The organism is Escherichia sp. 94.0001 (assembly GCF_013369155.2).
In the GTDB taxonomy this organism is placed as follows: domain Bacteria; phylum Pseudomonadota; class Gammaproteobacteria; order Enterobacterales; family Enterobacteriaceae; genus Escherichia; species Escherichia coli_F.
This window is the reverse complement of record NZ_JABWMS020000008.1, coordinates 1-115,343: the sequence shown is the minus strand read 5'-3', so window position 1 is coordinate 115,343 and position 115,343 is coordinate 1. Positions and strand designations below refer to the sequence as shown.

Genomic DNA, 115,343 nt, shown 5'->3' with positions numbered 1-115,343 from the left:
ACGTGGCGTTTCAATATAACGCTTTGCGGATGGGACTCATCAATCACCGACAAGAAGAGGCGAAGACGCTGCAATCTATTGCCAGAATGAACACTAAAGTGAGTTCTGTACATCAGGCAGTGGGAGCGCTGAGCGGCGGTAATCAACAGAAAATCGTGTTATCCAAGTGGCTGGAGAAAACTCCGCGTATTTTATTGCTCGATGAGCCAACGCGCGGAGTGGATGTCGGCGCAAAATTTGAAATCTATAACGTGATACGTCAACTGGCTGCGGCAGGGACAGCAATTATTCTGGTGTCCTCTGAACTGCCAGAGGTCATGGCACTTAGCGATCGTCTGGTGGTAATGCGTAATAAAACGATTGCCGATATTTATTCATGTGAAAATTTAACGCAGACACAGGTAATGACCGCTGCAACAGGAGTACGTTAAATGACAGAGAAAACTCTTGCCAGTCCGAAACCTTCGGAAATTCCCATTGCAAATAATTTTAAAAAAGTCTTCAGGCAATATGGCGGTATCCTCAGTGGAATGGTGGTGTTAATCATTCTGTTCAGTCTTATTAATGACAGTTTTTTTACTGCCAATAACATTACTAATATTATTCTTCAGGTTTCGATAATTGCAATTACCGCCTATGGAATGACTTATGTACTTTTGCTTGGCGATATTGATTTATCAGTCGGTTCAACCATTGCATTGATTGGCACATTTGCTGCGCTTGGGGCTTCATGGGGAATTCCATTTATTTTATTGGTCCCATTATCCATTATTGCAGCGCTGGTTCTGGGGATGATAAATGGTGGCTTGACGGCTATAGCGGGTATCCCTTCGTTTATTGTCACCGTTGCTACTATGGGGATCTTCCGTGGTATCGCTTATATAGTGACTGATGGTATGCCCATCATGATTAAAGATGATGCTTTTCTGGCGCTGGGGAATGGAGAGTTTCTTTATATACCGATTCCTATCTGGATATTAATGATCTTATTGCTGATTAATCATTTCATCCTTACTAAAACAACCTTTGGACGAAAAATTTATATCACTGGTGGTAATAAAGAAGCGGCAGTCTATTCAGGGATAAATGTCACCCGCTTGAAAATTAAAGTCTTTATGATTACTGCAGTGCTGGCAGGTATCAGCGGGATGATCCTCGCCTCACGCCTCTATTCCGGGCAACCGAATTCCGCCTTGAGCTACGAACTGGATGCTATTGCCGCGGCTGTACTGGGAGGCACCAGCCTGAACGGCGGCTATGGAACCGTAGTGGGGACGGTGATCGGCGCATTAACCATCGGCGTTATTAATAATGGCATGAACTTAATGAATGTTCCCTATTTTTACCAGATGGTGGTTAAAGGATTAGTCATTCTTGTAGCCGTTTATTTTGACGTAAGAAATAAAAGAAAACGCAGCTAATCATTTCAAGGAATTAATCATATGAGTAAGGTCTTCACAATTGGAGAAATTCTGGTTGAAATTATGGCGAGTAAAATCGGCCAGCCATTTGATCAACCAGGTATCTGGAACGGCCCTTATCCCAGTGGTGCGCCCGCTATTTTTATCGACCAGGTGACACGTCTTGGCGTTCCGTGCGGCATCATTAGCTGTGTGGGGAATGATGGCTTTGGTGATATTAATATACATCGTCTGGCTGCTGACGGTGTGGATATCAGGGGGATTTCAGTCTTACCTCTGGAAGCTACCGGGAGTGCCTTTGTTACTTATCATAACTCTGGCGATCGCGATTTTATTTTTAATATCAAGAATGCCGCTTGCGGTAAATTATCGGCGCAGCATGTTGATGAAAATATACTGAAAGACTGTACCCATTTTCATATTATGGGCTCATCCCTGTTTTCATTTCATATGGTAGACGCAGTAAAAAAAGCAGTAACCATCGTTAAAGCAAATGGTGGCGTTATTTCTTTCGACCCGAATATTCGGAAAGAGATGCTCGATATTCCAGAAATGCGCGATGCCCTCCACTTTGTTCTTGAGTTAACGGATATCTATATGCCCAGCGAGGGTGAAGTGTTGCTCTTGTCGCCACACTCGACGCCGGAGCGTGCAATCGCTGGTTTTCTTGAAGAAGGTGTTAAAGAGGTGATTGTGAAGCGCGGCAATCAAGGAGCCAGTTACTACTCCGCGAATGAGCAATTTCATGTTGAGAGCTATCCGGTGGAAGAAGTTGACCCGACCGGTGCGGGAGACTGTTTTGGTGGCGCATGGATTGCCTGCCGCCAGCTAGGGTTTGACGCCCATCGGGCATTACAATATGCCAACGCCTGCGGTGCACTGGCGGTAACCCGACGTGGCCCAATGGAGGGAACGTCTCGCCTTGCGGAAATCGAAGCGTTCATCCAGCGCCATGACATGTCCATTCGGGAAGCAGCACAATGAAAAACGAAATTTGGTCGTGGATTGGCGATCTCTCGCAGGTTGCCGGAATTAAACACTATGAGTTACGTAGTGGCAGATCAAAGGGGACAGAAGCGTTTGATGTCCGTACTGGTGCGGGATTGGCATTTACGGTGGTAAAAGATCGCGCGCTGGATATTGCATGGGCCAGCTACAAGGACACTGCGCTCTCTTTTATCACCCCCAACGGCATTGTCGCCCCCGCTTTTTTTGAGTCTCAGGGCAACGGGTTTTTACGTAGCTTCTACGCGGGGTTACTGACTACCTGCGGACTTAGCTACATTGGCACGCCCTGTGAGGATAACGGAGAAACGCTGGGGTTACACGGGCGTTTGGCTGCGACTCCAGCAGAAGAGGTGGGGTATCGCACAGAACGGATCGACGACGGCATTGAATTTGTCATCAATGGCAAAGTACGGGAAACACGATTGTTCGGTGAAAATCTGACGCTGGAAAGGACCATTCGCTGCCGTTATGGCGAAAATGTGCTGCGCATTGAAGACAAGGTGACTAATCATGGTTTCACCCGCCAGCCGCTGCAAATTCTTTATCACTTTAATTACGGCTGGCCTTTATTATCACCACAGGCAGAAATCTTGCTGTCGGCTAACAGCGTAACGCCACGGACCCCACATGCGGCGGAAGGGTTAGCCAGTCATCTGGAAATTTGTACTCCGCAGCCCGGTTTTGACGAGCAGGTTTACTATCTCACGTTGAATAGCGACAGTCACGGGATGAGTAAAGTTGCGCTGGTGAACGCTGAACTGGGGTGGGGAATTTACGAAAAATTCGACACCTTGCAGCTACCCAACTTTATTCAGTGGAAAAATTTAGGTGCGGGCGAATATGTTATGGGGCTGGAGGTCAGTAATAGTTTTCCTGACGGGCGTGATAAAGAACGAGCGCAGGGACGTCTGCCCTTTATTCAGCCGGGTGAAACAAAGACATACTGTTTTGAGCTGGGAATTGTTGAAGGCGATGCTGAAATTAGCGCGTTGAAAGCGGAAATTGCAGGCTACCGTTAGTTAACGGTAATAAAAACGCCGGGCAGCCTTAACAGGCCCGGCGTTAATTACGTTCTTTGCTAAGCGCGATGAAAACACCGCGCGACACAAATTATTTTTCCTGAAGACCGAGTTTTTTCTCCAGATAGTGGATGTTAGTGCCACCATGCTGGAAGTTCTCGTCATTCATGATGCGAATCTGCAGATCAACGTTGGTTTTGATACCATCGATGATCAGCTCCTGCAGCGCATTCTTCATGCGGGCAATCGCTACGTCACGGTTTTCACCGTAGCAAATCAGCTTACCGATCATTGAGTCATAGTACGGCGGTACGGTGTAGCCCGCGTAGATATGAGACTCCCAACGCACGCCAAAACCGCCAGGTGCATGGAAACGGGTGATTTTGCCCGGACTTGGCAGGAAGGTGTTCGGATCTTCGGCGTTAATACGGCATTCCACCGCATGGCCGCGAACGTGAACTTCTTCTTGCTTGATCGACAGTGGCTGACCAGCAGCAATACGCAGTTGTTCTTTGATCAGGTCAACACCGGTGATCATTTCAGTAACCGGGTGTTCTACCTGAATACGGGTGTTCATTTCGATGAAATAGAACTCGCCGTTTTCGAACAGAAACTCGAAAGTACCTGCACCGCGATAGCCGATATCAACACACGCTTTAGCACAACGTTCACCGATGTAGCGACGCAGTTCCGGGGTAATGCCCGGTGCTGGCGCTTCTTCGACCACTTTCTGGTGACGACGCTGCATAGAGCAGTCACGTTCCGCCAGATAGATAGCGTTGCCCTGACCGTCCGCCAGTACCTGGATCTCGACGTGGCGAGGATTTTCCAGGTATTTCTCCATGTAAACCATGTCGTTATTGAAAGCGGCTTTCGCTTCCGCACGGGTCATGGAGATGGATTGCGCCAGTTCAGCGTCGCCGCGTACTACACGCATACCACGACCGCCGCCGCCGCCGGAGGCTTTGATAATCACCGGGTAACCAATGCGTTTTGCAATGGCGCGGTTTTTATCCATATCGTCGCCCAGCGGGCCGTCAGAACCCGGTACGCAAGGAACGCCAGCTTTTTTCATCGCGGCGATTGCGGATACTTTGTCACCCATCAGGCGAATGGTGTCTGCTTTCGGGCCGATGAAGATAAAGCCGGAGCGTTCAACCTGCTCGGCAAAATTGGCGTTCTCGGAGAGGAAGCCGTAACCCGGATGGATTGCTACTGCGCCGGTGATTTCAGCGGCGCTGATGATTGCCGGGATGTTCAGATAACTTTTTACTGACGGAGCAGGGCCGATACAGACCGTTTCGTCTGCCAGTAATACGTGTTTTAGATCGCGATCCGCACTGGAGTGCACAGCGACAGTCTTGATGCCCAGTTCTTTACAGGCACGAAGAATACGCAATGCAATCTCGCCGCGGTTGGCAATAACAATTTTATCCAGCATGTTCGCCTCGTTACTCGATGACGACCAGCGGCTCGTCAAATTCTACCGGTTGTCCACTTTCGACCAGAATTGCTTTCACGGTACCGGATTTGTCCGCTTCGATCTGGTTCATCATTTTCATGGCTTCAACGATGCACAGGGTATCGCCCACGTTGACTTTCTGACCCACTTCGATGAACGCTTTTGCGTCCGGGCTTGGGGTGCGGTAGAAAGTACCAACCATCGGGGAACGTACGATGTGACCACTGATTTCCGCTGCTGCTGGCGCTTCCATGGAAGGAACGGTCGCCGGAGCGGCTGCGTTAGATTGAGCTGGCTGCTGCATCATTGGTGCAGCGTAAGCTTGTTGCATCACAGGGAAACTTGCGGCAGGAGCTGCACGGCTGATGCGTACTGACTCTTCGCCTTCTGAGATTTCCAGTTCGGAGATGCCTGATTCTTCAACCAGCTCGATCAGTTTTTTAATCTTACGAATATCCATGAGTGGGTTCCGTACTCTTTGTTTAGTGTGATTGTGACAGGCGTTTCACCGCCGTCTGTAAAGCGTATGCCCCGACAGCTGTATGCATAGCGATAAATTCCAGCAGGCCGGGACGCCGGTCTATTTTGCCCCAGAGTGTCAATGTTAGACTTGACGGACATTGTGCAGCGATCTGCTGCTATCCTCCGGCAAAAAACAAAATATACCTTCGTTGCGCCAATGTCACCTTTTCCGCAGCGCAAAAACTGCGTCAGGGAGGACGAGGTCGCACATTATAACGATTTCGTAGCAATTGGCAGCTAAATACTGGTCTTATCAGGGAAGATAATCAACAGCTAACATGTAAATAACCTTCAACACCGTGTAATTTGCAACAAGCCGCACAATTCACGAAATTAGCGCTATCGTCGACGGAACTTCTTATAACGTAAGGCTAAAAGCTGTAAAGCCAGCCCTGCGAAGATGAGGGGCTGCAATGAGATAATCTTCACAGACCACAAATAATGTAGGGATGCCAGGATCGCGACAAGATAGACGACATTACGCAGCGGTTGCTGGGGATTACTCAATTTTCACTGCATCGTCTGGATAAACGTGAATGCTAAAGCACGCAAAATCAACAAACTGACAATGCTCAGCATCAAATAGCTTTGAGTGGTTAATTTATAATCAAATAAAATCAGATTATTCACCCCTGGGATCAGAGTTAAGGTACAGATTAAGCGTAGCGTCACCCAGGCAAAGCGCCTTAAACCTAACAGACGACGGGACGTATCAATAATGACTATTTAGTGGAGTATCAAGGGGGTTTTCCACCGTTTGGTGACCCGTATCAATGCGCATCAATTTATGGTCAGTCGAAATCATGACTTTCCAGTTTGGATTATGTTGTACAACTTTCTGACCAAGATGTTCGACGAAAGCTGTCCGGCTAACCGCTTTTCCTGTTAACCGATTGAATAATGATTTCAAAATGAGTTCCCTCTCTTATTATTCCCTGCTAAATGGTTAGTTAACCTTCACCAGCGTGCGACCCTGGATCTGGTTATTAATGATGGCCTCGGCAAATTTCGGTGCCTCTGCCAGAGATATCTCTTTTGCCGCCTGGGTATAGAATGATTCCGGTAAATCGGCGACCAGTCGCTGCCAGGCTTGTGCGCGGCGTGCTGGTGGCGTCATCACTGAATCCACCCCCTGTAAACGGACATTACGCAGAATAAATGGCATGACCGTTGTTGGCAGAGTAAAACCACCCGCCAGACCACAAGCTGCCACGCAGCCTCCGTAATTCATTTGCGCCAGCACTTTCGCCAGCACTTTGTCGCCAACGGTGTCAATTGCCCCAGCCCAGAGTTGTTTTTCCAGAGGACGGGATTCGGCAAACGCATCGCGAGGGAGAATACGGCTGGCACCTAAACTTTTCAGATATTCATGGGTACTTTCGCGACCGGAAACGGCAACGACCTGATAACCCAATTTATGCAGCAGCGCCACGGCGGTACTGCCGACGCCACCACTGGCACCCGTTACGACAATCTCGCCGTCCTGCGGGCGAACACCGGCATCTTCCAGCGCCATCACACACAGCATGGCGGTAAAACCGGCAGTACCGATAATCATTGCTTTACGCGCGTCCAGCCCTTGCGGCATGGCAACCAGCCAGTCACCTTTCACTCGCGCCTGCTCCGCCAGCCCACCCCAGTGGTTTTCACCAACGCCCCAGCCAGTGAGTAATACGTCCTGACCGGCATGAAAACGCGGATCTTCGCTGGTGCGTACAGTTCCGGCAAAATCGATCCCAGGAATCATCGGAAAATTACGGATGATTTTTCCCTTACCGGTAATTGCCAGCGCATCTTTGTAGTTCAGGCTCGACCAGTGAACATCAACCGTGACATCGCCTTCCGGCAGGCGACTTTCGTCCAGAGTCTGTACCGATGCGAGAGTTTTGCCGTCCTGCTGTTCTAAAAGTAACGCCTGCATAAGTGGTCCTCATGTGCATGATGGATTGGAAAATAATTTCTGAAGACTATACTCGCTAATGGAAAAGCAAAGCCGATGAAGCGCAATAAATTGCGAGATAAATCTGATTTGCTAGTATGCCCGCTTCCTCACTATCGGAGTTAACACAAGGATGAGATTAACGACGAAATTTTCGGCCTTTGTTACGCTGCTCACCGGGTTAACAATTTTTGTGACTTTGTTGGGCTGTTCGCTAAGTTTCTACAACGCCATTCAGTATAAGTTTAGTCATCGCGTTCAGGCGGTGGCGACGGCGATTGATACCCACCTTGTGTCGAATGACTTCAGCGCATTAAGGCCACAAATTACCGAATTAATGATGTCAGCAGATATCGTTCGTGTAGACCTGCTACATGGTGATAAACAGGTTTATACCCTCGCCAGAAATGGTAGTTATCGTCCGGTTGGCACCAGCGATCTGTTTCGCGAACTGAGCGTTCCGTTGATAAAGCATCCGGGGATGTCGCTGCGTCTGGTTTATCAGGATCCGATGGGCAACTATTTCCATTCGTTGATGACCACCGCGCCGCTCACGGGGGCGATTGGCTTTATCATTCTTATGCTCTTCCTGGCGGTACGCTGGTTACAACGGCAACTTGCCGGGCAAGAATTGCTGGAAACCCGGGCTACTCGTATCTTAAACGGTGAGCGTGGCTCTAATGTGTTGGGAACCATCTATGAATGGCCGCCCAGAACCAGCAGTGCGCTGGATACGCTGCTTCGTGAAATTCAGAACGCACGCGAACAACACAGCCGTCTTGATACGCTGATCCGCTCTTATGCCGCCCAGGACATGAAAACCGGCCTCAATAACCGACTCTTCTTCGATAATCAGTTAGCAACGTTACTGGAAGATCAGGAGAAAGTAGGTACCCACGGGATCGTGATGATGATTCGTCTACCGGATTTCAATATGTTGAGCGATACCTGGGGGCACAGCCAGGTTGAAGAACAGTTCTTCACTCTGACGAATCTGCTGTCGACATTTATGATGCGCTACCCTGGCGCACTGCTGGCGCGTTACCACCGCAGTGATTTTGCTGCGCTGTTGCCGCACCGGACGTTAAAAGAGGCTGAGAGCATAGCCAGTCAGTTAATCAAAGCCGTCGATACCTTGCCGAACAATAAAATGCTCGATCGCGACGATATGATCCACATTGGTATCTGTGCCTGGCGTAGTGGTCAGGATACCGAGCAGGTAATGGAACATGCAGAGTCTGCCACGCGTAATGCGGGATTGCAGGGCGGCAATAGCTGGGCTATTTACGATGACTCGTTGCCTGAAAAAGGACGCGGTAATGTTCGCTGGCGTACGCTTATCGAGCAAATGCTCAGTCGCGGCGGCCCGCGCCTTTATCAAAAACCGGCGGTTACTCGCGAAGGTCAGGTTCATCATCGCGAACTCATGTGCCGCATCTTCGATGGTAATGAAGAGGTTAGCTCGGCGGAGTATATGCCGATGGTCTTACAATTTGGCTTATCGGAAGAGTATGACCGCCTGCAAATCAGCCGTCTGATTCCACTATTGCGTTACTGGCCGGAGGAAAATCTGGCGATTCAGGTTACCGTTGAGTCGCTGATTCGCCCGCGTTTTCAGCGTTGGCTGCGCGATACGTTAATGCAATGTGAAAGATCGCAACGAAAACGCATAATTATTGAACTTGCAGAGGCCGATGTAGGTCAACATATCAGTCGTTTACAACCTGTTATTCGTTTAGTGAATGCTTTAGGGGTACGGGTAGCCGTCAACCAGGCTGGTTTGACGCTGGTAAGCACCAGTTGGATCAAAGAACTTAATGTTGAGTTACTCAAGCTCCATCCGGGGCTGGTCAGAAACATTGAGAAGCGAACGGAGAATCAGCTGCTGGTTCAAAGCCTGGTGGAAGCCTGCTCCGGGACCAGCACCCAGGTTTACGCCACCGGCGTGCGTTCGCGAAGCGAGTGGCAGACCCTGATTCAGCGCGGTGTTACAGGTGGGCAAGGGGATTTTTTCGCGTCCTCACAGCCACTTGATACTAACGTGAAAAAATATTCACAAAGATACTCGGTTTAACCTGCCGTTTAATCCGTTTTCACGTAGAATAACGCGCGCTGCGTCTCATGGGAGTGTGCTTGTCTGCTCGCCAGATTGTTGCAGCACATATGCAGATGAATGACCTTACGCGGTTGCAAACAGGCGAGGAATGCTGCTGATGCATTAAGCCTTTCTGGACTCAGGCAGAGATTTGTAACAAAGGAAACGAACTGCACTAATTTTCACCGTAGCAGATGATTTTTGCGCCTTGTCGCTGCTGCGTGTGGTTGGTAAAGTAAGCGGATTTTCTTTTCCGCCCCAGCTTTCAGGATTATCCCTTAGTATGTTGAAAAAATTTCGTGGCATGTTTTCCAATGACTTGTCCATTGACCTGGGTACTGCGAATACCCTCATTTATGTAAAAGGACAAGGCATCGTATTGAATGAGCCTTCCGTGGTGGCCATTCGTCAGGATCGTGCCGGTTCACCGAAAAGCGTAGCTGCAGTAGGTCATGACGCGAAGCAGATGCTGGGCCGTACGCCGGGCAATATTGCTGCTATTCGCCCAATGAAAGACGGCGTTATCGCCGACTTCTTCGTGACTGAAAAAATGCTCCAGCACTTCATCAAACAAGTGCACAGCAACAGCTTTATGCGTCCAAGCCCGCGCGTTCTGGTTTGTGTGCCGGTTGGCGCAACCCAGGTTGAACGCCGCGCAATTCGTGAATCCGCGCAGGGCGCTGGTGCCCGTGAAGTGTTCCTGATTGAAGAACCGATGGCTGCCGCAATTGGTGCTGGCCTCCCGGTTTCTGAAGCGACCGGTTCTATGGTGGTTGATATCGGTGGTGGTACCACTGAAGTTGCTGTTATCTCCTTGAACGGCGTGGTTTACTCCTCTTCCGTGCGCATTGGTGGTGACCGTTTTGATGAAGCTATCATCAACTATGTGCGTCGTAATTACGGTTCTCTGATCGGTGAAGCCACCGCAGAACGTATCAAGCATGAAATCGGTTCGGCTTACCCGGGCGATGAAGTCCGTGAAATCGAAGTTCGTGGCCGTAACCTGGCAGAAGGTGTTCCACGCGGTTTTACTCTGAACTCCAACGAAATCCTCGAAGCACTGCAGGAACCGCTGACCGGTATTGTGAGCGCAGTAATGGTTGCACTGGAACAGTGTCCGCCGGAACTGGCTTCCGACATCTCCGAGCGCGGCATGGTGCTCACCGGTGGTGGCGCACTGCTGCGTAACCTTGACCGTTTGTTAATGGAAGAAACCGGCATTCCAGTCGTTGTTGCTGAAGACCCGCTGACCTGTGTGGCGCGCGGTGGCGGCAAAGCGCTGGAAATGATCGACATGCACGGCGGCGACCTGTTCAGCGAAGAGTAATCGGATACAGGCAGGGGAAGCGTCTGTTTACCCTGCCTGGTCTGATACGAGAATACGCATAACTTATGAAGCCAATTTTTAGCCGTGGCCCGTCGCTACAGATTCGCCTTATTCTGGCGGTGCTGGTGGCGCTCGGCATTATTATTGCCGACAGCCGCCTGGGGACGTTCAGTCAAATCCGTACTTATATGGATACCGCCGTCAGTCCTTTCTACTTTGTTTCCAATGCTCCTCGTGAATTGCTGGATGGCGTATCGCAGACGCTGGCCTCGCGTGACCAACTAGAACTTGAAAACCGGGCGTTACGTCAGGAACTGTTGCTGAAAAACAGTGAACTGCTGATGCTTGGACAATACAAACAGGAGAACGCGCGTCTGCGCGAGCTGCTGGGTTCCCCGCTGCGTCAGGATGAGCAGAAAATGGTGACTCAGGTTATCTCTACGGTTAACGATCCTTATAGCGATCAAGTTGTTATCGATAAAGGTAGCGTTAATGGCGTTTATGAAGGCCAGCCGGTCATCAGCGACAAAGGTGTTGTTGGTCAGGTGGTGGCCGTCGCTAAACTGACCAGTCGCGTGCTGCTGATTTGTGATGCGACCCACGCGCTGCCAATCCAGGTGCTGCGCAACGATATCCGCGTAATTGCAGCCGGTAACGGTTGTACGGATGATTTGCAGCTTGAGCATCTGCCAGCGAATACGGATATTCGTGTTGGTGATGTGCTGGTGACTTCCGGTCTGGGCGGTCGTTTCCCGGAAGGCTATCCGGTGGCTGTTGTCTCTTCCGTAAAACTCGATACCCAGCGCGCTTATACTGTGATTCAGGCGCGTCCGACTGCGGGACTGCAACGTTTGCGTTATCTGCTGCTGCTGTGGGGCGCGGATCGTAACGGCGCTAACCCGATGACGCCGGAAGAGGTGCATCGTGTTGCTAATGAACGTCTGATGCAGATGATGCCGCAGGTATTGCCTTCGCCAGACGCGATGGGGCCAAAGTTACCTGAACCGGCAACGGGGATCGCTCAGCCGACTCCGCAGCAACCGGCGACAGGAAATGCAGCTACTGCGCCTGCTGCGCCGACACAGCCTGCTGCTAATCGCTCTCCACAAAGGGCTACGCCGCCGCAAAGTGGTGCTCAACCGCCTGCGCGTGCGCCGGGAGGGCAATAGTGGCGAGCTATCGTAGCCAGGGACGCTGGGTAATCTGGCTCTCTTTCCTCATTGCGCTGTTGCTGCAAATCATGCCCTGGCCGGACAACCTGATTGTTTTCCGGCCAAACTGGGTGTTGCTTATTCTGTTGTATTGGATCCTGGCCTTGCCCCATCGCGTAAATGTGGGCACAGGTTTTGTGATGGGTGCCATACTGGATCTGATTAGCGGCTCGACGCTTGGCGTACGCGTGTTGGCGATGAGCATCATTGCTTACCTGGTGGCGCTGAAATATCAGCTTTTCCGCAACCTCGCATTATGGCAGCAGGCGCTGGTCGTCATGTTGCTTTCGCTGGTGGTGGATATTATTGTTTTCTGGGCAGAGTTTTTAGTGATTAACGTCTCTTTCAGACCGGAAGTGTTCTGGAGTAGTGTAGTCAATGGAGTGCTCTGGCCGTGGATTTTCTTGCTGATGCGTAAAGTCCGTCAGCAGTTTGCAGTGCAATAAAGGTTTCTATGACTTCTCTGTATTTAGCTTCCGGTTCTCCGCGTCGTCAGGAGTTACTTGCGCAACTTGGCGTGACCTTTGAACGTATTGTTACGGGCATTGAGGAGCAGCGTCAGCCGCAGGAGAGCGCGCAGCAATATGTTGTGCGTCTGGCGCGCGAGAAAGCACAGGCGGGTGTCACGCACACGGCGCAGGATCTCCCGGTGCTGGGTGCGGATACTATCGTTATCCTGAATGGAGAAGTGCTGGAGAAACCGCGCGACGCAGAACATGCGGCGCAGATGTTGCGCAAATTATCGGGCCAGACCCATCAGGTGATGACGGCTGTGGCGTTGGCCGACAGTCAGCACATTCTCGATTGCCTGGTGGTCACCGATGTGACGTTCAGAACGTTAACAGACGAAGACATCGCGGGCTATGTCGCCAGCGGAGAACCGTTAGATAAAGCAGGTGCATACGGTATTCAGGGGTTGGGTGGCTGTTTTGTCAGGAAGATAAATGGCAGCTATCACGCCGTAGTCGGCTTACCGCTGGTTGAAACGTATGAATTATTAAGTAATTTTAACGCACTGCGTGAGAAAAGGGATAAACATGACGGCTGAATTGTTGGTAAACGTAACGCCTTCGGAAACGCGAGTGGCGTATATTGATGGCGGTATTCTGCAGGAAATTCATATTGAACGTGAGGCGCGACGCGGAATAGTAGGCAATATCTACAAGGGTCGTGTAAGTCGTGTACTTCCGGGTATGCAGGCGGCTTTTGTAGATATTGGGCTGGATAAAGCCGCGTTTCTTCATGCATCCGACATCATGCCGCATACTGAGTGTGTGGCGGGTGAAGAGCAAAAGCAATTCACGGTGCGCGACATCTCGGAACTGGTCCGTCAGGGGCAAGATCTGATGGTGCAGGTGGTGAAAGATCCGCTTGGTACTAAAGGTGCGCGCCTGACCACCGATATCACTCTGCCATCTCGCTATCTGGTTTTTATGCCAGGTGCTTCTCATGTTGGGGTTTCCCAACGTATCGAAAGCGAATCCGAACGTGAACGCCTGAAAAAAGTGGTCGCGGAGTATTGCGACGAGCAGGGCGGGTTTATCATCCGTACTGCAGCGGAAGGTGTTGGTGAGGCTGAACTGGCCTCCGATGCCGCTTATCTGAAACGTGTCTGGACCAAAGTCATGGAGCGTAAAAAGCGCCCGCAGACCCGTTATCAGCTATACGGCGAACTGGCGTTGGCGCAGCGTGTTCTGCGTGATTTCGCCGACGCCGAGCTGGACCGCATTCGCGTTGACTCGCGCCTGACTTACGAAGCATTGCTGGAGTTTACCTCGGAGTACATTCCCGAGATGACCAGCAAGCTGGAGCATTACACAGGCCGCCAGCCGATTTTCGATCTCTTTGATGTTGAAAACGAAATCCAGCGGGCGCTGGAACGCAAAGTTGAACTAAAATCCGGTGGCTATCTGATTATCGACCAGACCGAAGCGATGACCACCGTGGACATCAATACCGGGGCGTTTGTCGGTCATCGCAATCTGGACGACACCATCTTCAATACCAATATTGAAGCGACGCAGGCTATTGCTCGCCAGTTACGGTTGCGTAACCTGGGCGGGATCATCATTATTGATTTCATCGACATGAATAATGAAGATCACCGTCGCCGCGTGTTGCATTCGCTGGAGCAGGCGTTGAGCAAAGACCGGGTGAAAACCAGCGTTAATGGTTTTTCGGCGCTGGGGCTGGTGGAGATGACGCGTAAACGCACTCGCGAAAGCATTGAGCACGTACTATGTAACGAATGCCCAACCTGTCACGGTCGCGGAACGGTGAAAACCGTGGAAACGGTATGCTATGAAATCATGCGCGAGATTGTTCGTGTACACCATGCTTACGATTCCGACCGTTTCCTGGTCTATGCTTCTCCGGCAGTAGCCGAAGCCTTGAAAGGCGAAGAGTCACACTCGCTGGCGGAAGTGGAAATTTTCGTTGGCAAACAGGTTAAAGTACAAATTGAACCGCTCTATAACCAGGAGCAGTTTGACGTCGTAATGATGTAAACAGATGCTGGGCCGCCATCCGGCAAAGGGTTTTTGAGTCACATTTTTAGCAGACAAGGAGTGACGGGTGAGGCGATTGCCGGGGATTTTACTGCTTACTGGAGCCGCGCTCGTTGTGATCGCTGCCCTGCTGGTTAGCGGCCTGCGTATTGCTTTACCGCATCTTGACGCCTGGCGTCCGGAAATCCTCAACAAAATAGAATCCGCGACTGGCATGCCGGTTGAAGCCAGTCAGCTCTCAGCCAGCTGGCAGAATTTTGGCCCGACGCTTGAAGCGCACGACATCCGTGCAGAACTAAAAGATGGCGGCGAATTTTCGGTTAAACGCGTTACTCTGGCGCTGGATGTCTGGCAAAGCCTGTTACATATGCGCTGGCAGTTTCGTGATCTCACTTTCTGGCAGCTGCGCTTTCGCACCAACACTCCTATCACCAGCGGTGGTGGTAATGATAGCCTGGAAGCCAGTCACATCAGCGATCTGTTTCTTCGTCAATTCGACCATTTCGATCTCCGCGACAGTGAAGTCAGTTTCCTGACGCCATCCGGTCAGCGCGCCGAGCTGGCGATCCCACAACTCACCTGGCTGAACGATCCACGTCGACACCGTGCGGAAGGCCTGGTAAGCCTCTCCAGCCTTACCGGACAGCACGGCGTGATGCAGGTGCGCATGGATTTGCGCGATGATGAGGGGTTGTTAAGCAATGGTCGCGTCTGGCTCCAGGCGGATGACATCGACCTGAAGCCGTGGCTCGGTAAATGGATGCAGGACAATATTGCGCTGGAAACGGCACAGTTCTCCCTTGAAGGCTGGATGACGATCGACAAAGGCGATGTAACCGGCGGTGACGTCTGGCTGAAACAGGGCGGTGCCAGCTGGTTGGGCGAGAAGCAAACGCATACGCTGTCGGTGGATAATCTTACCGCGCATATTACGCGTGAAAACCCGGGCTGGCAGTTCTCTATTCCCGACACACGGATCACGATGGACGGCAAACCCTGGCCGAGCGGAGCATTGACGCTGGCCTGGATACCGGAACAGAACGTTGGCGGCAAAGACAATAAACGCAGTGACGAACTCCGGATTCGCGCCAGTAATCTGGAGCTGGCAGGCCTGGAGGGCGTACGCCCGCTGGCCGCGAAACTTTCACCTGCACTTGGTGATGTTTGGCGCTCCACACAACCGAGCGGCAAGATTAACACTCTGGCGCTGGATATCCCGCTTCAGGCGGCAGACAAGACCCGTTTTCAGGCATCGTGGAGCGATCTGGCCTGGAAGCAATGGAAATTATTACCGGGTGCGGAACACTTCTCCGGGACGCTTTCCGGCAGCGTAGAAAATGGTTTGCTTACCGCGTCGATGAAGCAGGCAAAGATGCCTTACGAAACGGTATTCCGTGCGCCACTGGAAATCGCAGACGGCCAGGCTACGATAAGCTGGCTGAACAATGACAAAGGTTTCCAGCTGGATGGGCGTAATATTGACGTTAAAGCCAAAGCCGTCCATGCGCGCGGCGGTTTTCGTTACCTGCAACCTGCTAACGATGAACCCTGGCTGGGTATTCTGGCTGGCATCAGTACCGATGATGGTTCACAAGCCTGGCGCTATTTCCCGGAAAACTTGATGGGTAAAGACCTGGTTGATTACTTAAGTGGCGCGATTCAGGGCGGTGAAGCGGATAACGCGACGCTGGTTTATGGTGGCAATCCGCAACTCTTCCCCTATAAACACAACGAAGGTCAGTTTGAAGTGCTGGTGCCGCTGCGCAACGCGAAGTTTGCCTTCCAGCCGGACTGGCCTGCGTTAACGAACCTCGATATTGAACTGGACTTTATTAACGACGGTTTATGGATGAAAACCGATGGCGTTAATCTGGGCGGTGTGCGGGCCACTGATCTCACCGCAGTGATCCCTGACTACTCGAAAGAAAAACTGCTGATTGACGCTGACATTAAAGGTCCGGGTAAAGCCGTTGGCCCTTACTTTGATGAGACACCGCTGAAAGATTCCCTGGGTGCGACCCTGCAAGAACTCCAGCTCGACGGCGATGTGAATGCTCGCTTACATCTTGATATCCCGCTGAACGGCGAACTGGTAACCGCGAAAGGTGATGTGACGCTGCGTAATAACAGTCTGTTTATCAAACCACTCGACAGCACCCTGAAAAATTTGAGCGGTAAATTCAGCTTTATCAATGGCGATCTGCAAAGTGAACCACTGACAGCAAGCTGGTTTAATCAGCCGTTGAACGTGGATTTTTCCACCAAAGAAGGGGCAAAAGCCTACCAGGTCGCGGTGAATCTCAACGGTAATTGGCAACCAGCGAAAACCGGCGTTCTGCCTGCAGCGGTGAACGAAGCATTGAGTGGCAGCGTGGCGTGGGATGGTAAAGTGGGCATTGAGCTGCCTTATCATGCTGGCGCGACGTATAACGTAGAGCTAAACGGCGATTTGAAGAATGTGAGCAGTCACTTACCTTCACCGTTAGCCAAACCTGCGGGTGAACCACTGCCGGTAAACGTTAAGGTTGATGGCAATCTCAACAGTTTTGATTTAACCGGACAGGCTGGTGCGGATAACCATTTCAATAGCCGCTGGTTGCTTGGTCAAAAGCTGACGCTCGATCGTGCTATTTGGGCGGCAGACAGTAAAACGCTCCCGCCGTTGCCGGAACAAAGTGGTGTTGAACTCAATATGCCGCCGATGAATGGTGCCGAGTGGCTGGCCCTGTTCCAGAAAGGTGCGGCGGAGAGTGTCGGTGGTGCAGCGAGTTTCCCACAACACATAACGTTACGTACGCCTATGTTGTCGCTGGGAAATCAGCAATGGAATAACCTGAGTATTGTTTCGCAACCGACGGCAAATGGCACCCAGGTTGAGGCGCAAGGGCGTGAAATCAACGCCACGCTGGCGATGCGTAATAACGCGCCGTGGCTGGCGAATATCAAATATCTTTATTACAACCCGAGCGAGGCGAAAACTCGTGGTGATTCAACGCCGTCATCACCTTTCCCGACAACGGAGCGCATTAACTTCCGTGGCTGGCCGGACGCACAAATACGATGCGCAGAGTGCTGGTTCTGGGGGCAAAAATTCGGTCGTATTGACAGTGATCTCACCATTTCTGGCGATACATTAACGCTGACCAATGGACTGATTGATACCGGTTTCTCGCGGCTCACTGCCGATGGTGAATGGGTTAATAATCCGGGGAATGAACGTACCTCGCTGAAAGGAAAACTGCGCGGGCAGAAAATTGATGCCGCCGCAGAATTTTTTGGTGTCACGACGCCCATACGGCAGTCGTCATTTAATGTGGATTACGATTTACACTGGCGTAAAGCACCGTGGCAGCCAGATGAGGCGACGTTGAATGGCATCATTCATACTCAACTGGGTAAAGGCGAAATTACCGAAATCAATACCGGACATGCCGGGCAATTGCTGCGCTTATTGAGCGTAGATGCCCTGATGCGTAAGCTGCGTTTTGATTTCAGAGACACTTTTGGCGAAGGGTTCTATTTTGACTCCATTCGCAGCACCGCGTGGATTAAAGACGGCGTTATGCACACCGACGACACGCTGGTGGATGGCCTGGAGGCGGATATCGCTATGAAAGGGTCGGTAAATCTGGTACGTCGCGACCTGAATATGGAAGCGGTTGTCGCACCAGAGATTTCTGCGACGGTGGGTGTGGCTGCGGCCTTTGCGGTTAACCCCATTGTTGGCGCGGCAGTGTTTGCCGCCAGTAAAGTGCTGGGACCGTTGTGGAGCAAAGTCTCCATTTTGCGCTATCACATTTCGGGTCCGCTGGACGATCCGCAAATCAACGAAGTGTTGCGCCAACCGCGTAAAGAAAAAGCGCAATGATTTGACGAGGGCGCGTAATTGCCCCAATCTCATATGATAATCGTTGCCAAAGGCCAACGAGCCGGAACATAACCGTAGGCCGGACAGGGCGTTCACGCCGAATCCGGCAGCCGTAAAAAATCCTCTACTGCAGTAACTAACGAGTAGCAAAAACGATGAGTCTGAACCTGGTAAGTGAACAATTGCTAGCGGCGAACGGCCTGAAACATCAGGACTTGTTCGCGATCCTCGGTCAACTGGCCGAACGTCGCCTTGATTATGGCGATCTCTATTTTCAGTCGAGCTATCACGAATCCTGGGTTTTAGAAGACCGCATTATTAAAGATGGTTCTTACAACATCGATCAGGGTGTTGGTGTGCGTGCAATCAGCGGTGAAAAAACCGGATTTGCTTACGCAGACCAAATCAGCCTGCTGGCGCTGGAACAGAGTGCGCAAGCGGCGCGCACCATCGTCCGTGATAGTGGTGATGGCAAAGTACAGACGCTGGGCGCGGTAGAGCATAGCCCGTTGTATACCTCGGTAGATCCGCTGCAAAGCATGAGCCGTGAAGAGAAGCTGGATATCCTGCGTCGAGTCGATAAGGTTGCCCGCGAAGCGGACAAGCGCGTACAGGAAGTGACTGCCAGCCTCAGCGGCGTTTATGAATTAATTCTGGTTGCGGCCACCGACGGCACGCTGGCGGCGGATGTTCGTCCGCTGGTGCGTCTTTCCGTGAGCGTTCTGGTCGAAGAAGATGGCAAACGCGAACGCGGTGCCAGTGGCGGCGGCGGTCGTTTTGGTTATGAGTTCTTCCTTGCCGATCTCGACGGTGAAGTCCGTGCGGACGCATGGGCGAAAGAAGCGGTGCGTATGGCGCTGATCAATCTTTCAGCCGTTGCTGCACCAGCGGGCACCATGCCGGTGGTTCTGGGCGCAGGTTGGCCGGGCGTGCTGTTGCATGAAGCGGTGGGGCACGGTCTGGAAGGCGACTTCAACCGCCGTGGCACTTCAGTATTTAGTGGACAGGTCGGGGAGCTGGTGGCTTCTGAACTGTGTACCGTGGTTGATGACGGCACGATGGTCGATCGCCGTGGTTCGGTGGCGATTGATGACGAAGGTACGCCAGGCCAGTACAACGTGCTGATTGAGAACGGCATTCTGCAAGGCTACATGCAGGATAAACTCAACGCGCGTTTGATGGGGATGACGCCGACTGGCAACGGTCGCCGTGAATCCTACGCTCATCTGCCTATGCCGCGTATGACCAATACCTATATGCTGCCGGGTAAATCGACCCCGCAGGAAATTATTGAATCCGTTGAGTACGGTATCTATGCACCGAACTTTGGTGGCGGTCAGGTGGATATCACCTCCGGCAAATTCGTTTTCTCCACCTCAGAAGCGTATCTGATTGAAAACGGTAAAGTAACTAAACCGGTGAAAGGCGCAACGTTGATTGGTTCCGGTATCGAAACCATGCAGCAGATTTCGATGGTGGGCAACGACCTGAAACTGGATAACGGCGTGGGTGTCTGCGGTAAAGAAGGGCAAAGTTTACCGGTTGGCGTGGGCCAGCCAACGCTGAAAGTTGATAACCTGACTGTTGGCGGTACCGCGTAATAATTTCAGTATTTTCAGAAGGATAATTAATCCTTCCACGTGCATGAACGGTCCCCTTGCCCCTCTGTGGAGAAGGTTAGGGGAACCCGTTGGCACAGGTTTGTACAACGTAACAGTACAATATGAATTACTTCTCTTTCCCGCGCCCGTGCATTTCCTGAAACAATTTACCGACCTCAACAAAATAATCCGTCAGTGAGTTGATCACGACCTGTACCTTCAGCGGCAGCTTATCTTTTTCGGTATACAACGCATAAACCGGGCGTGGATCTGACTGGTAACGCGGCAGCAGGATCTCAAGCTCACCTCGATTGATCTCGTTGATCACCCACATCAGCGGCACGTAGGCGATCCCAGCGCCTGCAGTCAGCCAGCGCACCAGCGTCATCGGATCATTAGTCACAAATCTCCCTTGCGGGATCAGGCGAGTCGAGATCCCTTCCGGTGCGATCAGTTCAAATTCATTGTCGGGCCGCACGCTGTATTCAAGCCATGAATGGCTACTTAAATCGGCGGGTTTTTCCGGTATGCCGTATTGTGTGAGATAGCTTTTTGCGGCGCACACCACCATTGGCATCGCGCCCAGACGGCGGGAAAACAGGCTGGAATCTTGCAACGCGCCGACGCGGATCACCACATCCAGACCGTCGGCAATCAGGTCGGGGGCAGGAATTCCGGTAACCAGATTAACGCTCAAACCTGGGTATTCTTTCAGCATTTTGGCTGTTAGCCCGGCGAGAACATTTTGTGCCATAGTTGAAGAACAGCCAATGCGCAGCGTCCCGATGGGGGTGTTATTGAAGGCATACAGTTGCTCATGAACATCCTGCACTTCATGAAGCATCCGACGGCAGCCCTGGTAGTAAATTCTACCGGCTTCGGTCAGGCCAATGCTGCGTGTGCTACGGTTTAACAGCTTTACCTGCAACTCATCTTCCAGTTTTGACACCGTCTGACTGATGGACGAAACGCTCATCTGTAGCTGTCTGGCGGCGGCGGTAAAAGAGCCAAATTCAACTACTTTGGCAAACACCGACATGCGTTTTAGTCGTTCCATTATTCACTCTGACTTAAAAGTGATTTAGATCACATAATATAGATAACAGCATAACAGTTACGTTAATATATTAAATATCAATCTACAGCAATGTTGCTCTCGCCCGGCTTTCCATGCCCTTCTCTGCGGCGACAGATGCTGAAAATAATAACGCCTGCTCTCTCTATACAACCAAGGTCAACATGAGTCTGTTTCCCGTTATCGTGGTGTTTGGGCTGTCCTTCCCACCGATATTTTTCGAATTGCTTTTATCACTGGCGATTTTCTGGCTGGTGCGCCGGGTACTTGTGCCAACAGGTATCTACGACTTTGTCTGGCATCCGGCGTTGTTCAACACCGCGCTCTATTGCTGCTTGTTTTATTTGATATCGCGACTGTTCGTTTGAGGTTGAAGTGAAAACACTAATAAGAAAATTCTCCCGTACGGCCATCACGGTCGTATTAGTCATTCTGGCCTTCATCGCAATTTTTAATGCCTGGGTCTATTACACCGAATCCCCGTGGACGCGTGACGCGCGCTTTAGCGCTGACGTCGTTGCGATCGCGCCGGACGTTTCTGGACTCATTACCCAGGTGAATGTTCATGATAACCAGCTGGTGAAAAAAGGACAGGTACTGTTCACCATCGACCAGCCGCGTTATCAAAAGGCGCTTGAGGAAGCGCAAGCCGATGTTGCTTATTATCAGGTACTGGCACAGGAGAAACGCCAGGAGGCCGGACGTCGTAACCGTCTCGGTGTGCAGGCGATGTCTCGCGAAGAGATCGATCAGGCCAACAACGTACTACAAACGGTTCTGCATCAGTTAGCGAAAGCGCAGGCGACCCGCGATCTGGCAAAACTGGATCTTGAACGCACGGTGATCCGCGCGCCAGCAGATGGCTGGGTGACCAACCTCAACGTCTATACCGGTGAGTTTATTACCCGTGGATCAACGGCGGTTGCGCTGGTGAAACAGAACTCCTTCTATGTACTGGCCTATATGGAAGAAACTAAGCTGGAAGGGGTGCGCCCTGGGTATCGTGCAGAGATCACGCCGCTTGGCAGTAACAAAGTGCTGAAAGGGACTGTTGATAGTGTTGCCGCTGGGGTCACCAACGCCAGCAGCACGCGTGACGACAAAGGGATGGCGACCATCGACTCTAACCTTGAATGGGTGCGTTTGGCGCAACGTGTTCCGGTTCGTATTCGTCTCGACAACCAGCAAGAGAACATCTGGCCTGCGGGCACCACTGCTACAGTGGTGGTCACTGGCAAACAAGATCGCGACGAAAGCCAGGATTCGTTCTTCCGTAAAATGGCCCATCGCCTGCGTGAGTTTGGTTAATCACGATGGGTATTTTCTCCATTGCTAACCAACATATTCGCTTTGCGGTAAAACTGGCGACCGCCATTGTATTGGCGCTGTTTGTTGGCTTTCACTTCCAGCTGGAAACGCCACGCTGGGCGGTACTGACAGCGGCGATTGTTGCCGCCGGTCCGGCCTTTGCTGCGGGAGGTGAACCGTATTCTGGCGCTATTCGCTATCGTGGCTTTTTGCGCATCATCGGCACATTTATTGGCTGTATTGCCGGACTGGTGATCATCATTGCGATGATCCGCGCACCATTATTGATGATTCTGGTGTGCTGTATCTGGGCCGGTTTTTGTACCTGGATATCCTCGCTGGTACGAATAGAAAACTCGTATGCGTGGGGGCTGGCCGGTTATACCGCGCTGATCATTGTGATCACCATTCAGCCGGAACCATTGCTTACGCCGCAGTTTGCCGTCGAACGTTGTAGCGAGATCGTTATCGGTATTGTGTGTGCAATTATGGCGGATTTGCTCTTTTCTCCGCGATCGATCAAACAAGAAGTGGATCGAGAGCTGGAAAGTTTGCTGGTCGCGCAATATCAATTAATGCAACTCTGTATCAAGCATGGCGATGGTGAAGTTGTCGATAAAGCCTGGGGCGATCTGGTGCGACGCACCACGGCGTTACAAGGTATGCGCAGCAACCTGAATATGGAATCTTCCCGCTGGGCGCGGGCCAATCGACGTTTAAAAGCGATCAATACGCTATCGCTGACGCTGATTACCCAATCCTGCGAAACTTATCTTATTCAGAATACGCGCCCGGAATTGATCACTGATACTTTCCGCGAATTTTTTGACACGCCGGTAGAAACCGCGCAGGACGTCCACAAGCAGCTCAAACGCCTGCGGAGAGTTATCGCCTGGACCGGGGAACGGGAAACGCCTGTCACCATTTATAGCTGGGTCGCGGCGGCAACGCGTTATCAGCTTCTCAAGCGCGGCGTTATCAGTAACACAAAAATCAACGCTACTGAAGAAGAGATCCTGCAAGGCGAACCGGAAGTCAAAGTAGAGTCAGCCGAACGTCATCATGCGATGGTTAACTTCTGGCGAACCACACTTTCCTGCATTCTGGGGACGCTTTTCTGGCTGTGGACGGGCTGGACTTCCGGCAGTGGTGCAATGGTGATGATTGCGGTAGTGACGTCACTGGCAATGCGTTTGCCGAATCCACGCATGGTGGCGATCGACTTTATTTATGGGACGCTGGCGGCGCTGCCGTTAGGGCTACTCTACTTTTTGGTGATTATCCCTAATACCCAACAAAGCATGTTATTGCTGTGTATTAGCCTGGCAGTGCTGGGATTCTTCCTTGGCATTGAAGTACAGAAACGGCGATTGGGCTCGATGGGGGCGCTGGCCAGCACCATAAACATTATCGTGCTGGATAACCCGATGACTTTCCATTTCAGTCAGTTTCTCGACAGCGCATTAGGGCAAATCGTCGGCTGTGTGCTCGCGTTCACCGTTATTTTGCTGGTGCGGGATAAATCGCGCGACAGGACTGGACGTGTACTGCTTAATCAGTTTGTTTCTGCCGCTGTTTCCGCGATGACTACCAATGTGGCACGTCGTAAAGAGAATCACCTCCCGGCACTTTATCAGCAGCTGTTTTTGCTGATGAATAAGTTCCCAGGGGATTTGCCGAAATTTCGCCTGGCACTGACGATGATTATCGCGCACCAGCGCCTGCGTGATGCGCCGATCCCGGTTAACGAGGATTTATCGGCGTTTCACCGGCAAATGCGCCGCACAGCAGACCATGTGATATCTGCCCGTAGCGATGATAAACGTCGTCGGTACTTTGGCCAGTTGCTGGAAGAACTGGAAATCTACCAGGAAAAGCTACGCATCTGGCAAGCACCACCGCAGGTGACGGAACCAGTACATCGGCTTACGGGTATGCTCCATAAGTATCAACATGCGTTGACCGATAGTTAAGTCAAAACCGACGCCAAAAGCGTCGGTTTTTTCATGGCTATACTTAGCAATGAACGGCAGAACTCGCCGCGAAACGTGACGGTGGCAACAGATGAATATTTATACCTTTGATTTTGATGAGATTGAGAGTCAGGAGGATTTTTATCGCGACTTTAGCCAAACCTTTGGTCTGGCAAAAGATAAAGTACGCGATCTCGACTCTCTATGGGATGTGTTAATGAACGATGTCCTGCCGCTACCACTTGAGATTGAATTTGTTCATCTGGGAGAGAAAATGCGTCGCCGTTTTGGCGCATTAATATTGCTGTTTGATGAGGCAGAGGAAGAGCTGGAAGGGCATTTGCGTTTTAATGTTCGTCATTAGCGCAAAAAAAAGCCCCCGAACCGGGGGCAATATCGTCGGACAAGACGATGAGGGTTTATTTGTACAGTTCAGCCGTAGCGTGCCAGGTGTCACCGCTACGAGCTTCAGTAATCTGGTAGGCCGTTGCGCCTTTCTCTTCCGCTTTTTTGTTCAGCATTTCACGCATATCCATTGGCGAAGACGCCACACCACTTACGGATACGGTCCCGATTGCTTCACGATTTTGTGCTTGTGCAGCATCAATGGAGTCGGCAGCGAATGCACCGAAAGAGAGAACAGAAAGTACGCTTAATGCAGCAACAGTGGTTTTGATTTTCATGATTTTTACCTCGACATAATCTTTTAGCTGGGCCTTTGTTTCGTGACCCATATCACAAAATCAAGTATACACTAATTATTGAACTAATTAATACCACGCTAACTGTTTCAGTTGATACTAAGTGTTAAAAGTGTGAGTTTTAATAACAAAAAAGAATTAAAAACACGGTTATTTATTATTAATTATATTATTTTCAATTAGATAATGAATTTTGCATAATGTGCTTTTTTTAACTCATGTATTCATTATGTGAATGATGTGTCGCGCTAAAACGCACTATTCGTTAAATTAATCGTAGGAGAAAGCAGGGGGATGAGAGGGAAAAGCAACATTTTCCCCGCCGCCAGAAGCGACGGGGCAGAGATTAAAGCTCCTGGTCGAACAGCTCTAAAATCGCTTCGTACAGGTCTTTGACGGTGAAACCGTTAGCAGGGGTAGTAAAGATGGTGTCATCGCCAGCGATGGTGCCCAGAATACCTTCTGCTTTGCCCAGTGAGTCCAGCAGGCGAGCAATTAACTGCGCCGCGCCAGGGCTGGTATGAATCACGACAACTGCATCGTTGTAGTCTATATCCAGCACCAGATTCTTCAATGGACTGGAGGTGGTTGGTACACCCAGTTCAGCTGGCAGGCAGTAAACCATTTCCATTTTGGCATTGCGTGTACGTACAGCACCAAACTTGGTCAACATCCGCGAGACTTTAGACTGATTAATATTGTCAAAGCCTTGCTCCTGCAACGCGGCGACGATTTCGCCTTGGGAGCTAAATTTCTCTTCTTTAAGTAATGCTTTAAATGCTTTAACTAGTTCTTCTTGCTTAGCCGAGCTTCGCATAAGTCACCCGATATGGTGGTTGATACAACATTATTGTGCATACAGATGAATTTTTATGCAAACAGTCAGCCCTGAAGAAGGCTGAAATAATGTTATGAAAGAGCGGGATTTTATCAAATTTCGTTATTGAGAAACATGCCTGCGTCACGGCATGCAAATTCTGCTTAAAAGTAAATTAATTGTTATCAAATTGATGTTGTTTTGGCTGAACGGTAGGGTATATTGTCACCACCTGTTGGAATGTTGCGCTAATGCATAAGCGACTGTTAATTACGTAAGTTAGGTTCCTGATTACGGCAATTAAATGCATAAACGCTAAACTTGCGTGACTACACATTCTTGATATGTGGTCATTGTAAACGGCAATTTTGTGGATTAAGGTCGCGGCAGCGGAGCAACATATCTTAGTTTATCAATATAATAAGGAGTTTAGGATGAAAGTCGCAGTCCTCGGCGCTGCTGGCGGTATTGGCCAGGCGCTTGCACTACTGTTAAAAACCCAACTGCCTTCAGGTTCAGAACTCTCTCTGTATGATATCGCTCCAGTGACTCCCGGTGTGGCTGTCGATCTGAGCCATATCCCTACTGCTGTGAAAATCAAAGGTTTTTCTGGTGAAGATGCGACTCCGGCGCTGGAAGGCGCAGATGTCGTTCTTATCTCTGCAGGTGTAGCGCGTAAACCGGGTATGGATCGTTCCGACCTGTTTAACGTTAACGCCGGCATCGTGAAAAATCTGGTACAGCAAGTTGCGAAAACCTGCCCAAAAGCGTGCATTGGTATTATCACTAACCCGGTTAACACCACAGTTGCGATTGCTGCTGAAGTGCTGAAAAAAGCCGGTGTTTATGACAAAAACAAACTGTTCGGCGTTACCACGCTGGATATCATTCGTTCCAACACCTTTGTTGCGGAACTGAAAGGCAAACAGCCGGGCGAAGTTGAAGTGCCGGTAATTGGCGGTCACTCTGGTGTTACCATTCTGCCGCTGCTGTCACAGGTTCCTGGCGTTAGCTTTACCGAGCAGGAAGTGGCTGAACTGACCAAACGTATCCAGAACGCGGGTACTGAGGTGGTTGAAGCGAAAGCCGGTGGCGGGTCTGCAACCCTGTCTATGGGCCAGGCAGCTGCACGTTTTGGTCTGTCTCTGGTTCGCGCACTACAGGGCGAACAAGGCGTTGTCGAATGTGCCTACGTTGAAGGCGACGGTCAGTACGCACGTTTCTTCTCTCAACCGCTGCTGCTGGGTAAAAACGGCGTGGAAGAGCGTAAATCTATCGGCACCCTGAGCGCATTTGAACAGAACGCGCTGGAAGGTATGCTGGATACGCTGAAGAAAGATATCGCCCTGGGCGAAGAGTTCGTTAATAAGTAATTGATTAGCGGATAATAAAAAACCGGAGCACAGACTCCGGTTTTTTTTTGAGCGCACGACTTAATTGGTTGCCGGATATTCCTGAATGGTGACCTGCAGCGTTAACTGCTTATCATCACGCATCACTACAACCGGGATCACCGAGCCAGGGCGAATTTCCGCCACCTGATCCATCGTCTCCAGAGCAGAGATGGCCGGTTTGTTATCCACCGAAATAATCAAATCATTGACCTGAATACCCGCATTCGCCGCCGGGCCGTCAGGTGACACTTCATTAACCACGATCCCTTGCAGTTGATCTATACCACCGCCCTGCGCATGCAGTGGTGCGATCTCACGTCCGCCGATACCAATGTAGCCGCGGATCACGCGACCATCGCGGATCAGCTTATCCATAATTTTGGTTGCTAACTGGAAAGGAATCGCAAAGCCGATACCTTCCGGCGTTTCGCCATCGTTACTCTTATCAAACGACAGCGTGTTAATGCCCATCAGTTCGCCCAGCGAGTTCACCAGTGCGCCGCCAGAGTTACCGTGGTTAATGGAAGCATCGGTTTGCAGGAAGTTTTGCCGCCCGGTCGGGTTCAGACCAATTCGACCCGTGGCACTAATAATCCCCTGGGTAATGGTCTGCCCGAGGTTGTACGGGTTACCGATCGCCAGTACCACGTCACCAATGTGCGGTACGCGACGTGCATTGATTGGAATGGTAGGTAAACCGCCAGTGGCATTAATTTTAAGTACCGCCAGATCGGTTAGAGAGTCAGATCCCACCAGCAATGCTTCAAATACACGTCCATCTTGTAAGGCGACGATGATCTGATCGGCGTCGTTGATGACGTGTTTATTGGTGATGATATAACCGCGTTGATCCATGATTACACCGGATCCCAGGGTGCGGATCTCAAGCTGGTTGTGAGAGTTGGTGTTCAAACCACGGTTGTAAACGTTAACCACCGCTGGCGCGGCGCGGCGAACCGCCAGATTATAGCTGGCAGGCGTCTCATCGGTACTGTCAAATTGCGGAGTGGAAAGCGGGTTAAGGCTGCGCAGCGAAGGCATGGCAACCAGCAGAATAGCGCCGACAATTAATCCAATCGCAACGGAACGTAAGAGCTTCACAAACATGATGGAGGCGTCATTAAAAAAGGGAACGGCAGCAGCATACCACGAGTTAACCGGACATCACACGTCAGCCTGATGCCCGGTTTACGACATTAACGCATCAGCAAATAGATGCTTTCATTGCCGCGTACAATTTGCAGGGCGATGATGGCCGGTTTTGCCGCCAGCACTTTACGCATTTCAGCAATCGAGTTCACCCGATCGCGGTTGACGCCAATGATCACATCGTCTTTTTGCAAGCCTGCCTGAGCAGCTGGGCTTCCTTTGACAACCTCATCGATCTTAATACCTTTGCCGCCATCTTTTAGCTGACCATCGCTCAACGTTGCACCTTCAAGCGCAGGCGTGATCATTTCAGCGCTGGCCGACGAAGAGGTGCTGGTATCGAGCGTCACTTCTACTTCCAGTGGTTTGCCGTTACGCAGCAGGCCAAGCTTCACTTTCGTGCCCGGCTCGGTGGTTGCGATACGAGAGCGCAACTCAGCAAAGCTATTCAGCGGTTTGCCGTTGAGGCTGGTAATAATATCGCCCGCTTTGATGCCCGCTTTTGCCGAGCCAGAACCTGGCAACACTTCGCTGACAAACGCGCCACGCTGCACGTCAAGGTTGAAGGCTTTGGCGATATCGGCACTCATCTCGGTGCCTTTGATGCCTAACAGACCGCGTTTGATTTCACCAAAGTCGATAAGCTGCTGCGCCAGTGTTCGCGCCATATTACTGGGGATGGCAAATCCAATCCCGACGCTCCCACCGCCAGGCGCAAGGATTGCAGTGTTGATGCCAATTAACTCACCGTTAAGGTTTAACAGTGCACCGCCGGAGTTACCGCGGTTAATGGAAGCATCTGTCTGGATAAAGTTTTCAAGACCTTCAAGATTCAACCCGCTGCGGCCTAATGCGGAAACAATGCCAGAGGTGGCGGTTTGCCCAAGGCCAAATGGGTTACCGACCGCCACGGCAAAATCACCGACGTGCAATTTATCGGAGTCGGCAATAGCGATTTGCGTTAATTTGCTCGGGTTTTGAATTTGCAACAGGGCGATATCGCTCTGGTCATCGCTACCAATCAGTTTTGCATCAAACTCGCGCCCATCATTGAGCTGAATACTGATTTTCTGTGCCTGATTAATCACATGGTTGTTAGTCAGCACATAGCCTTTACTGGCGTTGATGATGACACCGGAGCCTAAACCTTCGAAGGGTTGTGCAGGTTGATCCGGTAAATCATCACCAAAAAACTTTTTGAATTCTTCCGGGATTTTCTGTCCCTGACTGGCCGTTCCTTCCACCCGTACGCTCACCACTGCCGGAAGCACTTTTTCTAGCATTGGAGCCAAACTGGGGAGAGGGGCCTGATCGGCAACCTGGCCTGGAATCGACGCAACGGCCTGAAATGACGCCGAGAGAGTTAACCCGACACTTAACGCTAATGCACTCAACAGCTGGGTTTGTTTTTTCATTATTCCTGCTCTCGTACCTGAATGATAAGAAAAGAGATTCAAAACAGTTTGATGTTATTGAATTTTCAGACGGCTAACAATGAGACACCAGATTAAATGATAGTCGGGGAGGGAAAGAAGAGGAGGGCGCAATGGCTGCGCCCGAAAAATAAATTAGTCGCGCTTCGCGCCAGTACGCAGCAGGCCTGACGCGCCTTCAGAATAGTCGCGTGGCATTTGCACCGGTGCCTGATCGTTGCTGGCTTCAGACTCAGCCAGACGATTACGGAACGGGTTTGCTTCAGCAGACAGTTCCGGCAGCAGGCTGCTGGAGCTTTTCGCCATGTGTTGATACAGCTGGCGATAGTCGTGCGCCATGGTATCCAGTAATTCCGCGCTGCGGGCAAAGTGGCTAACCAGCTCTTCGCGATACTCGTCCAGTTCAGCTTTATTCTTTTCCAGTTCGTACTGCAACGCCTGTTGCTGGCGTAGTTTACGATTACCAAAACGCATGGCCACAGCACCAATAATGATGCCGACGACTAACCCAATTAGCGCATATTCCCAGGTCATGAACATCTCCCGTTGTCTTTTGTTTCCGTAGGGTGTTGGCTTCAGGCTCCATGCCTGCGGCTGATTATGCCACTATAACCGTTAATTCCACAGAAGTGGAATCCCGACTGCATATCGCGTAGTGTAGAACGGCCTTTTTTTCGTCAACCGTGAACAACGGCGCACCGATTATTCAAGGAATAACAATAAGATCATGCAAAGCGTTACCCCAACATCGCAATACCTGAAGGCGCTCAATGAAGGCAGCCATCAACCCGACGACGTTCAAAAAGAGGCCGTCAGCCGCCTGGAAATTATTTATCAGGAACTCATCAATAGCACGCCTCCAGCCCCCAGGACGAGTGGGCTAATGGCGCGGGTCGGTAAGCTGTGGGGTAAACGCGAAGACACACAGCATACGCCAGTGCGTGGCTTATATATGTGGGGCGGGGTAGGACGCGGGAAAACCTGGCTGATGGACCTTTTCTATCAAAGCCTGCCGGGAGAGCGGAAACAGCGTCTGCACTTTCACCGTTTTATGCTGCGGGTACATGAAGAGCTAACTGCTTTGCAGGGGCAGACCGATCCGCTGGAAATTATTGCCGATCGCTTTAAAGCAGAAACTGACGTGCTCTGTTTTGACGAATTTTTTGTTTCTGATATTACCGATGCCATGCTACTTGGCGGCCTGATGGAAGCCCTGTTCGCCCGCGGTATTACCCTGGTAGCGACGTCAAATATTCCGCCGGACGAACTTTATCGAAATGGCCTGCAACGTGCGCGTTTTTTGCCTGCAATCGATGCCATTAAACAGCATTGTGATGTAATGAACGTGGACGCCGGTGTTGATTATCGACTGCGTACGCTCACTCAGGCGCACCTGTGGCTTTCGCCACTCAACGATGAAACCCGGACGCAAATGGACAAACTATGGTTGGCGCTGGCGGGGGCGAAACGAGAAAATTCACCGACGTTAGAAATCAACCATCGGCCATTGGCGACAATGGGCGTCGAGAACCAGACGCTGGCGGTCTCTTTTACTACGCTGTGCGTCGACGCCCGCAGTCAGCATGACTATATTGCGCTCTCGCGCCTCTTTCACACGGTCATGTTGTTTGATGTACCAGTTATGACGCGGTTGATGGAGAGCGAAGCGCGGCGCTTTATTGCGCTGGTGGATGAGTTTTACGAGCGCCATGTCAAATTAGTGGTGAGTGCAGAAGTGCCGCTGTATGAAATTTATCAGGGCGATCGGCTGAAGTTTGAGTTCCAGCGTTGCCTGTCACGTCTGCAAGAGATGCAAAGCGAAGAGTATCTGAAGCGCGAGCATTTGGCGGGTTAAAACCTGCCACAAATCACAAAAAGGGGTCGATCTTTGACCCCGACTTCTCTATAATCCTGCGACCCCACGTTACAAGAAAGTTTTTTTCCCAAAACTTTTTGTGTGCTGGCATAGGCTATTCGAAGGGGTAGGTTTGCCGGACTTTGTCGTGTGAACCTCAACAATTGAAGACGTTTGGGTGTTCACCAACGTGTAACTATTTATTGGGTAAGCTTTTAATGAAAACTTTTACAGCTAAACCAGAAACCGTAAAACGCGACTGGTATGTTGTTGACGCGACCGGTAAAACTCTGGGCCGTCTGGCTACTGAACTGGCTCGTCGCCTGCGCGGTAAGCACAAAGCGGAATACACTCCGCACGTAGATACCGGTGATTACATCATCGTTCTGAACGCTGATAAAGTTGCTGTAACCGGCAACAAGCGTACTGACAAAGTGTACTATCACCACACCGGCCACATCGGTGGTATCAAACAAGCGACCTTTGAAGAGATGATTGCTCGCCGTCCTGAGCGTGTGATTGAAATCGCGGTTAAAGGCATGTTGCCAAAAGGCCCGCTGGGTCGTGCTATGTTCCGTAAACTGAAAGTTTACGCGGGTAACGAGCACAACCACGCGGCACAGCAACCGCAAGTTCTTGACATCTAATCGGGATTATAGGCAATGGCTGAAAATCAATACTACGGCACTGGTCGCCGCAAAAGTTCCGCAGCTCGCGTTTTCATCAAACCGGGCAACGGTAAAATCGTAATCAACCAACGTTCTCTGGAACAGTACTTCGGTCGTGAAACTGCCCGCATGGTAGTTCGTCAGCCGCTGGAACTGGTCGACATGGTTGAGAAACTGGACCTGTACATCACTGTTAAAGGTGGTGGTATCTCTGGTCAGGCTGGTGCGATCCGTCACGGTATCACCCGCGCTCTGATGGAATACGACGAGTCCCTGCGTTCTGAACTGCGTAAAGCTGGCTTCGTTACTCGTGACGCTCGTCAGGTTGAACGTAAGAAAGTCGGTCTGCGTAAAGCACGTCGTCGTCCGCAGTTCTCCAAACGTTAATTGGCTTCTGCTCCGGCAGAAAACAATTTGCGAAAAAAACCCGCTTCGGCGGGTTTTTTTATGGCTAAAATCTGAATCAGCGTAAAAAAAAGGAATGTTGATTTTTGCTGTCGCCTGACAGACAGAAAACAAAAACCACATCGCCGATAAGGGACTAAGTCAACCATTTCAGACTAAAGCGCATCTCTTTTTCCCCATTTCCGGCATCGACTCACCACAAAGGTCACAAAATCTGGTAAACTATCATCCAATTTTCTGCCCAAATGTCGGGTATTGCTCATTTTTTGTTTGATTTTCGAACAAAGAGAGTCGTTCCTTACTGGGTAACACAACTTCTGACTGGCCACCTGGTGGCTGGTAGCAGTAAAAATTCTGACTATACCTGGAGGTTTTCATGGCTGTCGCTGCCAACAAACGTTCGGTAATGACGCTGTTTTCCGGTCCTACTGACATCTATAGCCATCAGGTCCGCATTGTGCTGGCTGAGAAAGGTGTAAGTTTCGAGATCGAACACGTGGAAAAGGACAATCCGCCTCAGGATCTGATTGACCTCAACCCGAATCAGAGCGTTCCGACCCTGGTGGATCGTGAGCTGACCCTGTGGGAATCTCGCATCATTATGGAATATCTGGATGAGCGTTTCCCGCATCCGCCACTGATGCCTGTTTACCCGGTAGCTCGCGGTGAAAGCCGTCTGTATATGCATCGCATCGAAAAAGACTGGTACACGCTGATGAACACCATCATCAACGGTTCAGCTTCTGAAGCAGATGCCGCACGTAAGCAACTGCGCGAAGAACTGCTGGCGATTGCGCCGGTCTTCGGTCAGAAGCCGTACTTCCTGAGCGATGAGTTCAGCCTGGTCGATTGCTACCTTGCTCCGCTGCTGTGGCGTCTGCCGCAACTGGGCATCGAGTTCAGCGGTCCGGGTGCGAAAGAGCTGAAAGGCTATATGACCCGCGTCTTTGAACGTGACTCTTTCCTTGCTTCTTTAACTGAAGCAGAACGTGAAATGCGTCTGGGCCGGAGTTAATCTGTATGGATTTGTCACAGCTAACACCACGTCGTCCCTATCTGCTGCGTGCATTCTATGAGTGGTTGCTGGATAACCAGCTCACGCCGCACCTGGTGGTGGATGTGACGCTCCCTGGCGTGCAGGTTCCTATGGAATATGCGCGTGACGGGCAAATCGTACTCAACATTGCGCCGCGTGCTGTCGGCAATCTGGAACTGGCGAATGATGAGGTGCGCTTTAACGCGCGCTTTGGTGGCATTCCGCGTCAGGTTTCTGTGCCGCTGGCTGCCGTGCTGGCTATCTACGCCCGTGAAAATGGCGCAGGCACGATGTTTGAACCTGAAGCTGCCTACGATGAAGATGCCAGCATCATGAATGATGAAGAGGCATCGGCAGACAACGAAACCGTTATGTCGGTTATTGATGGCGACAAGCCAGATCACGATGATGACACTCATCCTGACGATGAACCACCGCAGCCACCACGCGGTGGTCGACCGGCATTACGCGTTGTGAAGTAAAATGAAAACAGGCCCTGGCGGCCTGTTTTGTCTTCTTTATCGCTTAATAAAATAGCGTGATTGTGGCAATCATATTCACCACGAAACCGACTGCCATGGGGATCGCTGTCCGCTTCACTACCGCAAAAGGCGAAACACCTGCAATTCCTGATGTAACGACCACCACCGCAGTAATCGGCGAAACAGCGCGCGCTAGCGTCGTGGCAAAATGCATCGGCATAATCATTACAACCGCTGGTACATGTAGTCCGGCTGCGATATTCGGAATAAGACTGGCAAATGACATAAATGGCGCATTGCCTGAGCCCATCACAATGGCACAAATGGCAATGACCAGCGCCATAATAATCATCACGCCAATACCGCCCAGACCAGAATGCTCCGCACCCCTGATAACCGCATCGACAGTGCCAATCGTCGTTAAGCCTTTCGCAAATATTTCACCCGCGACCACCAGCGTTACCACGTTGGCAAACTGCGTACCCATGCCGTCAAAAAACGCCTGCACATCGTCCATTGTTTCGCGCAAGTTATGCTTGCGGAAGAACTCAACAAACATCGTCACCGTCAAACTCAGTAACATCACCACCACCAGATGCAGTTCTGACTGCATCAGCCCGACGTGGGCGAGGAACAGCGAGCCGAGCATCAGGATTAACGGCATCACCGGTAAAATGGCGTAATAGAGCGGCGGGACATTATCGAGAGCTTTTTGTTCTGCCTGTTCGTGATTGATATTTTTATCTTTTTTGTCGAAAGCGCGTTGCACGAAAAAGTGGGAGATCGCCACCGAGATAATGACGCAAGAGGCGACCGGAAGCTGGTAGTGGAAGAAGTAAGTGGCAATTTTCATTCCTGCTACCTGGGCAGCAAAAATGGAGTTCGTTTCCAGAATCCCCCACTCAATGGACATCGTGGTTGCGATAACCGCCACCGCAGAGAGACGACTTACTCCCAGACTCACCAGTGTCGGAAATAAGGTGACCATCAGCAACATACCCAGACCGGAGGCGCTGGTAATAAACTGCGCCATGATTTGGCCGATAACGTAAGTTGCCGACAGAATAAGATACGGCGAGCGAATGAGTTTTAACGGGCGGCTTAACAAGCTCACCATCGCCCGACTGGCTCCTATGCGCTCCATGTAGCGGGCATACCCGCCCACCGCCATAATCGACAACCCTAACCCGGCAATGCGGTTGGACAGCATGCGCAGGATTTCATTATAAATATCGACGATCAAGTAGCCGCTGCTTTTGGCGGGATCGAGTACTCCACCGAATCCTAACCAGACACCGCACATCATCAGGAAGATACCTGCGGCAGCCAGCACCACTTGAGGTTTGTAGTTTTTCAGGATCAAATAGCCCATCGTCATTAATACGATGACAGATATAATTATGCCGAACATTGTTGAACTCCGTGTCAAAAGAAAACGGTCAATCCCATAAACGGCAGATTGAAAACAATGATGTTATATTTTTTGCAAGGCTATTTATGGTGCGGATGTCGTGTTTTTAATTGTAGGTGAGGTGATTTTTCATTAAAAAATATGCGCTTATGATTATTTTGTAAGAACACATTCATAATATTCATAATACTTGTTAATAGTCTTATGAATAATTCAATCGTGATGTTTTTATCTGCGTTACATTAATTTTTCGCAATAGTTAATTATTCAGTTAATTATAGTAATGATGAGGCACAAAGAGAAAATCCCGCCATTTCCCCCTACTTTCAATCCTGTGATAGGATGTCACTGATGATGTTAATCACACTGACCTTACAGAATGGGCCTTATGAACGCATTTGATTCGCAAACCGAAGATTCTTCACCTGCAATTGGTCGCAACTTGCGCAGCCGCCCGCTGGCGCGTAAAAAACTCTCCGAAATGGTGGAAGAAGAGCTGGAACAGATGATCCGCCGTCGTGAATTTGGCGAAGGTGAACAATTACCGTCTGAACGCGAACTGATGGCGTTCTTTAACGTCGGGCGTCCTTCGGTGCGTGAAGCGCTGGCAGCGTTAAAACGTAAAGGTCTGGTGCAAATAAACAACGGCGAACGCGCTCGCGTCTCACGTCCTTCTGCGGACACCATCATCGGCGAGCTTTCCGGCATGGCGAAAGATTTCCTTTCTCATCCTGGCGGAATTGCCCATTTCGAACAATTACGTCTGTTCTTTGAATCCAGCCTGGTGCGCTATGCGGCTGAACATGCCACCGATGAGCAAATTGATTTGCTGGCAAAAGCACTGGAAATCAACAGTCAGTCGCTTGATAACAACGCGGCATTCATTCGTTCAGACGTTGATTTCCACCGCGTGCTGGCGGAGATCCCCGGTAACCCAATCTTCATGGCGATCCACGTTGCCCTGCTCGACTGGCTGATCGCCGCACGTCCAACCGTGGCTGATCAGGCTCTGCACGAGCATAACAACGTTAGCTATCAACAGCATATTGCGATCGTTGATGCGATCCGCCGCCACGATCCCGATGAAGCCGATCGCGCGTTGCAATCGCATCTCAACAGCGTCTCTGCTACCTGGCACGCCTTCGGTCAGACCACCAACAAAAAGAAATAATGCCACTTTAGTGAAGCAGATCGCATTATAAGCTTTCTGTATGGGGTGTTGCTTAATTGATCTGGTATAACAGGTATAAAGGTATATCGTTTATCAGACAAGCATCACTTCAGAGGTATTTATGGCAACGAATTTACGTGGCGTAATGGCCGCACTCCTGACTCCTTTTGATCAACAACAAGCACTGGATAAAGCGAGTCTGCGTCGCCTGGTTCAGTTCAATATTCAGCAGGGCATCGACGGTTTATACGTGGGTGGTTCAACCGGCGAAGCCTTTGTACAAAGCCTTTCCGAGCGTGAACAGGTACTGGAAATCGTCGCCGAAGAGGCGAAAGGCAAGATTAAACTCATCGCCCACGTCGGTTGCGTCAGCACTGCTGAAAGCCAACAACTTGCGGCATCGGCTAAACGTTATGGCTTCGATGCCGTCTCCGCTGTCACGCCGTTCTACTATCCTTTCAGCTTTGAAGAACACTGCGATCACTATCGGGCAATTATTGATTCGGCGGATGGGTTGCCGATGGTGGTGTACAACATTCCGGCGTTAAGCGGCGTTAAACTGACCCTGGATCAGATTAACACTCTGGTTACGTTGCCTAGTGTCGGCGCGCTGAAACAGACCTCTGGCGATCTCTATCAGATGGAGCAGATCCGTCGTGAACATCCGGATCTGGTGCTCTATAACGGTTACGACGAAATCTTTGCTTCTGGTTTGTTGGCGGGCGCTGATGGTGGTATCGGCAGTACTTACAACATTATGGGCTGGCGTTATCAGGGTATCGTGAAGGCGCTGAAAGAAGGCGATATCCAGACCGCGCAGAAGCTGCAAACCGAATGTAATAAAGTCATTGATTTACTGATCAAAACGGGCGTATTCCGCGGCCTGAAAACGGTCCTGCACTATATGGATGTCGTTTCTGTGCCGCTGTGCCGCAAACCGTTTGGTCCGGTCGATGAAAAATATCTGCCAGAACTGAAGGCGCTAGCCCAGCAGTTGATGCAAGAGCGCGGGTGAGTTGTTTCCCCTCGCTCGCCCCTACCGGGTGAGGGGAAATAAACGCATCTGTACCCTACAATTTTTATACCAAAGCGTGTGGGCATCGCCCACCGCGGGAGACTCACAATGAGTACTACAACCCAGAATATCCCGTGGTATCGCCATCTCAACCGCGCACAATGGCGCGCATTTTCCGCTGCCTGGTTGGGATATCTGCTTGACGGTTTTGATTTCGTTTTAATCGCCCTGGTACTCACCGAAGTACAAGGTGAATTCGGGCTGACGACGGTACAGGCGGCAAGTCTGATCTCCGCAGCCTTTATCTCTCGCTGGTTCGGCGGCCTGATGCTTGGCGCTATGGGCGACCGCTACGGGCGTCGTCTGGCAATGGTTACCAGTATCGTTCTCTTCTCGGCCGGGACGCTGGCCTGCGGCTTTGCGCCAGGCTACATCACCATGTTTATTGCTCGTCTGGTCATCGGCATGGGGATGGCGGGAGAATACGGCTCCAGCGCCACCTATGTCATTGAAAGCTGGCCAAAACATCTGCGTAACAAAGCCAGTGGCTTTCTGATTTCCGGCTTCTCGGTGGGTGCCGTCGTTGCCGCTCAGGTCTACAGCCTGGTGGTTCCGGTCTGGGGCTGGCGAGCGCTGTTCTTTATCGGCATTTTGCCAATCATCTTTGCTCTCTGGCTGCGTAAAAACATTCCGGAAGCGGAAGACTGGAAAGAGAAACACGCAGGTAAAGCACCAGTACGCACGATGGTAGACATTCTTTACCGTGGTGAACATCGCATTGCCAATATCGTAATGACGCTGGCGGCGGCTACTGCGCTGTGGTTCTGCTTCGCTGGTAACCTGCAAAATGCCGCAATCGTCGCTGTTCTCGGGCTGTTATGTGCCGCAATCTTTATCAGCTTTATGGTTCAGAGTACGGGCAAACGCTGGCCAACGGGCGTAATGCTGATGGTGGTTGTGTTATTTGCTTTCCTCTACTCATGGCCGATTCAGGCACTGCTGCCAACGTATTTGAAAACCGATCTTGCTTATGACCCGCATACTGTCGCCAATGTGCTGTTCTTTAGTGGCTTTGGGGCGGCTGTGGGTTGCTGTGTCGGCGGCTTCCTCGGTGACTGGCTGGGAACCCGCAAAGCGTACGTTTGTAGCCTGCTGGCCTCGCAACTGCTGATTATTCCGGTATTTGCGATTGGTGGCGCAAACGTCTGGGTGCTCGGTTTGTTACTGTTCTTCCAGCAAATGCTTGGACAAGGGATCGCCGGGATCTTACCGAAACTGATTGGCGGTTATTTCGATACCGACCAGCGTGCAGCGGGCCTGGGCTTTACCTACAACGTTGGCGCATTGGGCGGCGCACTGGCCCCAATCATCGGCGCGTTGATCGCTCAACGTCTGGATCTGGGTACTGCGCTGGCATCGCTTTCGTTTAGCCTGACGTTCGTGGTGATCCTGCTGATTGGGCTGGATATGCCTTCTCGCGTTCAGCGTTGGTTGCGCCCGGAAGCGTTGCGTACTCATGACGCTATCGACGGCAAACCATTTAGCGGTGCCGTGCCGTTTGGCAGCGCTAAAAACGATTTAGTCAAAACCAAAAGTTAATCCTGTTGCCCGGTCTTCTACCGGGCCTTTCGCTAAGGGAAGATGTATGTCGTTACTTGCACAACTGGATCAAAAAATCGCTGCTAACGGTGGCCTGATTGTCTCCTGCCAGCCGGTTCCGGACAGCCCACTCGATAAACCTGAAATCGTCGCCGCCATGGCATTAGCGGCAGAGCAGGCGGGAGCGGTTGCCATTCGTATTGAAGGTGTGGCAAATCTGCAAGCCACGCGTGCGGTGGTGAGCGTGCCAATTATCGGGATTGTCAAACGCGATCTGGAGGATTCTCCGGTACGTATCACGGCCTATATTGAAGATGTTGATGCACTGGCGCAGGCGGGTGCGGATATCATCGCTATTGATGGCACCGATCGCCTGCGCCCGGTTCCAGTTGAAACACTGTTGGCGCGTATTCACCATCACGGTTTACTGGCGATGACCGACTGTTCAACGCCGGAAGACGGCCTGGCTTGCCAAAAGCTGGGAGCCGAAATTATTGGTACTACGCTTTCTGGCTATACCACGCCTGAAACGCCAGAAGAGCCAGACCTGGCACTGGTAAAAACATTAAGCGACGCCGGATGTCGGGTGATTGCCGAAGGGCGTTACAACTCGCCTGCTCAGGCGGCGGATGCGATGCGCCACGGTGCATGGGCGGTGACGGTCGGTTCTGCTATCACGCGTCTTGAACACATTTGTCAGTGGTACAACACAGCGATGAAAAAGGCGGTGCTATGACTACACTGGCGATTGATATCGGCGGTACTAAACTTGCCGCCGCGCTGATTGGCGCTGATGGGCAGATCCGCGATCGCCGTGAACTTCCTACGCCTGCTAGCCAGACACCAGAAGCCTTGCGTGAAGCCTTAGCCGCATTAGTCTCTCCGTTACAAGCGCATGCGCAGCAGGTTGCCATCGCTTCTACCGGAATTATTCGCGACGGCAGCCTGCTGGCGCTGAATCCGCATAATCTCGGTGGATTGCTACACTTTCCGTTAGTCAAAACTCTGGAACAACTTACCGATTTGCCGACCATTGCCATTAACGACGCGCAGGCCGCAGCATGGGCAGAGTATCAGGCGCTGGAAGGCGATATAACCGAGATGGTGTTTATCACTGTTTCCACTGGCGTCGGTGGCGGTGTAGTGAGCGGCGGCAAACTGCTTACCGGCCCTGGAGGTCTGGCGGGGCACATCGGGCATACGCTTGCCGATCCGCATGGTCCAGTCTGCGGCTGTGGACGCACAGGTTGCGTGGAGGCGATTGCTTCTGGTCGCGGCATTGCGGCGGCAGCGCAAGGGGAGTTGGCTGGTGCGAATGCGAAAACTATTTTCACGCACGCCGGGCAGGGCGATGAGCAGGCGCAGCAACTGATTCACCGCTCCGCACATGTGCTGGCAAGGCTGATCGCTGATATTAAAGCCACAACTGATTGTCAGTGCGTAGTGGTCGGTGGCAGCGTTGGTCTGGCAGAAGGGTATCTGGCGTTGGTGGAAACGTATCTGGCGCAGGAGCCAGCGGCATTTCATGTTGATTTACTGGCGGCGCACTACCGCCATGATGCAGGTTTACTTGGGGCTGCGCTGTTGGCCCAGGGAGAAAAATTATGATGATGGGTGAAGTACAGTCATTACCGTCTGCTGGGTTACATCCTGCGTTACAGGACGCGTTAACACTAGCCTTAGCCGCCAGGCCGCAAGAAAAAGCGCCGGGTCGTTACGAATTACAGGGCGATAATATCTTTATGAATGTCATGACGTTTAACACTCAATCGCCCGTCGAGAAAAAAGCGGAATTGCACGAGCAGTACATTGATATCCAGCTGTTATTAAACGGTGAGGAACGGATCCTGTTTGGCATGGCAGGCACTGCGCGTCAGTGTGAAGAGTTCCACCATGAAGATGATTACCAGCTTTGCAGCGCCATTGAGAATGAGCAAACCATCATCCTGAAACCGGGAATGTTCGCCGTGTTTATGCCTGGAGAACCGCATAAGCCGGGATGCGTTGTCGGCGAGCCGGGTGAGATTAAAAAGGTTGTGGTGAAGGTTAAGGCTGATTTAATGGCTTAAAACTTAGTTCGTTTTAAAGATTCTGCAGACACTGTCTGCAGATTTCGAAACCGCTGAAATTAACGGCGTCTATAGCCTTCCTCTAGCACCGCCTGTGTTCGAACGAGTTCATCTGCGAGTCGTTTCTCATCAGGTAGTTGCATCTTATATTCGCTTGCCAGAACGGTGTTAGGCAAACCAGCCAGTGCATAATGCGCTTCTCCGACTCCTTTCTCTGCACAGAGAACCAGACCGATGGGCGGATTTTCATCCGGTAGCGTCCAGTGCTCTTTGGCGTAGTTGAGATACATATTCATCTGTCCGGCATCGCTATAGCTGAATTTGCCCACTTTTAGATCGACGATTAGCAGGCAGCGTAAACGGCGGTGGAAAAACAGCAGATCGACACGAAACCAGTTGTCATCAATGCGTAACCTTCGCTGTCGACCAACAAAGGCAAAATCATCCCCAAGTTCCAGCATGAAATCCATCAGGTGGTTGATCAGCGCCTCCTCAAAATCAGATTCTGAGTATTCATCTTTCAACTCCAGAAATTCGAGCACAAAGGGATCGCGTATCGCCTGTTGCGGAAGAATATGCATCTCGGCAGGAGCGTGTTGTTGCAGCATGGCTGATTTGTCATGTGACAGTAGTGTTCGCTCATAAAATTGGGTCGTAATTTGCCGCTCTAGCTGGCGGACAGACCAACCACAGCGGAGCGTCTCTTTTTCATAAAAGCTGCGGGCGTCAGCGTTTTTAACGGAAAGTAAACGGACGTAGGTGGACCAGGGCAGTGGGAAAGATTTGGCAAGTTGCGCTAAATGGCAAGATTCGCCAGACAGTGTCTGGCGAATTGTGGCGCTGAATTCTCCAGACACTGTCTGGAGAATTTCAATGCGTTGAAAGTAAAGGTAAAATTTTTTAAACTGCCATAAATTGCTGGTAGAAAAACCACGTTTATACCGTCGACTTAAATCCTTCGATAGCCGATCAATCAGCTGTGTACCATAAGCTGCTCTGGCCTCGCCACCTTGTTCAAATTCGACAATCCGTCGGCCAATTTCCCAGTACGTGGCGGTCATTAACGCGTTAACACTACGTACCGTTTCTGTCCTGGCGCTATCGACCAGATGAATAATGCCGTCGTGGATTTGCTGGTAGCCTGCTGTGGTTCCTTCTGAGAGCGATTCCATTATCTTTCCCTTTATATGGCGCAGTGTTGAATAATGGAATCAGCTATACGCCGGGCATCTGCCGGTAACAATCCAGATGTGCGTATTACATTGGTTTTCTTCAGATTATGCGAGGCGCTTTCCAGAACGAAAGGAGAATTTCAGCGCCGACTCTTTTCAGAGGAGGCGGCGCTGGGACAGAGCTTAAACTTCCAGCCAGTTCATAATGCCGTCTGCCGCCTTACGACCTTCGGCAATAGCGGTCACCACCAGATCGGAACCTCGGACGATATCACCGCCAGCAAAGATTTTCGGGTTGCTGGTCTGGAAAGCGTTGTCGCTGCCTTCCGGGGCGATAATGCGCCCTTGCGAATCCAGCTCGACGCTGTGTTTTGCCAGCCATTCCATGCTGTGTGGGCGGAAACCAAACGCCATGATCACCGCATCTGCCGGAACGATATGTTCGGATCCTGCCACGATCTCTGCGCGGCGACGGCCTTTGGCATCCGGTTCGCCCATTTCTGTGCGCACCATTTTCACGCCGCTGACTTTGCCGTTGCCGTTCACTTCAATACCCAGTGGCTGGACGTTGAATTTGAACTCAACACCTTCTTCCCGCGCGTTTTTCACTTCGCGGCGGGAACCCGGCATGTTCTCTTCATCACGACGATAGGCACAGGTAACGTGCTTTGCCCCCTGGCGCACGGAAGTACGCACGCAGTCCATCGCGGTATCGCCACCGCCAAGTACCACCACGCGTTTGCCTTCCATGCTGACGAACGGTTCTTCGCGAGTTTCACCAAAGCCCATTAACTGTTTGGTGTTGGCGATAAGGAACGGCAGCGCTGCGTACACGCCATCGGCGTCTTCGTTTTCCAGTCCGCCGCGCATTGACTGATAAGTCCCGACGCCAAGGAACACCGCATCGTAATCACTCAGCAGATCGTCCAGCTGCACGTCGCGGCCCACTTCGGTATTGAGTTTGAATTCAATACCCATGCCGGTGAAGATTTCACGGCGGCGCGTCATTACCTCTTTTTCCAGCTTGAAAGCCGGAATACCGAAGGTCAGCAGGCCGCCAATTTCCGGGTGACGGTCGAAGACGACCGCTTTTACGCCGTTGCGCGTCAGGACATCCGCACACGCCAGACCCGCCGGGCCTGCACCGATAATCGCCACTTTTTTACCGGTCTGTTTCACGCCAGACATATCCGGACGCCAGCCCATTTCGAACGCTTTATCATTGATATAACGCTCAATGTTGCCGATGGTCACCGCACCAAACTCATCGTTCAGGGTGCAGGAACCTTCGCACAGACGGTCCTGCGGGCAGACACGTCCGCATACTTCCGGCAGGGTATTGGTCTGGTGCGACAGTTCCGCCGCTTCAAAAATACGCCCCTCGTTGGCGAGCTTCAGCCAGTTCGGGATGTAGTTGTGTACCGGGCATTTCCACTCGCAGTATGGGTTGCCGCACGACAGGCAGCGGTCAGCCTGCGCTTTGGCCTGGCCTTCGGAAAACGGCTCGTAAATTTCAACAAACTCAATTTTGCGGATCTTCAGCGGTTTCTTTGGCGGATCAACGCGCTGCAGGTCGATAAATTGATAAACATTCTGACTCATTGTTACTACCCCTTACTGCGCCTGCACGCGCAACTCTGCTGCGCTACGACTACGGTGACCCAGCAGTGCTTTTACATCACTGGACTTCGGTTTAACCAGCGCAAATTTAGTGGCGAAGGTTGACCAGTTCGCCAGAATCTCTTCACCGCGCTGAGAGCCAGTATGCTGCACATGCTCGGTGATAAGACCACGCAGATGCTCTTCATGGATCGCCAGGGAGTCAACGCTTAAGACCTCGACCAGTTCCGGGTTAACGCGTTTGCGGAAATCGCCGCTTTCATCGAGAACGTAAGCGAAGCCGCCGGTCATGCCCGCGCCGAAGTTAACGCCGGTTTTACCCAGAATACAGACAATACCGCCCGTCATATATTCACACCCGTTGTCGCCAATACCTTCAACCACGGTAATCGCACCGGAGTTACGCACGCCGAAACGTTCACCCGCGCGGCCTGCGGCATACAGACGACCACCGGTCGCGCCATACAGGCAGGTGTTGCCGATAATACTTGCTTCATGGCTGCGGAAGGCTGAGCCAACCGGAGGGCGAATGGCGATTAAGCCGCCCGCCATGCCTTTACCGACATAGTCGTTGGCATCACCGGTCAGGTACAGTTCCACGCCGCCCGCGTTCCACACACCGAAGCTCTGGCCTGCGGTGCCGTTGAAGTACGCTTTAATCGGATCGGCTGCCAGCCCCTGATCGCCGTGCGTCTGGGCGATATAGCCCGAAAGCGATGCACCCACGGAACGGTCGGTGTTGCGAATATCGAACCAGAAGGTTTTGCTCTGACGCTCATCGACAAACGGTTTCGCCTGTTGCAGCAACTGCGCGTTTAGCAGGCCATTATCAAACGGCGGGTTGTTTTCGGTGCAGTAGAGCGCCTTACCTGGATGCGGCTCGGCAGTCTCCAGCAGCTTCGACAGCGCCAGTTTCTGCTGTTTGGCGGTGAAACCGTCCAGCTCTTTGAGCAGGTCGGTACGGCCAATCAGATCCACCAGGCGCGTTACGCCCAGTTGCGCCATCAGCTCGCGGGTTTCACGGGCGATAAATTCAAAGTAGTTGGTCACTTTGAACGGCAAGCCGTGATAGTGGTTCTTACGCAGTTTGTCATCCTGAGTTGCTACACCGGTGGCGCAGTTGTTCAGGTGGCAGATTCGCAGGTATTTACAGCCGAGCGCCACCATCGGGCCAGTGCCGAAGCCGAAGCTTTCTGCGCCGAGAATCGCCGCTTTGATGATATCGACACCCGTTTTCAGGCCGCCATCGACCTGCAAACGGATCTTATGACGCAAGCCGTTGGCAACCAGCGCCTGTTGTGTTTCAACAAGCCCCAGTTCCCACGGGCAGCCTGCGTATTTCACCGATGAAAGCGGACTTGCGCCGGTGCCGCCGTCATAGCCTGCGATGGTGATCAAGTCCGCATAAGCTTTCGCCACGCCAGTCGCGATGGTGCCAACGCCCGGTTCAGAAACCAGCTTCACGGAGATCATCGCTTTCGGGTTGACCTGCTTGAGGTCGAAAATGAGCTGCGCTAAGTCCTCGATAGAGTAGATATCATGGTGCGGCGGCGGAGAGATCAGCGTCACTCCGGGCACCGAATAGCGCAGTTTGGCGATGTAAGGAGTGACTTTATCGCCCGGCAACTGACCGCCTTCGCCCGGTTTCGCGCCCTGGGCGACTTTAATCTGAATGACGTCAGCATTGACCAGGTACGCCGGAGTAACGCCGAAGCGACCAGAAGCCACCTGCTTGATGCGCGACACTTTGTTAGTGCCGTAGCGCGCCGGATCTTCACCACCTTCACCGGAGTTCGAGTTACCGCCGATGCTATTCATCGCTTCCGCCAGCGCCTCGTGGGCTTCCGGGCTTAACGCGCCGATAGACATCGCAGCGGTATCGAAGCGTTTAAACAGTTCGCTTGCCGGTTCAACATCGGCAATGTTGACTGCGTTTTCACCCGGCGTAATTGCCAGCAGATCGCGCAGCGTGGTTGCCGGACGCTCATTAACCAGCTTCGCGTATTCCTGATAGTCGCTGTACTCGCCGCTTTGTACCGCCTGTTGCAGTGTGCGCACGACGTCCGGGTTGTAGGCGTGGTATTCGCCACCGTGCACGTATTTCAGCAAGCCGCCCTGGCTGATGGGCTTACGCGCCAGCCAGGCACGTTTCGACAGATTCAGCAGATCCTGCTGGAAGTCTTCAAAGCTTGCCCCACCAATGCGGCTAACCGCGCCCTGGAAGCACAGGCCCACTACATCATCGTGCAGACCGACCGCTTCAAACAGTTTCGAGCAGCGGTAAGACGCGATGGTGGAGATGCCCATTTTGGACATGATTTTGTACAAGCCTTTGTTGATGCCGTTACGGTAGTTGAGCATCACGGTACGATAATCTTTGGCAATCGCGTGGGTGTCTACCAGGCGGCCCAGCGTTTCATAGGCCAGGTACGGATAAATAGCCGTTGCGCCGAAGCCCAGCAACACGGCGAAGTGGTGCGGGTCGCGGGCGCTGGCGGTTTCGACGATGATATTGGCATCGCAACGCAGGCTTTGATCGACCAGACGAGTCTGGATCGCGCCAACCGCCATCGGAGCCGGAACCGGCAGGCGATCTTTAGCGATATTCCGGTCAGAAAGCACCAGCAGCACGGTGCCGCTACGCACCATCTGTTCTGCTTTGTCGCACAGCTCTTTGACCGTCGCTTCGAGCGTGGTTTTAGTGACGTCAAAGGTGATATCCAGCGTATTTGCGCGGTAGTGCTCCTCTTTCATCGTCGTGAGCTGTTTGAAATCAGAGTAGAGCAGAATCGGCGATTTAAAGCTTAAACGGTGCGCCTGACCTTCTGCTTCGCAGAAGACGTTCATTTCACGACCGATGCTGGTGGCGAGCGACATAACATGCGCTTCACGTAGCGGGTCGATTGGCGGGTTAGTGACCTGGGCAAACTGCTGACGGAAGTAGTCGTAAATAATACGCGGCTGGCTGGAGAGCACGGCGAATGGGGTGTCGTCGCCCATCGAACCGACGGCTTCCTGACCGTTTTCACCCAGGACGCGGATCACCGAATCCAGCTCTTCCGCGCTGTAGTTAAACTGTTTCTGGTAGCTGGCAAGCGTGTCGTCGTCCAGTTCGCGGCTACCCACTTCTTCATCGGGCAAGTCTTCAAACGGCACCAAACGGCGGACGTTTTTCTCCATCCACTCTTTATAAGGATGGCGGCTTTTCAGGTCGTCATCGGTTTCAGCCGAGTGCAGAATACGCCCACTGCGGGTGTCGATCACCATCAGTTCACCCGGCCCTACGCGGCCTTTTTCGACCACTTCGTCAGGCTGATAATCCCAGATACCGACTTCAGAGGCGCAGGTGATGAGCTTATCTTTGGTGATGACATAGCGCGCCGGACGCAGACCGTTACGGTCGAGGTTACAGGCAGCAAAACGACCATCGGACATCACGATGCCCGCCGGGCCATCCCACGGCTCCATATGCATGGAGTTAAAGTCAAAGAAGGCACGCAGTTCCGGGTCCATATCCGGGTTGTTCTGCCAGGCGGGTGGTACTAACAGACGCATGGCGCGGATGATATCCATCCCGCCAGCCAGCAGCAGTTCCAGCATGTTATCCATGGAACTGGAGTCAGAACCGGTTTCGTTGACGAACGGCGCGGCGTCGTGCAGGTCAGGGATCAGCGGTGTCTGGAATTTATAGGTACGCGCGCGCGCCCATTGGCGGTTACCGGTGATGGTGTTGATTTCACCGTTATGCGCCAGGTAGCGGAACGGCTGCGCCAGCGGCCAGCGCGGTACGGTGTTAGTGGAGAAGCGCTGGTGGAACAGGCAGATGGCCGATTCCAGACGCAGGTCCGCGAGGTCCAGGTAGAAGCGCGGCAGATCCGCCGGCATACACAGACCTTTATAGATGTTCACCAGATTCGACAGGCTACAGACGTAGAAGTCTTTGTCAGCTTCGAGACGCTTTTCAATGCGGCGGCGGGCGATAAACAGACGGCGCTCCATATCGCGCGGACGCCAACCTGCCGGGGCGTTCACAAAAATTTGCTCAATGCGTGGCAGAGAGGAGAGGGCGATTTCACCCAGCACGCCTTCGTTAGTGGGGACATCACGCCAGCCGACAATCGACAACGTTTCGCGTTGCAGCTCTTCTTCAACGATGCGGCGTGCGGTCGCGGCGAGTTCAGGATCTTTATTCAGGAAAAGCATCCCGACGGCGTAGTTTTTCGCTAAACGCCAGCCTCGCTCCTGCGCAACAATGCGAAAAAAGCGATCCGGTTTTTGTAACAGCAAGCCGCAACCGTCACCGGTTTTACCATCGGCGAGAATCGCGCCACGGTGCTGCATGCGGGCCAGTGCGTGTATTGCAGTACGCACTACCTTGTGGCTAGGTTCGCCTTCTATGTGGGCGATCAGGCCGAAACCACAGTTATCCCTCTCAAGGGATTTATCGTACAACATATCGTGAACCTCCCCCAGGCTCTGCGGGAACCCCACTTCCGAACCGCTGCGCACGGGCACAGAAAGAGCGTGGCGACGGGGTTTGCGTTTCATACGCGCGCCTCGCATTCGCCCCCTTGTTGTCCTTTTCGCATCGATTAATACGGTGAAGAGGGGATCTCAATTACTGCATAAATATGATGAGCAGGCTGCTCATCCAGAAAGCTTCCAGCGGATTTCCAACTTATCGGGAAAGCTGATACAGGTCAAATGGCAAGCTTATTGGTACAGAAATGTGCTTTAGCGCAAAATTCTTTATTAATTTATTGAAATTAAAAAGGATTTGTTAATTAAGTTGAAAAGAGGCGTCGTTAGGGAAGCAGTCAATTCCTGACTGTCATAAAGGCGTGTTAACCCTTATCCTGTCTTGAACTGATGAGAAAACCAGCATTTTATACTGCCTTAATTGGTAATGACGTTTCATGCTACTGTTTTTGCCTAAAATCCATAAGGAGATAAAAAAATCTGACACAAGATAAGCAAAAGTGATTTATGTGATAATGCATGAAATTTCGGTAATTTTGATTGATTATGCAATTGATAAAAGCAGGCTGGGACGATTGATCCAGGTCATCGCCGAATTGAGCTAAAAATGGCAGGCTTTGGCCTCTTTTCAAGGCGCGGTCTATCAGATTATGCAGTTACAGAAATTAGTCAATATGTTTGGTGGTGATCTCACCCGTCGTTATGGGCAAAAGGTGCATAAGCTGACGCTGCACGGTGGTTTTAGCTGCCCTAACCGTGACGGTACCATCGGGCGTGGTGGCTGCACATTCTGTAATGTTGCCTCGTTTGCCGATGAAGCGCAGCAGCATCATTCCATTGCTGAGCAACTGGCGCACCAGGCGAATTTAGTTAACCGCGCTAAACGCTATCTGGCCTACTTTCAGGCGTATACCAGCACCTTTGCGGAAGTTCAGGTGCTGCGTTCTATGTATCAGCAGGCGGTGAGCCAGGCCAATATTGTCGGTTTGTGTGTTGGTACCCGCCCGGACTGCGTGCCGGATGCGGTGCTGGATCTGCTTTGCGAATATAAGGACCAGGGCTACGAAGTGTGGCTGGAGCTGGGGCTACAAACCGCCCACGACAAAACGCTGCATCGCATCAATCGCGGTCATGATTTTGCCTGCTATCAGCGCACGACGCAGCTGGCGCGTGAGCGCGGGCTGAAGGTGTGTTCTCACTTAATTGTCGGCCTGCCTGGCGAAGGGCAGGCTGAATGTTTGCAAACGCTGGAGCGAGTGGTTGAAACCGGCGTGGACGGCATAAAGCTGCATCCGCTACATATAGTAAAAGGCAGCATTATGGCGAAAGCCTGGGAAGCGGGGCGTTTGAACGGTATTGAACTGGACGATTACACGCTCACTGCCGGAGAAATGATTCGCCATACGCCACCGGAAGTGATCTACCACCGCATTTCCGCCAGCGCCCGTCGCCCGACGCTGCTTGCTCCGCTGTGGTGCGAAAATCGATGGACGGGAATGGTCGAGCTGGATCGCTATCTGAATGAACATGGCGTACAGGGATCGGCGCTGGGACGTCCGTGGCTACCTCCAACGGAGTAGGCCATTGAGGGGAATTCCGCATTTCTCACACAATTTATAACGTAACTGTCAGAATTGGGTATTATTGGGGCAGGTTGTCGTGAAGGAATTCCCTAATGAAGCAAATTCGTCTGCTGGCGCAGTATTATGTTGACCTGATGATGAAGTTAGGTCTGGTGCGCTTCTCAATGTTGCTGGCGCTGGCCCTCGTCGTTCTTGCCATTGTGGTACAAATGGCAGTGACCATGGTGCTGCATGGTCAGGTCGAAAGCATTGATGTTATTCGTTCTATCTTCTTTGGTCTGCTGATTACGCCGTGGGCGGTCTACTTTCTTTCAGTGGTCGTTGAGCAACTGGAGGAGTCACGACAACGTCTGTCACGGCTGGTGCAAAAACTGGAGGAGATGCGCGAGCGCGATTTGAGCCTCAACGTTCAGTTAAAAGATAATATTGCCCAGCTAAATCAGGAAATTGCCGTTCGTGAAAAAGCGGAAGCAGAACTGCAGGAAACCTTCGGCCAACTGAAAATTGAAATTAAAGAGCGCGAAGAGACACAAATTCAGCTCGAGCAGCAATCCTCATTCTTACGTTCCTTCCTTGATGCTTCACCCGACCTGGTTTTTTATCGTAACGAAGATAAAGAGTTTTCCGGCTGTAACCGCGCGATGGAGCTGCTGACCGGAAAAAGCGAAAAACAACTGGTTCACCTGAAACCTGCTGATGTTTACTCACCGGAAGCCGCTGCGAAAGTCATTGAAACCGATGAAAAAGTGTTCCGTCATAATGTGTCACTGACCTATGAGCAGTGGCTGGATTATCCCGACGGACGCAAAGCCTGCTTTGAAATCCGTAAAGTGCCGTACTACGACCGCGTGGGTAAACGTCACGGTTTGATGGGCTTTGGTCGCGACATTACCGAGCGTAAGCGGTATCAGGATGCACTTGAACGCGCCAGCCGCGACAAAACGACGTTTATTTCCACCATCAGTCACGAATTGCGTACACCGCTGAACGGTATCGTCGGCCTGAGCCGCATTCTGCTGGATACTGAACTTACCGCTGAGCAGGAAAAATATCTCAAAACCATCCATGTTTCTGCCGTCACGCTGGGGAATATCTTCAACGATATTATTGACATGGATAAGATGGAGCGGCGCAAGGTCCAGCTTGATAATCAGCCGGTTGATTTCACCAGCTTCCTTGCCGATCTGGAAAATCTCTCCGCATTGCAGGCGCAACAGAAAGGATTGCGCTTTAATCTGGAGCCGACGCTGCCATTACCGCATCAGGTCATTACCGACGGGACGCGTTTACGGCAGATCCTGTGGAATCTCATCAGTAACGCCGTCAAATTCACCCAGCAAGGCCAGGTTACCGTGCGCGTGCGCTACGATGAAGGCGATATGCTGCATTTTGAAGTGGAAGACTCTGGTATCGGCATTCCGCAGGATGAGCTGGATAAAATCTTCGCCATGTATTACCAGGTGAAAGACAGTCATGGCGGTAAACCTGCCACTGGCACCGGTATTGGTCTGGCCGTTTCTCGTCGTCTGGCGAAAAATATGGGCGGCGATATTACGGTTACCAGCGAACAGGGCAAAGGTTCCACCTTTACGTTGACGATCCACGCACCGTCGGTGGCTGAAGAGGTCGATGATGCGTTTGACGAAGACGATATGCCTTTACCGGCGCTGAATGTGCTGCTAGTAGAGGACATTGAACTGAACGTGATTGTCGCGCGTTCTGTGCTGGAAAAATTAGGAAACAGCGTTGATGTCGCAATGACCGGCAAGGCGGCGCTGGAGATGTTTAAACCGGGTGAATACGACCTGGTGTTGCTGGATATTCAGTTGCCAGATATGACCGGGCTGGATATCTCTCGTGAACTGACGAAGCGATATCCGCGCGAGGATTTACCACCGCTGGTAGCCTTAACCGCTAACGTACTGAAAGACAAACAAGAGTACCTCAATGCTGGAATGGATGATGTGCTGAGTAAGCCGCTTTCTGTTCCAGCGCTAACCGCGATGATCAAGAAATTCTGGGATACCCAGGATGATGAGGAGAGCACGGTGACGACAGAAGAGAACAGCAAATCTGAAGCATTACTCGATATTCCCATGCTGGAACAATATCTCGAACTTGTAGGACCGAAGCTGATTACCGACGGGTTAGCGGTGTTTGAGAAGATGATGCCGGGCTATGTGAGTGTACTGGAGTCGAACCTGACGGCGCAGGATAAAAAAGGCATCGTCGAGGAAGGGCATAAAATTAAAGGCGCGGCGGGTTCAGTGGGGTTACGCCATCTGCAACAGCTGGGTCAGCAAATTCAGTCTCCTGACCTTCCTGCGTGGGAAGATAACGTCGGTGAATGGATTGAAGAGATGAAAGAAGAGTGGCGTCACGACGTAGAAGTACTGAAAGCGTGGGTGGCAAAAGCTACTAAAAAATGACCCCGGCTAGACCGGGGTGCGCGAATACTGCGCCAACACCAGGGAAATCTTGGCTGCGCCGTAAATTTTTATGATGAGTTACAAGGGCACAGCACTTTTTTTCAGGCCGCACGCAGTTAAGATAGCAAAACTTAAATGATTTGTTACATGAATCAGTTAAATGTGTGATGCGTAGCATTTTTATTAAAAAAATTAATGTGTTTCAGTCAATTGCGAAAGGATGATCACAATGAAGAAAATTGGCGTAATTCTGAGCGGATGCGGCGTCTATGACGGTTCTGAAATTCATGAAGCGGTGTTGACGTTGTTAGCTATTTCACGCAGCGGTGCGCAGGCGGTCTGCTTTGCACCGGATAAGCAGCAGGTTGATGTTATCAACCATTTAACTGGCGAAGCGATGCCGGAAACGCGCAATGTGCTGATTGAAGCGGCACGAATAACGCGCGGTGAAATCCGTCCTCTGGCTCAGGCCGATGCCGCTGAACTGGATGCGTTGATTGTGCCGGGGGGGTTTGGCGCGGCGAAGAATTTAAGCAATTTTGCCAGTCTTGGTAGCGAATGCACCGTTGACCGTGAATTAAAGGCGCTGGCACAAGCGATGCATCAGGCCGGAAAACCGCTTGGTTTTATGTGTATTGCCCCGGCGATGCTGCCGAAAATTTTCGATTTCCCGCTGCGTTTGACCATCGGTACTGATATCGATACCGCAGAAGTGCTGGAAGAGATGGGCGCGGAGCATGTGCCGTGTCCTGTCGATGATATCGTGGTTGATGAAGACAATAAGATTGTCACCACCCCGGCATATATGCTGGCGCAGAACATTGCAGAAGCGGCGAGCGGCATTGATAAGCTGGTTTCCCGCGTGCTGGTTCTGACTGAATGATTAAAAGCCGCTTAACGGTGTTTAGTTTCGTTCGCCGTTTTCTTCTACGGTCAATGGTTGTCCTCGCCGTTTTCTGGGGCGGGGGCATCGCGTTGTTTAGCGTTGCGCCTGTTCCTTTCTCAGCGGTAATGGCCGAGCGACAAGTCAGCGCCTGGCTGCATGGCAATTTTCGTTACGTGGCACATTCTGACTGGGTCAGTATGGATCAAATCTCGCCGTGGATGGGACTGGCGGTGATTGCCGCAGAAGATCAGAAGTTTCCTGAGCACTGGGGCTTTGATGTCGCTTCCATTGAGCAAGCCCTGGCGCACAACGAGCGCAATGAAAACCGTATTCGCGGCGCATCAACGATTTCTCAGCAAACAGCCAAAAATCTCTTTTTATGGGATGGACGTAGCTGGGTACGAAAAGGGTTGGAAGCCGGATTAACGCTGGGGATAGAAACAGTCTGGAGCAAAAAGCGTATCCTGACGGTTTATCTGAATATCGCCGAATTTGGCGACGGTGTGTTTGGCGTCGAAGCTGCGGCACAACGTTATTTCCACAAACCCGCGAGCAAACTTACCCGGTCGGAAGCTGCGTTACTGGCTGCCGTATTACCTAATCCACTGCGTTTCAAAGTCTCCGCGCCATCGGGCTATGTGCGTAGCCGTCAGGCGTGGATTTTACGGCAGATGTATCAGTTAGGCGGTGAGTCGTTTATGCAACAACACCAGCTGAATTAAGCTTCGCGCGAAGTGAGGGCCAGCGTTTTGCTCTCACGTGGTTGCAGATCTTTCTGTAGGGCAATAGCCAGTGCCGGCTGGGCGATAAACCGTTTCCATAACCGCTCTTGCTTTCGTTGACAACACCACTTTGACCAGGTCGCCAGTGGAATCAACGTGCTTTCACCAATGTTGTCGCAGACGACGGGGATAACCTCTGACTCACTGATGCGGTGACAGAGGATATTCTGCGGCTTCAACGACATCGTCACGATATGGTTATCCTGCAAATAACGTTTCAGCTGTTTCAGTAACTGGCGCAGCTGTGCAACGTCTTCTTCGTAACGACATTGTTCTGCAAATTCGGTCAGCGTAACGGAGGGCTTACCGTCGAAATCGGCAATCACATCGTAGACATAACCCGTTCCGCAATCCGTCTCCACGGTACCGTGATAGCGCGGTATTCCACTCCAGTCTTTTAACCGGCGACCAAGATGCGCGTAATACTTTAACTCACGGCGGATCTCTTTATCACCACCATCACCACGGTGGTAGACAATCTTGATACAGCGTTGGGCATCTTCCGGATGCGCATAGCATTTCCGATGTCTTCCGGTGCCCAGGGGATTTTGTTCAGATAAGCGAATCATACCATCTCCTGGAAATATTTTCTGACGATCTCCAGTATGGTCGAATAACTTAAACAAAACCTAAACAATGCCTCTTAAGGTTTTCTTAAGGTTCTTCTGAAAGTGAAAAGCGCACAAAATGTACAATTTCCGTCATTAATAACGATTTCAGTACGCGCTTTTTTTATTGTCGGGGGGAGCTTGAAGGGATTTGTATGTCAAAGTGATGAAAATTAATCTTCATCAAAACCAGAGTTAAAGAGGGCGATAACGGCGGCCAGTGCTTCCTCTTCCTGTGGACCGGTCGCTTCGACTTCAATCTGCCGTCCTTTGGCAGAATCCAGCATCAGCAGCGCAATAACGCTGTTGGCTTCAGCTTCAGTGCCTTCATCGTTACGTAACAGCACTTCAGCGTCAAAACCCTGCATTAATTCAAACAGCTTCATTGCAGGCCGGGCATGCATGCCCAGCTTGTTTGTGATTTCAACAGTTTGCTTGACGGTCATGGTTTACGTTTTTCCAGCGTACGATGGCGTGACTGGACGTTTTTACCGCGTGAACGGAAGTAGTCTGCCAACTGCTCTGCAATATACACCGAACGGTGCTTCCCGCCAGTACAACCAATGGCGACCGTCAGGTAGCTACGGTTGTTGGTTTCCAGCATAGGTAACCATAGCTCAAGATAGCTTCGCGTCTGGTAAATAAAATTGTGTACTTCTGTGTGGCGGTCGAGGAACGCGGCGACAGGCTTATCAAGACCTGTCATCGGACGCAGTTTTGGATCCCAGTGCGGGTTCGGCAAGAAGCGCACGTCAAAGACGTAATCTGCATCGATAGGGATACCGTGTTTGAAGCCGAAAGACTCAAAGACCATGGTCAGTTCGCGTTCACGTTTACCCAGTAAACGGGTACGCAACATTTCTGCCAGCTCGTGAACGGACATTTCTGAGGTATCGACAATCAGATCCGCTCGCGAACGCAGTGGTTCCAGTAGATCGCTTTCTTTGTCGATAGCACTTTCCAGCGACAGGTTTTTGCTGGAAAGCGGATGCAGGCGGCGCGTGTCACTGTAACGACGAATTAAGGTATTACGGTCGGCATCCAGGAACAGGAGTTGCGGTGAGAAAGCGTCAGGTAGGTTACTCATCGCCTGTTCGAATATTTCTGGTGACTCCGGCATATTACGAACATCAATGCTGACGGCGGCAGAAATCTCGCGATCGGCCAGAGTTCGAGCCAGATCGGGTAACAACACTACGGGGAGGTTATCCACGCAGTAAAAACCCATATCTTCCAGCGCACGAAGGGCGACAGATTTACCTGAACCTGAACGTCCGCTGACGATCATCAGTACCATGTACTGTTTCTCCTCACAACGTCTAAAAGAGACATTACCGAATAACTACGCTTCATCCGGAGTACCTTCGGTATCCGTAATGATTTGATACAGCTCTTCATCGCTCTGGGCTGCGCGTAAACGGCGGCAGATGGTTTTATCCGCCAGACGTTTCGCCACCAGCGACAGAGTATGCAGGTGCGTTTTGGTTTGGTCAGCCGGAACCAGCAACGCAAACAGTAAATCTACCGGTTGGTTGTCAATGGCATCGAAAGCTATGGGCGTTTCGAGCTGAACGAAAACGCCAACGGCGCGCAGAGTATCTTCTTCCAGTTTGCCATGCGGAATGGCTATACCATTGCCGATACCGGTACTGCCCATTTTTTCCCGCGTCAGGATAGCTTCAAAAACCACCTGAGGCGGCAGGCTAAGTTGTTTCGCCGCCAGCTCGCTGATGATTTCCAGGGCGCGTTTTTTGCTCTGACAGTGGACGCGGCTTCGCGTACATTCCCTGTTAAGAACAGTGCTAAGCTGTAGAGTTGTATCATTATTTGTCATAATTTCACCTAAGAACCTGCTCACTCAAACGGTGGAACAGGTTCGGAGCATTAACTGTACAAATGGCCCGTTGTGCCGCACAACAGGCCGCCATGCACATGCTAATTGCCCGGACAATTAGTGTTGTTTCAGTTTATCTTTATGTTTGGTCAACTGGCGTGCCAGCTTATCAATTAAGCCATCAATGGCAGCGTACATGTCCTGACCTTCCGCGCTGGCATGAATTTCACCACCGTTTACATGCAGTGTTGCATCTGAGGTATGGGTGACTTTCTCCACTTTCAGAACAACATAGACCTGGTTGATTCGGTCAAAATATTGCTCAAGTTTGGCAAATTTAGCAGTAACAAATTCGCGCAGTGCCTCGGTGATCTCGACGTTATTTCCGGTAATGTTGAGCTGCATAGTGTCTTCCTTATCGGTTGGGTCAAACGAGCTGTTTACGCTGGTTTGACGGCGGAATGGATAAAGACTCTCGGTACTTCGCAACAGTGCGGCGTGCCACCATGATACCTTGTTCCGACAGCAAAGAGGTTAACTTGCTGTCGCTTAGCGGTTTCGCTGGGTTTTCCGCCGCGATTAATTTCTTCACCAGCGCACGAATTGCCGTTGAGGAAGCTTCGCCGCCGCCCTCGGTATTGACGTGACTGGAAAAGAAATACTTCAGTTCAAAAATGCCTCGTGGACTATGCAGGTATTTTTGCGTGGTCACGCGAGATATCGTCGATTCATGCATTTCGACAGCCTGGGCGATATCGGCCAGTACCATCGGTTTCATATATTCTTCGCCTTGCTCAAAGAAGGCTTGCTGCTGTTCAACGATACAGCGACTCACGCGTAGTAGCGTATCGTTACGGCTTTCCAGACTCTTGATCAACCATTTGGCATCCTGCAGATTGCTGCGGATAAACTGGCTGTCACCGTCGTTGCGCGCGTTATTGCACATCGAGGCGTAGTGCTGGTTGATTTGCAGACGCGGAATGCTGTCGCTGTTGAGTTCTACCGTCCAGTGACCGTTATGCTTACGCACCAGTACATCTGGAATAACATACTCCGGTTCACCAGTCTGGATCGACTGTCCGGGGCGTGGATCGAGCGACTGGATCAGATTGACGGCTTCTTTCAGCACATCTTCTTTCAGTCGCGTGACGCGCATTAAGGTGCGGAAGTCGTGATTGGCTAACAGATCGAGATGATCGCTAATGATCAGTCTCGCCTCTTCCAGCCACGGCGTAGTTTTATCGAATTGGGAGAGTTGGATCAGCAGGCAGTCACGCAGATCTTTCGCCGCTACGCCGACCGGATCAAACCGTTGGATCCGCTTCAGGACGGCTTCAACTTCATCGATGTCGATTTCTTCATCGCCCATACTTTCGAGAATATCTTCCAGCGGAACAGTCAGATAACCGGTGTCATCAACGGCATCGACGATAGAGGTAGCAATAGCGCGGTCAGTGTCGGAAAACGGTGTCAGCTCGACTTGCCACATCAGGTAATCTTGCAAGGTCTGCGTTGTTTCGCCCTGATAGACCGGCAGCTCGTCGTCAATGTAGTCACCGCTGGTGCCGGAGGGTGTACCAGCGGTGTAAATGGTGTCCCAACTGGCATCGAGCGGCAGCTCTTCCGGCATCTCTTTTTGTTCGAGTGCGTCGGCGGTGTCCAGTGTTTCACTGTCTTGCGTTTCGCGGGTGTCGATTTCTTCATGAGTGTCGATTTGCTCAAGCAGCGGATTACTCTCCAGCGCCTGCTGTAGCTCCTGCTGAAGTTCCAGCGTCGACAACTGCAACAGACGAATAGCCTGTTGGAGCTGTGGCGTCATCGCCAGTTGTTGGCTAAGCCTGAGTTGCAAACCTTGCTTCATGTTCAGAATCGTACTCTCCTGATAAAACGTCGCAAACTTCTACCCTATCAGAGTCTGAAGTCTTCCCCAAGGTATACACGCTTAACATGTTCGTCTTGTAAGATTTCTGTAGGCGTGCCGTGGGCGATCAAATGCCCCTGACTGACGATATAAGCGCGTTCACAAACCGCCAGCGTTTCACGCACGTTATGGTCGGTGATCAGCACGCCCAGGCCGCTGTCGCGCAAGTGCTCAATGATGCGTTTGATGTCGATAACCGAGATCGGGTCAACCCCGGCAAATGGTTCATCAAGCAGAATAAATTTCGGATTCGCAGCCAGTGCACGGGCAATTTCTACACGGCGACGTTCACCCCCGGAGAGTGACTGCCCCATGCTGTCACGCAGGTGTTCGATGTGAAACTCTTCCATCAGCTCGTTCGCGCGGTCTTCACGTTGTTCAGCAGACAAGTCGTCACGAATTTGCAGTACCGCCATCAGGTTATCGTAAACGCTGAGGCGACGAAAAATGGAGGCTTCCTGCGGCAGATAGCCGATACCGCGGCGCGCGCGCGCATGCAGAGGCAGCAGACTGATATCGTCATCATCAATAATGATATTGCCCGCATCGCGCGGCACAATGCCAACAACCATGTAGAAAGTGGTGGTCTTACCGGCACCGTTTGGCCCCAGCAGACCGACAATTTCCCCGGAGTTGACGGTCAGGCTGACGTCTTCTACCACGCGGCGGCCTTTATAGGCTTTTGCAAGGTTCTTTGCAGTTAATGTTGCCATAACGAATTAATTACCCTTCTTCTGTGCCGGGGTCTGGCCTTTGTTGTTTTTGTCCTGCAGCTGCGACGGCACCAGAACGGTGGTTACGCGCTTGCCTTTGTCGCTGAACGCCTGCATTTTCTGCTCTTTCACCAGGTAAGTGATCTTATCACCCTTAATGTTGCTATCGACCTGCTGCAGATAAGCATTACCCGTCAGAACGACAAAATCTTTTGCCAGTTCGTAGTGCATCTGGGAAGCGTGACCTTCAACGGGTTTACCGTTGTCCTGCATCTGGTAGAACGTTGCCGGTTTACCGTAGCCGTCAATCACTTCTTTACCTTGTTCGCCGCCCGGACGGGTAACGACCACTTTGTCGGCATTAATTTTGATGGTGCCCTGGGTGACGATGACATTACCGGTAAAGGTAACCACGTTGCCTTGCATATCAAGAGATTGCTGGTCCGATTCAATGTGGATCGGCTGATCAGTGTCTCCGGTTACGGCAAATGCCGGAATGCTGGCGGCCAGAAGTGAGCTGGCAAGCACAAGATTAAGGCTGAGTTTGTTTGTTTTGAATTTCATAGGATGTTCTAACCTTTTCAATCAGCTCGGCGTTCTTGCTGCGTAAGTTGCCGCGCATTTTCAGACCGCTGGAGTTAAATGTTGTTCCGTATAACGTGACAAGGTCTTCAGAGGTAACATCCTGCGTCACCAGATTGATCTGCGCGTTATCCGTCGTGATTCTGCGAAGTTGAGAGTCCGGCACGAGTGCGTTGACTTCAACGTGTCCATATAAATAGAGCATCCGGTCATTGGTCAGCTTGGCTTTATCTGCTTTTACGGACCATGTCGGGATTTTATCCTTATCAAACGTGGTAAGTACCGGCTGCGTAAACCACGAAACGGCCTGATCGGAATAATATTCAACGTGTTGAGCAATCAATCGATAGCTTAGTGCCCCTTCTGGGTTATAGACGAGCGTGTCCGTATGCTCGCTTTTATAGGTGGGATCATTATTGTTGACGACCACCTGGGCGGTATCGTCTTTTTCGGCCATATTAATGCCGATCATCACCAGAACCGCCAGTGATAGCACAATGATAACCCAACGTCTGGCTTTACTCATATCGATTGCCCTTTGGCTTCATCCAGTTTGCCCTGCGCCAGGAGTAATAAGTCGCAAACTTCTCGCACTGCGCCACGACCGCCAGCAATGCGCGTTACGTAATCGGCGCGCGGGAGCAACAGTGGATGCGCATCGGCCACGGCGACGCTTAAACCCACTTTTTCCATTACCGGCCAGTCGATGAGATCATCGCCGACATAAGCCACATTTTCCGGGGCAATCGCCAGTTTTTCCAGCAAATCGCTAAAGGCGATCAGTTTGTTTGACTGCCCCTGATACAAGTGAGTGATCCCCAATGTGGCACAACGATCTTCTACCAGTTTAGCCTTTCGCCCGGTAATGATAGCGACTTCAATATCAGAGGTGAGCGCACAACGAATGCCATAACCGTCACGAACGTTGAACGCTTTCAGCTCTTCGCCGTTATTACCCATATAAATCAGGCCATCTGACAGTACGCCATCAACGTCGAGGATCAGCAGACGAATGTTCTCTGCTTTTGCCATAACGTCGGCGCTGACAGGGCCGTAACAGGTCGCAAGCGACGCACCTGCTTTGCTCATTGTTGTTTATCCTTGAATCTTTACACTACGCCTGCACGCAGTAAATCATGCATATGTAACACACCGAGTAAATGGTCGCCATCGGCAACCATCACGGAGGTGATATGGCGGGACTGCATTAAGTTCAGTGCCTCAACGGCCAGAATGCCTGGGCGTACACGTATTCCCCCCGGCGTCATCACATCGGCAATACTTAACTGACGAACATCCACACCCATATCGAAGACACGGCGTAAATCACCGTCGGTAAAGATGCCTTCAATCATCATATTGTCATCGCAAATGACCGTCATACCAAGATTTTTGCGGGTAACTTCCAGCAACGCGTCGCGCAGGCTGGCCGTTTTCTTAACATGCGGGATCTCATCGCCCGTATGCATAATATCGTTTACGCGCAGCAGAAGTTTACGACCCAGTGCGCCGCCGGGGTGTGAGAGCGCAAAATCTTCAGCAGTAAAGCCGCGTGCTTTTAACAGCGCGACAGCGAGCGCATCGCCCATAACCAGCGTGGCGGTCGTGCTGCTGGTCGGTGCCAGCCCTAACGGACAGGCTTCTTTCGCTACTTTAACACACAGATGCACATCTGCGGCGCGCGCCATGCTGCTCTCCGGGCGACCGGTGATGCAGATTAACGGCACGTGAAGACGCTTAAGCACTGGAATTAAGGCCGTGATTTCGCTGGATTCACCGGAGTTAGAGATAGCAATCACCACGTCCTGCGGGGTGACCATACCCAAATCACCATGAGCAGCTTCACCTGGATGGACGAAAAATGAAGGTGTACCAGTGCTGGCAAACGTTGCCGCCATTTTGCGCCCAATATGCCCCGATTTCCCCATCCCCATGACGACAACTTTCCCTTTACACCAGAACATCTTTTCACAGGCAAGCGTGAAATTCTGATTGATGTATTGATCAAGCTCCGCCAGGCAGTCACGTTCAATCGCCAGGACTTCTTTACCTGCTTGCTGAAAGTCAAAACCCGGTTGTAACTCTACGTGCGACATAATGCGTTTCCAGTTATTCAACGAGTATTGGCGATAACCAGTACAACATCGCCAGCCATACGATAAATCCGCCAGTTAATAATACCCCTACACCACGGCCCGGTTGCGGGGAGCGCCGCCAGCACAGCAACGCAAAAATAATGCTCACCAGCAACATCACGCTGTAGTCACGACTGTACGCCAGTGGATCAATCTCTCCAGGCGTTATCAGCGCGGGTAAACCCAACACGATGACAATATTAAAAATGTTTGCGCCAATGATATTCCCGACAGCAATGTCGTTTTCACCTTTGCGAACCCCCGCGATTGCGGTTGCCAGCTCTGGCAGACTGGTTCCGATAGCGATTGCCGTCAGACCCATCGTCAACTCGCTGATGGCAAAGTAATTCGCCAGCACCGTGGCGTTATCAACCACCATCCGCGTGGCCACTGGCATGATGATCAGCGCAATGCCGAGCCATAAAAACGCGACGGGCAATCCGCCTTCACGCGGCAGCTCTGCAAGCTGCTCTCTGGTCAGGCTGTCAGTCCCCTGACGTTCAGCCAGACGTGCAAGTTTAACAATGAACAGCAGCCATAGCACAGCCAGAAAGAGGAGAAAGATACCATCGCTGCGACTAAGTTGTCCGTCATAGAGTACGGAACCGGCCACCACACTGACCAACAACATTAAGGGTAATTCGCGGCGCAGAACATCGGAATGGACGGTAAAAGGACGTACCAGCGCAGCCAGACCGAGGATCAGCAAAATATTGATAATGTTTGATCCGAGGGCTACACCAACGGCTAAATCGCGTTGTTCGTGCAGTGATGCGGCAAGCGAAACGATGATTTCTGGTAACGATGTGCCAATACTGACCACCGTCATGCCGATGATCAGTGGCGGTATGCCAAAGGATCGGCAAAGAATGGACGCGGCAAATACCAGGCGGTCGGCACTGTAAACGACCAAAAGTAAACCAACAATTAACAGTGCCGTAGCTAAAAGCATCTAACGTCCTTTCTTCAGGTATACTCGCCGGTCCGCTGAAGATTTTCAGAAAGCCGTAACGGATTCTTAATTTTGACTTTATGCGGCTAAAAAGTAAAACAAATGCCAGCTTTCGCTAACCACGGCGGGTAATATTCTGTAAATATGTTGGGTTCAAGGTTAAATTGAGCGCCATGCTTAGAAAATCAACGCAAGACGAAGGGTGAATTATGGAGCAGTCTGTGGCGAATTTAGTCGATATGCGCGATGTCAGTTTTACGCGTGGCAATCGCTGCATCTTCGATAATATTTCCCTGACCGTGCCGCGAGGGAAGATCACGGCGATCATGGGACCATCAGGCATCGGTAAAACGACGCTACTCCGTCTGATTGGCGGGCAAATCGCACCAGATCATGGTGAGATCCTTTTCGATGGTGAGAATATTCCGGCGATGTCTCGTTCGCGCCTGTATACAGTGCGCAAACGGATGAGCATGTTGTTTCAGTCCGGGGCGTTGTTCACAGATATGAACGTATTTGACAACGTTGCCTATCCACTACGCGAACATACCCAACTTCCCGCACCTTTATTGCATAGCACAGTGATGATGAAGCTGGAGGCCGTGGGGCTGCGCGGAGCGGCTAAACTGATGCCTTCTGAACTTTCCGGAGGGATGGCGCGGCGTGCAGCGCTGGCGCGAGCAATTGCGCTGGAGCCGGATCTCATCATGTTTGATGAACCCTTTGTTGGGCAAGATCCCATCACCATGGGCGTACTGGTGAAGCTGATTTCTGAGCTGAACAGCGCGCTGGGCGTGACTTGTGTGGTGGTTTCTCACGATGTGCCGGAAGTGTTAAGTATTGCGGATCACGCCTGGATCCTGGCGGACAAAAAAATTGTCGCTCATGGCAGCGCCCAGGCGTTGCAGGCGAATCCTGATCCGCGCGTACGTCAGTTTCTGGACGGGATAGCTGACGGGCCTGTTCCGTTCCGCTATCCTGCCGGCGATTATCACGCTGATCTTTTACCAGGGAGTTAAGCCACTCATGCTGTTAAATGCGCTGGCGTCGCTCGGACATAAAGGGATTAAAACCCTGAGAACGTTCGGGCGGGCCGGGTTAATGTTATTCAATGCGCTGGTCGGCAAACCGGAATTTCGCAAACATGCGCCACTGCTGGTACGTCAGCTCTATAATGTTGGCGTCCTGTCGATGCTTATTATTGTGGTTTCTGGCGTGTTCATCGGAATGGTGCTGGGGCTGCAAGGTTATCTGGTTCTGACCACTTATAGTGCGGAAACCAGTCTGGGTATGCTGGTGGCGTTATCACTACTGCGTGAACTGGGGCCGGTGGTTGCCGCGTTGTTGTTTGCCGGACGTGCCGGTTCGGCGTTAACCGCAGAAATTGGCCTGATGCGCGCCACAGAGCAACTCTCCAGTATGGAGATGATGGCGGTGGATCCGTTGCGTCGGGTTATTTCTCCCCGTTTCTGGGCTGGGGTTATTTCATTGCCACTGCTGACGGTCATCTTCGTCGCCGTGGGGATCTGGGGCGGATCACTGGTCGGCGTCAGTTGGAAAGGCATTGATAGCGGGTTCTTCTGGTCGGCAATGCAAAATGCCGTCGACTGGCGTATGGATCTGGTCAACTGTCTGATTAAGAGCGTGGTGTTCGCCATCACGGTGACGTGGATTTCGTTGTTTAACGGCTACGACGCCATCCCGACGTCTGCCGGGATTAGCCGGGCAACCACTCGCACCGTTGTCCACTCGTCTCTGGCTGTTCTGGGGCTGGATTTTGTGCTGACCGCATTGATGTTTGGGAATTGAGTTCATGCAAACGAAAAAAAATGAAATTTGGGTGGGTATCTTTTTATTAGCAGCACTGCTGGCGGCGCTGTTTGTTTGCCTGAAGGCGGCGAACGTGACGTCCATACGTACTGAACCGACCTATACGCTTTATGCGACGTTCGATAACATTGGCGGCCTGAAAGCGCGCTCTCCGGTCAGCATTGGTGGCGTTGTTGTGGGCCGGGTGGCGGATATTACGCTGGACCCGAAAACCTATCTGCCACGCGTAACGCTGGAAATTGAACAACGTTATAACCACATTCCTGATACCAGTTCGCTGAGCATCCGTACTTCCGGCCTGCTGGGGGAACAATATCTGGCATTAAACGTCGGTTTTGAAGACCCGGAACTGGGGACTGCTATCCTGAAGGATGGCGATACAATCCAGGACACTAAGTCTGCGATGGTGCTGGAAGATCTCATTGGTCAGTTCCTTTACGGTAGTAAAGGCGATGACAATAAGAATAGTGGCGATGCGCCAGCTGCTGCGCCAGGTAATAATGAAACCACTGAACCTGTGGGTACAACGAAATAATTTCAGGAGAACCGACGCATGTTTAAACGTTTAATGATGGTCGCTTTGCTGGTGATTGCACCGCTGAGTGCAGCAACCGCGGCAGACCAGACCAATCCGTATAAGCTGATGGACGAGGCGGCGCAGAAAACGTTCGATCGCCTGAAGAATGAGCAACCGCAAATTCGGGCTAACCCGGATTATCTGCGTACCATTGTTGATCAGGAACTGCTGCCATATGTACAGATGAAATATGCCGGGGCTCTGGTTCTGGGCCAGTATTACAAGAGTGCGACTCCCGCCCAGCGTGATGCTTACTTTGCCGCTTTCCGTGAGTATCTGAAGCAGGCTTACGGTCAGGCATTGGCGATGTATCATGGTCAGACTTATCAGATCGCGCCAGAACAGCCTCTGGGTGATAAAACCATTGTGCCTATTCGCGTGACCATTATTGACCCGAATGGCCGCCCGCCGGTGCGTCTGGACTTCCAGTGGCGTAAAAACTCCCAGACGGGCAACTGGCAGGCTTACGACATGATTGCAGAGGGTGTCAGCATGATCACCACCAAACAAAATGAGTGGGGGACGCTGCTGCGTACCAAAGGTATCGACGGCCTGACTGCGCAACTGAAATCGATTTCTCAACAGAAAATCACTCTGGAAGAGAAAAAGTAATGAGCGAGTCACTGAGCTGGATGCAGACGGGTGACACGCTGGCGTTATCCGGAGAGCTGGATCAGGACGTTCTGCTACCGCTTTGGGAAATGCGTGAGGAGGCGGTGAAGGGGATTACCTGCATCGATCTTAGCCGTGTATCCCGCGTTGATACAGGTGGACTGGCGCTGCTGCTCCATCTTATCGATCTGGCGAAAAAGCAGGGCAACAATGTGACGCTTCAGGGGGTAAACGACAAAGTGTATACCCTGGCGAAATTGTATAATTTGCCTGCTGATGTTCTGCCTCGTTAAATTTTTTCAGGCCGGATAAGGCGTTAACCGCCTGTCCGGCAATCCTGCCTGCAAGTCGAGCCTTGTCTGATTTATCAGCGAGGCTTTTTGCTTATTTATGCCAGCGCAACTTTGCTCTAAGATGTTTCGCTGGTTTATTAACTGATGATTGAAGATCCCATGGAAAATAATGAAATTCAGAGCGTGTTGATGAACGCTCTCTCCCTCCAGGAAGTCCACGTTTCCGGCGATGGCAGCCACTTTCAGGTTATTGCCGTGGGTGAGTTGTTTGACGGCATGAGTCGGGTTAAAAAACAGCAGACGGTCTATGGCCCGCTGATGGAATATATTGCGGATAACCGCATTCATGCTGTGTCGATCAAAGCGTATACCCCTGCGGAGTGGGCGCGCGATCGCAAACTGAACGGCTTTTGAGCTATGGGCGATTCGCCGGTAGCGGATATGAATTGTTAACTGAGAACAAACTAAATGGATAAATTTCGTGTTCAGGGGCCAACGAAGCTCCAGGGCGAAGTCACAATTTCCGGCGCTAAAAATGCTGCTCTGCCTATTCTTTTTGCCGCACTACTGGCGGAAGAACCGGTAGAGATCCAGAACGTCCCGAAACTGAAAGACGTTGATACATCAATGAAGCTGCTAAGCCAGCTGGGTGCGAAAGTAGAGCGTAATGGTTCTGTGCATATTGATGCCCGCGAGGTTAATGTATTCTGCGCACCTTACGATCTGGTTAAAACCATGCGTGCTTCTATCTGGGCACTGGGGCCGCTGGTAGCGCGCTTTGGGCAGGGGCAAGTTTCACTGCCTGGCGGTTGTACGATCGGTGCGCGTCCGGTTGATCTACACATTTCTGGCCTCGAACAATTAGGCGCGACCATCAAACTGGAAGAAGGTTACGTTAAAGCTTCCGTCGACGGTCGTCTGAAAGGCGCACATATCGTGATGGATAAAGTCAGCGTTGGCGCAACGGTGACCATCATGTGTGCTGCAACCCTGGCGGAAGGCACCACGATTATTGAAAACGCAGCGCGTGAACCGGAAATCGTCGATACCGCGAACTTCCTGATTACGCTGGGTGCGAAAATTAGCGGTCAGGGCACCGATCGTATCATCATCGAAGGTGTGGAACGTTTAGGCGGCGGTGTCTATCGCGTGCTGCCGGATCGTATCGAAACCGGTACTTTCCTTGTGGCTGCGGCGATCTCTCGCGGCAAAATTATCTGCCGTAACGCACAGCCAGATACTCTTGACGCTGTGCTGGCGAAATTGCGTGACGCTGGAGCGGACATTGAAGTCGGCGAAGACTGGATTAGCCTGGATATGCATGGCAAACGGCCGAAAGCTGTTAACGTACGTACCGCGCCGCATCCGGCATTCCCGACCGATATGCAGGCCCAGTTCACACTGCTGAACCTGGTGGCAGAAGGCACCGGATTCATCACCGAAACGGTCTTTGAAAACCGCTTTATGCACGTACCAGAGCTGAGTCGTATGGGCGCGCATGCCGAAATTGAAAGTAATACCGTTATTTGTCACGGTGTGGAAAAACTTTCTGGCGCACAGGTTATGGCAACCGATCTACGTGCTTCAGCAAGCCTGGTGCTGGCTGGTTGTATTGCGGAAGGGACAACGGTGGTTGATCGTATTTATCACATCGATCGTGGCTACGAACGTATTGAAGACAAACTGCGCGCTTTAGGTGCAAATATTGAGCGTGTGAAAGGCGAGTAATCGTCCGAGAGCTGGCAGCCCCGTTCGCGGGGCTACCGCCAGACCACTCATTTTTTCGGTTTAGTGTAGCTACGCATCAACTGCGTTCTGTCGATAAACTCATGGGTCTGCGGATCATGGTAGCGTGATGGCCAGATAACCCAGGGGTCAGTTCCCAGTGCTTTCGCAATAATCATCTCTCCTTTCGGCCATGGGCGCGATAATGCGTTCGCCAGCGTTGAGGAACTCAAACCATTTCTACGAGATTCCGCCGCCATTGACGTTCCTTTCTTGCGTAAACCCGCAATGATGTCAGCGGGATGCCAGTCAATGAAATTACTTTCCATCTTTCCTCACTCCTTAAGTTAGTCGCTTTCATTCAGAACACTTCTTCTGTCGAGCATCACTATACTCCTGATGGCCTATTGCTCTAAAAAGTTCCTGTAAAGAGTGTGAATATTCAGAATATATAAAAATACATACACTGGTTTTTCAGGCGTTATTACGCTGAATAAGTGTTTTTATGGAACTTATTGGAATCATCCCGCGCACTGCGCGGGATGAGGGGGAGGGGATTAACGATCGCGTTGAACAGCGATGTGCGCGAGGCCGATGAGTGCTTCTCGCCACGGGGTGTCCGGGAGCACCTGTAACGCTGCGATGGCTTTGTCTGCTTCTTCCTCGGCACGCTGACGCGTCCATTCAAGAGAGCCACAAGCGTTCATTGCTTCCAGAACCGGTTCCAGAAGATGACGACCGTTACCCTGTTCGATGGCGGTACGAATCATCTGTGCCTGTTCTGGTGTGCCATGATGCATTGCATGCAGCAGCGGCAGCGTCGGTTTACCTTCGTTCAGATCGTCGCCGACGTTTTTACCTAACTGTTCGCCATCGGCATTGTAATCGAGTAAATCGTCGATCAACTGGAAAGCGGTGCCGAGATAACGCCCATAATCCTGCAGGCCTTTCTCCTCCTCCGGCGTACAGCCAGCCAGAATCCCGGAACACTGCGCGGCAGCCTCAAACAGACGCGCGGTCTTGCTGTAGATAACGCGCATGTAGTTTTCTTCGGTGATGTCCGGGTCGTTAACGTTCATCAGTTGCAGAACTTCACCTTCTGCGATGACGTTTACGGCTTCAGACATCACTTCCAGCACTTTGAGCGAACCGAGGCTGGTCATCATCTGGAACGCGCGGGTATAAATAAAATCGCCTACCAGCACACTGGCAGCATTGCCAAACGCAGCGTTGGCGGTAGCTTTACCCCTGCGCATATCTGATTCATCCACTACGTCGTCGTGTAGCAGAGTCGCCGTGTGGATAAATTCGATCAGGGCTGCAATGGTGACATGCGCATTTCCCTCATAGCCAACAGCTCGTGCAGCCAGTACAGCAATCATCGGACGAATACGTTTACCGCCGCCGCTGACGATGTAATAGCCTAACTGATTGATCAGTTGGACGTCGGAATTAAGCTGCTCAAGGATTGCCGCATTAACACCCGCCATATCTTGCGCGGTTAACTCATTGATTTTTTCTAAATTCATCGCAAAAGCCGGGCTTTTCGCCCCGATTACCTTACTGTGAACAAAGGCAACTTAGGGTTTATGGTTAGGAATATAGGGTGATTGTACTGAAAAAATGGCACAGATAAACGTTACCGTACAAGTTGTGTTTTTTTTCTTCGTGTATTGACTGTAGCACTTGTCAAAGGCGTGCGTTTTGCGTAATATTCGCGCCCTATTGTGAATATTTATAGCGCACTCTGAATCATTGAAAAGGTGTGCGCGGAAGCGGAGTTTTATATGTACGCGGTTTTCCAAAGTGGTGGTAAACAACACCGAGTAAGCGAAGGTCAGACCGTTCGCCTGGAAAAGCTGGACATCGCAACTGGCGAAACTGTTGAGTTCGCTGAAGTGCTGATGATCGCAAACGGTGAAGAAGTCAAAATCGGCGTTCCTTTCGTTGATGGCGGCGTAATCAAAGCTGAAGTTGTTGCTCACGGTCGTGGCGAGAAAGTTAAAATCGTTAAGTTTCGTCGTCGTAAACACTATCGTAAGCAGCAGGGCCATCGTCAGTGGTTCACTGATGTGAAAATTACTGGCATCAGCGCCTAAGACCTGAGGAGAGATTTCAAATGGCACATAAAAAGGCTGGCGGCTCCACACGTAACGGTCGCGATTCAGAAGCTAAACGCCTGGGCGTTAAGCGTTTCGGTGGCGAATCCGTTCTGGCGGGTAGCATCATCGTTCGTCAACGTGGTACCAAATTCCACGCAGGCGCTAACGTAGGTTGCGGTCGTGACCACACTCTGTTTGCTAAAGCAGACGGTAAAGTGAAATTCGAAGTTAAAGGCCCGAAAAACCGTAAATTTATCAGCATCGAAGCTGAATAAGTTTTTCGCGTCCCGGTAACGGATGAAAGCCCCGCAACACGTTGCGGGGCTTTTTACATTCGATAACCGGTAAAAATTCGCATCGTGCGGCGTTAACTCGCAAATGCGTTTTGTAGGGAATACGGTATGAAGCAGCAGGCAGGCATTGGCATTCTTTTGGCGCTCACCACAGCAATTTGCTGGGGGGCGTTGCCAATCGCAATGAAGCAGGTGCTGGAGGTGATGGAACCTCCGACAATCGTGTTTTACCGTTTCTTGATGGCGAGTATTGGCCTTGGCGCCATTCTTGCGGTGAAGAAGAGGTTGCCGCCATTACGCGTGTTTCGTAAGCCACGCTGGTTGATTTTGTTGGCAGTGGCGACCGCCGGGCTGTTTGGGAACTTCATCCTGTTCAGCTCATCCTTGCAATACCTGAGTCCGATCGCTTCGCAGGTGATTGGGCAACTCTCGCCAGTTGGCATGATGGTTGCCAGCGTATTTATCCTCAAAGAGAAAATGCGCAGCACCCAGGTAGTGGGGGCATTGATGCTCCTGAGCGGCCTGGTGATGTTTTTTAACACCAGTCTGGTTGAGATATTTACAAAGCTCACCGATTACACCTGGGGAGTTATCTTTGGGGTCGGTGCGGCGACGGTTTGGGTGAGTTATGGCGTAGCGCAGAAGGTTTTATTGCGTCGGCTGGCCTCACCGCAGATCCTGTTTTTGCTGTACACTTTATGTACAATTGCGCTCTTCCCTCTGGCAAATCCTGGAGTGATAGCGCAGCTTAGCCACTGGCAGCTCGCATGTTTAATTTTTTGCGGGCTGAATACATTGGTAGGATATGGCGCCCTGGCGGAAGCGATGGCTCGCTGGCAGGCAGCGCAGGTGAGCGCGATCATCACGCTCACCCCACTGTTTACGCTGTTTTTTTCAGATCTTTTATCACTGGCCTGGCCCGATTTCTTCGCCAGACCGATGTTAAACCTTTTAGGTTATCTCGGTGCGTTTGTCGTGGTTGCGGGCGCGATGTATTCCGCCATTGGTCATCGTATTTGGGGCGGTTTACGTAAGCATACAACGGTGGTATCGCAACCCCGCGCAGGCGAATGATTTACGGAGAATAAAATGAAGTTTGTTGATGAAGCATCGATTCTGGTCGTTGCAGGTGATGGCGGTAATGGTTGCGTGAGCTTCCGCCGCGAAAAGTATATTCCGAAAGGCGGCCCGGATGGCGGCGACGGCGGTGACGGTGGTGACGTATGGATGGAAGCCGACGAGAACCTGAACACACTTATCGATTATCGTTTTGAAAAATCTTTCCGTGCAGAACGCGGTCAGAACGGCGCAAGCCGCGATTGTACCGGTAAGCGCGGTAAAGACGTCACGATTAAAGTGCCGGTAGGTACGCGTGTTATCGATCAGGGTACCGGTGAAACCATGGGCGATATGACCAAACACGGTCAGCGTCTGCTGGTTGCCAAGGGTGGCTGGCACGGTCTGGGCAATACCCGCTTCAAATCGTCCGTTAACCGTACGCCACGGCAGAAAACTAATGGTACGCCGGGCGATAAGCGCGAGCTGCTGCTGGAGCTGATGCTGCTTGCTGACGTCGGTATGCTGGGAATGCCGAATGCGGGTAAATCGACCTTTATCCGCGCTGTTTCGGCGGCTAAACCGAAAGTGGCGGATTATCCGTTTACCACTCTGGTACCGAGCCTGGGTGTGGTTCGTATGGATAACGAAAAGAGCTTCGTTGTTGCCGATATTCCAGGACTGATTGAAGGCGCTGCGGAAGGCGCAGGTCTGGGCATTCGCTTCCTGAAACACCTGGAACGTTGCCGCGTCTTGTTGCACCTCATCGATATCGATCCGATTGACGGTACCGATCCGGTTGAAAACGCGCGTATTATTATCAGCGAGCTGGAAAAATACAGCCAGGATTTGGCGGCAAAACCACGTTGGTTAGTCTTCAACAAGATCGACCTGCTGGATAAGGCAGAAGCTGAAGAGAAAGCCAAAGCGATCGCGGAGGCGCTGGGCTGGGAAGATAAATATTATCTGATCTCTGCGGCGAGCGGACTGGGCGTGAAAGATCTCTGCTGGGATGTGATGACTTTTATCATTGAAAACCCAGTTGTGCAGGCCGAAGAAGCGAAACAGCCAGAGAAAGTCGAATTCATGTGGGATGATTATCACCGTCAGCAGCTTGAAGAGATTGCTGAAGAGGATGATGAAGACTGGGATGACGACTGGGACGAAGACGACGAAGAAGGCGTTGAGTTCATTTACAAGCGTTAATCAGCTAAACCCCGGCCATGTGCCGGGGTTTCTCTTTAGACTAATTATTCTGATAAATATCTTTATACAAACGGCTTTCAAAACGCACTAACGGAATGCGGCGATTACGCTGATCCGCGGGTTCTACCGCATAGCCAGAAAGATATTGTACAAACGCCATTCGTTGCCCGCTCGCTGTGGTAATGAATCCCGCCAGGTTATATACCCCCTGCAAAGAGCCGGTTTTTGCTGAGACTTTTCCGTCCACGCCAGCCTGATGCAGGCCCGCACGGTACTGCAAAGAGCCGTCATAGCCTGCCAGCGGCAGCATAGAGATAAAGTTAAGTTCATTGTCATGTTGGGCAATGTATTGCAGCACCTGCATCATGGTGGCAGGTGCAATCAGGTTATGCCGCGAAAGCCCTGAACCATCGGCAATAATCGTGTTACCAATATCGATACCAGCTTGCTGACGCAGGATCTGACGTACGGCATCCGATCCGGCCCGCCATGTTCCGGGCACATTGAAGCGCGCATGGCCTATCATGCGGAAAACCGTATCGGCAATCATGTTGTCTGACTTTTTCAGCATAATCTTAAGCAGATCGTGCAACGGGGCCGACTGTTTACTGGCAACTACCGTTCCGGGTTCATTAACCTGAGTCTGGCGCAGTAGTGTTCCGCTCCAGGTGATACCTGCCTGTTTTAACTCATCTTTCAGAATTGCACCGGCATAGCTGGCTCCATCCTGTATGGCAAAAGCCAACGGGAGCGGCTCAGAACGTTGTGGCAGGCATCCGGTCAGCGTAAAGCGGTTCAGGTCGCCTGGCACCACATCCAGCTCGCAATATTGCGCTTCGGCAGAACCACGGGGGAGGGTGCGTACCTGGCTGAACATCGTAACAGGGTAATAAGATGCCACGCGTATAAAGGCCATATCACCGGGTTTTTGGGCACTGTAGAGCGAGACGGAGAAACAGTTGCGGTCAACTATGGCGGCGGCAGGCGGAGCGCTAAAGCATTGTGTCATGTCATTCCACGGCCAGCCGGGGGCTTTATCGTGGCTGGCAAAAATGGAGGTGTCTATCAACACATTACCATCAATTTGGTTGACGCCAGATTTTTTCAAAGTCGTGACCATATTGCGAATATCCTGACGTTTTAACGTCGGATCGGCACCAAATCGCGCCACTAAGTCACCCTTGAGTACGCCGTTTTCCACATTGCCTTTGGTTTCAAGCGTAGTAGTAAAACGAAAATCGGGGCCGAGTTGAATCAACGCCGCCAGCGCAGTAATCACTTTCTGCGTACTGGCGGGCAGCGCCATCTGCTGACTGTGGTAATCAATAGCGGGGGCCGACGCGCCGACTTTTTGCACCATCAGGGCAAGGTTGGCACCAGCGGGGAGTTGAGTAATGTACTCATCAACATTCGCGGCCTGAACACTGAACGCTATACAGCTGGTCAATCCGATGATAAATCTGGAAAATCGCATAATCTCGCGCTAACAACCTGGAATCGAGCCGTCATACTACGGCGCAACGCCCTATAAAGTAAACGATGACCCTTCGGGAACTTCAGGGTAAAATGACTATCAAAATGTGAATTGTAGCTGACCTGGGACTTGTACCCGGGTCGGTATTTTTTTGCTTCTGGTCCCGGTGAGGAGTTATGCCGGGCAGGCCGAACAGCTGGGGTGGGTGGAGACTCGCCCCATCAGGAATATTCAAGAGGTATAACAAATGCAAGCTATTCCGATGACCTTACGCGGCGCTGAAAAATTACGCGAAGAGCTGGATTTTCTGAAATCTGTGCGCCGTCCTGAAATTATTGCTGCTATCGCGGAAGCGCGCGAGCATGGCGACCTGAAAGAAAACGCCGAATACCACGCAGCTCGTGAACAGCAGGGTTTCTGCGAAGGTCGTATCAAAGATATTGAAGCCAAACTGTCGAACGCCCAGGTGATTGATGTCACCAAAATGCCTAACAATGGGCGCGTTATTTTTGGTGCTACCGTAACGGTGTTGAATCTGGATTCTGACGAAGAGCAGACTTATCGCATCGTTGGCGATGACGAAGCTGACTTTAAACAGAACCTGATTTCTGTAAACTCGCCTATTGCCCGTGGCCTGATCGGCAAAGAAGAAGATGATGTTGTGGTCATCAAAACGCCGGGCGGCGAAGTAGAATTTGAAGTAATTAAGGTGGAATACCTGTAAGAATTACCCAATACTCAAGATGTTGATGTATTGTAAAGAAAGGAAAAAGGCCGCTATGCGGCCTTTTATCAACGAACAGAGCGTGGCATTTTGCTCTCCTGCCTGCGGAAAACCCCTCGTTTTACACAGCAAATGTGTGTAACTTTAGGATAATCTTAGCGCGGCAGCGAGATTTTACGTTCTTTAGTTGGGCGATAAAGCACCAGCGTTTTACCGATGACCTGTACATTACAGGCGCCGGTTTCGCGCACGATAGCTTCCACGATCAAGGTTTTAGTTTCGCGATCTTCGGTGGCGATTTTCACCTTGATGAGTTCATGGTGCTCTAACGCTTGTTCAATCTCGGCCAGCACCCCTTCGGTCAAACCATTACTGCCAAGCAGAACAACTGGCTTGAGCGGATGTGCCAGACCTTTCAGGTGCTGTTTTTGTTTAGTACTCAGATTCATCGTATTTTTTGCTTACGTTGGGATTGAAAACGGGTCATTCTACCGCCATCTCCCATATATCACCAAATAGGCGCGTAAAAATTTACGCAATTGGTTACGATGAGTTATCCCAATGGGAAAGATAAATGACAGGTAAGAAGCGTTCTGCCAGCTCCAGCCGCTGGCTTCAGGAACACTTTAGCGATAAATATGTTCAACAGGCACAGAAAAAGGGGTTACGTTCCCGTGCCTGGTTTAAACTTGATGAAATACAGCAAAGTGACAAACTCTTTAAACCGGGAATGACGGTTGTCGACCTTGGTGCTGCTCCGGGTGGTTGGTCACAATATGTGGTCACCCAAATTGGCGGCAAAGGCCGCATCATCGCTTGCGATCTTTTACCTATGGATCCTATCGTTGGTGTGGACTTTCTTCAGGGCGACTTTCGTGATGAACTGGTGATGAAAGCACTGCTGGAGCGCGTTGGCGACAGCAAAGTCCAGGTTGTCATGTCCGATATGGCACCAAACATGAGCGGAACACCGGCGGTGGATATCCCCCGTGCCATGTATCTGGTGGAACTGGCGTTAGAAATGTGTCGTGATGTATTAGCGCCAGGTGGCAGTTTTGTAGTGAAGGTGTTCCAGGGCGAAGGTTTCGATGAGTATCTAAGGGAAATTCGCTCCCTGTTTACGAAGGTCAAAGTTCGTAAGCCGGACTCTTCTCGTGCACGTTCGCGGGAAGTGTATATTGTAGCGACCGGGCGTAAACCCTAACCGGGAGATTTCAGACGAAAGTTTGAAAGATGCTGGATATAGAGTATCCTGACGCTGTTTTTAACACAGTTGTAATAAGAGGTTAATCCCTTGAGTGACATGGCGAAAAACCTAATACTCTGGCTGGTCATTGCCGTTGTGCTGATGTCAGTATTCCAGAGCTTTGGGCCCAGCGAGTCTAATGGCCGTAAGGTGGATTACTCTACCTTCCTACAAGAGGTCAATAACGACCAGGTTCGTGAAGCGCGTATCAACGGACGTGAAATCAACGTTACCAAGAAAGATAGTAACCGTTATACCACTTACATTCCGGTTCAGGATCCGAAATTACTGGATAACCTGTTGACCAAGAACGTCAAGGTTGTCGGTGAACCGCCTGAAGAACCAAGCCTGCTGGCTTCTATCTTCATCTCCTGGTTCCCAATGCTGTTGCTGATTGGTGTCTGGATCTTCTTCATGCGTCAAATGCAGGGCGGCGGTGGCAAAGGTGCCATGTCGTTCGGTAAGAGCAAAGCGCGCATGCTGACGGAAGATCAGATCAAAACGACCTTTGCTGACGTTGCGGGCTGCGACGAAGCAAAAGAAGAAGTTGCTGAACTGGTTGAGTATCTGCGCGAGCCGAGCCGCTTCCAGAAACTCGGCGGTAAGATCCCGAAAGGCGTCCTGATGGTCGGTCCTCCGGGTACCGGTAAAACGCTGCTGGCGAAAGCGATTGCAGGCGAAGCGAAAGTTCCGTTCTTTACTATCTCCGGTTCTGACTTCGTAGAAATGTTCGTCGGTGTGGGTGCATCCCGTGTTCGTGACATGTTCGAACAGGCGAAGAAAGCGGCTCCGTGCATCATCTTTATCGATGAAATCGACGCCGTAGGCCGCCAGCGTGGCGCAGGTCTGGGCGGTGGTCACGATGAACGTGAACAGACTCTGAACCAGATGCTGGTTGAGATGGATGGCTTCGAAGGTAACGAAGGTATCATCGTTATCGCTGCGACTAACCGTCCGGACGTTCTCGACCCGGCGCTGCTGCGTCCTGGCCGTTTCGACCGTCAGGTTGTGGTTGGCTTGCCAGATGTTCGCGGTCGTGAGCAGATTCTGAAAGTTCACATGCGTCGCGTACCATTGGCACCCGATATCGACGCGGCAATCATTGCCCGTGGTACTCCTGGTTTCTCCGGTGCTGACCTGGCGAACCTGGTGAACGAAGCGGCACTGTTCGCTGCTCGTGGCAACAAACGTGTTGTGTCGATGGTTGAGTTCGAGAAAGCGAAAGACAAAATCATGATGGGTGCGGAACGTCGCTCCATGGTGATGACGGAAGCGCAGAAAGAATCGACTGCTTACCACGAAGCAGGTCACGCGATTATCGGTCGCCTGGTGCCGGAACACGATCCGGTGCACAAAGTAACGATTATCCCGCGCGGTCGTGCGCTGGGTGTGACCTTCTTCTTGCCTGAGGGCGACGCAATCAGCGCCAGCCGTCAGAAACTGGAAAGCCAGATTTCTACGCTGTACGGCGGTCGTCTGGCAGAAGAGATCATCTACGGGCCGGAACATGTTTCTACCGGGGCGTCCAACGATATTAAAGTTGCGACCAACCTGGCGCGTAACATGGTTACCCAGTGGGGCTTCTCTGAGAAACTCGGTCCGCTGCTGTATGCGGAAGAAGAAGGTGAAGTGTTCCTCGGTCGTAGCGTAGCGAAAGCGAAACATATGTCCGATGAAACGGCACGCATCATCGACCAGGAAGTGAAAGCACTGATCGAGCGTAACTATAATCGTGCGCGTCAGCTTCTGACCGACAACATGGATATTCTGCATGCGATGAAAGATGCTCTCATGAAATATGAGACTATCGACGCACCGCAGATTGATGACCTGATGGCACGTCGCGATGTACGTCCGCCAGCGGGCTGGGAAGAACCAGGCGCTTCTAACAATTCTGGCGACAATGGTAGTCCAAAGGCTCCGCGTCCGGTTGATGAACCGCGTACGCCGAACCCGGGTAACACCATGTCAGAGCAGTTAGGCGACAAGTAAGTTCCCGCATTAGATGACTGTATTTGTACCGAAAACCCCGGGGCGTGCTCCGGGGTTTTTTCTTATCAATTCATACCAGGGATAACATCATGAAACTCTTTGCCCAGGGCACTTCACTGGACCTTAGCCATCCTCACGTAATGGGGATCCTCAACGTTACGCCTGATTCCTTTTCGGATGGCGGCACGCATAACTCGCTGATAGATGCGGTGAAACATGCGAATCTGATGATTAACGCTGGTGCGACGATCATTGACGTTGGTGGCGAGTCCACGCGCCCAGGGGCGGCGGAAGTTAGCGTTGAAGAAGAGTTGCAGCGTGTTATTCCTGTGGTTGAGGCAATTGCTCAACGCTTCGAAGTCTGGATCTCGGTAGATACTTCCAAACCAGAAGTCATCCGTGAGTCAGCGAAAGTTGGTGCTCACATTATTAACGATATTCGCTCCCTTTCCGAACCTGGCGCTCTGGAAGCTGCTGCAGAAACCGGTTTGCCAGTTTGCCTGATGCATATGCAGGGAAATCCAAAAACCATGCAGGAAGCCCCGAAGTATGACGATGTCTTTGCGGAAGTGAATCGCTACTTTATTGAGCAGATAGCTCGTTGTGAGCAGGCGGGTATCGCAAAAGAGAAATTGTTGCTCGACCCCGGATTCGGTTTCGGTAAAAATCTCTCCCATAACTATTCATTACTGGCGCGCCTGGCTGAATTTCACCATTTCAACCTGCCGCTGTTGGTGGGTATGTCACGAAAATCGATGATTGGGCAATTGCTGAACGTGGGGCCGTCCGAGCGCCTGAGCGGTAGTTTGGCCTGTGCGGTCATTGCCGCAATGCAAGGTGCGCACATCATTCGTGTTCATGACGTCAAAGAAACCGTAGAAGCGATGCGGGTGGTGGAAGCCACTCTGTCTGCAAAGGAAAACAAACGCTATGAGTAATCGTAAATATTTCGGTACCGATGGGATTCGTGGTCGTGTAGGGGATGCGCCGATCACCCCTGATTTTGTACTTAAGTTGGGTTGGGCCGCCGGTAAAGTGCTGGCGCGCCACGGCTCGCGTAAGATCATTATTGGTAAAGACACGCGTATTTCTGGCTATATGCTGGAGTCAGCACTGGAAGCGGGTCTGGCGGCTGCGGGCCTTTCCGCACTCTTTACAGGCCCGATGCCTACACCTGCCGTGGCTTATCTGACGCGTACCTTCCGCGCAGAGGCCGGGATTGTAATTTCTGCATCGCATAACCCATTCTACGATAACGGCATTAAATTCTTTTCTATTGACGGTACTAAGCTGCCGGATGCAGTTGAAGAAGCCATCGAAGCGGAAATGGAAAAAGAGATCAGCTGTGTTGATTCGGCAGAACTGGGTAAAGCCAGCCGTATCGTTGATGCTGCGGGTCGCTATATCGAGTTTTGCAAAGCCACGTTCCCGAACGAACTTAGCCTCAGTGAACTGAAGATTGTGGTGGATTGCGCAAATGGCGCGACTTATCACATCGCGCCGAACGTGCTGCGTGAACTGGGGGCGAACGTTATCGCTATCGGTTGTGAGCCGAACGGCGTAAACATCAATGCCGAAGTGGGGGCAACTGATGTTCGTGCGTTACAGGCGCGCGTACTGGCTGAAAAAGCAGATCTTGGTATCGCCTTTGACGGTGACGGCGACCGTGTGATTATGGTTGACCATGAAGGCAATAAAGTCGATGGCGACCAGATTATGTATATCATCGCGCGCGAAGGTCTGCGTCAGGGCCAACTGCGTGGTGGCGCGGTGGGTACATTGATGAGCAACATGGGGCTGGAACTCGCCCTGAAACAGCTAGGAATTCCGTTTGCTCGTGCGAAAGTGGGTGATCGCTACGTACTGGAAAAAATGCAGGAGAAAGGCTGGCGTATCGGTGCAGAGAATTCTGGTCATGTGATCCTGCTGGATAAAACCACAACCGGTGACGGCATCGTTGCTGGTTTGCAGGTGCTGGCGGCGATGGCGCGTAACCATATGAGCCTGCACGATCTTTGCAGCGGCATGAAAATGTTCCCGCAGATTCTGGTTAACGTGCGTTACACCGCAGGTAGTGGCGATCCGCTGGAGCATGAATCAGTCAAAGCCGTGACCGCAGAAGTTGAAGCTGCGCTGGGCAGCCGCGGACGTGTGCTGTTGCGTAAATCCGGCACCGAGCCATTAATTCGAGTGATGGTGGAAGGCGAAGACGAAGCGCAGGTGACTGAATTTGCACACCGCATCGCCGATGCAGTAAAAGCCGTTTAACGCGTTAGATAACTGGCTAAAAAGGCGGCGATTGTCGCCTTTTTTCTCAGCGAACACATCGGTTTTGCTGTTTTTTTCCGCAGTTGATACAATGCGATAAAATTGCCCTTGCGAAGGTCATTCGCTTTGGTTAGTATTCACACCCGCTTCAGTGGGAAAGATTAAAAACTCCCGCTTTATTGGTTGAAGCATTGGTACGCGGCAACTCCGCAAGGAACAGGTTGATTATGTACGAAGCTCTTTTAGTAGTTTTCCTTATTGTGGCAATTGGCCTTGTTGGTCTGATCATGCTGCAGCAAGGTAAAGGCGCTGATATGGGAGCCTCCTTCGGAGCAGGCGCTTCCGCTACGCTGTTTGGTTCAAGTGGTTCTGGTAACTTCATGACCCGCATGACGGCGCTGCTGGCAACGTTATTCTTCATCATCAGTCTGGTGCTGGGTAACATCAATAGCAACAAAACCAATAAAGGTAGTGAATGGGAAAACCTGAGTGCACCGGCCAAAACCGAACAAACTCAGCCAGCTGCTCCGGCTAAGCCGACCAGCGATATCCCGAACTAAAAAGTAGTATCCGTGCCGAGGTGGTGGAATTGGTAGACACGCTACCTTGAGGTGGTAGTGCCCAATAGGGCTTACGGGTTCAAGTCCCGTCCTCGGTACCAAATTCCAGAAAAGAGACGCTGAAAAGCGTCTTTTTTCGTTTTGGTCCTGGTCTGAGGAATGGTTGTCAGGTATCTGTATCTCGTCCAGTTGCTTTACTCGTAGCTGGTACTTTGAAACGATGGTGCCGGTACGCCTTAGTTATAAACTTTTCCCTACTGCTGACATAATTGGCACTTTATTGTGTCAACTCCAGTTCCGGTACGAATACGGATATGTTTACTTCTCGATAAACCATCCTGCTCCTGTCAGTATAACTACTGATGGCTACGTTCTGCGTAATGTTTAGAGACGCATTGATAATGTTATTTAATTACTGAGAACAATGGCCGCATCATTTAAAAAGAAAAAACTAACAGTGTTTCGGTCTGAAATGGATCAGCGTTGAAAAACATGTCTGATATAAAATTGAACATTGTTGATAATTGTTTATATTGGTTGTGAACTTGGATTTCTGGATGACAGTATTCAACAAATTTGTTAGAAGTTTTAAATCTCATTGGTTGTTGTATCTTTGTGTTATTGTTTTAGGTATTACGAACTTAGTCGCCTCTTCCGGAGCGCATATGGTTCAGCGATTGCTGTTCTTCGTTCTGACCATCCTGGTTGTTAAACGTATATCATCCCTTCCGCTTCGCCTGCTTGTTGCCGCACCATTTGTGTTACTGACAGCGGCAGACATGAGTATTAGCCTCTATTCATGGTGTACCTTTGGTACAACTTTCAATGATGGATTTGCGATTAGTGTGCTGCAGAGTGATCCGGATGAAGTTGTCAAAATGCTGGGGATGTATATCCCTTATCTATGTGCTTTTGCCTTTTTATCCCTTCTTTTTTTGGCAGTAATAATAAAATATGATGTTTCCTTGCCGACGAAAAAAGTGACAGGAATATTATTGCTGATTGTCATTTCGGGCAGTTTATTTTCCGCTTGTCAATTTGCTTATAAAGATGCAAAAAATAAAAAAGCGTTCAGTCCATATATACTAGCGTCGCGATTTGCTACCTATACACCGTTTTTCAATCTCAATTATTTTGCTTTAGCAGCGAAAGAGCATCAAAGATTACTCTCAATTGCAAACACGGTGCCGAATTTTCAATTATCAGTCAGGGATACAGGTATTGATACCTACGTGTTGATTGTGGGGGAGTCTGTACGTGTCGACAATATGTCTTTGTATGGATATACACGCTCTACGACACCGCAAGTCGAAGCACAAAGAAAACAGATCAAACTGTTTAATCAAGCAATAAGCGGTGCACCTTACACTGCGCTGTCGGTTCCCCTTTCTTTAACTGCTGATTCTGTTTTGAGTCATGACATTCATAATTACCCGGACAACATTATTAATATGGCTAATCAAGCAGGATTTCAGACTTTCTGGCTAAGCTCGCAATCCGCTTTTCGGCAGAATGGTACAGCAGTTACCAGTATCGCCATGCGCGCCATGGAAACAGTCTATGTCAGAGGATTTGATGAATTGTTGTTGCCGCATTTATCGCAAGCGTTACAGCAAAAGACGCAGCAAAAGAAACTGATTGTTCTTCATTTAAATGGAAGCCATGAACCGGCTTGTAGCGCCTATCCGCAATCCAGCGCCGTGTTTCAACCACAGGACGATCAGGATGCCTGCTATGACAACTCCATTCATTACACAGATAGTTTGCTAGGTCAGGTTTTTGAATTATTAAAAGATCGCCGAGCCTCGGTCATGTATTTTGCCGACCATGGCCTGGAACGCGACCCGACGAAGAAGAACATTTATTTTCATGGAGGCAGGGAGGCCAGCCAGCAGGCATATCATGTTCCGATGTTTATCTGGTATAGCCCCGTTCTTGGGGATGGCGTGGATCGCACAACGGAAAACGATATCTTTTCCACTGCTTACAATAATTACCTTATTAATGCGTGGATGGGGGTAACAAAGCCGGAACAGCCGCAAACGCTGGAGGAAGTGATTGCACACTATAAAGGAGACTCACGGGTTGTAGATGCAAACCATGATGTTTTCGATTTTGTGATGCTAAGAAAGGAGTTTACTGAGGATAAGCAAGGTAACCCCACCCCTGAAGGGCAGGGTTGATGTCGAATTACTGGCCTTTATTTTCCAGATTCTCCACCTGCGGCACGCCCGAAGCGGCAGAGGAGGAAAGCAGGCCAGTTTTGGCATAACCGAAAAGTTTCTCGCGGGTATCGGTGATATCCAGGTTGCGCATGGTCAGTTGACCGATACGATCATCTGGCGAGAACACCGAGTCGCCTTTTTCCATCGTCAGACGCTCTGGCTTGTAGGTCAGATTGTCAGAGACGGTATTAAGGATGGAGTAATCGTTCCCGCGGCGCAGTTCCAGGGTAACTTCACCAGTGATCTGGCTGGCAACCCAGCGTTGCAGGGAGTCACGCAGCATCAGCGCCTGGGAATCAAACCAACGTCCCTGGTACAGCAAACGGCCCAACTGACGACCATGCGCGTGATACTGCTCAATGGTGTCTTCGTTGTGAATACCGGTCAGCAGACGTTCATAAGCAATATGTAGCAGCGCCATCCCCGGAGCTTCGTAAATACCACGGCTTTTCGCTTCGATGATACGGTTTTCGATCTGGTCGCTCATGCCCAGGCCATGACGACCGCCGATGCGGTTAGCTTCCAGCATCATTTCTACATCGTCGCTAAAGGTTTTACCGTTCAGCGCCACCGGATGACCTTGCTCAAAGCGTACTGTGACTTCTTCTGCCGGGATCTTCACACTCTCATCCCAGAACTTCACGCCCATAATCGGGTTGACGATTTTGACGCTGGAGTTGAGGTATTCCAGATCCTTCGCTTCGTGTGTAGCACCAAGCATGTTGGAGTCCGTGGAGTAGGCTTTTTCGACAGACATTTTGTAGTCGAAACCGCAGGCAATCATAAATTCAGACATTTCATGACGGCCGCCCAGTTCATCAATAAAGTCAGTATCAAGCCACGGTTTGTAAATCTGCAGTTCAGCATTGGTCAGCAGACCGTAACGATAGAAACGTTCGATATCGTTTCCTTTATAGGTGCTGCCGTCACCCCAGATATTCACGCCATCTTCTTTCATGGCAGCAACCAGCATGGTGCCGGTCACGGCGCGGCCCAGCGGCGTCGTGTTGAAATAGGTCAGGCCGCCGGTGGTGTTATGAAATGCGCCACACTGAATAGCGGCAATACCTTCGGCAACCAGTTGTTTGCGGCAGTCGATCAGACGTGCGTTCTCCGCGCCGTATTCCATGGCACGACGAGGGATCGCATCATAATCCTCTTCGTCTGGCTGGCCCAGGTTTGCAGTATATGCATAAGGAACCGCTCCCTTTTGTCGCATCCACAGCAGTGCGGCACTGGTGTCCAGACCGCCGGAAAAAGCGATACCAATACGTTGACCTACCGGGAGATGCTTGAGAATCGTCGTCATAAAATAACACCCTGCTTAATTAACTGATGATGAGCCTGGATTTCCGCTCTCACTGAATTTTTATGCAAAATAAATGAGTTTTCATTTAATCATCTTTTATCGGTGACAGGAAGAGTTTAGTGTGTTTTTTGTAAAATAATGCGCTTAAGGAGGAGCAGTAGAGGGCAAAAGTATTCGACAAACGAAAGTGAACTGGATATTCATTCACGTGATTAGCAATAAATGTTGACAAAATGTGGCGTGGATCACTATAATGCCTGCAGATTTTACGTCCCGTCTCGGTACACCAAATCCCAGCAGTATTTGCATTTTTTACCCAAAACGAGTAGAATTTGCCACGTTTCAGGCGCGGGGTGGAGCAGCCTGGTAGCTCGTCGGGCTCATAACCCGAAGGTCGTCGGTTCAAATCCGGCCCCCGCAACCACTTTCCCTTAGAGTCCTTTTTCAAATATACTGTGAAGACTTCGGCCTTCGTAGTGGGATTTGAAAAAATCCTTCTGGAAAGTGCTCCAGACCGCAGTTGCGGTTATAGGGTTCAGTTATATAAAGCCCCGATTTATCGGGGTTTTTTGTTATCTGACTACAGAATAACTGGGCTTTAGGCCCTTTTTTTATGTCTTGGGGGTGGGCTTGTCCACATTAGAGCAAAAATTAACAGAGATGATTACTGCGCCAGTTGAGGCCCTGGGTTTTGAACTGGTTGGCATCGAGTTTATTCGCGGTCGCACATCCACACTGCGCATCTATATTGATAGTGAAGATGGCATCAATGTTGATGATTGTGCTGATGTGAGCCACCAGGTAAGTGCTGTGCTGGATGTCGAAGATCCCATCACCGTTGCTTATAACCTGGAAGTCTCCTCACCGGGTCTCGATCGCCCACTGTTCACGGCTGAACACTACGCCCGTTTCGTCGGAGAAGAGGTGACTCTGGTTCTCCGTATGGCGGTACAAAACCGTCGTAAATGGCAGGGCGTTATCAAAGCGGTAGACGGTGAAATGATCACAGTTACCGTCGAAGGTAAAGATGAAGTGTTCGCGCTGAGTAATATCCAGAAGGCGAACCTGGTTCCCCACTTTTAATAGTCTGGATGAGGTGAAAAGCCCGCGATGAACAAAGAAATTTTGGCTGTAGTTGAAGCCGTCTCCAATGAAAAGGCGCTGCCTCGCGAGAAAATTTTCGAAGCGTTGGAAAGCGCGCTGGCTACAGCAACCAAGAAAAAATACGAACAAGAGATCGACGTTCGCGTACAAATCGATCGCAAAAGCGGTGATTTTGACACCTTCCGTCGCTGGCTGGTAGTTGATGAAGTCACCCAGCCAACGAAAGAAATCACTCTTGAAGCTGCGCGCTTTGAAGATGAAAGCCTGAATCTGGGCGATTACGTTGAAGATCAGATTGAGTCTGTTACCTTTGACCGTATCACCACCCAGACGGCAAAACAGGTTATTGTGCAGAAAGTGCGTGAAGCCGAACGTGCGATGGTGGTTGATCAGTTCCGTGAACACGAAGGTGAAATCATCACCGGCGTGGTGAAAAAAGTAAACCGCGACAACATCTCTCTGGATCTGGGCAACAACGCTGAAGCCGTGATCCTGCGTGAAGATATGCTGCCGCGTGAAAACTTCCGCCCTGGCGACCGCGTTCGTGGTGTGCTCTATTCCGTTCGCCCGGAAGCGCGTGGCGCACAACTGTTCGTCACCCGTTCCAAGCCGGAAATGCTGATCGAACTGTTCCGCATTGAAGTGCCGGAAATCGGCGAAGAAGTGATTGAAATTAAAGCAGCGGCTCGCGACCCGGGTTCTCGTGCGAAAATCGCGGTGAAAACCAACGATAAACGTATCGATCCGGTAGGTGCTTGCGTAGGTATGCGTGGCGCGCGTGTTCAGGCGGTTTCTACTGAACTGGGCGGCGAACGTATCGATATCGTCCTGTGGGATGATAACCCGGCGCAGTTCGTGATTAACGCAATGGCACCGGCAGACGTTGCTTCTATCGTGGTGGATGAAGATAAACACACCATGGATATCGCCGTTGAAGCCGGTAATCTGGCGCAGGCGATTGGCCGTAACGGTCAGAACGTGCGTCTGGCTTCGCAGCTGAGCGGTTGGGAACTCAACGTGATGACCGTTGACGACCTGCAGGCTAAGCATCAGGCAGAAGCGCACGCAGCGATCGACACCTTCACCAAATATCTCGACATCGACGAAGACTTTGCGACTGTCCTGGTAGAAGAAGGCTTCTCGACGCTGGAAGAACTGGCCTATGTGCCGATGAAAGAGCTGTTGGAAATCGAAGGCCTTGATGAGCCGACCGTTGAAGCACTGCGCGAGCGTGCTAAAAATGCACTGGCCACCATTGCACAGGCCCAGGAAGAAAGCCTCGGTGATAACAAACCGGCTGACGATCTGCTGAACCTTGAAGGGATAGATCGTGATTTGGCATTCAAACTGGCCGCCCGTGGCGTTTGTACGCTGGAAGATCTCGCCGAACAGGGCATTGATGATCTGGCTGATATCGAAGGGTTGACCGACGAAAAAGCCGGAGCACTGATTATGGCTGCCCGTAATATTTGCTGGTTCGGTGACGAAGCGTAATAAACTGTAGCAGGAAGGAACAGCATGACAGATGTAACGATTAAAACGCTGGCCGCAGAGCGACAGACCTCCGTGGAACGCCTGGTACAGCAATTTGCTGATGCAGGTATCCGGAAGTCTGCTGACGACTCTGTGTCCGCACAAGAGAAACAGACTTTGATTGACCACCTGAATCAGAAAAATTCAGGCCCGGACAAATTGACGCTGCAACGTAAAACACGCAGCACCCTTAACATTCCTGGTACCGGTGGAAAAAGCAAATCGGTACAAATCGAAGTCCGCAAGAAACGCACCTTTGTGAAACGCGATCCGCAAGAGGCTGAACGCCTTGCTGCGGAAGAGCAAGCGCAGCGTGAAGCGGAAGAGCAAGCCCGTCGTGAGGCAGAAGAATCGGCCAAACGTGAGGCGCAACAAAAAGCTGAACGTGAGGCCGCAGAACAAGCTAAGCGTGAAGCTGCTGAACAAGCGAAACGTGAAGCTGCGGAAAAAGACAAAGTGAGCAATCAACAAGACGATATGACTAAAAACGCCCAGGCTGAAAAAGCCCGCCGTGAGCAGGAAGCTGCAGAGCTCAAGCGTAAAGCTGAAGAAGAAGCGCGTCGTAAACTCGAAGAAGAAGCACGTCGCGTTGCTGAAGAAGCACGTCGTATGGCGGAAGAAAACAAATGGACTGATAACGCGGAACCGACTGAAGATTCCAGCGATTATCACGTTACTACTTCTCAACATGCTCGCCAGGCAGAAGACGAAAGCGACCGTGAAGTCGAAGGCGGCCGTGGCCGTGGTCGTAACGCGAAAGCAGCGCGTCCTAAGAAAGGCAACAAACACTCTGAATCAAAAGCCGATCGTGAAGAAGCACGCGCAGCAGTACGTGGCGGTAAAGGCGGGAAACGTAAAGGTTCTTCGCTGCAGCAAGGCTTCCAGAAGCCAGCTCAGGCCGTTAACCGTGACGTTGTGATTGGCGAAACCATCACCGTTGGCGAACTGGCGAACAAGATGGCGGTTAAAGGTTCTCAGGTCATCAAAGCGATGATGAAACTGGGCGCAATGGCAACCATCAACCAGGTTATCGATCAGGAAACCGCACAGCTGGTTGCTGAAGAGATGGGCCACAAGGTTATCCTGCGTCGTGAAAACGAGCTGGAAGAAGCGGTAATGAGTGACCGTGACACAGGTGCTGCGGCTGAACCGCGCGCGCCGGTTGTGACCATCATGGGTCACGTTGACCACGGTAAAACCTCTTTGCTGGACTACATTCGTTCAACGAAAGTGGCCTCTGGCGAAGCGGGCGGCATTACCCAGCATATTGGTGCATACCACGTTGAAACTGAAAACGGCATGATCACCTTCCTGGACACCCCGGGGCACGCCGCGTTTACTTCAATGCGTGCACGTGGTGCGCAGGCAACGGACATCGTAGTCCTGGTTGTTGCTGCCGACGACGGCGTAATGCCGCAGACCATCGAAGCAATTCAGCACGCGAAAGCGGCAGGCGTGCCGGTTGTGGTTGCAGTGAACAAGATCGACAAACCAGAAGCCGATCCGGATCGCGTTAAGAACGAACTCTCCCAGTACGGCATCCTGCCGGAAGAGTGGGGCGGTGAAAGCCAGTTCGTACACGTGTCTGCGAAAGCAGGTACCGGTATCGATGAACTGCTGGACGCTATCCTGCTGCAGGCAGAAGTTCTGGAACTGAAAGCGGTACGTAAAGGTATGGCGAGCGGTGCGGTTATCGAATCCTTCCTCGATAAAGGTCGTGGTCCGGTTGCTACCGTTCTGGTACGTGAAGGTACTCTGCACAAGGGCGACATCGTTCTGTGTGGTTTCGAATACGGTCGTGTTCGCGCAATGCGTAACGAAATGGGTCAGGAAGTGCTGGAAGCAGGTCCGTCCATTCCAGTTGAAATCCTTGGCTTGTCCGGTGTTCCGGCAGCGGGTGACGAAGTTACCGTAGTGCGTGACGAGAAGAAAGCACGTGAAGTTGCACTGTATCGTCAGGGCAAATTCCGTGAAGTTAAACTGGCACGTCAGCAGAAATCGAAACTCGAGAACATGTTCGCCAACATGACCGAAGGCGAAGTTCACGAAGTGAACATCGTTCTGAAGGCAGACGTTCAGGGTTCCGTGGAAGCGATCTCCGACTCCTTGCTGAAACTGTCTACTGACGAAGTTAAAGTGAAGATTATCGGTTCTGGCGTAGGTGGTATCACCGAAACCGACGCTACCCTGGCTGCGGCGTCCAACGCCATCCTGGTTGGCTTCAACGTACGTGCTGATGCCTCTGCACGTAAAGTGATTGAAGCGGAAAGCCTGGATCTGCGTTACTACTCCGTCATCTATAACCTGATCGACGAAGTGAAAGCGGCGATGAGCGGTATGCTGTCTCCGGAACTGAAACAGCAGATTATCGGTCTGGCGGAAGTTCGTGACGTGTTCAAATCACCGAAATTTGGTGCCATCGCAGGTTGTATGGTTACTGAAGGTGTGGTTAAACGTCACAACCCGATCCGCGTTCTGCGCGACAACGTGGTTATCTACGAAGGCGAACTGGAGTCCCTGCGCCGCTTCAAAGATGACGTTAACGAAGTCCGTAACGGTATGGAATGTGGTATCGGCGTTAAGAACTACAACGACGTGCGCACTGGCGATGTGATCGAAGTATTCGAAATCATCGAGATCCAACGTACCATCGCTTAAGGTTTTTAGGGTTCCATGCGGGATAAGGCGTTTACGCTGCATCCGGCATGGATTGCCTGATGCGACGCTGGCGCGTCTTATCAGGCCTACGTGAACAGCCCTTCCACCTGAAATTAATTTTAAAAAGGGGCTAACAGCCCCTTTTTTGTCAGGAGAATTTATTATGGCGAAAGAATTTGGTCGCCCGCAGCGCGTAGCGCAGGAAATGCAAAAAGAGATCGCTCTCATCCTGCAGCGTGAAATTAAAGATCCTCGCCTGGGCATGATGACCACCGTTTCCGGTGTCGAAATGTCTCGCGACCTGGCGTATGCCAAAGTATATGTGACGTTCCTCAACGACAAAGATGAAGATGCGGTTAAAGCGGGCATCAAAGCGTTGCAGGAAGCTTCTGGTTTTATCCGCAGCCTGCTGGGTAAAGCGATGCGCTTGCGTATCGTGCCGGAACTGACCTTCTTCTACGACAACTCGCTGGTTGAAGGGATGCGTATGTCAAACCTGGTGACCAGCGTGGTCAAACATGACGAAGAACGTCGTGTTAATCCGGACGACAGCAAGGAGGACTAATGAGTCGTCCTCGTCGTCGCGGTCGCGACATTAACGGCGTTTTGTTGCTGGATAAACCACAGGGTATGTCCAGCAACGATGCACTGCAAAAAGTGAAACGGATTTATAACGCCAACCGTGCCGGACACACTGGCGCGCTGGATCCGCTGGCGACCGGCATGCTGCCGATTTGCCTCGGGGAAGCCACCAAGTTTTCCCAGTATCTGCTGGACTCTGACAAACGCTATCGGGTGATTGCGCGTCTTGGACAGCGTACCGATACTTCTGATGCCGACGGACAAATCGTTGAAGAACGTCCGGTAACCTTTAGTGCAGAGCAACTGGCGGCGGCACTGGATACTTTCCGTGGTGATATCGAACAGATCCCATCGATGTATTCAGCACTGAAATACCAGGGCAAAAAACTGTACGAATATGCGCGTCAGGGAATTAAAGTCCCGCGTGAAGCACGCCCGATTACCGTTTATGAATTGCTGTTTATTCGCCACGAAGGCAATGAACTGGAGCTGGAAATTCACTGCTCAAAAGGCACCTATATCCGCACTATCATTGACGATCTCGGCGAAAAACTCGGCTGTGGCGCGCATGTTATTTACCTGCGTCGCCTGGCTGTAAGTAAATATCCGGTTGAACGGATGGTGACTCTGGAACATCTGCGTGAACGGGTTGAGCAAGCCGAGCAGCAGGATATTCCGGCAGCGAAGTTACTTGATCCATTACTGATGCCAATGGACAGTCCAGCTTCGGACTATCCGGTGGTGAATCTTCCGTTAACGTCTTCTGTTTACTTCAAAAATGGTAACCCGGTTCGTACATCCGGTGCGCCGCTGGAAGGACTGGTTCGCGTTACAGAAGGTGAGAATGGCAAGTTTATCGGTATGGGCGAAATTGACGATGAAGGCCGCGTTGCGCCTCGTCGCCTGGTGGTTGAATACCCGGCGTAATGTTAACCGTCTTGCGATAACAAGTCGCTACGAGTAGAATACTGCCGCTTAACGTCGCGTAAATTGTTTAACACTTTGCGTAACGTACACTGGGATCGCTGAATTAGAGATCGGCGTCCTTTCATTCTATATACTTTGGAGTTTTAAAATGTCTCTAAGTACTGAAGCAACAGCTAAAATCGTTTCTGAGTTTGGTCGTGACGCAAACGACACCGGTTCTACCGAAGTTCAGGTAGCACTGCTGACTGCACAGATCAACCACCTGCAGGGCCACTTTGCAGAGCACAAAAAAGATCACCACAGCCGTCGTGGTCTGCTGCGCATGGTTTCTCAGCGTCGTAAACTGCTCGACTACCTGAAACGTAAAGACGTAGCACGTTACACCCAGCTCATCGAGCGCCTGGGTCTGCGTCGCTAATTCTTGCGAGTTTCAGAAAAGGGGCCTGAGTGGCCCCTTTTTTCAAACTGACGGCAGCAATTCACTGGAAACTAATGTATTGTTGCTATGAATGATCTTCCGTTGCAGAGGTTCGCGCGGCTAATGAGAGGCTTTACCCACATTGGGCTGGGTTAGGGTTGTCATTAGTCGCGAGGATGCGCAGAAGATCGGGTATTAACACCAGTGCCGTAAGGTGCTGTCTAAGAAAGAGAAAGGATATTACATTGCTTAATCCGATCGTTCGTAAATTCCAGTACGGCCAACACACCGTGACTCTGGAAACAGGCATGATGGCGCGTCAAGCCACTGCCGCTGTTATGGTTAGCATGGATGACACCGCGGTATTCGTTACCGTTGTCGGCCAGAAAAAAGCCAAACCAGGTCAGGACTTCTTCCCGCTGACCGTTAACTATCAGGAGCGTACCTACGCTGCTGGTCGTATCCCGGGTAGCTTCTTCCGTCGTGAAGGCCGCCCAAGCGAAGGCGAAACGCTGATCGCGCGTCTGATTGACCGCCCGATTCGCCCTCTGTTTCCGGAAGGTTTCGTCAACGAAGTTCAGGTTATCGCCACCGTGGTTTCTGTTAACCCGCAGGTTAACCCGGATATCGTCGCGATGATTGGTGCTTCTGCGGCGCTGTCTCTGTCTGGTATTCCGTTCAATGGTCCAATTGGTGCTGCCCGCGTAGGTTACATCAATGACCAGTACGTACTGAACCCGACTCAGGACGAACTGAAAGAGAGCAAACTGGATCTGGTTGTTGCCGGTACAGAAGCTGCCGTGCTGATGGTTGAATCTGAAGCTGAACTGCTGAGCGAAGACCAAATGCTGGGCGCAGTGGTGTTCGGTCATGAACAACAGCAGGTTGTTATTCAGAACATCAATGAACTGGTGAAAGAAGCCGGTAAACCGCGTTGGGATTGGCAGCCGGAGCCGGTAAACGAAGCGCTGAACGCGCGCGTTGCTGCGCTGGCTGAAGCTCGTCTGAGCGATGCTTATCGCATCACCGACAAACAAGAGCGTTATGCGCAGGTTGATGTCATCAAATCTGAAACCATCGCGACGCTGCTTGCTGAAGATGAAACCCTGGACGAAAACGAACTGGGTGAAATTCTGCACGCTATCGAGAAAAATGTTGTTCGTAGCCGCGTACTGGCAGGCGAACCGCGTATCGACGGTCGTGAAAAAGATATGATCCGTGGTCTGGATGTGCGTACTGGCGTGCTGCCGCGTACTCACGGTTCTGCGTTGTTCACCCGTGGTGAAACGCAGGCACTGGTTACCGCAACGCTGGGTACTGCACGTGACGCACAGGTTCTTGATGAACTGATGGGCGAACGTACTGACACCTTCCTGTTCCACTACAACTTCCCTCCGTATTCCGTAGGTGAAACTGGCATGGTCGGTTCTCCGAAGCGTCGTGAAATTGGTCACGGTCGTCTGGCGAAGCGCGGCGTGCTGGCAGTAATGCCGGATATGGACAAATTCCCGTACACCGTACGTGTAGTATCTGAAATTACCGAATCCAACGGTTCTTCTTCTATGGCTTCCGTGTGCGGTGCGTCTCTGGCGCTGATGGACGCAGGTGTGCCAATCAAAGCTGCTGTTGCGGGTATCGCAATGGGTCTGGTGAAAGAAGGCGACAACTACGTTGTACTGTCTGACATTTTGGGCGACGAAGATCACCTGGGCGATATGGACTTCAAAGTTGCGGGTTCCCGCGACGGTATCTCTGCACTGCAGATGGATATCAAAATTGAAGGTATCACCAAAGAGATCATGCAGGTTGCGCTGAATCAAGCTAAAGGTGCGCGTCTGCATATCCTGGGCGTCATGGAGCAGGCGATCAACGCGCCGCGTGGTGATATCTCTGAGTTTGCACCGCGTATCCATACCATCAAGATCAATCCGGACAAGATCAAAGACGTTATCGGTAAAGGCGGTTCTGTTATCCGTGCCCTGACCGAAGAAACTGGCACCACCATCGAAATCGAAGATGACGGTACTGTGAAGATCGCAGCGACCGACGGCGAGAAGGCGAAAAACGCTATTCGTCGTATCGAAGAGATCACCGCAGAAATCGAAGTGGGTCGCGTCTACAATGGTAAAGTGACCCGTATCGTTGACTTTGGCGCGTTTGTTGCCATCGGCGGCGGTAAAGAAGGTCTGGTCCACATCTCTCAAATCGCCGACAAGCGTGTTGAGAAAGTGACCGACTACCTGCAGATGGGTCAGGAAGTACCGGTGAAAGTTCTGGAAGTCGATCGCCAGGGCCGTATCCGTCTGAGCATTAAAGAAGCGACTGAGCAGTCTCAACCTGCTGCAGCACCGGAAGCTCCGGCTGCTGAACAGGGCGAGTAAGGTTGCCATTTGCCCTCCGCTGCGGCGGGGGGCTTTTAACCGGGCAGGACGCCTTGTTAGCAACCGGGAACAGGACGTTCATTCAACCGTGGTCTTCGGGAGTGGGAAATGAAGCCTTTTTTGCGCTGGTGTTTCGTTGCGACAGCACTTACGCTTGCAGGATGCAGTAATACTTCCTGGCGTAAAAGTGAAGTCCTCGCGGTACCATTGCAACCGACTTTACAGCAGGAAGTGATTCTGGCACGTATGGAACAAATCCTTGCCAGTCGGGCTTTAACCGATGACGAACGCGCACAGCTTTTATATGAGCGCGGAGTGTTGTATGATAGTCTCGGTCTGAGGGCATTAGCGCGTAACGATTTTTCGCAAGCGCTGGCAATCCGACCGGATATGCCTGAAGTATTCAATTACTTAGGCATATATTTAACGCAGGCAGGCAATTTTGATGCTGCCTATGAAGCGTTTGATTCTGTACTTGAGCTTGATCCAACTTACAACTACGCGCACTTGAATCGCGGGATCGCATTATATTACGGCGGTCGTGACAAGTTAGCGCAAGATGATCTGCTGGCGTTTTATCAAGACGATCCCAATGATCCTTTCCGTAGTCTGTGGCTTTATCTCGCCGAGCAGAAGCACGATGAGAAGCAGGCTAAAGAAGTGTTAAAACAGCACTTCGAAAAATCGGATAAGGAGCAGTGGGGATGGAACATTGTCGAGTTCTACCTGGGCAACATTAGCGAACAAACGTTAATGGAAAGGCTCAAGGCGGACGCAACGGATAACACCTCGCTCGCTGAGCATCTCAGTGAAACCAACTTCTATTTAGGTAAGTACTACCTAAGTCTGGGGGATTTGGACAGCGCCACGGCACTGTTCAAACTGGCGGTTGCCAACAACGTTCATAACTTTGTTGAGCACCGATACGCATTGTTGGAATTATCGCTCCTGGGCCAGGACCAAGATGACCTGGCAGAATCGGACCAGCAATAGCTGACGTACACATCAGCCCGTAATCTTTTTTGATTGCCATCACCTTAACGGGTGAGGGCGTTGTTGTTCGTTAATACACCTACTTTGAGCCGGTTCACACTTTTCAATGAAAATTGCTGATCAATTTCATGATGAGTTATGTAGACTGGCCGCCATTAATTTTGAGGCACACGTACTACATGGCTGAATTCGAAACCACTTTTGCAGATCTGGGCCTGAAGGCTCCTATCCTTGAAGCCCTTAACGATCTGGGTTACGAAAAACCATCTCCAATTCAGGCAGAGTGTATTCCACATCTGCTGAATGGCCGCGACGTTCTGGGTATGGCCCAGACGGGGAGCGGAAAAACTGCAGCATTCTCTTTACCTCTGCTGCAAAATCTTGATCCTGAGCTGAAAGCACCACAGATTCTGGTGCTGGCACCGACCCGCGAACTGGCGGTACAGGTTGCTGAGGCAATGACGGATTTCTCTAAACACATGCGCGGCGTAAACGTGGTTGCCCTGTACGGCGGCCAGCGTTATGACGTGCAATTACGCGCCCTGCGTCAGGGGCCGCAGATCGTTGTCGGTACTCCAGGCCGTCTGCTGGACCACCTGAAACGTGGCACTCTGGACCTCTCTAAACTGAGCGGTCTGGTTCTGGATGAAGCTGACGAAATGCTGCGCATGGGCTTCATCGAAGACGTTGAAACCATTATGGCGCAGATCCCGGAAGGTCATCAGACCGCTCTGTTCTCTGCAACTATGCCGGAAGCGATTCGTCGTATTACCCGCCGCTTTATGAAAGAGCCGCAGGAAGTGCGCATTCAGTCCAGCGTGACTACCCGTCCTGACATCAGCCAGAGCTACTGGACTGTGTGGGGGATGCGTAAAAACGAAGCACTGGTACGTTTCCTGGAAGCGGAAGATTTTGATGCGGCGATTATCTTCGTTCGTACTAAAAACGCGACTTTGGAAGTGGCAGAAGCTCTTGAGCGTAACGGCTACAACAGCGCTGCACTGAACGGTGACATGAACCAGGCGCTGCGTGAGCAGACGCTGGAACGCCTGAAAGATGGTCGTCTGGATATCCTGATTGCGACCGACGTTGCGGCCCGTGGCCTGGACGTTGAGCGTATCAGCCTGGTAGTTAACTACGATATCCCGATGGATTCTGAGTCTTACGTTCACCGTATTGGTCGTACCGGCCGTGCGGGGCGTGCTGGTCGTGCGCTGCTGTTCGTTGAGAACCGCGAGCGTCGTCTGCTGCGCAACATTGAACGCACTATGAAGCTGACCATTCCGGAAGTAGAACTGCCGAACGCAGAGCTGCTGGGCAAACGCCGTCTGGAAAAATTCGCCGCTAAAGTACAGCAGCAGCTGGAAAGCAGCGATCTGGATCAATACCGTGCACTGCTGAGCAAAATTCAGCCGACTGCAGAAGGTGAAGAGCTGGATCTCGAAACTCTGGCAGCCGCACTGCTGAAAATGGCACAGGGTGAACGTACTCTGATCGTGCCGCCAGATGCGCCGATGCGTCCGAAACGTGAATTCCGTGACCGTGATGACCGTGGTCCGCGCGATCGTAACGACCGTGGCCCGCGTGGCGACCGTGAAGATCGTCCGCGTCGTGAACGTCGTGATGTTGGCGATATGCAGCTGTACCGTATTGAAGTGGGCCGCGATGATGGTGTTGAAGTTCGTCATATCGTTGGCGCGATTGCTAACGAAGGCGACATCAGCAGCCGTTACATCGGTAATATCAAGCTGTTTGCTTCTCACTCCACCATCGAACTGCCGAAAGGTATGCCGGGTGAAGTGCTGCAACACTTTACGCGTACTCGCATTCTTAACAAGCCGATGAACATGCAGTTGCTGGGCGATGCACAGCCGCATACTGGTGGTGAGCGTCGTGGCGGTGGTCGTGGTTTCGGTGGCGAACGTCGTGAAGGCGGTCGTAACTTCAGCGGTGAACGCCGTGAAGGTGGTCGTGGTGATGGTCGTCGTTTTAGCGGCGAACGTCGTGAAGGCCGCGCACCGCGCCGTGATGACTCTACCGGTCGTCGTCGTTTCGGTGGTGATGCGTAATCATCGCTGATTAGCGAACACAATCTGTAAAATAATATATACAGCCCCGATTTTAACCATCGGGGCTTTTTTTCTGTCTTTTGTACTCGTGTACTGGTACAGTGCAATACATAACAACGTAGTCGCACTATTTTTCACTGGAGAGAAGCCCACATGGCAACACTAACCACCACCCAAACGTCACCGTCGCTGCTTGGCGGCGTGGTGATTATCGGCGGCACCATTATTGGCGCAGGGATGTTTTCTCTGCCAGTGGTCATGTCCGGTGCGTGGTTCTTCTGGTCAATGGCGGCGCTGATCTTTACCTGGTTTTGTATGCTGCATTCCGGCTTGATGATTCTGGAAGCTAACCTGAATTACCGAATCGGTTCGAGTTTTGACACCATAACCAAAGATTTGCTGGGCAAAGGCTGGAACGTGGTCAACGGCATTTCCATTGCCTTTGTGCTCTATATCCTGACCTATGCCTATATTTCTGCCAGCGGTTCGATTCTGCATCACACCTTCGCGGAGATGTCGCTGAATGTTCCGGCACGAGCGGCAGGTTTTGGTTTTGCGCTACTGGTGGCGTTTGTGGTGTGGTTGAGCACCAAAGCCGTCAGCCGGATGACGGCGATTGTGCTGGGGGCGAAAGTTATTACCTTCTTCCTCACTTTCGGCAGTTTGCTGGGGCATGTGCAGCCTGCGACATTGTTTAACGTCGCGGAAAGCAATGCGTCTTATGCACCGTATCTGTTGATGACCCTGCCGTTCTGTCTGGCCTCATTTGGTTATCACGGTAACGTGCCGAGCCTGATGAAGTATTACGGCAAAGATCCGAAAACTATCGTGAAATGCCTGGTCTACGGTACGCTGATGGCGCTGGCGCTGTATACCATCTGGTTGCTGGCGACGATGGGCAACATCCCTCGTCCGGAGTTTATCGGCATCGCCGAGAAGGGCGGTAATATTGATGTGCTGGTACAGGCGTTAAGCGGCGTGCTGAACAGCCGTAGTCTGGATCTGCTACTGGTCGTGTTCTCAAACTTTGCGGTAGCGAGTTCGTTTCTTGGCGTAACGCTGGGCCTGTTTGACTATCTGGCAGATCTGTTTGGTTTCGATGACTCGGCTATGGGCCGCTTGAAAACGGCACTGTTAACCTTTGCCCCGCCTGTCGTCGGTGGCCTGCTATTCCCGAATGGATTCCTCTACGCCATTGGTTATGCCGGCTTAGCGGCTACCATCTGGGCGGCAATTGTTCCGGCGCTGTTGGCCCGCGCATCGCGTAAACGCTTTGGCAGCCCGAAATTCCGTGTCTGGGGCGGCAAGCCGATGATTGCACTGATTCTGGTGTTTGGCGTTGGCAACGCACTGGTGCATATTTTATCGAGCTTTAATTTGCTGCCGGTGTATCAGTAATTGAACGAGCCGGATGAGCAGTGTTCATCCGGCAATATTCCATAGTGCGCGCGAGGTAATCAAATATATCCTTGTTTATTATAAAGTTCTTCGGCAAGTGCTTCCCCATGTTCATCGAAAAATGCATTGGCGATCTTTAAATTATTCTCCTCAGGATTTGCCGTTATCCTGCTACCATTGGAATCAAATTCGAGCGCGATGGCGATCTCCGACCCCCACCAGTAATCATAAATTAGCGCAAAATTATTTTCCCCTGGCGTAATAAATTTCTCGATGCCTCGCACACAGGCCATGAGTGGCATGAAGATTTCATAGCTCTCTGAGAGAAATATATGATCCATCGTGACTATCTGTGTTTCTTTATTAAAGTTGATATGTTCGGCATAAATATTCTTTTCACTTTCACCAGAATTACAAGCTGCAAGATTGTTAAGCATTTTTGCAGGATCGCCGTACAACCGCTGCTTCTCGATAAACCATGGCAACCAGTCGTCATGGTCTTTGATATTTGTTGCTGGTGAATGGAAAAACTTCTCGAGGTTACTCTCGGTAATATGTGTATGAAGAAAAAAGGAAGCCGGTTCACTCATAATGATTTTCTCTGGTAATAAGTCGATTTGTTCATTTCTCTGTTTGGCGATGATAAAACGATGACTATTTTATAAAAGTACAGAACTGGACCTTTCATCTATTTCCTATCATAGGAAAATATATACTTGAACTGGATCAGAATAAGCGGAATACGAAAATGGGGTGTAAAGGATTACTCGCTATTGTATTGTTGAGCCTGTTTATCGCTTTTATTTTAAAAATTTTCTGGCCCACCCCGCACGATGAACATCTTTTCCTGCCCGTTGAAAAACCTTTCGTATCGTCTTTAAAAATCATTCGCCCCGGCGACCAGTTAATTATCCGCATTCTGAAAGCGGAAGATAAGCTGGAACTGTGGGCAAGCATCAACAACAAGCCTTACGAACTCTATAAAACCTGGACTATATGCGCGTGGTCTGGTGGCTTAGGGCCAAAACACAAACAGGGGGATGGTAAAAGCCCGGAAGGTTTTTATGCCACCAACAAAGGGTTGCTTAACCCAAACAGCCGCTATCATCTGGCATTTAATATTGGTTACCCGAATGCTTACGATCGGGCAAACGGCTACACCGGTGATTTCATTATGGTTCACGGAAACTGCGTTTCGGCGGGCTGCTATGCCATGACCGATGCTGGTATTGAAGAGATTTATCAACGGGTGGCGCAGGCGCTGAATAGCGGACAGAAGAGCGTGCCGGTGCATATCTTCCCGTTTGCGATGAACGACGAAAATATGCGCCAGGCGCAGGCATGGCCGGAATATAATTTCTGGCGTATGTTGAAGCCCGGCTATGATTACTTTGAAAAAAATCGCCGATTGCCAACCATCAACGTTGAAAACCGGCGTTATAAAATCAGCCCAACAACTCTTCCTTAACATCCATCGCCAGTTCAAACGAATGCAGGCGCGCCTGGTGATCGAAAATCTGCCCGTTAACCATAATCTCATCCGCGTCGGTTTCGCGCAGGATCGACTGCAAACCATGACGCACTTTCGCTTTATCACCCACCAGCGACATACTTAGCGCCTGCTGCACGCCATACTGCTCAGACGGTGACCAGAACTGATCCATATTTTGAATCGGTGGCGGCAGTTGCCCGGTTTCACCGCGGCGCAGCTTCACAAAGGCTTGCTGCATCGAGGTAAACAGGAATTCGGCGTCGCGGTTGCTGTCGGCGGCGATAATATTGATGCACACCATCGCGTACGGTTTCTCCAGCCGCGCCGACGGTTTGAAGTTACTGCGATAAAGATGCAGCGCCTGGAACAGCATATCCGGCGCGAAGTGTGAGGCAAACGCAAACGGCAGACCAAGCTGCGCCGCCAGTTGCGCACTGTAAAGGCTGGAGCCTAACAACCACACGGGGATTTTCTCGCCATAGCCTGGTACCGGGCGCACATGCGGATTGGGATCGCGGGCGTCAAACCAGTCCACCAGCTCCGCGACATCGCGGGGGAAATTATCAATATCGCCGCTCATATGGCGACGTAGTGCCATCATTGTCCGTTGGTCACTACCTGGCGCACGACCCAGCCCCAAATCGATTCGCCCCGGATAGAGCGTATTGAGCGTGCCGAACTGTTCGGCAATCACCAACGGTGAGTGGTTTGGTAACATCACGCCGCCAGACCCCAGATGCAGCGTGGTGGTATTTGCCGCCAGATAGCCAATCAATACTGATGTTGCAGCACTGGCAATGCCGGTCATATTGTGGTGTTCCGCCAGCCAGTAGCGATGATAGCCGCGCTTTTCAGCCAGACGGGCGAGGTCGAGAGAGTGGGAGAACGCTTCTCGCGCTGAAGAACCTTCGGGGATGGGGGCCAGATCGAGTAGCGAAAACGCAATGGTTTTATCAGTCATAACAGCTCACTTTGTTACCGATTAATCTTTAATACTGCATTAAAGGGTAGTTAAAGTTGTTAACAAAGTGAGCTATTTGCTTAGGCTTGCAGTTCCAGCCCAGCCAGCCGTCTCCAGTAGCCGTTACAGTCGCTGTTTGCCGTCAACGGGAGTGGTGCAGCGCCATTTTCATTAGCGCGGAAGGCGTCGAGCATCGCGAAAGTGTCAGTACCCTGCGGTGACAGGCGGACCACATCAACCAGCCCCTGCATGGATGCCAGCTCGTTACCGAGGTTGTACACGTAGCCGCTCATGGTCTGAATGCCATTGAGCACAAACACTTGTTGGTTTTCCTGCGACAGCACGTTGCGCCCGTTCGGATACTTAATGCAGCAGGTTTCACACTCATCTTTTGGGCGGTCTTCCGAACGCGCGGTAAAGCAGCGGGCGGAGTAGGCCAGCGGCAGATGACCGTAGCTCAAGACTTCCACTTCAAACTGGTTGCGAATGCCCAGTTCATCGCACTGATTAAGCAGATTCACCAGCCAGTCGCGGGAAAGTTCCACCGGCATACACCAGCGCATCATGCCCTGTTTGAGCAATATTTTCAGCGTCACCGCGTTGTAGCAGTTCAGCGCGTGTCCGGCGACGAACGGCAGTTTGCGCTCAGCGCACATATTCACCACGCCAAGATCGCTGGCTTCAATCAGAAACTCACCGTTCTCAACATAGCGTTTCAGTTCGCCCAGTTCGGAGGATGCCTGCACCAGCGCCAGCGTGGAGAGCACAATCTGCTTGCCACTTCCGGCGAGCGATTTTGCCATCTCCAGCCAGTCGCCAACTTTGGTTGCCCGGCGTTTGCTACAGACCGCTTCACCGAGATAAATCACGTCTGCGCTGCTGGCGGCGGCCTGCTGATAAAAATCTTCCAGCGTCTCTTTTGGCCAGTACCACAGCACCGGCCCTAAGGAATATTTCATTGCTTTTCTCACTGCCATTTACGGTGATACGCGCCAAGGGTGGTTTGCGTGCCTTCGGACATCGCCCCGAGCGTCTCCATCCACGCGCTTTGTGGTACGAAGTTTTGCAAATCGGCCTTACAACGGTCGATAGCCTGACGCCAGACTTTTGCCACCTGGCTGACATACGCCGGGCTACGCTGGCGGCCTTCAATTTTCACCGAAGCGATATTCGCCGCCATTAACTCCGGCAGTAGCTCAAGGGTATTGAGACTGGTTGGTTCTTCCAGCGCGTGATAGCGCTCGCCGTCCACCAGATAACGCCCTTTACACAGCGTCGGATAACCTGCGTTTTCGCCGTCCTGATAACGGTCGATCAGCACTTCGTTCAGGCGAGATTCCAGCCCCTGCGGCGTTTGCTGCCAGCGCACGAAACGGGCCGGAGAACATGCCCCCACGGTGTTGGGCGACTCACCCGTCAGATACGACGACAGATAGCAACGACCTTCCGACATAATGCACAGACTGCCGAAAGCGAACACTTCCAGCGGTACAGGCGTGACCCGCGCCAGTTGTTTCACCTGATGAATCGACAACACGCGCGGCAGCACCACGCGGGCAACGTCAAAATGGCGATGATAAAAGTGAATCGCCTCTTCATTGGTTGCCGAAGCCTGCACTGACACATGACGTTCAATATGCGGGTATCGCTGGGCGGCGTACTCCAGCATGGCGAGGTCGGCGAGAATCAGCGCATCGGCACCCAACTGCGCCGCCATATCCACGGCGCGCTGCCAGCGGGCGTAACCGTCCGGATGCGCAAAAGTGTTAATCGCGATGTGAAGTTTGCGGCGATGTTGATGGACAAAACTCACCGCTTCCTGCAATTTTTTCTCGGTAAAGTTAAGGCCGGCGAAGTGACGGGCATTGGTATCATCTTTTAGCCCGATATAAACAGCATCTGCGCCGTTTTCGATGGCCGCCTTAAGCGCCGGGAGATTTCCGGCAGGGCAGAGCAGCTCCATAATTTTTCCTGAAGATTGCGCTATCAAAGCGCAAAAATGTTAACGAACTGGGATTTTAGTTAACCTTGCTGCGACAATTTTTGATTTAAGGCAGTTAAAGTTGTATTGGTGGTAGCAGCAATTTCATATGGAATTGTTGATTTATACCGCTATGTTATTTTTCTGATATGGCAAAATAGGATGATTGTTGAAACAGGGAGTAAAACTCGTGTTGGATAAACTGCGTTCCCGTATTGTGCATTTGGGGCCATCTCTGTTGAGTGTACCGGTAAAACTGACGCCATTTGCGCTAAAACGCCAGGTTCTTGAGCAGGTCTTAAGCTGGCAATTCCGTCAGGCGCTGGATGATGGCGAGCTGGAGTTTCTTGAAGGCCGCTGGTTAAGTATTCATGTGCGTGATATTGACCTGCAATGGTTTACCTCGGTGGTGAATGGCAAACTGGTCGTTAGCCAGAACGCGCAAGCTGATGTGAGTTTTAGTGCCGACGCCAGCGATCTGCTGATGATTGCGGCGCGTAAACAGGATCCGGACACGCTCTTCTTCCAGCGTCGGCTGGTGATTGAAGGCGATACGGAGCTGGGGTTATATGTGAAAAACCTGATGGACGCCATTGAACTGGAGCAAATGCCGAAAGCCTTACGCATGATGCTGCTGCAACTGGCGGATTTTGTTGAGGCGGGAATGAAAACCGCGCCTGAAACCAAACAGACATCGGTAGGTGAACCATGCTAATTCGAGTAGAAATTCCCATTGATGCGCCGGGTATTGATGCCCTGCTGCGTCGTTCATTCGAAAGCGATGCGGAAGCGAAGCTGGTTCACGATCTGCGTGAAGATGGCTTTCTGACGCTGGGGCTGGTGGCGACAGATGACGAAGGTCAGGTCATTGGCTATGTGGCATTTAGTCCGGTTGATGTGCAGGGCGAAGATCTACAATGGGTCGGCATGGCACCGCTGGCGGTAGATGAAAAATACCGTGGACAGGGGCTGGCACGCCAACTGGTCTATGAAGGACTCGATTCGCTTAATGAGTTCGGCTATGCCGCAGTGGTGACGCTGGGCGATCCGGCGCTGTACAGTCGTTTCGGCTTTGAGCTGGCGGCGCATCACGATCTGCGTTGTCGCTGGCCGGGCACTGAAAGCGCCTTCCAGGTACATCGTTTAGCGGATGACGCGCTGAACGGCGTAACCGGTCTGGTTGAGTATCACGAGCACTTCAATCGCTTTTAATCTTTGGGGTTTGCAGGCTGCTCAACAGTTCTGCAAACCCTGCGCCTTCCGCTACCAGACGTTCTTTTTGCCGTTTGGTCAGTTGTTTAACGCGATATTCCGCCCGTAGTGCCAGCGAACGGTCGCCCACTGGCGCGGAAAATGCCAGCGTCAGTTCACCTTTCCCACGCAGTGCTTTTGCGCCTTTGCCGCTTTGATGTTGCTGATAGCGGCGTTCGACATCCGTGGTGATCCCGGTATAAAGCTTATTGTCGGCGGTACGGATCAAGTAAAGAAACCAGGGTGTCATCGTCTGCGTCACATGTTAAGGTCAGGCCCACAGTATAAAAGAGAACAGCTATGGAAACACTCACCGCCATCAGCCGTTGGCTGGCAAAACAACATGTTGTCACCTGGTGTGTGCAGCAGGAAGGGGAATTGTGGTGCGCCAATGCCTTTTATCTTTTTGATGCACAGAAAGTTGCCTTCTACATTTTGACGGAGGAAAAAACGCGTCACGCGCAGATGAGTGGGCCGCAGGCGGCAGTTGCTGGAACGGTAAACGGTCAGCCGAAAACGGTAGCGTTAATTCGCGGCGTGCAGTTTAAAGGTGAGATCCGCAGACTGGAAGGTGAGGAAAGCGACCTTGCGCGCAAGGCGTATAATCGTCGCTTTCCGGTTGCCAGAATGCTGTCGGCGCCGGTGTGGGAAATCCGGCTTGATGAAATCAAATTCACTGACAACACGCTGGGCTTTGGTAAAAAAATGATTTGGCTACGTAGCTCAGGCACCGAGCAGGCGTAACGCCTCGCGGTTAAACGCGGGCAAATCGTCCGGTGTCCGACTGGTAACCAGCTGATCTTTATCGACCACGACTTCCTGATCGTAAAATTCCGCGCCCGCGTTTTTAACATCAATCACAATCGGTTTAACCGCGGTCAGTTTGCGTCCCCGAATCACATCGGCGCTGATCAGCAGCTGCGGACCGTGGCAAATGGCAAACACCGGTTTGCCGCTATTCACAAAATCACGGATAAAGGTGACAAAACGGTTGTCGCCACGCAGATAATCCGGTGAATGACCGCCCGGTAGCAGCAGGGCATCAAACTCGGTTGGCGTCACTTCATCGATGGATTTATCGATGGTCACGCTGGCTTCTCCTTTTTTCCCTTTCACCGTTTTACCCGCTTGTTTTTCAATGGTAATCACTTCGTGTCCGGCTTTACGGAACTCGTCTGCGGGTGAAGTAAATTCTGAATCCTCAAATTCATCAGTGATTAAAACGGCAATTTTCTTACTCATGCTTCCTCCGCGTTGTTGCATTGGATGAGGCGAATTTCTCACAATCGGGGATAATTACCTCATGGTCTATTAAGCCTGGTGCATGAGCCGGGGAGCGCAAGGCAGACAATTCTGTAAAGGAGCGAAGATGAGTCAGGTACTGATTACAGGCGCAACGGGGCTGGTGGGCGGTCACCTGCTGCGGATGTTGATTAACGAACCGAAAGTTAACGCTATTGCTGCACCGACGCGACGTCCGTTGGGAGATATGCCAGGAGTGTTCAATCCCCATGATCCGCAACTGACCGACGCGCTGGCACAGGTCACTGATCCTATCGACATTGTGTTTTGTTGTCTCGGCACCACGCGGCGGGAAGCGGGGAGCAAAGAAGCGTTTATTCATGCCGATTACACGCTGGTTGTGGATACCGCATTAACCGGACGGCGACTGGGTGCTCAGCATATGCTGGTAGTCAGTGCTATGGGGGCCAATCCCCACTCGCCGTTTTTCTATAACCGCGTCAAAGGGGAGATGGAAGAAGCGTTAATCGCCCAGAACTGGCCGAAACTGACCATTGCCCGTCCGTCGATGTTGCTGGGCGATCGCAGCAAGCAGCGGATGAACGAAACGCTTTTTGCACCGTTGTTTCGTCTGCTACCGGGTAACTGGAAATCCATTGATGCGCGAGACGTGGCGCGGGTCATGCTGGCAGAGGCGATGCGGCCTGAGCATGAAGGTGTGACTATTTTAAGCTCTTCAGAATTACGCAAAAGAGCTGAATAATTATTCCCAAGAATTGATAGTGAGCGTAATATTCACGCGCTCAATTATCATAACTAATTCCTGGGGAATGCTATGACTGGTCAGTCTTCATCTCAGGCGGCAACGCCCATTCAGTGGTGGAAACCCGCGCTTTTCTTTCTCGTTGTCATTGCTGGTCTCTGGTATGTGAAATGGCAACCTTACTACGGCAAAGCGTTTACCGCCGCCGAAACTCACAACATCGGTAAATCAATACTCTCACAGGCGGATGCTAATCCGTGGCAGGCGGCGTTGGATTACGCGATGGTCTATTTCCTCGCGGTATGGAAAGCGGCGGTGCTAGGGGTGATCCTCGGGTCGTTGATTCAGGTGCTGATCCCTCGTGACTGGCTGCTACGCACGCTTGGGCAATCGCGCTTTCGCGGCACGCTGCTGGGAACGCTGTTTTCGCTGCCGGGCATGATGTGTACCTGCTGTGCGGCTCCGGTCGCGGCGGGGATGCGGCGTCAACAGGTATCGATGGGGGGCGCGCTGGCATTCTGGATGGGGAATCCGTTGTTAAACCCGGCGACGCTGGTGTTTATGGGTTTTGTCCTCGGCTGGGGCTTTGCGGCGATTCGTCTGGTGGCGGGACTGGTGATGGTGTTGCTGATTGCGACCCTGGTACAAAAATGGGTGCGTGAAACACCGCAAACACAGGCACCGGTCGAAATTGACATGCCGGAAGTGCAGGGCGGATTCTTTAGCCGCTGGGGTAGGGCGCTATGGACGCTTTTCTGGAGTACGATCCCGGTATATATCCTTGCCGTACTGGCGTTGGGTGCCGCTCGCGTCTGGTTATTCCCCCATGCCGATGGTGCTGTCGATAACAGCCTGATGTGGGTGATTGCGATGGCGGTAGCGGGATGCTTGTTTGTCATTCCCACGGCAGCAGAAATTCCGATTGTACAAACGATGATGCTGGCAGGTATGGGAACCGCTCCGGCGCTGGCATTGTTGATGACGCTTCCTGCTGTAAGTTTGCCGTCGCTGATAATGTTACGTAAAGCGTTCCCGGCGAAAGCCTTATGGCTGACGGGGGCGATGGTGGCGGTGTCTGGTGTGATTGTCGGCGGGCTGGCGCTGTTGTTCTGATTTGAGGGAAAACATGTCGGATGCGGCGTAAACGCCTTATCCGACCTACGGTTTGCATCGTTGTAGGCCTGATAAGACGCGGCAAGCGTCGCATCAGGCAACGGCAGTCGGATGCGGCGCAGGCGCCTTATCCGACCTACGGTTTGCATCGTTGCAGGCCTGATAAGACGCGGCAAGCGTCGCATCAGGCATTACAAGGCGTTGTTATTTAATGAACGTAAACGCCGTGGTTACCCGCTTCACGCCGCTTACCCGGCTGGCAATATCTGCCGCCGCTTTCGCTTCACGTTCAGTCACCAGCCCCATCAGGAACACTTCACCATTTTCAGTGGTCACTTTCACGTTGGAGGATTTCACCAGATCGCTGGTTAAGAGCTGCGAACGCACTTTGGTGGTGATCCACGTATCGTTAGACGCTTCGCCCAGACCAATCGGCTGGCCCTGACGAATCTCGTTATACACTTCGTTGGCACCGTCTACGCCCATCGCAATTTGTTTAGCGCGAGCCGAAAGTTCAGCGTTTGGTGACTGCCCAACCAGCAGCACTTTGCCCTGATAGGCCGTTACATTAATGCGAGCTTCTTTCTTGATTTGTTCGTCTTTCGACAATGCGCTGTTCACGCGCACTTCCAGGGTTCCATCGTCCACTTGGGTGCCGACACTGCGTGGGTCAGTTGCGGCTTTTGTACCCACAGCCGCGGTGCCCACTACGGCGGCAGCAACGCAACCTTGCAACAGCAGTGCGGAAATAAGGACTGCGATTGGCGATAATGCCTTCATGTATTCTCCTTAAACATCCTGGTGAGGGAAAAGCGTGTTATCGATCAGATCGCACAAGCAATTTACCGTCAGCATATGCATTTCCTGAATGCGAGCACTACGATGCGAAGGAATGCGGATCTCCACATCCTGTGGCCCTAACAACCCTGCAAGTTCACCGCCGTCATAGCCAGTCAATGCCACAATGGTCATATCACGCGTAACAGCAGCTTCTACTGCTTTTACGATATCGCGGCTGTTGCCACGGGTGGAAATGGCTAACAACACATCTCCCGCATGCCCCAGCGCCCGCACTTGTTTTGCATACACTTCGTCATGTAAGCGATCGTTGGCAATCGCCGTTAAGACAACATTATCAGTATTTAGTGCAATGGCAGGTAAGCTGGGCCGCTCCGTTTCGAATCGGTTGATCATGCTGGCAGCAAAATGCTGTGCATTGGCAGCGGAAGTTCCATTACCACAACAGAGGATTTTGTTGCCATTGAGCAGAGACTGAACCAGCGTCATGGCTGCACGGGAGATGGCATCCGGAAGCGCCTCTGCTGCCGCAATTTGAGTTTGAATGCTTTCAGTGAAGCAAGCTTTAATTCGTTCTTGCACGCTAATCCTTAAACCTTAATTATGAGTGGTCATTAAAGGCATCCTTAATCCACTCAACTTCATTCCCGGTGAAGGCTACCACATCGAACCGGCAATCCACAGTATCAAAACTCCCATTATGACGCGCGAGCCACAAGCGGGCAGTCTGTAATAATTTGTGTTGTTTGCTGCGGGTCACACTGGCTGCCGCACCACCGTAAAGGGCTGAGCGGCGGTAACGCACCTCGACAAAAACGGTGGTCCTGCCTTCACGCATTATCAGATCGATCTCGCCGCCACGCTCGTTCACGTTAGCGGCGACAAACCGCAGTCCTTTGCTCTCCAGCCAGCGACGCGCTTGTGCTTCCCACGCATCGCCGGTCTGTTTAGTGGTTAACTGGCGGGGACTACCTGACCTTGTTGGTACTGTAGCCATGATAACTTCCTGTTAATTACGCAATCCGGGTTAGCCGTCAGACTTCCGGTATTACCGTTGATTTCGAAACCCTGAACCTGGCGCATCTGTGAGAAATGATTTGCCAACGACCAGGCATCAACGCCCATCGCATACATGCGAGCCAGCGAATAATCGTTATTCACCGCACTGAGCGCCTGCTGCATTAATGGCAGATTACCGCCTGCCAGCATCGGGATTTCGCTATATTGCAAACCTTCCATTTCCAGACGGAAATCCGGACCCGCGGTGCCTTGTGCGCTGCGGGAACTGGCGTACAGCGTTGCACCACTCTGGCTACCGTTACGCATGGCGATCATCGGTTTGATAAAAGCGATTTCACCCGGCGTTGCCACAATGTACACCGCATCGACACGACCGCCATTATTGGTGAACTGGTCATCGGTTGGCGTGGTTTGCAGCATTGGATTGTTGGTCGTTATGCCTGAATCGGTTGTCGCTCTGGGAGTAATCGGGCTACCGGTTAAAGCGATACCAGAACCACCGTTAACTCCCGCGCGTAATTCGCTGGTGGAACCAAATTTTTGTTGCAAAACGGTGCCGCCGCCCAGCTTCTGCCACTCTTGCGCAAACGCATTGGCTACGCGATCGCCCAGCGAACTGCGAGGGATCAGCACCAGTGGCGCTTGTTTACCCTGGTCACGAATATGACGCGCTGCATCGCGCGCTTCGTCTTCCGGTGAAAGCGCGAAGTAACAAATATTGACGCGGTTTTCGATATTTTCCGGCTGGTTCAGTGCCAGCACGTTCAGCGGGGTGTTGCTTTTCAGTAACTCTTCAACGTTATTTTTCAGCAACGGACCGACCACAATACTCGCGCCATCCTGTTGAACCTGGTTGAGGATCTGGCTAAGCGGTTGTGATGAGGTATCATAAATTTTCAGCTCTGCGGATGGATTCGCGGGGGCGCTTACCGCCGCAGTGTTTGCCGCCGGGGCGCTTACAGGCACTGGTTGAGCCGCGGTTTCTTCGCCTGTCAGATCGCTAACCGAGGCTTGTGCCGGGCTGGCAACGCCGTCAACAGTTTGCTGCTGGGGTTGTTCTGCAACGTCTGCGATTGGTGCGGCAGTTGCCTGTGCCGCCACTGGCTGAGTGCCGATATTTTTCGCCGCTTCAAAGCCTTGCTGAATAGTGCGGCCAAATACCGCTGCCTGGCCATTCAGTGGCAACAGCAGGGCGATTTTGTTGGTCGATGCGGGTTTAAACGCTTTTACGTTAACCAACTGCGTTGGCAGCATTTTCGCGCCCGGGTTGTTCGGATAACGTTTCTGCCAGTCGGCGATCCCAGCTTTCATCATGTCGGGATCGTTACGGTTATCAAACCAGACGCGCTGCAGATCAAGCCAGCCTTGCAGAATATTTTCGTCGGCGTTGATCACCAGCGTATTCGCCTGGTCCTGAGTCATGGAGGAGAGTGCCTGCCATGTAGCATCAATATTCTGTTGCTTTTCTTTCGCGCCGAGCAGGGGTTCCTGAGCAATTAAGGCGCGCAGTAAATCAATGGAAGGACGCCCCTGACTGGCATCGATTTTTGCCTGCCAGTAACGCGCCTGCTGGTTTTGATCTAAATCGGCAGGTGTGATTTTCGCCAGCAGGGTTTGTGCGCCAGCAAAATCTTTCTGCGCCAGCTTAATTTCTACTGCCAGAAGAGTTTTCTCGCGACGCTGGTAATCGTTCAGTTCCTGCGGCAGTTGGTTAAACAGCTCCACCGCCTGCCCGGTTTTACCTTCTTTCACCAGTGCACGAATGGCGAGTAATTGCCAGTTGATCCTGGTATCATCAGCGCTTTGCTGCATCTGCTGAAGATAAAAGGCAGAATCAGCCTGCGCCGTGCCCTGCATATAGGCAGTGGACTGATCGGGAGTATGGGTGCCACAACCGGCGAAAATCAGGGCTGCCAGAACAACAGGCAGACAACGCGCGGCTTTCAAACGAGAAAATGTTGAGGGTACCATAATGTATCCAGTGATATTTTTTTACGCAATGCTCAATATTAAATCGGCAATACGGACGACACAATGAAACAACACCAATCGGCGGATAATTCTCAGGGCCAGCTTTACATTGTACCGACGCCAATCGGCAATCTGGCAGATATCACCCAGCGTGCGTTGGAGGTTTTACAGGCCGTTGATCTGATTGCCGCCGAGGATACGCGTCATACCGGTTTACTGCTGCAACATTTTGGAATTAACGCCAGGTTGTTCGCCTTGCACGACCATAACGAACAACAGAAAGCCGAAACGTTACTGGCGAAGCTGCAAGAGGGGCAAAACATTGCGCTGGTGTCCGATGCCGGAACGCCACTAATTAACGATCCCGGCTATCATCTGGTGCGTACCTGCCGAGAAGCGGGGATTCGCGTGGTGCCACTACCGGGGCCGTGTGCTGCTATCACTGCATTAAGTGCTGCGGGTTTACCATCCGATCGTTTTTGTTATGAAGGCTTTTTACCTGCCAAATCAAAAGGCCGCCGTGATGCGCTAAAAGCCATTGAAGCGGAGCCGCGCACGCTGATTTTTTATGAATCCACCCACCGTCTGTTAGATAGCCTGGAAGATATCGTTGCTGTGCTGGGTGAGTCCCGTTACGTGGTGCTGGCGCGTGAGCTCACCAAAACCTGGGAAACCATTCACGGCGCGCCCGTTGGCGAGCTGCTGGCGTGGGTAAAAGAAGATGAAAACCGTCGCAAAGGCGAAATGGTGCTGATTGTTGAAGGCCATAAAGCGCAGGAAGAAGACTTACCCGCCGATGCCCTGCGCACGCTGGCGTTGTTACAGGCTGAGCTTCCGCTGAAGAAAGCGGCGGCGCTGGCGGCAGAGATTCACGGCGTGAAAAAAAACGCGCTGTATAAGTATGCGCTGGAACAGCAGGGGGAGTGATTACAGGCGTCGCAGCAAGAATAGAGCTGCAACGCCTACACCGGGCGATTTAACGACGACACATCTCATCAATCATGCATGTGAAATAGTTATGCAGCCATAAAAACGAAGCCGGGATAGCGGTAGAGACTTTAGCCGTGAGAAAACGTTCTGTCGCATCCTGCTTTCCTTCGCCAGTCACCAGTAGCAAAACTTCGCGGGTATTGAGAATATCCTTCAGGCCTAAGGTGATCCCACGAGTCACGGGGCGACCCGCGGTTTTTAACATCTCATGTTGCTGTGTTCTGGCATCAAGTTGACTGATATGGCAGGCCGGTTGCAGGCTTTCTCCCGGTTCGTTCAGCCCAAGATGACCGTTTTTCCCCAATCCGAGAACGCATAAATCCAGACCGCCTTTGCGCGCAATCAGGTTCGTTACCCGTTCGCACTCTGTCTCATTTATCTCTTCGGAGCGAAAGCTGATGAGCTGGTCTTCACGTAGCCCCAGCGGCTGCACGATATGCTGTTGAAGGAAAGTTTCGCAGGTGCCAGGCATCGTTAATGGCAGATCCACCCATTCGTCGAGCTTCACGAAGGTGAGCTGGCTGGCATCAACCTGCTGCTGGTGGATTTTTTCTACCAGATAATGATACGTCAGTAATGGCGTGGCTCCGGTCGCCAGGCAAATCACGGCATCCGGTTTGCTACGGATCACGGCCAATAAATATTCGCTGGCACGTTCACTTAACGCCGTATAGTTTTCAACTTGTTGAAGGGTTTGCACAGGATGAAATTCCTTTAGTAAAGAGGCACCACCAGACGCAGTGCCTCGTTCCATTTACAAAATGCCGAATGCGGAACAAACAATAGAGAGCACAAAAGTCACGCCGATTAACAGCACCGGATGCGCTTTTTTCACCCGCAGGAAGTAATACATCAACAGGGTGTAGGCCATCGGTAAAATGTTCGGGAAGACTTTATCGAAGAAATCCTGCTGCAGCGCGACGCTGTGGGTACTGTCGATGGCAAACGATGTCACCACGTTAATATGCACATACGAAGCGATCAGCCCGCCGATTACCGTGATCCCGAGGATGGTTGCCGAACGAGCAATCATCTGCGAGTTCTCTCGCACTTTATCGATCGCCTTCACGCCGACTGAATAACCGACGTGGGTCCAGCCGACGCGCAGGAAAAAGATAAGCAGGTAAACGGCGAAAAATAGAATCGGCCCCAGCAGGTTTCCCTGACTGGCAAACGATGAGCAAATCCCCGCCATAATCGGCAACAAAGTAAACCAGAAAATCGCATCACCAATCCCGGCGATTGGGCCAAATAGCGCCACTTTGAGGCCTTTAATGGTGTCGCGGTTTTCTCCTTTTTCTTCCATCGAAATTAATAACCCCATCAGGAATCCGACCAGATTCGGGTGAGTATTAATAAATTCGAGGTTATCTTTCATCGCCGCGCTTAGGCCCGGTTTGTCGTCCTTATAAATCTTTTTCAGGAGCGGCAACATCGCCCAGGTAAAACCGCCCGCCTGCATCCTTTCGTAGTTAAAGCTCGCTTGCAGGAGTGACGAACGAAAGCCCAGACGGGTGATATCTTTTTTACTGATTTCAGATCCCATTGCTGTAGTCCTCTTCTTCATTTTTACTGGCAACGGGCTGCGGTTGCGCTTGCTGCCGGGATTTCGCATTGAAAAACTCATACACCGCAAAGCCTGCACCCAGTACGGCAACTGGCAACAGGTTGCTGACCTGGATGTAGCAAACAAACAAGAAACCGGCGATCAGGTAAGGGATATATTGCGCTTTGAACATCACGCGCAGCAGCAGGCCAAAACCAACGGCAGGCAGAATGCCGCCAGCCACTTCAAAGCCGTGGGTCAGCCAGGCGGGCATCGCTTTCACCAGCGCCTGCATCGCCCCTTGCGCCAGGTAAGTACAGAGGAAAGCAATCACCGCATACGCTGAAGCGACGATGAGCATCGTTGTCCAGTTAAGTCGGGAAAACGCTGCTGTATCCGCCTCTTTCGCACATTTATCGGCTTTGGTCATAAATAATGAGAATGCCGAATAGAAGAACAGAATGACGTACTGCATTAACAAACTAAACGGCAGACCAAGGCCAATTGCCGTTTTGGCATCGACGCCAGTAGACCACGCAATGACGGTAGTCATCAGACCCGCCATAATTGGGTTGGGCGGCTGTACACCACCTGCGGGGGTTAATCCGGCGAAAGCCAGTTCTGTTAGGCCACCGGTAATTAAGCCAGTCTGAATATCACCGAGAATAGCACCTGTAAGGGTACAAACGATTATCGGGCGGAATAAAAATAAGGCTTCCAGCCAAAAATCAATCCCCAGAACGAAAACTAACGCCGCCAGGGATAATCCCTGAATTAGGGTTATTTCATGCATTTTTATTACCTCAAACCAGTATTAAGGCGATTTTTGAATTTAGTCAGGGATTTGTTCTTTTTGATCGCCGGGGACGTCCTGAATAAAAATATTCACACCGCGTTGTTTAATAAAGCGTAAGTCCGCGAGATCTTGATCGTCGATATAAACTTTACTGCTGATTTGCTTTTTACCTTCCGAGAAATGCATATTGCCGACGTTGACATCTTTCAGGTCAATGCCACCTTCTATCAATTTACGTACCGTTTGTGGCGTACGGCAAATCAGGAAGATCTTCTGATGCGGTGCAGCTTTGCCGATGACGTTAATGGTTTTTTCGATAGTAAAGAAACGAATGCCAAAGCCGTAGGTTTCCGCGGTAATACCCATTAATTTTTGTTGAATATCATCGTTAGCGACAACATCATCCACGACTACCAGCAGATTTGCACCGATGGTAGATGTCCAGGTCACACCAACCTGACCGTGAACCAGACGGTTATCAATACGGGTTAAGAGAATATTTGGACTGCTCATTGTGTAATCCTCACCATAAAGTTGAATAATATAATTTTTTTAAATATATTATTGTTGCGATATTTTACTGATGTATTTATTAAGGTTTAGTTATCTCCTTTACCATTAAGGCAC

Annotated in this window: 113 protein-coding genes, 2 tRNA genes and 1 pseudogene (1 of these 116 running past the window's edge); 70 read left to right on the top strand and 46 right to left on the bottom strand. The window is 51.4% G+C overall.

Annotated features, from left to right (window positions below):
* The 4 genes in view from HEN33_RS06725 to HEN33_RS06710 are tightly spaced (at most 21 nt apart) and all read left to right on the top strand, a layout consistent with a single transcriptional unit that may run on beyond the window.
* On the top strand, window positions 1-431 hold the final stretch of the coding sequence (locus tag HEN33_RS06725) for a sugar ABC transporter ATP-binding protein (protein ID WP_176262740.1). Its footprint begins 1,069 nt before the window's first position; the window shows 431 of its 1,500 coding nt (coding positions 1,070-1,500); the start codon falls outside the window, past its left edge; it ends in the stop codon at window positions 429-431.
* Window positions 432-1,421, top strand: a complete 990-nt coding sequence (locus HEN33_RS06720; RefSeq protein WP_176262739.1) for an ABC transporter permease — start codon at window positions 432-434, stop codon at window positions 1,419-1,421.
* A 21-nt stretch (window positions 1,422-1,442) separates the two neighbouring features.
* Window positions 1,443-2,405, top strand: a complete 963-nt coding sequence (locus HEN33_RS06715; protein ID WP_000048610.1) for a sugar kinase — start codon at window positions 1,443-1,445, stop codon at window positions 2,403-2,405.
* Complete coding sequence (locus HEN33_RS06710; protein WP_176262738.1) at window positions 2,402-3,448, top strand: aldose 1-epimerase family protein; 1,047 nt, start codon at window positions 2,402-2,404, stop codon at window positions 3,446-3,448. Before HEN33_RS06715 ends, HEN33_RS06710 begins: the two co-directional genes overlap by 4 nt.
* A 91-nt stretch (window positions 3,449-3,539) precedes the next feature.
* On the opposite strand, the gene accC is transcribed toward HEN33_RS06710, so the two are convergent.
* From accC to acuI, 5 genes and pseudogenes are all read right to left on the bottom strand, one after another.
* Entirely contained in the window at window positions 3,540-4,889 is a 1,350-nt protein-coding gene (accC, locus tag HEN33_RS06705; protein WP_000884620.1) for an acetyl-CoA carboxylase biotin carboxylase subunit, read from the bottom strand.
* Window positions 4,890-4,899: 10 nt separating this feature from the next.
* A complete protein-coding gene (accB, locus tag HEN33_RS06700; RefSeq protein ID WP_000354622.1) occupies window positions 4,900-5,370 on the bottom strand; it encodes an acetyl-CoA carboxylase biotin carboxyl carrier protein in 471 nt (156 codons plus the stop codon).
* Between the two features lie 401 nt (window positions 5,371-5,771).
* Window positions 5,772-6,140: pseudogene (locus HEN33_RS26310) on the bottom strand (sulfoxide reductase heme-binding subunit YedZ); the annotation flags it as partial.
* Window positions 6,141-6,144: 4 nt separating this feature from the next.
* Window positions 6,145-6,342: a hypothetical protein gene (locus tag HEN33_RS06695; protein ID WP_000838310.1), complete on the bottom strand. Its 198-nt coding sequence runs from the start codon at window positions 6,340-6,342 to the stop codon at window positions 6,145-6,147.
* 36 nt (window positions 6,343-6,378) lie between these two features.
* Window positions 6,379-7,353 carry an acrylyl-CoA reductase (NADPH) gene (acuI, locus tag HEN33_RS06690; protein ID WP_176262737.1) on the bottom strand — a complete coding sequence of 325 codons (975 nt, stop codon included), beginning with the start codon at window positions 7,351-7,353 and terminating at the stop codon, window positions 6,379-6,381.
* Window positions 7,354-7,504: 151 nt separating this feature from the next.
* On the opposite strand from acuI, the gene csrD reads away from it, so the two are divergent.
* From csrD to tldD, 8 genes are all read left to right on the top strand, one after another.
* A complete protein-coding gene (csrD, locus tag HEN33_RS06685; RefSeq protein ID WP_001241406.1) occupies window positions 7,505-9,445 on the top strand; it encodes an RNase E specificity factor CsrD in 1,941 nt (646 codons plus the stop codon).
* 304 nt (window positions 9,446-9,749) lie between these two features.
* On the top strand, window positions 9,750-10,793 hold the full coding sequence (mreB, locus tag HEN33_RS06680; protein ID WP_000913396.1) for a rod shape-determining protein MreB: 1,044 nt from the start codon (window positions 9,750-9,752) through the stop codon (window positions 10,791-10,793).
* Between the two features lie 65 nt (window positions 10,794-10,858).
* Entirely contained in the window at window positions 10,859-11,962 is a 1,104-nt protein-coding gene (gene mreC / locus HEN33_RS06675) for a rod shape-determining protein MreC (protein WP_000802511.1), read from the top strand.
* Window positions 11,962-12,450 carry a rod shape-determining protein MreD gene (gene mreD / locus HEN33_RS06670; protein WP_000179409.1) on the top strand — a complete coding sequence of 163 codons (489 nt, stop codon included), beginning with the start codon at window positions 11,962-11,964 and terminating at the stop codon, window positions 12,448-12,450. Before mreC ends, mreD begins: the two co-directional genes overlap by 1 nt.
* A gap of 8 nt (window positions 12,451-12,458) precedes the next feature.
* Entirely contained in the window at window positions 12,459-13,052 is a 594-nt protein-coding gene (gene yhdE, locus HEN33_RS06665; RefSeq protein ID WP_000203103.1) for a nucleoside triphosphate pyrophosphatase YhdE, read from the top strand.
* Window positions 13,042-14,511, top strand: a complete 1,470-nt coding sequence (gene rng / locus HEN33_RS06660; protein WP_000123197.1) for a ribonuclease G — start codon at window positions 13,042-13,044, stop codon at window positions 14,509-14,511. Before yhdE ends, rng begins: the two co-directional genes overlap by 11 nt.
* A gap of 67 nt (window positions 14,512-14,578) precedes the next feature.
* Entirely contained in the window at window positions 14,579-18,379 is a 3,801-nt protein-coding gene (gene yhdP / locus HEN33_RS06655; RefSeq protein ID WP_176262736.1) for an AsmA2 domain-containing protein YhdP, read from the top strand.
* Window positions 18,380-18,534: 155 nt separating this feature from the next.
* Window positions 18,535-19,980 carry a metalloprotease TldD gene (gene tldD, locus HEN33_RS06650; protein ID WP_176262735.1) on the top strand — a complete coding sequence of 482 codons (1,446 nt, stop codon included), beginning with the start codon at window positions 18,535-18,537 and terminating at the stop codon, window positions 19,978-19,980.
* Window positions 19,981-20,107: 127 nt separating this feature from the next.
* Here tldD and aaeR read toward each other — a convergent pair whose 3' ends face one another.
* On the bottom strand, window positions 20,108-21,037 hold the full coding sequence (aaeR, locus tag HEN33_RS06645) for an HTH-type transcriptional activator AaeR (protein WP_000440317.1): 930 nt from the start codon (window positions 21,035-21,037) through the stop codon (window positions 20,108-20,110).
* A 182-nt stretch (window positions 21,038-21,219) separates the two neighbouring features.
* Between aaeR and aaeX the strand changes: the two genes are divergently transcribed.
* The 4 genes from aaeX to HEN33_RS06625 all read left to right on the top strand — a co-directional run bounded on the left by aaeX (window position 21,220) and on the right by HEN33_RS06625 (window position 24,700).
* Entirely contained in the window at window positions 21,220-21,423 is a 204-nt protein-coding gene (gene aaeX / locus HEN33_RS06640; protein WP_000051841.1) for a p-hydroxybenzoic acid efflux pump operon protein AaeX, read from the top strand.
* A gap of 7 nt (window positions 21,424-21,430) precedes the next feature.
* Window positions 21,431-22,363 carry a p-hydroxybenzoic acid efflux pump subunit AaeA gene (gene aaeA / locus HEN33_RS06635; RefSeq protein WP_000854033.1) on the top strand — a complete coding sequence of 311 codons (933 nt, stop codon included), beginning with the start codon at window positions 21,431-21,433 and terminating at the stop codon, window positions 22,361-22,363.
* Between the two features lie 5 nt (window positions 22,364-22,368).
* Window positions 22,369-24,336, top strand: coding sequence for a p-hydroxybenzoic acid efflux pump subunit AaeB (gene aaeB / locus HEN33_RS06630; protein WP_000510964.1), 1,968 nt, complete (start codon window positions 22,369-22,371; stop codon window positions 24,334-24,336).
* A gap of 91 nt (window positions 24,337-24,427) precedes the next feature.
* Complete coding sequence (locus HEN33_RS06625; protein ID WP_001029011.1) at window positions 24,428-24,700, top strand: barstar family protein; 273 nt, start codon at window positions 24,428-24,430, stop codon at window positions 24,698-24,700.
* Window positions 24,701-24,755: 55 nt separating this feature from the next.
* Here HEN33_RS06625 and yhcN read toward each other — a convergent pair whose 3' ends face one another.
* Complete coding sequence (gene yhcN, locus HEN33_RS06620; protein ID WP_000695690.1) at window positions 24,756-25,019, bottom strand: peroxide/acid stress response protein YhcN; 264 nt, start codon at window positions 25,017-25,019, stop codon at window positions 24,756-24,758.
* A gap of 364 nt (window positions 25,020-25,383) precedes the next feature.
* Complete coding sequence (gene argR, locus HEN33_RS06615) at window positions 25,384-25,854, bottom strand: transcriptional regulator ArgR (RefSeq protein WP_001257846.1); 471 nt, start codon at window positions 25,852-25,854, stop codon at window positions 25,384-25,386.
* Between the two features lie 434 nt (window positions 25,855-26,288).
* Here argR and mdh point away from each other — a divergent pair, with 434 nt between their 5' ends.
* Window positions 26,289-27,227: a malate dehydrogenase gene (gene mdh, locus HEN33_RS06610; protein ID WP_001352905.1), complete on the top strand. Its 939-nt coding sequence runs from the start codon at window positions 26,289-26,291 to the stop codon at window positions 27,225-27,227.
* Window positions 27,228-27,287: 60 nt separating this feature from the next.
* Here the strand turns inward: mdh and degS are convergent, their stop codons facing one another.
* The 3 genes from degS to zapG form a co-directional block, all read right to left on the bottom strand.
* The gene (degS, locus tag HEN33_RS06605) at window positions 27,288-28,355 is read right to left on the bottom strand and encodes an outer membrane-stress sensor serine endopeptidase DegS (protein WP_000497723.1); all 1,068 of its coding nucleotides are present in this window, start codon (window positions 28,353-28,355) and stop codon (window positions 27,288-27,290) included.
* Between the two features lie 89 nt (window positions 28,356-28,444).
* Complete coding sequence (gene degQ / locus HEN33_RS06600; protein ID WP_176262734.1) at window positions 28,445-29,812, bottom strand: serine endoprotease DegQ; 1,368 nt, start codon at window positions 29,810-29,812, stop codon at window positions 28,445-28,447.
* 153 nt (window positions 29,813-29,965) lie between these two features.
* Window positions 29,966-30,364, bottom strand: coding sequence for a Z-ring associated protein ZapG (gene zapG, locus HEN33_RS06595; RefSeq protein ID WP_001295270.1), 399 nt, complete (start codon window positions 30,362-30,364; stop codon window positions 29,966-29,968).
* A gap of 193 nt (window positions 30,365-30,557) precedes the next feature.
* Between zapG and zapE the strand changes: the two genes are divergently transcribed.
* The 5 genes from zapE (at window position 30,558) to sspB (ending at window position 34,276) form a co-directional block, all read left to right on the top strand.
* Complete coding sequence (zapE, locus tag HEN33_RS06590) at window positions 30,558-31,685, top strand: cell division protein ZapE (protein ID WP_176262733.1); 1,128 nt, start codon at window positions 30,558-30,560, stop codon at window positions 31,683-31,685.
* Between the two features lie 218 nt (window positions 31,686-31,903).
* Window positions 31,904-32,332, top strand: a complete 429-nt coding sequence (rplM, locus tag HEN33_RS06585; protein ID WP_000847559.1) for a 50S ribosomal protein L13 — start codon at window positions 31,904-31,906, stop codon at window positions 32,330-32,332.
* A 15-nt stretch (window positions 32,333-32,347) separates the two neighbouring features.
* Window positions 32,348-32,740, top strand: coding sequence for a 30S ribosomal protein S9 (rpsI, locus tag HEN33_RS06580; RefSeq protein ID WP_000829818.1), 393 nt, complete (start codon window positions 32,348-32,350; stop codon window positions 32,738-32,740).
* 394 nt (window positions 32,741-33,134) lie between these two features.
* On the top strand, window positions 33,135-33,773 hold the full coding sequence (gene sspA, locus HEN33_RS06575) for a stringent starvation protein SspA (protein ID WP_000257293.1): 639 nt from the start codon (window positions 33,135-33,137) through the stop codon (window positions 33,771-33,773).
* A 5-nt stretch (window positions 33,774-33,778) separates the two neighbouring features.
* The gene (gene sspB, locus HEN33_RS06570; protein WP_000366126.1) at window positions 33,779-34,276 is read left to right on the top strand and encodes a ClpXP protease specificity-enhancing factor; all 498 of its coding nucleotides are present in this window, start codon (window positions 33,779-33,781) and stop codon (window positions 34,274-34,276) included.
* A gap of 43 nt (window positions 34,277-34,319) precedes the next feature.
* Here sspB and dcuC read toward each other — a convergent pair whose 3' ends face one another.
* Window positions 34,320-35,687: an anaerobic C4-dicarboxylate transporter DcuC gene (gene dcuC, locus HEN33_RS06565; protein ID WP_039021327.1), complete on the bottom strand. Its 1,368-nt coding sequence runs from the start codon at window positions 35,685-35,687 to the stop codon at window positions 34,320-34,322.
* Between the two features lie 379 nt (window positions 35,688-36,066).
* Here dcuC and nanR point away from each other — a divergent pair, with 379 nt between their 5' ends.
* The 6 genes from nanR (at window position 36,067) to nanQ (ending at window position 41,541) form a co-directional block, all read left to right on the top strand.
* Complete coding sequence (nanR, locus tag HEN33_RS06560; RefSeq protein ID WP_000523844.1) at window positions 36,067-36,858, top strand: transcriptional regulator NanR; 792 nt, start codon at window positions 36,067-36,069, stop codon at window positions 36,856-36,858.
* 121 nt (window positions 36,859-36,979) lie between these two features.
* Entirely contained in the window at window positions 36,980-37,873 is an 894-nt protein-coding gene (nanA, locus tag HEN33_RS06555; RefSeq protein WP_032284566.1) for an N-acetylneuraminate lyase, read from the top strand.
* Window positions 37,874-37,981: 108 nt separating this feature from the next.
* Window positions 37,982-39,472: a sialic acid transporter NanT gene (gene nanT, locus HEN33_RS06550; protein ID WP_000108455.1), complete on the top strand. Its 1,491-nt coding sequence runs from the start codon at window positions 37,982-37,984 to the stop codon at window positions 39,470-39,472.
* A 46-nt stretch (window positions 39,473-39,518) separates the two neighbouring features.
* Window positions 39,519-40,208 (top strand): N-acetylmannosamine-6-phosphate 2-epimerase, encoded by a 690-nt coding sequence (locus tag HEN33_RS06545; RefSeq protein ID WP_176262732.1) that lies wholly within the window; start codon window positions 39,519-39,521, stop codon window positions 40,206-40,208.
* Window positions 40,205-41,080: an N-acetylmannosamine kinase gene (nanK, locus tag HEN33_RS06540; protein ID WP_105278377.1), complete on the top strand. Its 876-nt coding sequence runs from the start codon at window positions 40,205-40,207 to the stop codon at window positions 41,078-41,080. The genes HEN33_RS06545 and nanK overlap by 4 nt, the downstream gene beginning before the upstream one ends.
* Entirely contained in the window at window positions 41,077-41,541 is a 465-nt protein-coding gene (nanQ, locus tag HEN33_RS06535; protein WP_000979880.1) for an N-acetylneuraminate anomerase, read from the top strand. The genes nanK and nanQ overlap by 4 nt, the downstream gene beginning before the upstream one ends.
* Before the next feature lie 59 nt (window positions 41,542-41,600).
* Here nanQ and HEN33_RS06530 read toward each other — a convergent pair whose 3' ends face one another.
* From HEN33_RS06530 to gltB, 3 genes are all read right to left on the bottom strand, one after another.
* The gene (locus HEN33_RS06530; protein ID WP_176262731.1) at window positions 41,601-42,713 is read right to left on the bottom strand and encodes a PDDEXK nuclease domain-containing protein; all 1,113 of its coding nucleotides are present in this window, start codon (window positions 42,711-42,713) and stop codon (window positions 41,601-41,603) included.
* Between the two features lie 183 nt (window positions 42,714-42,896).
* The gene (gene gltD / locus HEN33_RS06525) at window positions 42,897-44,315 is read right to left on the bottom strand and encodes a glutamate synthase subunit GltD (protein WP_000081682.1); all 1,419 of its coding nucleotides are present in this window, start codon (window positions 44,313-44,315) and stop codon (window positions 42,897-42,899) included.
* Window positions 44,316-44,327: 12 nt separating this feature from the next.
* The gene (gltB, locus tag HEN33_RS06520; protein WP_032185238.1) at window positions 44,328-48,788 is read right to left on the bottom strand and encodes a glutamate synthase large subunit; all 4,461 of its coding nucleotides are present in this window, start codon (window positions 48,786-48,788) and stop codon (window positions 44,328-44,330) included.
* 674 nt (window positions 48,789-49,462) lie between these two features.
* Here gltB and HEN33_RS06515 point away from each other — a divergent pair.
* From HEN33_RS06515 to mtgA, 4 genes are all read left to right on the top strand, one after another.
* Window positions 49,463-50,392 (top strand): TIGR01212 family radical SAM protein, encoded by a 930-nt coding sequence (locus HEN33_RS06515; protein WP_001354989.1) that lies wholly within the window; start codon window positions 49,463-49,465, stop codon window positions 50,390-50,392.
* A 95-nt stretch (window positions 50,393-50,487) separates the two neighbouring features.
* On the top strand, window positions 50,488-52,824 hold the full coding sequence (gene arcB / locus HEN33_RS06510; RefSeq protein ID WP_000809774.1) for an aerobic respiration two-component sensor histidine kinase ArcB: 2,337 nt from the start codon (window positions 50,488-50,490) through the stop codon (window positions 52,822-52,824).
* A gap of 229 nt (window positions 52,825-53,053) precedes the next feature.
* On the top strand, window positions 53,054-53,707 hold the full coding sequence (gene elbB / locus HEN33_RS06505; RefSeq protein WP_176262730.1) for an isoprenoid biosynthesis glyoxalase ElbB: 654 nt from the start codon (window positions 53,054-53,056) through the stop codon (window positions 53,705-53,707).
* Window positions 53,704-54,432, top strand: coding sequence for a monofunctional biosynthetic peptidoglycan transglycosylase (gene mtgA / locus HEN33_RS06500; protein ID WP_176262729.1), 729 nt, complete (start codon window positions 53,704-53,706; stop codon window positions 54,430-54,432). The genes elbB and mtgA overlap by 4 nt, the downstream gene beginning before the upstream one ends.
* Here mtgA and yrbL read toward each other — a convergent pair.
* From yrbL to HEN33_RS06440, 12 genes are all read right to left on the bottom strand, one after another.
* Window positions 54,429-55,061 (bottom strand): PhoP regulatory network protein YrbL, encoded by a 633-nt coding sequence (gene yrbL, locus HEN33_RS06495; protein WP_000620388.1) that lies wholly within the window; start codon window positions 55,059-55,061, stop codon window positions 54,429-54,431. The genes mtgA and yrbL overlap by 4 nt on opposite strands.
* A gap of 212 nt (window positions 55,062-55,273) precedes the next feature.
* Window positions 55,274-55,546: a PTS phosphocarrier protein NPr gene (npr, locus tag HEN33_RS06490; RefSeq protein WP_000216791.1), complete on the bottom strand. Its 273-nt coding sequence runs from the start codon at window positions 55,544-55,546 to the stop codon at window positions 55,274-55,276.
* Complete coding sequence (gene rapZ, locus HEN33_RS06485; RefSeq protein ID WP_000243741.1) at window positions 55,543-56,397, bottom strand: RNase adapter RapZ; 855 nt, start codon at window positions 56,395-56,397, stop codon at window positions 55,543-55,545. The genes npr and rapZ overlap by 4 nt, the downstream gene beginning before the upstream one ends.
* A gap of 45 nt (window positions 56,398-56,442) precedes the next feature.
* Window positions 56,443-56,934: a PTS IIA-like nitrogen regulatory protein PtsN gene (gene ptsN / locus HEN33_RS06480; protein WP_000183679.1), complete on the bottom strand. Its 492-nt coding sequence runs from the start codon at window positions 56,932-56,934 to the stop codon at window positions 56,443-56,445.
* 117 nt (window positions 56,935-57,051) lie between these two features.
* A complete protein-coding gene (gene hpf / locus HEN33_RS06475) occupies window positions 57,052-57,339 on the bottom strand; it encodes a ribosome hibernation promoting factor (RefSeq protein WP_001176599.1) in 288 nt (95 codons plus the stop codon).
* Window positions 57,340-57,361: 22 nt separating this feature from the next.
* The gene (rpoN, locus tag HEN33_RS06470) at window positions 57,362-58,795 is read right to left on the bottom strand and encodes an RNA polymerase factor sigma-54 (RefSeq protein WP_000809051.1); all 1,434 of its coding nucleotides are present in this window, start codon (window positions 58,793-58,795) and stop codon (window positions 57,362-57,364) included.
* A 47-nt stretch (window positions 58,796-58,842) separates the two neighbouring features.
* Window positions 58,843-59,568 carry an LPS export ABC transporter ATP-binding protein gene (lptB, locus tag HEN33_RS06465; RefSeq protein ID WP_000224099.1) on the bottom strand — a complete coding sequence of 242 codons (726 nt, stop codon included), beginning with the start codon at window positions 59,566-59,568 and terminating at the stop codon, window positions 58,843-58,845.
* A gap of 6 nt (window positions 59,569-59,574) precedes the next feature.
* A complete protein-coding gene (gene lptA / locus HEN33_RS06460; protein ID WP_000669785.1) occupies window positions 59,575-60,132 on the bottom strand; it encodes a lipopolysaccharide ABC transporter substrate-binding protein LptA in 558 nt (185 codons plus the stop codon).
* Window positions 60,101-60,676 (bottom strand): LPS export ABC transporter periplasmic protein LptC, encoded by a 576-nt coding sequence (gene lptC / locus HEN33_RS06455; RefSeq protein WP_000030537.1) that lies wholly within the window; start codon window positions 60,674-60,676, stop codon window positions 60,101-60,103. Before lptC ends, lptA begins: the two co-directional genes overlap by 32 nt.
* Window positions 60,673-61,239: a 3-deoxy-manno-octulosonate-8-phosphatase KdsC gene (kdsC, locus tag HEN33_RS06450; RefSeq protein WP_042003648.1), complete on the bottom strand. Its 567-nt coding sequence runs from the start codon at window positions 61,237-61,239 to the stop codon at window positions 60,673-60,675. The genes lptC and kdsC overlap by 4 nt, the downstream gene beginning before the upstream one ends.
* A 20-nt stretch (window positions 61,240-61,259) precedes the next feature.
* Window positions 61,260-62,246, bottom strand: coding sequence for an arabinose-5-phosphate isomerase KdsD (kdsD, locus tag HEN33_RS06445; RefSeq protein ID WP_001352909.1), 987 nt, complete (start codon window positions 62,244-62,246; stop codon window positions 61,260-61,262).
* A 13-nt stretch (window positions 62,247-62,259) separates the two neighbouring features.
* Complete coding sequence (locus HEN33_RS06440; protein WP_032185194.1) at window positions 62,260-63,237, bottom strand: calcium/sodium antiporter; 978 nt, start codon at window positions 63,235-63,237, stop codon at window positions 62,260-62,262.
* Between the two features lie 209 nt (window positions 63,238-63,446).
* Here HEN33_RS06440 and mlaF point away from each other — a divergent pair, with 209 nt between their 5' ends.
* The 7 genes from mlaF (at window position 63,447) to murA (ending at window position 68,277) form a co-directional block, all read left to right on the top strand.
* Window positions 63,447-64,256 (top strand): phospholipid ABC transporter ATP-binding protein MlaF, encoded by an 810-nt coding sequence (mlaF, locus tag HEN33_RS06435; RefSeq protein ID WP_000438245.1) that lies wholly within the window; start codon window positions 63,447-63,449, stop codon window positions 64,254-64,256.
* Window positions 64,257-64,263: 7 nt separating this feature from the next.
* Window positions 64,264-65,046 (top strand): lipid asymmetry maintenance ABC transporter permease subunit MlaE, encoded by a 783-nt coding sequence (gene mlaE, locus HEN33_RS06430; protein ID WP_000925795.1) that lies wholly within the window; start codon window positions 64,264-64,266, stop codon window positions 65,044-65,046.
* A gap of 4 nt (window positions 65,047-65,050) precedes the next feature.
* On the top strand, window positions 65,051-65,602 hold the full coding sequence (gene mlaD, locus HEN33_RS06425) for an outer membrane lipid asymmetry maintenance protein MlaD (protein WP_001296448.1): 552 nt from the start codon (window positions 65,051-65,053) through the stop codon (window positions 65,600-65,602).
* Between the two features lie 18 nt (window positions 65,603-65,620).
* Entirely contained in the window at window positions 65,621-66,256 is a 636-nt protein-coding gene (mlaC, locus tag HEN33_RS06420) for a phospholipid-binding protein MlaC (RefSeq protein ID WP_176262728.1), read from the top strand.
* Entirely contained in the window at window positions 66,256-66,549 is a 294-nt protein-coding gene (gene mlaB / locus HEN33_RS06415) for a lipid asymmetry maintenance protein MlaB (RefSeq protein ID WP_000004488.1), read from the top strand. The genes mlaC and mlaB overlap by 1 nt, the downstream gene beginning before the upstream one ends.
* A 159-nt stretch (window positions 66,550-66,708) precedes the next feature.
* Window positions 66,709-66,963, top strand: coding sequence for a BolA family iron metabolism protein IbaG (ibaG, locus tag HEN33_RS06410; RefSeq protein WP_000429656.1), 255 nt, complete (start codon window positions 66,709-66,711; stop codon window positions 66,961-66,963).
* 54 nt (window positions 66,964-67,017) lie between these two features.
* On the top strand, window positions 67,018-68,277 hold the full coding sequence (gene murA, locus HEN33_RS06405; protein ID WP_000357278.1) for a UDP-N-acetylglucosamine 1-carboxyvinyltransferase: 1,260 nt from the start codon (window positions 67,018-67,020) through the stop codon (window positions 68,275-68,277).
* A gap of 47 nt (window positions 68,278-68,324) precedes the next feature.
* On the opposite strand, the gene sfsB is transcribed toward murA, so the two are convergent.
* A complete protein-coding gene (gene sfsB, locus HEN33_RS06400) occupies window positions 68,325-68,603 on the bottom strand; it encodes a DNA-binding transcriptional regulator SfsB (protein ID WP_000445413.1) in 279 nt (92 codons plus the stop codon).
* A 228-nt stretch (window positions 68,604-68,831) separates the two neighbouring features.
* Window positions 68,832-69,803, bottom strand: coding sequence for an octaprenyl diphosphate synthase (gene ispB, locus HEN33_RS06395; protein ID WP_001047336.1), 972 nt, complete (start codon window positions 69,801-69,803; stop codon window positions 68,832-68,834).
* A 258-nt stretch (window positions 69,804-70,061) separates the two neighbouring features.
* On the opposite strand from ispB, the gene rplU reads away from it, so the two are divergent.
* The 4 genes from rplU (at window position 70,062) to cgtA (ending at window position 72,931) form a co-directional block, all read left to right on the top strand.
* Window positions 70,062-70,373, top strand: a complete 312-nt coding sequence (gene rplU / locus HEN33_RS06390) for a 50S ribosomal protein L21 (protein ID WP_000271401.1) — start codon at window positions 70,062-70,064, stop codon at window positions 70,371-70,373.
* Between the two features lie 20 nt (window positions 70,374-70,393).
* Window positions 70,394-70,651 (top strand): 50S ribosomal protein L27, encoded by a 258-nt coding sequence (rpmA, locus tag HEN33_RS06385; protein ID WP_000940595.1) that lies wholly within the window; start codon window positions 70,394-70,396, stop codon window positions 70,649-70,651.
* Window positions 70,652-70,777: 126 nt separating this feature from the next.
* Entirely contained in the window at window positions 70,778-71,743 is a 966-nt protein-coding gene (locus tag HEN33_RS06380) for a DMT family transporter (RefSeq protein ID WP_176262727.1), read from the top strand.
* A gap of 15 nt (window positions 71,744-71,758) precedes the next feature.
* Complete coding sequence (cgtA, locus tag HEN33_RS06375; protein ID WP_000673561.1) at window positions 71,759-72,931, top strand: Obg family GTPase CgtA; 1,173 nt, start codon at window positions 71,759-71,761, stop codon at window positions 72,929-72,931.
* A 40-nt stretch (window positions 72,932-72,971) separates the two neighbouring features.
* Here cgtA and dacB read toward each other — a convergent pair whose 3' ends face one another.
* Window positions 72,972-74,405, bottom strand: coding sequence for a serine-type D-Ala-D-Ala carboxypeptidase (gene dacB / locus HEN33_RS06370; RefSeq protein WP_001212632.1), 1,434 nt, complete (start codon window positions 74,403-74,405; stop codon window positions 72,972-72,974).
* Between the two features lie 247 nt (window positions 74,406-74,652).
* Between dacB and greA the strand changes: the two genes are divergently transcribed.
* Window positions 74,653-75,129: a transcription elongation factor GreA gene (gene greA, locus HEN33_RS06365; RefSeq protein ID WP_001148001.1), complete on the top strand. Its 477-nt coding sequence runs from the start codon at window positions 74,653-74,655 to the stop codon at window positions 75,127-75,129.
* Window positions 75,130-75,284: 155 nt separating this feature from the next.
* On the opposite strand, the gene yhbY is transcribed toward greA, so the two are convergent.
* Complete coding sequence (yhbY, locus tag HEN33_RS06360) at window positions 75,285-75,578, bottom strand: ribosome assembly RNA-binding protein YhbY (protein ID WP_001054420.1); 294 nt, start codon at window positions 75,576-75,578, stop codon at window positions 75,285-75,287.
* Window positions 75,579-75,703: 125 nt separating this feature from the next.
* Between yhbY and rlmE the strand changes: the two genes are divergently transcribed.
* The 7 genes from rlmE (at window position 75,704) to HEN33_RS06325 (ending at window position 83,378) form a co-directional block, all read left to right on the top strand.
* Window positions 75,704-76,333, top strand: a complete 630-nt coding sequence (gene rlmE, locus HEN33_RS06355) for a 23S rRNA (uridine(2552)-2'-O)-methyltransferase RlmE (RefSeq protein ID WP_000145975.1) — start codon at window positions 75,704-75,706, stop codon at window positions 76,331-76,333.
* 99 nt (window positions 76,334-76,432) lie between these two features.
* Window positions 76,433-78,367 carry an ATP-dependent zinc metalloprotease FtsH gene (gene ftsH / locus HEN33_RS06350; RefSeq protein WP_001107467.1) on the top strand — a complete coding sequence of 645 codons (1,935 nt, stop codon included), beginning with the start codon at window positions 76,433-76,435 and terminating at the stop codon, window positions 78,365-78,367.
* Between the two features lie 89 nt (window positions 78,368-78,456).
* The gene (gene folP / locus HEN33_RS06345; RefSeq protein WP_000764731.1) at window positions 78,457-79,305 is read left to right on the top strand and encodes a dihydropteroate synthase; all 849 of its coding nucleotides are present in this window, start codon (window positions 78,457-78,459) and stop codon (window positions 79,303-79,305) included.
* The gene (gene glmM / locus HEN33_RS06340; RefSeq protein ID WP_000071137.1) at window positions 79,298-80,635 is read left to right on the top strand and encodes a phosphoglucosamine mutase; all 1,338 of its coding nucleotides are present in this window, start codon (window positions 79,298-79,300) and stop codon (window positions 80,633-80,635) included. Before folP ends, glmM begins: the two co-directional genes overlap by 8 nt.
* Before the next feature lie 227 nt (window positions 80,636-80,862).
* Entirely contained in the window at window positions 80,863-81,195 is a 333-nt protein-coding gene (gene secG / locus HEN33_RS06335) for a preprotein translocase subunit SecG (RefSeq protein WP_001295556.1), read from the top strand.
* Window positions 81,196-81,209: 14 nt separating this feature from the next.
* Window positions 81,210-81,296 (top strand) — tRNA-Leu (locus tag HEN33_RS06330).
* A 456-nt stretch (window positions 81,297-81,752) separates the two neighbouring features.
* A complete protein-coding gene (locus HEN33_RS06325; RefSeq protein WP_176262726.1) occupies window positions 81,753-83,378 on the top strand; it encodes a phosphoethanolamine transferase in 1,626 nt (541 codons plus the stop codon).
* Window positions 83,379-83,385: 7 nt separating this feature from the next.
* Here HEN33_RS06325 and argG read toward each other — a convergent pair whose 3' ends face one another.
* On the bottom strand, window positions 83,386-84,729 hold the full coding sequence (argG, locus tag HEN33_RS06320; RefSeq protein WP_000207675.1) for an argininosuccinate synthase: 1,344 nt from the start codon (window positions 84,727-84,729) through the stop codon (window positions 83,386-83,388).
* Window positions 84,730-85,076: 347 nt separating this feature from the next.
* On the opposite strand from argG, the gene HEN33_RS06315 reads away from it, so the two are divergent.
* The 12 genes from HEN33_RS06315 to mtr all read left to right on the top strand — a co-directional run bounded on the left by HEN33_RS06315 (window position 85,077) and on the right by mtr (window position 98,792).
* Window positions 85,077-85,153, top strand: a tRNA-Met gene (locus tag HEN33_RS06315).
* A 206-nt stretch (window positions 85,154-85,359) separates the two neighbouring features.
* On the top strand, window positions 85,360-85,812 hold the full coding sequence (rimP, locus tag HEN33_RS06310) for a ribosome maturation factor RimP (protein WP_001300397.1): 453 nt from the start codon (window positions 85,360-85,362) through the stop codon (window positions 85,810-85,812).
* 27 nt (window positions 85,813-85,839) lie between these two features.
* The gene (gene nusA / locus HEN33_RS06305) at window positions 85,840-87,327 is read left to right on the top strand and encodes a transcription termination factor NusA (protein ID WP_001031046.1); all 1,488 of its coding nucleotides are present in this window, start codon (window positions 85,840-85,842) and stop codon (window positions 87,325-87,327) included.
* 24 nt (window positions 87,328-87,351) lie between these two features.
* On the top strand, window positions 87,352-90,024 hold the full coding sequence (gene infB / locus HEN33_RS06300) for a translation initiation factor IF-2 (protein WP_000133052.1): 2,673 nt from the start codon (window positions 87,352-87,354) through the stop codon (window positions 90,022-90,024).
* 163 nt (window positions 90,025-90,187) lie between these two features.
* Window positions 90,188-90,589, top strand: a complete 402-nt coding sequence (gene rbfA / locus HEN33_RS06295) for a 30S ribosome-binding factor RbfA (RefSeq protein WP_001040205.1) — start codon at window positions 90,188-90,190, stop codon at window positions 90,587-90,589.
* Window positions 90,589-91,533: a tRNA pseudouridine(55) synthase TruB gene (truB, locus tag HEN33_RS06290; RefSeq protein ID WP_176262725.1), complete on the top strand. Its 945-nt coding sequence runs from the start codon at window positions 90,589-90,591 to the stop codon at window positions 91,531-91,533. The genes rbfA and truB overlap by 1 nt, the downstream gene beginning before the upstream one ends.
* Window positions 91,534-91,681: 148 nt before the next feature.
* Complete coding sequence (gene rpsO / locus HEN33_RS06285; protein WP_000059466.1) at window positions 91,682-91,951, top strand: 30S ribosomal protein S15; 270 nt, start codon at window positions 91,682-91,684, stop codon at window positions 91,949-91,951.
* A gap of 245 nt (window positions 91,952-92,196) precedes the next feature.
* Window positions 92,197-94,332 carry a polyribonucleotide nucleotidyltransferase gene (gene pnp / locus HEN33_RS06280; RefSeq protein WP_001296445.1) on the top strand — a complete coding sequence of 712 codons (2,136 nt, stop codon included), beginning with the start codon at window positions 92,197-92,199 and terminating at the stop codon, window positions 94,330-94,332.
* Window positions 94,333-94,440: 108 nt separating this feature from the next.
* Window positions 94,441-95,325 carry a lipoprotein NlpI gene (gene nlpI, locus HEN33_RS06275; RefSeq protein WP_176262724.1) on the top strand — a complete coding sequence of 295 codons (885 nt, stop codon included), beginning with the start codon at window positions 94,441-94,443 and terminating at the stop codon, window positions 95,323-95,325.
* Window positions 95,326-95,431: 106 nt separating this feature from the next.
* A complete protein-coding gene (gene yrbN / locus HEN33_RS06270) occupies window positions 95,432-95,512 on the top strand; it encodes a protein YrbN (RefSeq protein WP_010723222.1) in 81 nt (26 codons plus the stop codon).
* A complete protein-coding gene (gene deaD / locus HEN33_RS06265) occupies window positions 95,505-97,394 on the top strand; it encodes an ATP-dependent RNA helicase DeaD (protein ID WP_001295553.1) in 1,890 nt (629 codons plus the stop codon). The genes yrbN and deaD overlap by 8 nt, the downstream gene beginning before the upstream one ends.
* A 153-nt stretch (window positions 97,395-97,547) precedes the next feature.
* Complete coding sequence (gene mtr, locus HEN33_RS06260; RefSeq protein ID WP_000224345.1) at window positions 97,548-98,792, top strand: tryptophan permease; 1,245 nt, start codon at window positions 97,548-97,550, stop codon at window positions 98,790-98,792.
* Between the two features lie 59 nt (window positions 98,793-98,851).
* Here the strand turns inward: mtr and HEN33_RS06255 are convergent, their stop codons facing one another.
* A complete protein-coding gene (locus tag HEN33_RS06255) occupies window positions 98,852-99,382 on the bottom strand; it encodes a cytoplasmic protein (protein ID WP_176262723.1) in 531 nt (176 codons plus the stop codon).
* A gap of 158 nt (window positions 99,383-99,540) precedes the next feature.
* On the opposite strand from HEN33_RS06255, the gene HEN33_RS06250 reads away from it, so the two are divergent.
* Window positions 99,541-100,260 (top strand): L,D-transpeptidase family protein, encoded by a 720-nt coding sequence (locus HEN33_RS06250; protein ID WP_176262722.1) that lies wholly within the window; start codon window positions 99,541-99,543, stop codon window positions 100,258-100,260.
* Here the strand turns inward: HEN33_RS06250 and HEN33_RS06245 are convergent.
* From HEN33_RS06245 to ubiU, 3 genes are all read right to left on the bottom strand, one after another.
* Entirely contained in the window at window positions 100,238-101,245 is a 1,008-nt protein-coding gene (locus HEN33_RS06245) for a luciferase-like monooxygenase (protein ID WP_000130380.1), read from the bottom strand. The two genes, HEN33_RS06250 and HEN33_RS06245, sit on opposite strands and share 23 nt — an antisense overlap.
* An 80-nt stretch (window positions 101,246-101,325) precedes the next feature.
* Complete coding sequence (locus HEN33_RS06240) at window positions 101,326-102,204, bottom strand: U32 family peptidase (RefSeq protein ID WP_001296442.1); 879 nt, start codon at window positions 102,202-102,204, stop codon at window positions 101,326-101,328.
* Window positions 102,205-102,212: 8 nt separating this feature from the next.
* Window positions 102,213-103,208 (bottom strand): ubiquinone anaerobic biosynthesis protein UbiU, encoded by a 996-nt coding sequence (gene ubiU, locus HEN33_RS06235; protein ID WP_176262721.1) that lies wholly within the window; start codon window positions 103,206-103,208, stop codon window positions 102,213-102,215.
* Window positions 103,209-103,416: 208 nt separating this feature from the next.
* Between ubiU and ubiT the strand changes: the two genes are divergently transcribed.
* Window positions 103,417-103,941 carry a ubiquinone anaerobic biosynthesis accessory factor UbiT gene (ubiT, locus tag HEN33_RS06230; protein ID WP_001295552.1) on the top strand — a complete coding sequence of 175 codons (525 nt, stop codon included), beginning with the start codon at window positions 103,417-103,419 and terminating at the stop codon, window positions 103,939-103,941.
* On the top strand, window positions 103,935-104,438 hold the full coding sequence (locus tag HEN33_RS06225) for a GNAT family N-acetyltransferase (RefSeq protein WP_000908554.1): 504 nt from the start codon (window positions 103,935-103,937) through the stop codon (window positions 104,436-104,438). The genes ubiT and HEN33_RS06225 overlap by 7 nt, the downstream gene beginning before the upstream one ends.
* Here the strand turns inward: HEN33_RS06225 and yhbQ are convergent.
* Entirely contained in the window at window positions 104,425-104,727 is a 303-nt protein-coding gene (yhbQ, locus tag HEN33_RS06220) for a DNA damage response exodeoxyribonuclease YhbQ (RefSeq protein ID WP_000189315.1), read from the bottom strand. The two genes, HEN33_RS06225 and yhbQ, sit on opposite strands and share 14 nt — an antisense overlap.
* Before the next feature lie 50 nt (window positions 104,728-104,777).
* Between yhbQ and HEN33_RS06215 the strand changes: the two genes are divergently transcribed.
* A complete protein-coding gene (locus tag HEN33_RS06215) occupies window positions 104,778-105,221 on the top strand; it encodes a YhbP family protein (RefSeq protein WP_000449454.1) in 444 nt (147 codons plus the stop codon).
* Here HEN33_RS06215 and yhbO read toward each other — a convergent pair.
* Window positions 105,201-105,719 (bottom strand): protein/nucleic acid deglycase, encoded by a 519-nt coding sequence (gene yhbO / locus HEN33_RS06210; RefSeq protein ID WP_176262720.1) that lies wholly within the window; start codon window positions 105,717-105,719, stop codon window positions 105,201-105,203. The two genes, HEN33_RS06215 and yhbO, sit on opposite strands and share 21 nt — an antisense overlap.
* Window positions 105,720-105,846: 127 nt before the next feature.
* On the opposite strand from yhbO, the gene HEN33_RS06205 reads away from it, so the two are divergent.
* Both HEN33_RS06205 and HEN33_RS06200 read left to right on the top strand, forming a co-directional pair.
* On the top strand, window positions 105,847-106,482 hold the full coding sequence (locus HEN33_RS06205) for an NAD(P)H-binding protein (protein ID WP_001352912.1): 636 nt from the start codon (window positions 105,847-105,849) through the stop codon (window positions 106,480-106,482).
* 72 nt (window positions 106,483-106,554) lie between these two features.
* Window positions 106,555-107,595 carry a permease gene (locus HEN33_RS06200; RefSeq protein WP_032185189.1) on the top strand — a complete coding sequence of 347 codons (1,041 nt, stop codon included), beginning with the start codon at window positions 106,555-106,557 and terminating at the stop codon, window positions 107,593-107,595.
* Window positions 107,596-107,799: 204 nt separating this feature from the next.
* Here HEN33_RS06200 and dolP read toward each other — a convergent pair whose 3' ends face one another.
* Genes dolP through lpoA form a run of 4 tightly spaced genes read right to left on the bottom strand, consistent with a single transcriptional unit; the run spans window position 107,800 to window position 111,384 of the window.
* On the bottom strand, window positions 107,800-108,375 hold the full coding sequence (gene dolP / locus HEN33_RS06195) for a division/outer membrane stress-associated lipid-binding lipoprotein (RefSeq protein WP_000646033.1): 576 nt from the start codon (window positions 108,373-108,375) through the stop codon (window positions 107,800-107,802).
* A 9-nt stretch (window positions 108,376-108,384) separates the two neighbouring features.
* On the bottom strand, window positions 108,385-108,975 hold the full coding sequence (gene diaA, locus HEN33_RS06190; RefSeq protein WP_001158035.1) for a DnaA initiator-associating protein DiaA: 591 nt from the start codon (window positions 108,973-108,975) through the stop codon (window positions 108,385-108,387).
* A gap of 19 nt (window positions 108,976-108,994) precedes the next feature.
* Entirely contained in the window at window positions 108,995-109,390 is a 396-nt protein-coding gene (locus HEN33_RS06185; RefSeq protein ID WP_000246844.1) for a YraN family protein, read from the bottom strand.
* Window positions 109,348-111,384 carry a penicillin-binding protein activator LpoA gene (gene lpoA / locus HEN33_RS06180; protein WP_176262719.1) on the bottom strand — a complete coding sequence of 679 codons (2,037 nt, stop codon included), beginning with the start codon at window positions 111,382-111,384 and terminating at the stop codon, window positions 109,348-109,350. The genes HEN33_RS06185 and lpoA overlap by 43 nt, the downstream gene beginning before the upstream one ends.
* Before the next feature lie 63 nt (window positions 111,385-111,447).
* On the opposite strand from lpoA, the gene rsmI reads away from it, so the two are divergent.
* Entirely contained in the window at window positions 111,448-112,311 is an 864-nt protein-coding gene (gene rsmI, locus HEN33_RS06175) for a 16S rRNA (cytidine(1402)-2'-O)-methyltransferase (RefSeq protein WP_000809263.1), read from the top strand.
* A gap of 49 nt (window positions 112,312-112,360) precedes the next feature.
* Here rsmI and HEN33_RS06170 read toward each other — a convergent pair whose 3' ends face one another.
* From HEN33_RS06170 to agaB, 4 genes are read right to left on the bottom strand one after another with little or no spacing between them, the layout of a single operon-like run.
* Window positions 112,361-113,128, bottom strand: a complete 768-nt coding sequence (locus HEN33_RS06170; RefSeq protein ID WP_176262718.1) for a galactosamine-6-phosphate isomerase — start codon at window positions 113,126-113,128, stop codon at window positions 112,361-112,363.
* Entirely contained in the window at window positions 113,129-113,920 is a 792-nt protein-coding gene (agaD, locus tag HEN33_RS06165; protein ID WP_000534360.1) for a PTS galactosamine transporter subunit IID, read from the bottom strand.
* Complete coding sequence (gene agaC, locus HEN33_RS06160) at window positions 113,910-114,713, bottom strand: PTS galactosamine transporter subunit IIC (protein WP_032303833.1); 804 nt, start codon at window positions 114,711-114,713, stop codon at window positions 113,910-113,912. The genes agaD and agaC overlap by 11 nt, the downstream gene beginning before the upstream one ends.
* Window positions 114,714-114,752: 39 nt before the next feature.
* Window positions 114,753-115,229, bottom strand: coding sequence for a PTS galactosamine transporter subunit IIB (gene agaB, locus HEN33_RS06155; RefSeq protein WP_000098011.1), 477 nt, complete (start codon window positions 115,227-115,229; stop codon window positions 114,753-114,755).
* Between the last annotated feature and the right edge of the window lie 114 nt (window positions 115,230-115,343).

Coding starts and splice junctions, on each gene's coding strand:
- mreC (WP_000802511.1), top strand. CDS start 10,859: ATGAAGCCAATTTTTAGCCGTGGCCCGTCGCTACAGATTCGCCTTATT.
- sspB (WP_000366126.1), top strand. CDS start 33,779: ATGGATTTGTCACAGCTAACACCACGTCGTCCCTATCTGCTGCGTGCA.
- greA (WP_001148001.1), top strand. CDS start 74,653: ATGCAAGCTATTCCGATGACCTTACGCGGCGCTGAAAAATTACGCGAA.
- arcB (WP_000809774.1), top strand. CDS start 50,488: ATGAAGCAAATTCGTCTGCTGGCGCAGTATTATGTTGACCTGATGATG.
- yhbQ (WP_000189315.1), bottom strand. CDS start 104,727: ATGACACCCTGGTTTCTTTACTTGATCCGTACCGCCGACAATAAGCTT.
- hpf (WP_001176599.1), bottom strand. CDS start 57,339: ATGCAGCTCAACATTACCGGAAATAACGTCGAGATCACCGAGGCACTG.
- rpmA (WP_000940595.1), top strand. CDS start 70,394: ATGGCACATAAAAAGGCTGGCGGCTCCACACGTAACGGTCGCGATTCA.
- HEN33_RS06205 (WP_001352912.1), top strand. CDS start 105,847: ATGAGTCAGGTACTGATTACAGGCGCAACGGGGCTGGTGGGCGGTCAC.
- rplM (WP_000847559.1), top strand. CDS start 31,904: ATGAAAACTTTTACAGCTAAACCAGAAACCGTAAAACGCGACTGGTAT.
- rbfA (WP_001040205.1), top strand. CDS start 90,188: ATGGCGAAAGAATTTGGTCGCCCGCAGCGCGTAGCGCAGGAAATGCAA.
- rplU (WP_000271401.1), top strand. CDS start 70,062: ATGTACGCGGTTTTCCAAAGTGGTGGTAAACAACACCGAGTAAGCGAA.
- elbB (WP_176262730.1), top strand. CDS start 53,054: ATGAAGAAAATTGGCGTAATTCTGAGCGGATGCGGCGTCTATGACGGT.
- rlmE (WP_000145975.1), top strand. CDS start 75,704: ATGACAGGTAAGAAGCGTTCTGCCAGCTCCAGCCGCTGGCTTCAGGAA.
- HEN33_RS06530 (WP_176262731.1), bottom strand. CDS start 42,713: ATGGAATCGCTCTCAGAAGGAACCACAGCAGGCTACCAGCAAATCCAC.
- murA (WP_000357278.1), top strand. CDS start 67,018: ATGGATAAATTTCGTGTTCAGGGGCCAACGAAGCTCCAGGGCGAAGTC.
- mlaB (WP_000004488.1), top strand. CDS start 66,256: ATGAGCGAGTCACTGAGCTGGATGCAGACGGGTGACACGCTGGCGTTA.
- aaeR (WP_000440317.1), bottom strand. CDS start 21,037: ATGGAACGACTAAAACGCATGTCGGTGTTTGCCAAAGTAGTTGAATTT.
- dolP (WP_000646033.1), bottom strand. CDS start 108,375: ATGAAGGCATTATCGCCAATCGCAGTCCTTATTTCCGCACTGCTGTTG.
- kdsD (WP_001352909.1), bottom strand. CDS start 62,246: ATGTCGCACGTAGAGTTACAACCGGGTTTTGACTTTCAGCAAGCAGGT.
- nusA (WP_001031046.1), top strand. CDS start 85,840: ATGAACAAAGAAATTTTGGCTGTAGTTGAAGCCGTCTCCAATGAAAAG.
- mlaE (WP_000925795.1), top strand. CDS start 64,264: ATGCTGTTAAATGCGCTGGCGTCGCTCGGACATAAAGGGATTAAAACC.
- argR (WP_001257846.1), bottom strand. CDS start 25,854: ATGCGAAGCTCGGCTAAGCAAGAAGAACTAGTTAAAGCATTTAAAGCA.
- degS (WP_000497723.1), bottom strand. CDS start 28,355: ATGTTTGTGAAGCTCTTACGTTCCGTTGCGATTGGATTAATTGTCGGC.
- rpsO (WP_000059466.1), top strand. CDS start 91,682: ATGTCTCTAAGTACTGAAGCAACAGCTAAAATCGTTTCTGAGTTTGGT.
- HEN33_RS06255 (WP_176262723.1), bottom strand. CDS start 99,382: ATGAGTGAACCGGCTTCCTTTTTTCTTCATACACATATTACCGAGAGT.
- acuI (WP_176262737.1), bottom strand. CDS start 7,353: ATGCAGGCGTTACTTTTAGAACAGCAGGACGGCAAAACTCTCGCATCG.
- npr (WP_000216791.1), bottom strand. CDS start 55,546: ATGACCGTCAAGCAAACTGTTGAAATCACAAACAAGCTGGGCATGCAT.
- HEN33_RS06710 (WP_176262738.1), top strand. CDS start 2,402: ATGAAAAACGAAATTTGGTCGTGGATTGGCGATCTCTCGCAGGTTGCC.
- HEN33_RS06185 (WP_000246844.1), bottom strand. CDS start 109,390: ATGGCTACAGTACCAACAAGGTCAGGTAGTCCCCGCCAGTTAACCACT.
- ibaG (WP_000429656.1), top strand. CDS start 66,709: ATGGAAAATAATGAAATTCAGAGCGTGTTGATGAACGCTCTCTCCCTC.
- nanA (WP_032284566.1), top strand. CDS start 36,980: ATGGCAACGAATTTACGTGGCGTAATGGCCGCACTCCTGACTCCTTTT.
- lptA (WP_000669785.1), bottom strand. CDS start 60,132: ATGAAATTCAAAACAAACAAACTCAGCCTTAATCTTGTGCTTGCCAGC.
- HEN33_RS06250 (WP_176262722.1), top strand. CDS start 99,541: ATGGGGTGTAAAGGATTACTCGCTATTGTATTGTTGAGCCTGTTTATC.
- HEN33_RS06225 (WP_000908554.1), top strand. CDS start 103,935: ATGCTAATTCGAGTAGAAATTCCCATTGATGCGCCGGGTATTGATGCC.
- argG (WP_000207675.1), bottom strand. CDS start 84,729: ATGACGACGATTCTCAAGCATCTCCCGGTAGGTCAACGTATTGGTATC.
- degQ (WP_176262734.1), bottom strand. CDS start 29,812: ATGAAAAAACAAACCCAGCTGTTGAGTGCATTAGCGTTAAGTGTCGGG.
- nanK (WP_105278377.1), top strand. CDS start 40,205: ATGACTACACTGGCGATTGATATCGGCGGTACTAAACTTGCCGCCGCG.
- mlaC (WP_176262728.1), top strand. CDS start 65,621: ATGTTTAAACGTTTAATGATGGTCGCTTTGCTGGTGATTGCACCGCTG.
- sfsB (WP_000445413.1), bottom strand. CDS start 68,603: ATGGAAAGTAATTTCATTGACTGGCATCCCGCTGACATCATTGCGGGT.
- HEN33_RS06215 (WP_000449454.1), top strand. CDS start 104,778: ATGGAAACACTCACCGCCATCAGCCGTTGGCTGGCAAAACAACATGTT.
- csrD (WP_001241406.1), top strand. CDS start 7,505: ATGAGATTAACGACGAAATTTTCGGCCTTTGTTACGCTGCTCACCGGG.
- sspA (WP_000257293.1), top strand. CDS start 33,135: ATGGCTGTCGCTGCCAACAAACGTTCGGTAATGACGCTGTTTTCCGGT.
- secG (WP_001295556.1), top strand. CDS start 80,863: ATGTACGAAGCTCTTTTAGTAGTTTTCCTTATTGTGGCAATTGGCCTT.
- agaB (WP_000098011.1), bottom strand. CDS start 115,229: ATGAGCAGTCCAAATATTCTCTTAACCCGTATTGATAACCGTCTGGTT.
- HEN33_RS06325 (WP_176262726.1), top strand. CDS start 81,753: ATGACAGTATTCAACAAATTTGTTAGAAGTTTTAAATCTCATTGGTTG.
- cgtA (WP_000673561.1), top strand. CDS start 71,759: ATGAAGTTTGTTGATGAAGCATCGATTCTGGTCGTTGCAGGTGATGGC.
- nanR (WP_000523844.1), top strand. CDS start 36,067: ATGGGCCTTATGAACGCATTTGATTCGCAAACCGAAGATTCTTCACCT.
- lptB (WP_000224099.1), bottom strand. CDS start 59,568: ATGGCAACATTAACTGCAAAGAACCTTGCAAAAGCCTATAAAGGCCGC.
- mlaD (WP_001296448.1), top strand. CDS start 65,051: ATGCAAACGAAAAAAAATGAAATTTGGGTGGGTATCTTTTTATTAGCA.
- yrbL (WP_000620388.1), bottom strand. CDS start 55,061: ATGATTCGCTTATCTGAACAAAATCCCCTGGGCACCGGAAGACATCGG.
- deaD (WP_001295553.1), top strand. CDS start 95,505: ATGGCTGAATTCGAAACCACTTTTGCAGATCTGGGCCTGAAGGCTCCT.
- gltB (WP_032185238.1), bottom strand. CDS start 48,788: ATGTTGTACGATAAATCCCTTGAGAGGGATAACTGTGGTTTCGGCCTG.
- HEN33_RS06625 (WP_001029011.1), top strand. CDS start 24,428: ATGAATATTTATACCTTTGATTTTGATGAGATTGAGAGTCAGGAGGAT.
- mlaF (WP_000438245.1), top strand. CDS start 63,447: ATGGAGCAGTCTGTGGCGAATTTAGTCGATATGCGCGATGTCAGTTTT.
- mtr (WP_000224345.1), top strand. CDS start 97,548: ATGGCAACACTAACCACCACCCAAACGTCACCGTCGCTGCTTGGCGGC.
- rpoN (WP_000809051.1), bottom strand. CDS start 58,795: ATGAAGCAAGGTTTGCAACTCAGGCTTAGCCAACAACTGGCGATGACG.
- HEN33_RS06200 (WP_032185189.1), top strand. CDS start 106,555: ATGACTGGTCAGTCTTCATCTCAGGCGGCAACGCCCATTCAGTGGTGG.
- agaC (WP_032303833.1), bottom strand. CDS start 114,713: ATGCATGAAATAACCCTAATTCAGGGATTATCCCTGGCGGCGTTAGTT.
- HEN33_RS06720 (WP_176262739.1), top strand. CDS start 432: ATGACAGAGAAAACTCTTGCCAGTCCGAAACCTTCGGAAATTCCCATT.
- rng (WP_000123197.1), top strand. CDS start 13,042: ATGACGGCTGAATTGTTGGTAAACGTAACGCCTTCGGAAACGCGAGTG.
- yhcN (WP_000695690.1), bottom strand. CDS start 25,019: ATGAAAATCAAAACCACTGTTGCTGCATTAAGCGTACTTTCTGTTCTC.
- HEN33_RS06245 (WP_000130380.1), bottom strand. CDS start 101,245: ATGACTGATAAAACCATTGCGTTTTCGCTACTCGATCTGGCCCCCATC.
- yhbY (WP_001054420.1), bottom strand. CDS start 75,578: ATGAATCTGAGTACTAAACAAAAACAGCACCTGAAAGGTCTGGCACAT.
- lptC (WP_000030537.1), bottom strand. CDS start 60,676: ATGAGTAAAGCCAGACGTTGGGTTATCATTGTGCTATCACTGGCGGTT.
- ftsH (WP_001107467.1), top strand. CDS start 76,433: ATGGCGAAAAACCTAATACTCTGGCTGGTCATTGCCGTTGTGCTGATG.
- aaeB (WP_000510964.1), top strand. CDS start 22,369: ATGGGTATTTTCTCCATTGCTAACCAACATATTCGCTTTGCGGTAAAA.
- glmM (WP_000071137.1), top strand. CDS start 79,298: ATGAGTAATCGTAAATATTTCGGTACCGATGGGATTCGTGGTCGTGTA.
- nanT (WP_000108455.1), top strand. CDS start 37,982: ATGAGTACTACAACCCAGAATATCCCGTGGTATCGCCATCTCAACCGC.
- aaeX (WP_000051841.1), top strand. CDS start 21,220: ATGAGTCTGTTTCCCGTTATCGTGGTGTTTGGGCTGTCCTTCCCACCG.
- folP (WP_000764731.1), top strand. CDS start 78,457: ATGAAACTCTTTGCCCAGGGCACTTCACTGGACCTTAGCCATCCTCAC.
- HEN33_RS06515 (WP_001354989.1), top strand. CDS start 49,463: ATGCAGTTACAGAAATTAGTCAATATGTTTGGTGGTGATCTCACCCGT.
- HEN33_RS06545 (WP_176262732.1), top strand. CDS start 39,519: ATGTCGTTACTTGCACAACTGGATCAAAAAATCGCTGCTAACGGTGGC.
- gltD (WP_000081682.1), bottom strand. CDS start 44,315: ATGAGTCAGAATGTTTATCAATTTATCGACCTGCAGCGCGTTGATCCG.
- zapE (WP_176262733.1), top strand. CDS start 30,558: ATGCAAAGCGTTACCCCAACATCGCAATACCTGAAGGCGCTCAATGAA.
- mreB (WP_000913396.1), top strand. CDS start 9,750: ATGTTGAAAAAATTTCGTGGCATGTTTTCCAATGACTTGTCCATTGAC.
- nanQ (WP_000979880.1), top strand. CDS start 41,077: ATGATGATGGGTGAAGTACAGTCATTACCGTCTGCTGGGTTACATCCT.
- accC (WP_000884620.1), bottom strand. CDS start 4,889: ATGCTGGATAAAATTGTTATTGCCAACCGCGGCGAGATTGCATTGCGT.
- yhdE (WP_000203103.1), top strand. CDS start 12,459: ATGACTTCTCTGTATTTAGCTTCCGGTTCTCCGCGTCGTCAGGAGTTA.
- ptsN (WP_000183679.1), bottom strand. CDS start 56,934: ATGACAAATAATGATACAACTCTACAGCTTAGCACTGTTCTTAACAGG.
- agaD (WP_000534360.1), bottom strand. CDS start 113,920: ATGGGATCTGAAATCAGTAAAAAAGATATCACCCGTCTGGGCTTTCGT.
- accB (WP_000354622.1), bottom strand. CDS start 5,370: ATGGATATTCGTAAGATTAAAAAACTGATCGAGCTGGTTGAAGAATCA.
- HEN33_RS06440 (WP_032185194.1), bottom strand. CDS start 63,237: ATGCTTTTAGCTACGGCACTGTTAATTGTTGGTTTACTTTTGGTCGTT.
- HEN33_RS06240 (WP_001296442.1), bottom strand. CDS start 102,204: ATGAAATATTCCTTAGGGCCGGTGCTGTGGTACTGGCCAAAAGAGACG.
- truB (WP_176262725.1), top strand. CDS start 90,589: ATGAGTCGTCCTCGTCGTCGCGGTCGCGACATTAACGGCGTTTTGTTG.
- rsmI (WP_000809263.1), top strand. CDS start 111,448: ATGAAACAACACCAATCGGCGGATAATTCTCAGGGCCAGCTTTACATT.
- zapG (WP_001295270.1), bottom strand. CDS start 30,364: ATGACCTGGGAATATGCGCTAATTGGGTTAGTCGTCGGCATCATTATT.
- yrbN (WP_010723222.1), top strand. CDS start 95,432: ATGAAAATTGCTGATCAATTTCATGATGAGTTATGTAGACTGGCCGCC.
- nlpI (WP_176262724.1), top strand. CDS start 94,441: ATGAAGCCTTTTTTGCGCTGGTGTTTCGTTGCGACAGCACTTACGCTT.
- mdh (WP_001352905.1), top strand. CDS start 26,289: ATGAAAGTCGCAGTCCTCGGCGCTGCTGGCGGTATTGGCCAGGCGCTT.
- yhbO (WP_176262720.1), bottom strand. CDS start 105,719: ATGAGTAAGAAAATTGCCGTTTTAATCACTGATGAATTTGAGGATTCA.
- kdsC (WP_042003648.1), bottom strand. CDS start 61,239: ATGAGCAAAGCAGGTGCGTCGCTTGCGACCTGTTACGGCCCTGTCAGC.
- ispB (WP_001047336.1), bottom strand. CDS start 69,803: ATGAATTTAGAAAAAATCAATGAGTTAACCGCGCAAGATATGGCGGGT.
- dacB (WP_001212632.1), bottom strand. CDS start 74,405: ATGCGATTTTCCAGATTTATCATCGGATTGACCAGCTGTATAGCGTTC.
- dcuC (WP_039021327.1), bottom strand. CDS start 35,687: ATGTTCGGCATAATTATATCTGTCATCGTATTAATGACGATGGGCTAT.
- infB (WP_000133052.1), top strand. CDS start 87,352: ATGACAGATGTAACGATTAAAACGCTGGCCGCAGAGCGACAGACCTCC.
- HEN33_RS06380 (WP_176262727.1), top strand. CDS start 70,778: ATGAAGCAGCAGGCAGGCATTGGCATTCTTTTGGCGCTCACCACAGCA.
- ubiU (WP_176262721.1), bottom strand. CDS start 103,208: ATGGAGCTGCTCTGCCCTGCCGGAAATCTCCCGGCGCTTAAGGCGGCC.
- tldD (WP_176262735.1), top strand. CDS start 18,535: ATGAGTCTGAACCTGGTAAGTGAACAATTGCTAGCGGCGAACGGCCTG.
- HEN33_RS06170 (WP_176262718.1), bottom strand. CDS start 113,128: ATGGAACGAGGCACTGCGTCTGGTGGTGCCTCTTTACTAAAGGAATTT.
- rapZ (WP_000243741.1), bottom strand. CDS start 56,397: ATGGTACTGATGATCGTCAGCGGACGTTCAGGTTCAGGTAAATCTGTC.
- rpsI (WP_000829818.1), top strand. CDS start 32,348: ATGGCTGAAAATCAATACTACGGCACTGGTCGCCGCAAAAGTTCCGCA.
- mtgA (WP_176262729.1), top strand. CDS start 53,704: ATGATTAAAAGCCGCTTAACGGTGTTTAGTTTCGTTCGCCGTTTTCTT.
- HEN33_RS06715 (WP_000048610.1), top strand. CDS start 1,443: ATGAGTAAGGTCTTCACAATTGGAGAAATTCTGGTTGAAATTATGGCG.
- lpoA (WP_176262719.1), bottom strand. CDS start 111,384: ATGGTACCCTCAACATTTTCTCGTTTGAAAGCCGCGCGTTGTCTGCCT.